General features: G+C 53.9%; 87 protein-coding genes (2 of these 87 running past the window's edge). 39 read left to right on the forward strand and 48 right to left on the reverse strand.

Going from position 1 to position 115343, the window contains the following annotated elements; genetic code table 11:
- Positions 1-595: the start of a phosphoenolpyruvate synthase gene (gene ppsA, locus HG66A1_RS19330; RefSeq protein ID WP_145187660.1), read on the reverse strand. Its footprint begins 1853 nt before the window's first position; only the first 595 of its 2448 coding nucleotides appear in the window; it begins with the start codon at positions 593-595; the stop codon falls past the left edge of the window.
- 442 nt (positions 596-1037) lie between these two features.
- Here ppsA and atpD point away from each other — a divergent pair, with 442 nt between their 5' ends.
- From atpD to HG66A1_RS19380, 10 genes are read left to right on the forward strand one after another with little or no spacing between them, the layout of a single operon-like run.
- Positions 1038-2450 carry a F0F1 ATP synthase subunit beta gene (atpD, locus tag HG66A1_RS19335; RefSeq protein ID WP_145187662.1) on the forward strand — a complete coding sequence of 471 codons (1413 nt, stop codon included), beginning with the start codon at positions 1038-1040 and terminating at the stop codon, positions 2448-2450.
- Positions 2447-2842: a F0F1 ATP synthase subunit epsilon gene (locus tag HG66A1_RS19340; protein WP_145187665.1), complete on the forward strand. Its 396-nt coding sequence runs from the start codon at positions 2447-2449 to the stop codon at positions 2840-2842. The genes atpD and HG66A1_RS19340 overlap by 4 nt, the downstream gene beginning before the upstream one ends.
- A complete protein-coding gene (locus HG66A1_RS19345) occupies positions 2835-3191 on the forward strand; it encodes an AtpZ/AtpI family protein (RefSeq protein WP_197996685.1) in 357 nt (118 codons plus the stop codon). Before HG66A1_RS19340 ends, HG66A1_RS19345 begins: the two co-directional genes overlap by 8 nt.
- Positions 3188-3505 (forward strand): ATP synthase subunit I, encoded by a 318-nt coding sequence (locus HG66A1_RS19350; RefSeq protein WP_197996686.1) that lies wholly within the window; start codon positions 3188-3190, stop codon positions 3503-3505. Before HG66A1_RS19345 ends, HG66A1_RS19350 begins: the two co-directional genes overlap by 4 nt.
- Positions 3506-4240, forward strand: a complete 735-nt coding sequence (locus HG66A1_RS19355; RefSeq protein ID WP_145187668.1) for a F0F1 ATP synthase subunit A — start codon at positions 3506-3508, stop codon at positions 4238-4240.
- Between the two features lie 16 nt (positions 4241-4256).
- Positions 4257-4535 (forward strand): F0F1 ATP synthase subunit C, encoded by a 279-nt coding sequence (locus HG66A1_RS19360; RefSeq protein WP_145187670.1) that lies wholly within the window; start codon positions 4257-4259, stop codon positions 4533-4535.
- A gap of 30 nt (positions 4536-4565) precedes the next feature.
- On the forward strand, positions 4566-5366 hold the full coding sequence (locus HG66A1_RS19365; RefSeq protein ID WP_145187673.1) for a hypothetical protein: 801 nt from the start codon (positions 4566-4568) through the stop codon (positions 5364-5366).
- Between the two features lie 39 nt (positions 5367-5405).
- The gene (locus HG66A1_RS19370; protein ID WP_145187676.1) at positions 5406-6941 is read left to right on the forward strand and encodes an alternate F1F0 ATPase, F1 subunit alpha; all 1536 of its coding nucleotides are present in this window, start codon (positions 5406-5408) and stop codon (positions 6939-6941) included.
- A gap of 14 nt (positions 6942-6955) precedes the next feature.
- Positions 6956-7843: a F0F1 ATP synthase subunit gamma gene (locus HG66A1_RS19375; protein WP_145187679.1), complete on the forward strand. Its 888-nt coding sequence runs from the start codon at positions 6956-6958 to the stop codon at positions 7841-7843.
- 60 nt (positions 7844-7903) lie between these two features.
- Positions 7904-8416, forward strand: a complete 513-nt coding sequence (locus HG66A1_RS19380; RefSeq protein WP_145187682.1) for a CBS domain-containing protein — start codon at positions 7904-7906, stop codon at positions 8414-8416.
- A 14-nt stretch (positions 8417-8430) separates the two neighbouring features.
- On the opposite strand, the gene hypE is transcribed toward HG66A1_RS19380, so the two are convergent.
- Genes hypE through HG66A1_RS32085 form a run of 12 tightly spaced genes read right to left on the reverse strand, consistent with a single transcriptional unit; the run spans position 8431 to position 19263 of the window.
- Positions 8431-9507 carry a hydrogenase expression/formation protein HypE gene (gene hypE / locus HG66A1_RS19385; protein WP_145187685.1) on the reverse strand — a complete coding sequence of 359 codons (1077 nt, stop codon included), beginning with the start codon at positions 9505-9507 and terminating at the stop codon, positions 8431-8433.
- Positions 9508-9548: 41 nt separating this feature from the next.
- Positions 9549-10649: a hydrogenase formation protein HypD gene (hypD, locus tag HG66A1_RS19390; protein WP_145187688.1), complete on the reverse strand. Its 1101-nt coding sequence runs from the start codon at positions 10647-10649 to the stop codon at positions 9549-9551.
- Positions 10646-10921 carry a HypC/HybG/HupF family hydrogenase formation chaperone gene (locus HG66A1_RS19395; protein ID WP_145187691.1) on the reverse strand — a complete coding sequence of 92 codons (276 nt, stop codon included), beginning with the start codon at positions 10919-10921 and terminating at the stop codon, positions 10646-10648. The genes hypD and HG66A1_RS19395 overlap by 4 nt, the downstream gene beginning before the upstream one ends.
- On the reverse strand, positions 10921-13203 hold the full coding sequence (gene hypF, locus HG66A1_RS19400) for a carbamoyltransferase HypF (protein WP_197996687.1): 2283 nt from the start codon (positions 13201-13203) through the stop codon (positions 10921-10923). The genes HG66A1_RS19395 and hypF overlap by 1 nt, the downstream gene beginning before the upstream one ends.
- On the reverse strand, positions 13181-13870 hold the full coding sequence (hypB, locus tag HG66A1_RS19405; protein WP_145187697.1) for a hydrogenase nickel incorporation protein HypB: 690 nt from the start codon (positions 13868-13870) through the stop codon (positions 13181-13183). Before hypB ends, hypF begins: the two co-directional genes overlap by 23 nt.
- A complete protein-coding gene (locus HG66A1_RS19410) occupies positions 13867-14238 on the reverse strand; it encodes a hydrogenase maturation nickel metallochaperone HypA (protein WP_197996688.1) in 372 nt (123 codons plus the stop codon). The genes hypB and HG66A1_RS19410 overlap by 4 nt, the downstream gene beginning before the upstream one ends.
- Positions 14231-14710, reverse strand: a complete 480-nt coding sequence (locus tag HG66A1_RS19415) for a hydrogenase maturation protease (RefSeq protein ID WP_145187702.1) — start codon at positions 14708-14710, stop codon at positions 14231-14233. The genes HG66A1_RS19410 and HG66A1_RS19415 overlap by 8 nt, the downstream gene beginning before the upstream one ends.
- Before the next feature lie 3 nt (positions 14711-14713).
- The gene (locus tag HG66A1_RS19420) at positions 14714-16006 is read right to left on the reverse strand and encodes a Ni/Fe hydrogenase subunit alpha (RefSeq protein ID WP_145187704.1); all 1293 of its coding nucleotides are present in this window, start codon (positions 16004-16006) and stop codon (positions 14714-14716) included.
- A complete protein-coding gene (locus HG66A1_RS19425; protein ID WP_145187707.1) occupies positions 16003-16794 on the reverse strand; it encodes an oxidoreductase in 792 nt (263 codons plus the stop codon). Before HG66A1_RS19425 ends, HG66A1_RS19420 begins: the two co-directional genes overlap by 4 nt.
- Before the next feature lie 2 nt (positions 16795-16796).
- The gene (locus tag HG66A1_RS19430) at positions 16797-17672 is read right to left on the reverse strand and encodes an FAD/NAD(P)-binding protein (protein ID WP_145187710.1); all 876 of its coding nucleotides are present in this window, start codon (positions 17670-17672) and stop codon (positions 16797-16799) included.
- Positions 17669-18793, reverse strand: a complete 1125-nt coding sequence (locus HG66A1_RS19435) for a 4Fe-4S dicluster domain-containing protein (RefSeq protein WP_145187713.1) — start codon at positions 18791-18793, stop codon at positions 17669-17671. Before HG66A1_RS19435 ends, HG66A1_RS19430 begins: the two co-directional genes overlap by 4 nt.
- Entirely contained in the window at positions 18790-19263 is a 474-nt protein-coding gene (locus HG66A1_RS32085) for a Crp/Fnr family transcriptional regulator (RefSeq protein ID WP_197996689.1), read from the reverse strand. The genes HG66A1_RS19435 and HG66A1_RS32085 overlap by 4 nt, the downstream gene beginning before the upstream one ends.
- Before the next feature lie 530 nt (positions 19264-19793).
- Here HG66A1_RS32085 and HG66A1_RS19445 point away from each other — a divergent pair.
- The 4 genes from HG66A1_RS19445 to HG66A1_RS19460 all read left to right on the forward strand — a co-directional run bounded on the left by HG66A1_RS19445 (position 19794) and on the right by HG66A1_RS19460 (position 23154).
- A complete protein-coding gene (locus HG66A1_RS19445; RefSeq protein WP_145187719.1) occupies positions 19794-20954 on the forward strand; it encodes a hypothetical protein in 1161 nt (386 codons plus the stop codon).
- A 173-nt stretch (positions 20955-21127) separates the two neighbouring features.
- Positions 21128-21763, forward strand: coding sequence for a response regulator transcription factor (locus HG66A1_RS19450; protein ID WP_232106620.1), 636 nt, complete (start codon positions 21128-21130; stop codon positions 21761-21763).
- Between the two features lie 236 nt (positions 21764-21999).
- Positions 22000-22437, forward strand: a complete 438-nt coding sequence (locus HG66A1_RS19455; RefSeq protein ID WP_145187725.1) for a CBS domain-containing protein — start codon at positions 22000-22002, stop codon at positions 22435-22437.
- Between the two features lie 42 nt (positions 22438-22479).
- On the forward strand, positions 22480-23154 hold the full coding sequence (locus HG66A1_RS19460) for a protein-L-isoaspartate(D-aspartate) O-methyltransferase (RefSeq protein ID WP_145187728.1): 675 nt from the start codon (positions 22480-22482) through the stop codon (positions 23152-23154).
- Positions 23155-23161: 7 nt separating this feature from the next.
- Here HG66A1_RS19460 and HG66A1_RS19465 read toward each other — a convergent pair whose 3' ends face one another.
- The 3 genes from HG66A1_RS19465 to HG66A1_RS19475 form a co-directional block, all read right to left on the reverse strand.
- A complete protein-coding gene (locus HG66A1_RS19465; protein ID WP_145187731.1) occupies positions 23162-24367 on the reverse strand; it encodes a methionine adenosyltransferase in 1206 nt (401 codons plus the stop codon).
- Positions 24368-24411: 44 nt separating this feature from the next.
- A complete protein-coding gene (locus HG66A1_RS19470) occupies positions 24412-25359 on the reverse strand; it encodes a PAC2 family protein (RefSeq protein ID WP_145187734.1) in 948 nt (315 codons plus the stop codon).
- Between the two features lie 102 nt (positions 25360-25461).
- Complete coding sequence (locus tag HG66A1_RS19475) at positions 25462-26943, reverse strand: amidohydrolase (protein ID WP_197996691.1); 1482 nt, start codon at positions 26941-26943, stop codon at positions 25462-25464.
- 1170 nt (positions 26944-28113) lie between these two features.
- Here HG66A1_RS19475 and HG66A1_RS19480 point away from each other — a divergent pair.
- Positions 28114-28890: a hypothetical protein gene (locus HG66A1_RS19480; RefSeq protein ID WP_145187740.1), complete on the forward strand. Its 777-nt coding sequence runs from the start codon at positions 28114-28116 to the stop codon at positions 28888-28890.
- Positions 28891-29891: 1001 nt separating this feature from the next.
- Here HG66A1_RS19480 and HG66A1_RS19485 read toward each other — a convergent pair.
- Entirely contained in the window at positions 29892-30461 is a 570-nt protein-coding gene (locus HG66A1_RS19485) for a tetratricopeptide repeat protein (protein ID WP_145187743.1), read from the reverse strand.
- An 827-nt stretch (positions 30462-31288) separates the two neighbouring features.
- On the opposite strand from HG66A1_RS19485, the gene HG66A1_RS19490 reads away from it, so the two are divergent.
- Both HG66A1_RS19490 and HG66A1_RS19495 read left to right on the forward strand, forming a co-directional pair.
- On the forward strand, positions 31289-32311 hold the full coding sequence (locus HG66A1_RS19490; RefSeq protein WP_145187746.1) for a DUF1559 domain-containing protein: 1023 nt from the start codon (positions 31289-31291) through the stop codon (positions 32309-32311).
- Positions 32312-32381: 70 nt separating this feature from the next.
- The gene (locus tag HG66A1_RS19495; RefSeq protein ID WP_145187749.1) at positions 32382-32870 is read left to right on the forward strand and encodes a hypothetical protein; all 489 of its coding nucleotides are present in this window, start codon (positions 32382-32384) and stop codon (positions 32868-32870) included.
- 445 nt (positions 32871-33315) lie between these two features.
- Here the strand turns inward: HG66A1_RS19495 and HG66A1_RS19500 are convergent, their stop codons facing one another.
- From HG66A1_RS19500 to HG66A1_RS19530, 7 genes are all read right to left on the reverse strand, one after another.
- The gene (locus tag HG66A1_RS19500; RefSeq protein WP_145187752.1) at positions 33316-34773 is read right to left on the reverse strand and encodes a DUF1501 domain-containing protein; all 1458 of its coding nucleotides are present in this window, start codon (positions 34771-34773) and stop codon (positions 33316-33318) included.
- A gap of 2 nt (positions 34774-34775) precedes the next feature.
- Entirely contained in the window at positions 34776-37937 is a 3162-nt protein-coding gene (locus HG66A1_RS19505; RefSeq protein WP_145187755.1) for a PSD1 and planctomycete cytochrome C domain-containing protein, read from the reverse strand.
- Positions 37938-38238: 301 nt separating this feature from the next.
- On the reverse strand, positions 38239-39732 hold the full coding sequence (locus HG66A1_RS19510; protein WP_145042033.1) for an aldehyde dehydrogenase family protein: 1494 nt from the start codon (positions 39730-39732) through the stop codon (positions 38239-38241).
- A 233-nt stretch (positions 39733-39965) separates the two neighbouring features.
- Positions 39966-40802 carry a hypothetical protein gene (locus tag HG66A1_RS19515; protein ID WP_145187758.1) on the reverse strand — a complete coding sequence of 279 codons (837 nt, stop codon included), beginning with the start codon at positions 40800-40802 and terminating at the stop codon, positions 39966-39968.
- A gap of 142 nt (positions 40803-40944) precedes the next feature.
- On the reverse strand, positions 40945-44430 hold the full coding sequence (locus tag HG66A1_RS19520; RefSeq protein ID WP_145187761.1) for a PVC-type heme-binding CxxCH protein: 3486 nt from the start codon (positions 44428-44430) through the stop codon (positions 40945-40947).
- A 66-nt stretch (positions 44431-44496) separates the two neighbouring features.
- A complete protein-coding gene (locus HG66A1_RS19525) occupies positions 44497-45405 on the reverse strand; it encodes an SGNH/GDSL hydrolase family protein (protein ID WP_145187764.1) in 909 nt (302 codons plus the stop codon).
- Between the two features lie 173 nt (positions 45406-45578).
- Complete coding sequence (locus HG66A1_RS19530) at positions 45579-46751, reverse strand: serine/threonine-protein kinase (RefSeq protein ID WP_145187767.1); 1173 nt, start codon at positions 46749-46751, stop codon at positions 45579-45581.
- Between the two features lie 351 nt (positions 46752-47102).
- Here HG66A1_RS19530 and HG66A1_RS19535 point away from each other — a divergent pair, with 351 nt between their 5' ends.
- The gene (locus tag HG66A1_RS19535) at positions 47103-47513 is read left to right on the forward strand and encodes a hypothetical protein (RefSeq protein ID WP_145187769.1); all 411 of its coding nucleotides are present in this window, start codon (positions 47103-47105) and stop codon (positions 47511-47513) included.
- Positions 47514-47529: 16 nt separating this feature from the next.
- On the opposite strand, the gene HG66A1_RS19540 is transcribed toward HG66A1_RS19535, so the two are convergent.
- The 5 genes from HG66A1_RS19540 to HG66A1_RS19560 form a co-directional block, all read right to left on the reverse strand.
- On the reverse strand, positions 47530-49527 hold the full coding sequence (locus HG66A1_RS19540) for an ATP-dependent DNA helicase (protein WP_145187772.1): 1998 nt from the start codon (positions 49525-49527) through the stop codon (positions 47530-47532).
- 60 nt (positions 49528-49587) lie between these two features.
- Positions 49588-51309: a SpoIIE family protein phosphatase gene (locus HG66A1_RS19545; protein ID WP_145187775.1), complete on the reverse strand. Its 1722-nt coding sequence runs from the start codon at positions 51307-51309 to the stop codon at positions 49588-49590.
- A 195-nt stretch (positions 51310-51504) separates the two neighbouring features.
- Entirely contained in the window at positions 51505-53208 is a 1704-nt protein-coding gene (locus HG66A1_RS19550; RefSeq protein WP_145187778.1) for a serine/threonine protein kinase, read from the reverse strand.
- A 161-nt stretch (positions 53209-53369) separates the two neighbouring features.
- Entirely contained in the window at positions 53370-54485 is a 1116-nt protein-coding gene (locus tag HG66A1_RS19555) for a pyridoxal phosphate-dependent aminotransferase (RefSeq protein WP_145187781.1), read from the reverse strand.
- 100 nt (positions 54486-54585) lie between these two features.
- Entirely contained in the window at positions 54586-55125 is a 540-nt protein-coding gene (locus tag HG66A1_RS19560; protein ID WP_145193844.1) for an NUDIX hydrolase, read from the reverse strand.
- Between the two features lie 404 nt (positions 55126-55529).
- Between HG66A1_RS19560 and HG66A1_RS19565 the strand changes: the two genes are divergently transcribed.
- Positions 55530-57248 (forward strand): SMP-30/gluconolactonase/LRE family protein, encoded by a 1719-nt coding sequence (locus tag HG66A1_RS19565; RefSeq protein WP_145187784.1) that lies wholly within the window; start codon positions 55530-55532, stop codon positions 57246-57248.
- A gap of 37 nt (positions 57249-57285) precedes the next feature.
- On the opposite strand, the gene HG66A1_RS19570 is transcribed toward HG66A1_RS19565, so the two are convergent.
- The gene (locus tag HG66A1_RS19570) at positions 57286-57777 is read right to left on the reverse strand and encodes a hypothetical protein (RefSeq protein ID WP_145187787.1); all 492 of its coding nucleotides are present in this window, start codon (positions 57775-57777) and stop codon (positions 57286-57288) included.
- 298 nt (positions 57778-58075) lie between these two features.
- Here HG66A1_RS19570 and HG66A1_RS19575 point away from each other — a divergent pair, with 298 nt between their 5' ends.
- Positions 58076-58759, forward strand: coding sequence for a uracil-DNA glycosylase (locus HG66A1_RS19575; RefSeq protein ID WP_145187790.1), 684 nt, complete (start codon positions 58076-58078; stop codon positions 58757-58759).
- 11 nt (positions 58760-58770) lie between these two features.
- On the opposite strand, the gene HG66A1_RS19580 is transcribed toward HG66A1_RS19575, so the two are convergent.
- Entirely contained in the window at positions 58771-59640 is an 870-nt protein-coding gene (locus HG66A1_RS19580; protein WP_145187794.1) for a formyltransferase family protein, read from the reverse strand.
- Positions 59641-60256: 616 nt separating this feature from the next.
- Between HG66A1_RS19580 and HG66A1_RS19585 the strand changes: the two genes are divergently transcribed.
- The 9 genes from HG66A1_RS19585 to HG66A1_RS19625 all read left to right on the forward strand — a co-directional run bounded on the left by HG66A1_RS19585 (position 60257) and on the right by HG66A1_RS19625 (position 66040).
- Positions 60257-60586 (forward strand): hypothetical protein, encoded by a 330-nt coding sequence (locus HG66A1_RS19585; protein WP_145042046.1) that lies wholly within the window; start codon positions 60257-60259, stop codon positions 60584-60586.
- A 594-nt stretch (positions 60587-61180) separates the two neighbouring features.
- Complete coding sequence (locus HG66A1_RS19590; RefSeq protein WP_145187797.1) at positions 61181-61519, forward strand: hypothetical protein; 339 nt, start codon at positions 61181-61183, stop codon at positions 61517-61519.
- Positions 61520-61602: 83 nt separating this feature from the next.
- Positions 61603-61938, forward strand: a complete 336-nt coding sequence (locus HG66A1_RS19595) for a hypothetical protein (RefSeq protein ID WP_145187800.1) — start codon at positions 61603-61605, stop codon at positions 61936-61938.
- A gap of 701 nt (positions 61939-62639) precedes the next feature.
- Positions 62640-62969 (forward strand): hypothetical protein, encoded by a 330-nt coding sequence (locus HG66A1_RS19600; RefSeq protein ID WP_145187803.1) that lies wholly within the window; start codon positions 62640-62642, stop codon positions 62967-62969.
- Positions 62970-63037: 68 nt separating this feature from the next.
- Complete coding sequence (locus tag HG66A1_RS19605) at positions 63038-63373, forward strand: Flp family type IVb pilin (RefSeq protein WP_145187806.1); 336 nt, start codon at positions 63038-63040, stop codon at positions 63371-63373.
- 62 nt (positions 63374-63435) lie between these two features.
- On the forward strand, positions 63436-63759 hold the full coding sequence (locus HG66A1_RS19610; protein ID WP_145187809.1) for a hypothetical protein: 324 nt from the start codon (positions 63436-63438) through the stop codon (positions 63757-63759).
- A 788-nt stretch (positions 63760-64547) separates the two neighbouring features.
- On the forward strand, positions 64548-64877 hold the full coding sequence (locus HG66A1_RS19615; RefSeq protein WP_145042051.1) for a hypothetical protein: 330 nt from the start codon (positions 64548-64550) through the stop codon (positions 64875-64877).
- A gap of 76 nt (positions 64878-64953) precedes the next feature.
- Positions 64954-65292, forward strand: coding sequence for a Flp family type IVb pilin (locus tag HG66A1_RS19620; protein WP_145187812.1), 339 nt, complete (start codon positions 64954-64956; stop codon positions 65290-65292).
- A gap of 415 nt (positions 65293-65707) precedes the next feature.
- Positions 65708-66040 (forward strand): hypothetical protein, encoded by a 333-nt coding sequence (locus tag HG66A1_RS19625; protein WP_145187815.1) that lies wholly within the window; start codon positions 65708-65710, stop codon positions 66038-66040.
- 161 nt (positions 66041-66201) lie between these two features.
- Here HG66A1_RS19625 and HG66A1_RS19630 read toward each other — a convergent pair whose 3' ends face one another.
- From HG66A1_RS19630 to HG66A1_RS19640, 3 genes are all read right to left on the reverse strand, one after another.
- Positions 66202-66609 (reverse strand): hypothetical protein, encoded by a 408-nt coding sequence (locus HG66A1_RS19630; RefSeq protein WP_145187818.1) that lies wholly within the window; start codon positions 66607-66609, stop codon positions 66202-66204.
- 247 nt (positions 66610-66856) lie between these two features.
- Positions 66857-68197: a hypothetical protein gene (locus HG66A1_RS19635; protein ID WP_145187821.1), complete on the reverse strand. Its 1341-nt coding sequence runs from the start codon at positions 68195-68197 to the stop codon at positions 66857-66859.
- A 406-nt stretch (positions 68198-68603) separates the two neighbouring features.
- Positions 68604-69230 (reverse strand): NTP transferase domain-containing protein, encoded by a 627-nt coding sequence (locus tag HG66A1_RS19640; RefSeq protein ID WP_197996692.1) that lies wholly within the window; start codon positions 69228-69230, stop codon positions 68604-68606.
- 115 nt (positions 69231-69345) lie between these two features.
- On the opposite strand from HG66A1_RS19640, the gene surE reads away from it, so the two are divergent.
- From surE to fhcD, 4 genes are all read left to right on the forward strand, one after another.
- On the forward strand, positions 69346-70140 hold the full coding sequence (gene surE / locus HG66A1_RS19645) for a 5'/3'-nucleotidase SurE (protein ID WP_145187827.1): 795 nt from the start codon (positions 69346-69348) through the stop codon (positions 70138-70140).
- A gap of 223 nt (positions 70141-70363) precedes the next feature.
- Positions 70364-72412 carry a PAS domain-containing sensor histidine kinase gene (locus HG66A1_RS19650; RefSeq protein ID WP_145187830.1) on the forward strand — a complete coding sequence of 683 codons (2049 nt, stop codon included), beginning with the start codon at positions 70364-70366 and terminating at the stop codon, positions 72410-72412.
- A 4-nt stretch (positions 72413-72416) separates the two neighbouring features.
- Positions 72417-73055 carry a response regulator transcription factor gene (locus HG66A1_RS19655; RefSeq protein ID WP_232101983.1) on the forward strand — a complete coding sequence of 213 codons (639 nt, stop codon included), beginning with the start codon at positions 72417-72419 and terminating at the stop codon, positions 73053-73055.
- 85 nt (positions 73056-73140) lie between these two features.
- Positions 73141-74070 (forward strand): formylmethanofuran--tetrahydromethanopterin N-formyltransferase, encoded by a 930-nt coding sequence (gene fhcD, locus HG66A1_RS19660; protein WP_145187833.1) that lies wholly within the window; start codon positions 73141-73143, stop codon positions 74068-74070.
- Between the two features lie 9 nt (positions 74071-74079).
- Here fhcD and HG66A1_RS19665 read toward each other — a convergent pair whose 3' ends face one another.
- The 3 genes from HG66A1_RS19665 to HG66A1_RS19675 form a co-directional block, all read right to left on the reverse strand.
- Entirely contained in the window at positions 74080-76956 is a 2877-nt protein-coding gene (locus HG66A1_RS19665) for a 2-oxoglutarate dehydrogenase E1 component (RefSeq protein WP_145187836.1), read from the reverse strand.
- 392 nt (positions 76957-77348) lie between these two features.
- Complete coding sequence (locus tag HG66A1_RS19670) at positions 77349-77714, reverse strand: DUF3467 domain-containing protein (RefSeq protein ID WP_145187838.1); 366 nt, start codon at positions 77712-77714, stop codon at positions 77349-77351.
- Positions 77715-78100: 386 nt separating this feature from the next.
- Positions 78101-91057, reverse strand: coding sequence for an Ig-like domain-containing protein (locus HG66A1_RS19675; RefSeq protein WP_197996693.1), 12957 nt, complete (start codon positions 91055-91057; stop codon positions 78101-78103).
- Positions 91058-91919: 862 nt separating this feature from the next.
- Here HG66A1_RS19675 and HG66A1_RS19680 point away from each other — a divergent pair.
- The gene (locus tag HG66A1_RS19680; protein ID WP_197996694.1) at positions 91920-93347 is read left to right on the forward strand and encodes a porin; all 1428 of its coding nucleotides are present in this window, start codon (positions 91920-91922) and stop codon (positions 93345-93347) included.
- A gap of 38 nt (positions 93348-93385) precedes the next feature.
- On the opposite strand, the gene HG66A1_RS19685 is transcribed toward HG66A1_RS19680, so the two are convergent.
- From HG66A1_RS19685 to HG66A1_RS19720, 8 genes are all read right to left on the reverse strand, one after another.
- Entirely contained in the window at positions 93386-94381 is a 996-nt protein-coding gene (locus HG66A1_RS19685; RefSeq protein ID WP_145187847.1) for a cation diffusion facilitator family transporter, read from the reverse strand.
- A 178-nt stretch (positions 94382-94559) separates the two neighbouring features.
- Positions 94560-95729: a M24 family metallopeptidase gene (locus tag HG66A1_RS19690; protein WP_197996695.1), complete on the reverse strand. Its 1170-nt coding sequence runs from the start codon at positions 95727-95729 to the stop codon at positions 94560-94562.
- Between the two features lie 412 nt (positions 95730-96141).
- Entirely contained in the window at positions 96142-97875 is a 1734-nt protein-coding gene (locus HG66A1_RS19695; RefSeq protein WP_145187853.1) for a TIGR03545 family protein, read from the reverse strand.
- Positions 97872-98384 (reverse strand): TIGR03546 family protein, encoded by a 513-nt coding sequence (locus HG66A1_RS19700; RefSeq protein ID WP_145187856.1) that lies wholly within the window; start codon positions 98382-98384, stop codon positions 97872-97874. Before HG66A1_RS19700 ends, HG66A1_RS19695 begins: the two co-directional genes overlap by 4 nt.
- A 260-nt stretch (positions 98385-98644) precedes the next feature.
- Positions 98645-99040: a fluoride efflux transporter CrcB gene (gene crcB, locus HG66A1_RS19705; protein WP_145187859.1), complete on the reverse strand. Its 396-nt coding sequence runs from the start codon at positions 99038-99040 to the stop codon at positions 98645-98647.
- Positions 99041-99111: 71 nt separating this feature from the next.
- Positions 99112-100320: a PQQ-binding-like beta-propeller repeat protein gene (locus tag HG66A1_RS19710; protein ID WP_145187862.1), complete on the reverse strand. Its 1209-nt coding sequence runs from the start codon at positions 100318-100320 to the stop codon at positions 99112-99114.
- 57 nt (positions 100321-100377) lie between these two features.
- The gene (locus HG66A1_RS19715; RefSeq protein ID WP_145187865.1) at positions 100378-101523 is read right to left on the reverse strand and encodes a hypothetical protein; all 1146 of its coding nucleotides are present in this window, start codon (positions 101521-101523) and stop codon (positions 100378-100380) included.
- Positions 101524-101699: 176 nt separating this feature from the next.
- The gene (locus tag HG66A1_RS19720; RefSeq protein ID WP_145187867.1) at positions 101700-102356 is read right to left on the reverse strand and encodes a hypothetical protein; all 657 of its coding nucleotides are present in this window, start codon (positions 102354-102356) and stop codon (positions 101700-101702) included.
- A 252-nt stretch (positions 102357-102608) separates the two neighbouring features.
- On the opposite strand from HG66A1_RS19720, the gene trpD reads away from it, so the two are divergent.
- Complete coding sequence (trpD, locus tag HG66A1_RS19725) at positions 102609-103640, forward strand: anthranilate phosphoribosyltransferase (RefSeq protein ID WP_145187870.1); 1032 nt, start codon at positions 102609-102611, stop codon at positions 103638-103640.
- Between the two features lie 156 nt (positions 103641-103796).
- Positions 103797-104264, forward strand: a complete 468-nt coding sequence (locus tag HG66A1_RS19730; RefSeq protein WP_145042070.1) for a DUF2203 domain-containing protein — start codon at positions 103797-103799, stop codon at positions 104262-104264.
- A 9-nt stretch (positions 104265-104273) separates the two neighbouring features.
- Here the strand turns inward: HG66A1_RS19730 and HG66A1_RS19735 are convergent, their stop codons facing one another.
- Complete coding sequence (locus HG66A1_RS19735; protein ID WP_145187873.1) at positions 104274-105635, reverse strand: sulfatase-like hydrolase/transferase; 1362 nt, start codon at positions 105633-105635, stop codon at positions 104274-104276.
- A gap of 122 nt (positions 105636-105757) precedes the next feature.
- Complete coding sequence (locus tag HG66A1_RS19740; RefSeq protein WP_145187875.1) at positions 105758-107812, reverse strand: prolyl oligopeptidase family serine peptidase; 2055 nt, start codon at positions 107810-107812, stop codon at positions 105758-105760.
- A gap of 510 nt (positions 107813-108322) precedes the next feature.
- Between HG66A1_RS19740 and HG66A1_RS19745 the strand changes: the two genes are divergently transcribed.
- Positions 108323-110086 (forward strand): DEAD/DEAH box helicase, encoded by a 1764-nt coding sequence (locus tag HG66A1_RS19745; RefSeq protein ID WP_145187878.1) that lies wholly within the window; start codon positions 108323-108325, stop codon positions 110084-110086.
- 77 nt (positions 110087-110163) lie between these two features.
- Here HG66A1_RS19745 and HG66A1_RS19750 read toward each other — a convergent pair whose 3' ends face one another.
- Positions 110164-111663, reverse strand: coding sequence for a hypothetical protein (locus HG66A1_RS19750; protein ID WP_145187882.1), 1500 nt, complete (start codon positions 111661-111663; stop codon positions 110164-110166).
- Between the two features lie 519 nt (positions 111664-112182).
- Between HG66A1_RS19750 and polA the strand changes: the two genes are divergently transcribed.
- Complete coding sequence (gene polA / locus HG66A1_RS19755) at positions 112183-114879, forward strand: DNA polymerase I (RefSeq protein ID WP_145187885.1); 2697 nt, start codon at positions 112183-112185, stop codon at positions 114877-114879.
- A gap of 315 nt (positions 114880-115194) precedes the next feature.
- On the forward strand, positions 115195-115343 hold the start of the coding sequence (gene coaE, locus HG66A1_RS19760) for a dephospho-CoA kinase (protein WP_145187888.1). It continues 499 nt past the right edge of the window; the window shows 149 of its 648 coding nt (coding positions 1-149); its start codon is at positions 115195-115197; the stop codon falls past the right edge of the window.

A 115343-nucleotide genomic window follows, 5' to 3' on the forward strand; every position in this document is an offset into this window, starting at 1 on the left:
CGTCAGAACGAACCATCCGCTGTATGCCGATCGACAGGGCAATATCGAAGTGATCGAAACCTTTTTCCGTGCGATAAGAAATCGCCCGGTCAGTAAACAGGGAGGCAAAGCAGCGGCGGCAGGTATCCAGCAGACTGCTTTCGCCATGCACGTTCAAATACGATTCCTGCTGACCTGCAAAGCTCGCATCAGGCAGATCCTCTGCGGTCGCACTACTGCGCACAGCCACATCCAGGCCGCCTTCAATGTCCTCGCTCAACTTGCGATAGGCTTGCAGAATTTCTTCACGCAAAACTTCGGGTATCTCAGTAGCCAGGATCGCCTGACGGACTTCCCTGCCGTGAGACTGCAGATTGGAAATATTCGCGGTATCCAGATCATCGAGTATCTCTCTGATTTTCTGATCCAGCCCCGTCTCCGACATAAACAGTCGATAAGCGGCAGCAGTAGTCGCGAAGCCATTGGGAACCGCGATTCCCCGGGCACTCAGATTACAGTACATTTCCCCCAGCGAGGCATTCTTGCCTCCCACGGAAGAGACATCATCAATCCCGATCTGCTCAAACCACAACACCAGTGGTTCCTGTGCCGCCATGCTTCCACTCCTTGTGCTAAATCAATTGTTGCTTCACTACTGAAGGCGAGACTCTGAGGTGTGAACCGTAGCCTGAACTGTCAGAGTGTACTGCCTCTGATTATAAAAAACGGATCTTTGCACATCAAAGTTTTCTGTCTGATTCGCCTATCAGAATCAGCGCGGAACCCTCCACACTCATCATTATCACGATTCTGAACAGTTTCAATACAGATAAATCCCCGGTTCTTCCATGGGGGAAACCATTACCCTGAAACCGACCTGATTCTACTTGCATCAAGATCGGGAAAAAGGTTCTGATTTGATTTACCTGCACTTGAGTTCTTTCGGGAAATCAGTCATTTTGACGGATCGTAACCTGTAGTCAGTTCAAGCGTATTCTGTTAGGATGCAGAATGAAGGATGACAGGACCTGTTTCCAGCAGGAAGGACTTCCCACCAGATGCAGCAGACAGTCTCGAAGCACGACCTGAACCTGGGTTCGATTCTCTCCGTTAGAGGCAGCGTTATTGACGCTGTTTTCCCTCACCGTCTGCCCGCAGTCCAAAGCGAACTACACGCGGGTCCGCACCAGGAAATCATCATCGAGGTACTCACACAGCTCGACAGTCAGACGGTGCGTGGCATTGCCTTAACATCCACTCGCGGCCTGGCACGAGGCTCTCAGATTCTCAATACGGGACACCCGCTGAAGGTCCCCGTGGGTCAGCAGTTGTTAGGCCGCATGCTCAATGTCTTTGGTGAACCCATTGATCAGGGGGCGGCCATCGAAGAGGCCGACTGGCGTTCGATCCATCATCCTTCCCCGGCACTGGTGGAACGGCCACCACGATCGGAAATCTTCAAAACCGGGATCAAAGCCATCGATCTGCTGGCTCCGCTCGAACGGGGCGGGAAGGCGGGGCTGTTCGGCGGTGCGGGCGTCGGCAAAACCGTGTTGATCACCGAACTGATTCATAATGTCGTCGGTGCCCACAAAGGGGTCAGTCTCTTTTGTGGTATCGGGGAACGTTGTCGTGAAGCGGAAGAACTCTACCGCGAAATGAAAGATGCCGGCGTGCTCGATAATACGGTCATGGTTTTTGGTCAGATGAATGAACCGCCGGGGGCCCGCTTCCGTGTCGGACATGCCGCTCTGACCATGGCGGAGTATTTTCGGGATGAACAGCACCAGGATGTCCTGTTGCTGATCGACAACATATTTCGTTTCATACAGGCAGGAACCGAGGTCTCGGGGCTGATGGGCGAACTACCGTCCCGTGTCGGTTATCAGCCCACACTCGCTTCGGACCTGGCAGAACTCGAAGAACGAATTTGCACGACAACCAGCGGTTCGATTACTTCGGTACAGGCGGTTTATGTTCCCGCAGATGACTTCACCGATCCTTCCGCAGTCCACACCTTTGCCCACCTGTCGACCTCCGTTGTACTCTCCCGTAAACGTGCCTCGGAAGGACTCTACCCCGCAATCGACCTGTTGAACTCCAGCTCAAAAATGCTGATGCCCCCGATTGTCGGCGATCACCATTATCAGGTTGCGCAATCCGTAAGAAGCACTCTCGCCAACTATGAGGATCTGAAAGATATCATCGCCATGCTGGGGCTGGAGGAACTCTCCCGCGAAGACCGCCGGACTGTGAATCGCGCCCGTCGCCTGGAACGGTTTTTAACGCAACCCTTCTTCAGCACCGAACAGTTTACGGGCTATGACGGTAAGTTTGTTTCACTGGACGAAACCCTGGATGGCTGCGAACGCATTCTTAATGATGAGTTTCAGGATGTCTCCGAACGCACACTCTACATGATTGGTTCGATCGACGAAGTCGCCTCAAAACAAAAGGGGACCAGGAAATGAATCTCAAAGTGCTCCTGCCAACAGAAATCCTGGTCGACCAGAGCGTCACTAAAGTGATTGCTGAAGCGGAAAACGGTTCCTTCTGTCTACTGCCCCGGCACGTCGACTTCCTGTCAGCACTATTACCCGGCATTTTGACGTTCGTAGACGATCAGAACCTGGAACATTACCTCGGCATTGGCGGAGGGATTCTCACCAAAACCGGATCCGAAGTCCGCGTCTCTACGATCTATGCCGTCCAGGGAGAAGACCTGGGCACGCTCCGCCAGCAGGTCACAGAACAGTTTGAAGCCATCAATGAACGGGAGCGAACCGTACGCTCCGCTATCGCCCGCCTGGAAGCCGATATTCTCAGACACTTTGTCAAACAGGGAATCACCGCCGATGTCTGAGCTGCCCCCGGAACAGGAAAACGGCTCTGAGATCCCCGGGAATCAGGGGCACCCGTTACACCTGCATAATCGCAGTCAGATTGAAAAACGGATTGCTTCACAGGAGACTCGGAAACTGAAAGCCCGTGAAGAAAAGCATCATACCATCTGGTTCGGTCTGGGCATGTTCGGTCTGATCGGCTGGTCAGTCGCGATTCCAGCTGTGATCGGTGCACTGGCGGGAATGTGGATCGACTCCCGCTGGCCTTCCCGTTATTCCTGGAGCCTGATGCTGTTGATTGGTGGAATTACCCTGGGCTGTTTCAATGCCTGGAAGTGGTTACATAAAGAAGGAAACGTGGACCGATGAATCTTCCCTTGAGTATGCAACTCTTCGTCAGCCTGCTCGCCGGGCTATTGTTGGGGGCCATTTTTTTTGGTGGACTCTGGCTGACCGTGAAACAACTTCCCAAAGTCTCAGCCCCCTGGCTGCTGTTTCTGGGTAGTGCCCTGGGTAGAACCCTGATCATTCTCACGGGTTTCTGGTGCGTGGGGATCTGGTTGTCGGAATCATTTCGCTGGCAACGCACCGCAGTTTGCCTGGCAGGATTCATCATCGCGCGGATGATGATTACCCGCTATACGCGTTCGTCAACTGTGCCCGCCACTGGAAAGTCTGCCTGAATGAATATTTCCCCCGACGTCCCACTCTGGCAGTGGGAATGGATCATCCTCAATCGCACCATTCTGTTTACCTGGCTCGTGATGGCGATCCTCGTGATCGTTTCCTGGTTCATCACCCGCCGACTGACCAGTGGCCCCAGGATTTCACGTGGACAGAATCTGCTGGAGGTCCTCGTGGTGGGACTGAGGAACCAGATCAGAGAAGTCAGTCAGCAGGAACCCGGTCCTTACATGCCGTTTGTGGGAACCCTGTTTCTGTTTATCGTCGTCTCGAACATCCTCTCGATCGTTCCCGGATACGATGCGCCAACCAGTTCGATTTCCACTACCGCTGCTCTGGCGACCTGTGTCTTCGTCGCAGTCCCCATTTATGGCATCGCACACCAGGGGCTGCCTGGTTATCTGAAACAATATATACAGCCTTCGGTATTCATGCTCCCCTTTAATATCATTGGCGAATTTTCGCGGACCCTGGCCCTGGCGGTTCGCCTGTACGGCAACATCATGAGCGGCTCGGTCATCGGGGCCATCCTGCTCGGTTTCGTGCCCCTGTTCGTGCCGATCCTGATGCAGGCCTTCGGTCTCTTAACCGGGATGATCCAGGCTTATATTTTTGCGGTGCTGGCGATGGTCTACATTGCCTCCGCTACGCAGAACGGTCAGGGGCCCACGGAGCAACAGGACACTGAAAATACAGATTCAGATACAACTTCGACTCACACTCCAACATCATAAATGAGGAACGTCTTCTATGGATCCAGATACCGTCATTGCAGCAGTTTCCATCTTTACCGCAGGCATCACGATTGCCATCGGCTCGGTTGGCCCCGCGCTCGGGGAAGGCCGCGCCCTGGCACAGGCCTTGAGCGCGATTGCCCAGCAGCCCGATGAAGCCAGTACGATTACCCGTACGCTGTTCGTCGGCCTGGCCATGGTGGAATCCACGGCGATTTACTGCTTCGTGATTTCCATGATTCTGATCTTCGCGAATCCGTTTTGGAATCACTTCCTGCAAGCCACCGGCAGTTAATTACTTTAGCAGTACACTCGGGATTAGATCATGTCCATTGATTGGTTTACCTTTACCGCTCAAATCCTCAACTTCCTGGTGCTCGTCTGGTTGTTGACGCACTTTCTGTATCAGCCAATTACAAAAGCGATGCAGGAACGGCAGCAGAAAATCGCTGACGAACATCAGAAATCTCTTGAAATACAACAACAGGCAGCCGCCAAAGTCACGGAATATGAGGAGAAGACCGCAGAACTGATACACGCCAAAGACGAACTGCTGGCCGAGGCCGGCAAAGAAATTCAAAGCTGGCGAGAAGAGCATCTGGCACGCGCCCGGAAGGAAGTGGATCAGGAAAAAGAGGACTGGTACCGAGCCCTGCATCGGGAACGGGAGTCGTTCCTCCGCGAAGCCCGCGTACGGATGGCCGGCCACATCCACCACATGAGCCAGTGCGTCCTCAAGGAACTTGCCAATGCCGACCTGCAGCAGCAGACGATTTCTGTGTTCCTGGAACGCATCAGCCGGATTGAAGAGCAGCAGAAGCTCAAATTCCGTGATCTGCTCAGAACGCCCGACAGCCGGGTCCTGGTGGAAAGTGCCCTCGAACTGGAACAATCAGATCGTGACCGCATCAGTAAGTTCATCTCTGAATTTCTCGATATACAGGTCGACGTCGAATATCGCGAACGTCCCGATCTGATCTGTGGGATCGACCTGCATATCTCCGGATATAAAGTTGCCTGGAACCTGCAGGAGCCACTCGAAGAACTGGAAGAAGAATTTGTCCGTTCCCTCAACGAAGTCATCACCCTGGAATCCGGCGTCGAAAGTACTCCCTCTGCCTCCTGAAATGATACGAGACCGACACAACCTGCGTGAAAGAGCTTTATGAGTATTCATCCTGATATCCAGATTCTGCTCGATAACACATTCGGTAAATTCGGTGGTGTTTTGGAGCAGCACGATTTCGATCCCCGGTTGATTGAAATCGGAAAAGTCACCTACGTCGGTCGCAGTCATGCCCGGGTCAGCGGGCTTCCCAACGTTCAATCAGAAGAACTGCTGCAGTTCCCCAATCATGTACTGGGACTGGCGTTGAATTTGGATCCGGACGAAGTAGGCGTCGTCCTACTGGATCCCAGCGACCAGCTGACAGCCGGCGATGAAGTCCGCCGCACACATCGACTGTTAGACGTTCCGGTCGGTGAATCGTTGATCGGACGTGTGATTGACCCGGTGGGGCGGCCCCTGGATGGTCACGGCCCTGTCTCTGCGGCCGAACGTCGTCCTTATGAACGGGATCCGGCATCGATTACGGATCGCTCCCCCGTCACGGTTCCACTACAGACCGGCCTGAAAGTGATTGATGCTCTGATCCCCATCGGTCGCGGCCAGCGGGAGCTAATCCTCGGAGACCGCCAGACCGGGAAGACCGCCATCGCCCTGGACACGATTCTTAACCAGAAAAACAAAGACGTGATCTGTATTTACTGCGCCATTGGCCAGAGAAATACCGCAGTCGCGAAAGTCATAGACGATTTACGCAAACATGGTGCGCTGGATTACACTGCTGTCGTCGTCGCCGAGAGTGATGCCCCCCCGGGGCTGCAGTTCGTAGCCCCATATGCAGCGACCACCCTCGGCGAGTATTTTATGGACCGTGGTCAGGATGTGCTGGTCATTTATGACGATTTGACTTCTCACGCCCGTTCCTATCGTGAACTTTCTCTGCTGCTCAGACGGCCTCCCGGTCGCGAAGCCTTTCCTGGGGACATCTTCTATCTGCACTCCCGGCTGCTGGAACGGTCCACGCACCTGCATGAACGACTGGGAGGTGGTTCGTTGACCGCCCTACCCGTTGCAGAAACGGAAGCTCAGAATCTCTCTGCCTATATTCCGACGAACCTGATTTCGATCACCGATGGCCAGATTTATCTGTCTCCTCAGTTATTCCAGAAAGGAATTCTGCCCGCTGTGGATGTGGGGCGTTCCGTTTCCCGGGTTGGCGGTAAGACACAGCTGCCCGCCTACCGGGCAGTCGCCGGCGATTTACGGCTCTCTTACAGTCAGTTTGAAGAACTGGAAACATTCTCCCGCTTCAGCAGTCGTCTGGATGAGGAAACGCTGGCAACACTGGAACGGGGACGACGGGTGCGTGAGATCTTTAAACAGCCTCAGTACCAGACACTTTCCGTGCCGGAACAGATCTCGGTACTGGTCGCGATGTCTGCAGGTGTCTTCGATGATACCGATTTAAAACACATCCGGACTTTGGAAGAACGCATCGCGCCCCTGCTCGAGTCCGACTTCCCCAACTTGAGTGAAGCCATTCTGGAGGGGAAAAAACTGACCGACAGTGACCAGCGTGCGATTGTAGAAGCAGCGCAAGAACAAGTCGCATTATTCACACAGGACCAGGCTTGAAGTGAAGCAGAAGCATGCAGGACTTTGAAACTTTAAAACGCAGTATCGATAGCACACGCGACCTGGAATCGGTGGTGCGGACAATGAAAACCCTGGCCGCGGTCAGCATCCGCCAGTATGAACAGGCCGTGGATTCACTGGAAGATTTCGCGGAAACGGTCAATCGCGGATTAGCCATGGTCCTGAAAAACGTGCCTCCGCAGACCAGCCTGTCTGAACTGCAGGGAACCGGTTCAACAGGTATTATTGTCTTCGGTTCGGACCAGGGAATGTGCGGTCAGTTCAATGAGCAGATCGGTTCGTTCGCACTGGATTATTTTGCGGATGATCCCCAGCCAGCGACGCAGCATGCCTGGATGGTTATCGGATCCCGTATCTCCGGGAAACTCCTGGACGCGGGTTGCCAGCTCGACTACGAATTCAATCTACCGGGAGCCGTTACCGGCATATCCCCCCTCGTCGCAGACATCCTTGCAGAAATTGATCGCTGGCGATATGAACGACACCTGGGGAAAATCTATATCTTCTACAATCAGCGGGTTTCCGCTTCATCCTATAAGCCACATGCCCAGCAGCTGCTCCCCATCGATGTCGCCCAGCTCGCACAAAAACAAACGCCCGCCTCAACATCCCGGTCGCTGCCCCTGTTTACAATGGCTCCCGGCGTTTTACTCTCGCGGCTCATTCGACAATATCTGTTTGTTTCGCTGTTCCGCGCCTGTGCTGAATCTCAGGCGGGTGAAAACGCAAGTCGGATTGCGTCCATGCAGGCAGCAGAACACAATATAAAAGAGCGGCTGATGAATCTTCAAGCCGAATTTAATCAACGTCGCCAGACCGCAATCACAGAAGAACTCCTCGATGTGGTCACCGGCTTTGAAGCTCTCAAAGAGGAGAAATAAAACACCAACTGTCTGAATATCTAATTTCAACACACTTAATATAACAGAAAGCGCAGTACCATGACCGATCAGCCCGCAACTCCCGTAGCCAGTGATTTCATGACCACCCACGTGGAAGTTGTCACTCCCGACATGCATTTGTCTGATGTGATCCATTTTCTGTTAAAGCATCATGTCTCAAATGCGCCCGTGGTCGAGCTCAAGGATGGCAAGAAGATCCTACAGGGTTTTATCTCCGAACACGATTGCCTGTGTGCGCTCTCTGATGAAGTCTTTTTCGGCTTTCCCAGCCCTCCGCAGACAGCCCGTACCATCATGACCGCGCATCCGATCTGCATAGCCCCCCACACAGATCTGTTCTCGATTGTCTCAGTCTTTAACAGCCACAAACTGCGACATCTGCCGGTTGTTGAAAATGGGCACCTGCTGGGGATTGTCAGTCGGCACGATATCCTCAAAGAGATGGATGAATATTACAAAAAAAACCTGCATCACCAGGATCACGAACGCATGCTGCGTGACACATCGCAAACCTTCAACCTGCGATTCACCATCGATCGCGATCACGAGTAAACCAATCTTCAGAGTCAGCAGATCCGAGGCAGCGGACTCCCCAAAGGGTCCGCCAGTGGCTGTTCCACTCCCAATGTGCGTTGCACTGTCACGGGAGCAACACCGCGTTCTCTGACAACACCGATCCGGCTGGCCCGCTCCATGCCCGGAATCGTCTGCAACTGCGCAACAGCCTCTGCCGCCGCCCCCTGCTCCACAGCCAGCAGCATTGTCCCTTCGTTAGCGATATGCAGCGGATCGAGTCCGAGCAGTTCACTGATACCCCGTACTTCAGGCGTTACAGGCAGAGTTCGTTCCTCGATACTCAATGTCTTTCCACAGGCTTCTGCCCATTCGTGCAAAACTGCCGCAACGCCGCCTCGCGTCGCATCGCGCAAGCAGCGGATTCGTGACCCCAGAGTGAGTCGCAGTTGATCTACGGCAGGAAATAAGGAACCCGAATCACTTTGCGGCAGCGGCTCGATGCCCAGTTCTTCCCGCACCGCCATCACCGCGATCCCGTGCTGGCCCAGAGGACCACTGACGATCAGTTCGTCACCCCTCTGGAGCTGAGCCGGACCGGGGGGAACCGGCTCCAGTAACTCCCCGACCCCCGCGGTGTTGATAAACAGTCCATCCACCGCCCCTCGTGGTACAACCTTGGTATCTCCGGCCACGATCTGTACTGCAGTCTCTCCCGCTGCTCGTGCGACACTTTCCAGAATTCGTTCCAGCACCGCCAGGGGGAGCCCTTCCTCGATCATCAGTGAGAGGGTCAGCCAGCGTGGTCTGGCGCCGCTGACCGCCAGATCGTTTACCGTACCGTAAACCGCGAGCGAACCGATGTCTCCTCCCGGGAAAAACAAAGGGGTGACGACAAAACTGTCCGTTGTCAGTGCCAGTGGTTGCCCGCTATGGGGCAATCGCGCGGCGTCATCCAGAGACTGAGAAGAGACCGGCTGCAGGATTATGAGAATCCGCTCCTGGATCAGTTTCCGCGACAGCCGTCCCCCTTCTCCGTGCGCCAGGGTCACGCATTCCGCATGATCGCGCACCGAGACCGGACAGTTCAGCTGCCAGCCGCCTGGAGATTTTCCTTCCCGTTCGGTCATCTTCCGTCACTTCCTGATAAATTCCGTTACTCAGTTCCGCATCAAGTTGTGTTGTCCGCAGGCACACCATAACGATAATAGGCAGCACAGGCGCCTTCTGACGATACCATCGGTGCTCCCAAAGGAGAATCGGGGCTGCAGCGTTTACCGAATTCGGGACAATCCGTTGGCTTCAGCTGACCGGTCATGACTTCATAACTGCGACACGCATCATTCTCCAGCACTGGCAGCTCAGATTTTTCAAAACGCAGTCGCGCATCAAAGTGACTCCACTCAGGTCGTAGTTCCAGGCCTCCACGGTGAATCACACCGAATCCGCGCCACGCGCGATCGTTGATCTGGTAGATCTCCTGAACCAGGTCGCGTGCGGCCCGATTCCCTGCGGCCTGCACAGCCCGGGCATAACAGTTTTCCAACCATGCCTGTCCCTGTTCGAGTTGTCGTGCACAGGCCAGTATCCCTTCCAACAGATCCAGGGGCTCGAAGCCGGTGACGACCACGGGTAACTGATAGCGTTCCACAAATGATTCATACGATTCGTAGCCCATCACGGTACAGACATGACCTGCCGCCAGAAATGCCTGGACACGATGGTTGCTTGATTCCACCAGGGACTCCATCGCCGGCTGAACACGCACATGCGAAACCAGCAGACTGAAATTCTGCACTTCATCCCGTTCCGCCTGTCTGACGGCCAGTGCCGTCGCGGGGGCCGTCGTTTCGAAGCCGACTGCGAAGAAGACGATCTGTCGCTGGGGATTTTTCTGAGCCAGCCTGACCGCATCCAGAGGCGAATACACGATCTGCACCTGCCCCCCCGCGGTGCGGACATCGAGCAGCGACCGCTTGCTGCCCGGCACACGCAGCATATCACCAAAGCTGGCGAGGATCGTGTCTTCCCGCTGTGCCAACTCGCAGGCGAAATCGATGTCTGCCTGACTGGTGACACAGACCGGACAACCGGGACCATGAATCAGTTCTACGGTTTCCTCCAGTTCTGCAGCAATCCCGTGTCGGAGCAGGCTGTGGGTCTGGCCTCCGCAGACCTCCATCAACGTCCAGCAGCGTGTGGCGCTCTTACGGATTTCATTCAGCAGGTGTTTTGCTGCAGCCGGGTCTCGATATTCATCCAGATACTTCATGATTCGTACCCCGTGTCGTCTGACTCGGATCCCTGCCAGCCTTCGTCGTCCCCCATCGCAGCCAGCGTTTTGAAGATCTGTTCTGCTTCCTCGGGATCCACCCGACTGATGGCAATGCCGGCATGGACGATAACGAAATCTCCTTCCTCCGCTTCCGTGACACAGGCCATATGCACCACGCGACGTACGCCATCGAATTCCACTTCCGCCTGTGCAAAGACGCCGTCCCGTTCCAGCCAGCGTACAATTTTTCCCGGGATACCTAAGCACATTAGTTCGTGTCCTTCCTTTCCCGTCTGGCTAGCGCAATCGCCAGCTGACCCGCCGCCAGGCCGCTATCGTTGGGGGGGATCCGTCCCGGGAAACCAAGCTCCTGTCCATTCTGTCTGATTTCAGCTGCGACCGTTTCGACCAGGCAACGATTCTGAAACACGCCCCCTCCCAGAACAACGGGAAACTCCGCATACGAAGCACAAAAACGGGCAATCCCGCGTGCCAGCCCCCGATGAAAACGCATCGCCATCCGCCCCGGTTCAACTCCCTGCAGCCGATCCTCCCAGATCTGTCTGACCGCCGGTCGCCAGTCGAGTTCCCGCAGATCGCCCTCCTGAACCGGAAAGTCATATGCGCCTGGTTCTTCTGCATCACAAGCCGCTTCCAGCAGCATTGCTGCCTGGCCCTCAAAACCGGAATGTCTACAGCCCAGGATCAGTGAGGCCACTCCATCAAACAGCCGCCCCGCGCTACTCGTCAGTGGGGAGAGACGTCGGGATTCCGCGATTTTGAGCAGCGTCGCCACCTGTGCCTGCTCGATTTCCAGATGATATGCCGCCTGGTCTCCTACCGCGTCTGTAAGTAATGTCACCGCAATTCGCCACGGTTCGCGAATCGCCTGTTCGCCACCCGGTAATGCGAACGGCAACAATCGCCCGATGCGTTCATATTCCCGAGCGCTCGCGAGTAAGAATTCGCCTCCCCAGATGGTCTGATCTTCGCCCCAGCCGGTTCCATCGAATGCGACTCCCAGGACACGTCGTTCCAGCCAGCCCTGCTCCAGCATGCCTGCTGCGATGTGTGCATGATGATGCTGCACCAGTTCCAGTGGAATGTTTTCACGTTCCGCCCACTGAGTCGTGAAATAATCCGGGTGTTGATCACAGACCAGCCCCGCAGGCGAGACATCGTAAAGTTGTTTGAGAGCCTCTAACTGATCCAGATAGCGTTCACAAGCGGCTACGTTATCCAGCTCTCCGATATGCGGTCCCAATATCGCCTGCTGTCCGTTACACAGCGCGAAAGCAGACTTCTGCTGCCCTCCTGTGGCTATCAGTGGTTCACCTCTTCCCACAGGCAGGGAGAGCGGAGCCAGCCCGCGGGCCAGCCGAATGGTGACACTGCGTCCCGCCATGACACGGACGACACTGTCATCGACGGGGCGCTGAATCGGCCGGTCGTGTTCCAGCCACAGTTCTGCACCTTCACGGATCTCGGCTTCGATTGCCTTTGATTGACAGGGGATGGGCGATCCTTCCCGGTTCGCGCTGGTGACAACCAGAGGAAATCGGCATTGATCCAGCAGCAGTGCATGCAGCGGTGTCGTGGGTAACATCACCCCCAGGGTCTGTAATCCGGCATTCAACTTACGTGACAGACCAGACTCCTGCCGGGCACGCAGCAGTACAATCGGCGACATGGCGGAACTGAGCTCCCCGGCTTCCACGTCGTCTACAATCGCCAGTCGCTGTGCTTCTGCAAGCGATCGGACCATGACAGCCAGGGGCTTGGACGGTCGATGTTTCAGTCGACGTAATGTCTGAACCGCGGCATCAGAACGGGCATCGATAAGTAACTGATAGCCTCCCAGGCCCCGCAGCCCCACAATCTGCCCACGTGCTAATGCCTGAGCTGCTCTCTCAATTGAAAGCGGACCTGAGGCAACAGTATTTCCTTGAGAATCCGTCCCCCAGACTTGAGGTCCACAGTCCGGACAGGCGATGGTTTGCGCATGAAACCGTCTGTCAGTCACGGACTCATATTCGGCGGCACACGCTTCACACATGTCGAACTCTGCCATTCCTGTCTGCCGTCGTTCGTAAGGCATGGCTTTAATCAGCGAATAGCGGGGACCACAGTCCGTGCAGCTGTTAAACGGATATTGATAACGACGATCGTCAGGATCGAAGGTTTCTGCGAGACACGACTGACAGACGGCCTGATCCGATGGAACTGCGGTTCTCAGCAAGCCAACCTCGTCACTCTCCTGAATTTGAAATGAACTCATACCCTCATATTCAACAGATTGACGCTCCCGTGTTTCCAGTTCTGCTGGTAGACGTGACTCCAGCCCCTCTTCGAAACGTTGCACCAGTGACACAGGTCCCTCTATGTACAGCTTTACCCCCGCTGAGGTGTTACAGATTGAACCGGCCAGTCCCAGTTCGTACGCCCAGCGTGCTACCGCGGGTCTCAAGCCGATTCCCTGCACACGACCGTTGTACGTAATCTGTACGGCGATCTGTGTTACTTCCGGATTACTGATTGCCTGCCGGTTCATAGATGGACTCGATTTTTTCCTGATACTGCTGTTCCAGAAATTCACACCATTCCTGAATGCCACCATTATCGATTGCACACGTCGTCAGGACATTCAGCTCGGGTTGAATTTTCAACGCATCCTCGGTCACTGCTTCGAGGGAAAACGGGACATACGGCAGCAGATCCTGCTTGGTCACAACCATGGCCTGACTGGTGCGAAACATCTTGGGATACTTTCCCGGCTTATCGTCCCCTTCCGTGGTGCTGATCAGGACCACTCGAAGGTGCTCTGCCAGATCGTGGGACGCCGGACAGACCAGGTTGCCCACGTTCTCGATAAACAGAAAGTCGACCGCTGGATCTCCCAGTGCCTGCAATCCCCGCTGCACAAGAGGCAGTTCCAGATGACAGGCGCCCCCCGTTGTCAACTGGGCGACCGGGACTAAGGGCGCCAGGCGTTGTGCATCCCGGTCTGTTTCCAGATCACCAACCAGCACGGCCATGCTGCGGCGACCAGCCCAATGCCGGGCCGTCGCTTCCAGCAGAGAGGTTTTCCCTGAACCGGGGGAGGAAAGCAGGTTGATCACCAACGTCCCCCGCCGACCGAGTCGTTCCCGTTCTGCAGCCGCGTCTGCTTTCTGTTCCGCCTGAATGTCCCGTCTGACAGATAACACGCGGGTGTTCATAATTTCGCTCCTGTCACTGTATTTTCAGAATCGACAGTAATACTCATCAGTTTCACCTGGTCTCCCTGAATCACCTCAACGGGGCCGGTTCCACAAGCCGGACAGAGAAACTCAAATTTCTGCACTTCAAAACACTGACCACACAGTCGACATTCCGCTTTGACCGGCACGATCTCCAGCACGAGACGACATTCCTTCGAGAACCATTCTCTCGCCAGTTCTGTAAAAGCCGATTCAAACAACAGTGGTTCGACTCCCGACAGGTCTCCGACCTGCATCTGAATCTCTTTCACCACGCCCCCGCCATCGTCGGCAACGATCTGCTGAACCTGATTCAACAGCGTCTGTACCAGAGACCGTTCATGCATGATCGACCCCCAGAGCGCGTCTCGCATCCCATTCCCGACAGATCGACTCGACTGCGCGTTCCACGCCGGCAGACACCTCTGACGAGATGACATCTCCTGGAACTGTCTCTGCGATTTCTACGCCCCAGATGATAACCTGAGCAGGAAGGAGCCCCAGTTCTTCCGCCAGCAATAACACACCCGGCAGTGCGATCTGATGTGTCCCCGACCAGTTCACCTGATCCAGTTCAGCAGTAGGCCACTGCCAGTGATGTATGCTCCCCACCGGGCCAGCGCCGCGACAGGCATCACAGATGACGAGAGGAGACGCAGGATCGAGCCAGTTGAGCAGATCATCCGGCGTGCGAGAGAGGTGAACGATCGCCTGAGACAGGTCTCTTGTCTTCAGTGCGCGGACTATTTCCCAGCCAGCCTGATCATCGCCGTGCGGACTGCCGAGCCCTGCGATCTGTATCTGTCGGGAATCTGTCATAAATCAGGATCGTTCTATTGTGACATTCAGAAAATGGGTGGAACAACTGATGCACGGATCATAGGCCCGTACCAGATTTTCACAGAGACGGGCTACCTGTGACTCTTCTTTCTTTATTACTTGACGTACCCACGCTTTCAGATCGAGTTCAATCTGTGCCTGATTCTGTGAAGTCGGAGGAATAATGTCCGCCTCGACGATCTTTCCTTCAGTGTCAATTTCATAACGATGAAAGAGTGTTCCGCGGGGCGCTTCCGTCGCCGACATGCCCACACCTGCCTGGTATTCATAAGTCATGCGAGGCTGCTTTGTGGAATGCTCGTCGCGAAGAATCTGCAGCGCCTCTTCGTACGAGTGCACCAGTTCCAGCCCCCGGGCAATGATGGCTCGATGCGGATTCCTGCACTCGGGTTCAAACGCAATTTCATCGGCCAGTTTCCGCGCCAATGGAGAAAGTCGATCGCGGTTCAGATTCACCCGTGAGAGGGGGCCCAACAGATAGGGACGCCCGGTTGTCTTGCGAATGGCGTGCAGGGCCGTCGAGTGTGGAACCTGCCGTTCCTGGAACTCTTCGCGGTAGTCGCTGACTTCGATCTGATCTCCGGAACTGGTCTGCATGACGCCTTCGTTCATGGGATATTCGTGGGGATGCGAGAGTGAAACAAATTCACAATCCGATTCCAGTTCGGGATATTCGAAACCGGCGACCCAGCGGGTGGTCTCAATGGCCGCGTTCAACCCCCATTCAAAATCGGGCACCAGTTTCTGAAACTCGTTGCAGCTCGGGATACGATAGAAACCCCCGACACAGACATTCACGGGATGAATGGCCCGCCCCCCCAGCAGGTCGACTAACTGATTCCCATGCTTCTTCAACCTTAGGCCCCGGTTGACCTCGTCCGGGAACTGCTTGGCCATCGCCAGCCCGCTTTCAAATCCTAAGAAATCAGGGGCGTGTAACAGATGCATATGCAGGCCGTGACTCTCGATCCACTCCCCGCAATACAGTAATCTTCGCAGCCGACGTATTTCGGGAGTGATTTCGACTCCCAACGCCATTTCCATCGCATGCACGCTGCTCATCTGGTACGCCACAGGACAGATTCCACAGATCCGGGCTGTGATATCAGGGGCATCTTCGAGGGGCCGTCCCCGCAGAAGCGCTTCGAACAGCCGCGGCGGTTCGTAGATTTCCAGACGGACTTCTTCTACCTGCTCCCCCTGCAGGCGGACGTAGAGTCCCCCTTCTCCTTCCACGCGTGTCAGCGTTTCGACTTTGATCTTTCGCTCTGTCATCCGCGCTGATCCCCCTCCAGTTGCACCAGACGCGTACTCTCTGTTCGAAACGCGGGTGAGTAGGCATTGAAGTTCTTCAACTTGTGAGCAATTTCCGCTTTTGAGGCTCCTTCCCGCTCCATCTGCGCGGAGAGGCTCACCAGATTGGCCTGCAGCGCGGGTCCGAAACAGCCATAACAGCCCCGGTTGTAACTGGGACAGAGTGCATGACACCCCGACTGGGTAACCGGCCCCAGACAGGCCGTTCCCTGCGCAACCGTCACACAGACCGTGCCTCGACGTTTACAGTCCAGACAGACACTGTGCCGGGGAGTACGGGGCGTCTGACCTGCAAGCAGAGAGCGAATGACTTCGATCAGTTGATACTGGTTAATCGGGCAGCCCCGCAGTTCAAAATCGACCTGCACATGCTCGGCGATCGGCGTCGACGTCTCGAGGACCTGGATATAGTCTGGTGTCGCATACACGGCCTGCATGAATTCATCTTTGTCGGCCCAGTTCCGCAGAGCCTGTATGCCCCCCGCGGTCGCACAGGCACCGATCGTCATCAGGTAGCGGGCATCTTTGCGTATCTGCTGAATCCGTTCTGCATCGTGGGGCGTTGTGATGGAGCCTTCCACCAGAGCGATGTCATACGGTCCCTCTTCCATATGGCTGGTTGCTTCGGGGAAGTAGACGATCTCCACTGCATCCGCGACCGCCAGCAGGTGATCTTCGGCATCCAGCAGCGACAACTGACAACCATCACAGGAGGCGAACTTGAATACAGCCAGACGTGGCTTACACATATTTAAAGGGCCTCCACTTTCAACCAGGGAGAGATCTGATCGTAGCGAAAGACCGGACCATCCTTGCAGATGAATTCCGGTCCCAGTTGACAGTGACCACAGAGCCCCACCGCGCACTGCATGTTCCGTTCGGTCGAGACCCAGATCTGTTCGGTCGTCATGCCCCGCTGCAAGGCAGCCCGAGCCGTGAATCGCATCATGATGTCCGGTCCACAGATCATAATGATCGTATTGGCTGGATCGAAAGACTGCAGCCGTTCCAGTAACTGGGGAACTACGCCGACATTTCCCTGCCAGCCCGGTGCTGACCGGTCCACGGTCTGGCGGACATCGAATCCCTGTCCCTGCCAGCGCTGATACTCGTTTGTGTAGAGTCGCATCTCCGGCGTGCGGGAGCCGTAAAGCAAAGTCAGTTGTCCATAGTTTTCGCGCTCAGACAACATGCGATAAATCACCGGTCTGAGCGGTGGCAACCCAATGCCTCCCGCCACCAGAATCACATCTTTGCCCCTGCACAGGTCCACGGGCCAGCTGGTTCCAAAGGGTCCTCGCAAGCCTAGAGTGTCGCCGACCTGCATGGCTGCAATCCGCCCCGTCACGTTTCCTGCTTTACGGATCGTATGTGTTAATGTCTCTGTGGCATCCGGATCACCACTCATGGAAATCGCAGCTTCCCCTGCTCCGGGAACATACAGCATATTGAACTGTCCCGGGGCGAAGCGATACGTCTCGGCAGCGACGGAATCGATGAGCGCCAGCTGATAAGTGGTCACACCACTCACTTCGGGTCTGATCTCGCGAATCACCGCGGTCTGAGGGACCCATGCATTCGCCTGGGGACTGAAGTGGCTGGCAGCAGCGGAAGCAGATTCATTCATGTTGAAGACTCCCGGATCGCGGCCACTTCAGCAGTTAAATCAATGCCCACCGGACACCAGGTAATGCAGCGACCACAGCCGACACAGCCGGAAGTTCCGAACTGATCTATCCAGCTCGCCAGCTTATGCGTCAGCCATTGTCGGTAGCGACTGCGAACCCCATTTCGGACCAGCCCCCCGTTCATATAACTGAATTCGACATTGAAACAGGAATCCCAGACCCGCTGGCGTTCGACCTGTTCGCCCGCCAGATCGCTGACCTCTTCTACCGAACTGCAGAAACAGGTGGGGCAGACCATCGTACAGTTCGTACAGGACAGGCAGCGTTCCGCCACATCATCCCACTGGGGATGCTCCAGATTCGAGAGCAGCAGGTCCTTAATATCAGTCGTATCGAATTCGCGTTCGATCTGATCGACGGCCTGTTGCCGGGCAGCGGTGGCCTGTGATTCCTGCTCAACAGAGACTTCGACCGTCTCCAGTTCGTGCAGAATCTCTTCGCCCGGTTCGGATCCGACCTCTACCAGGAATCCGTCCGATAACTCGGTCAACGCCAGGTCGAATCCCTGCTGACAACGGGGGCCCGTATTCATTGAAGTACAGAAACAGGTCGAAGCTGCCTGCGTGCAGTTCACCGCAATCACCAGCGCAGCAGCACGACGTCGCTGATACTGGGGATCGACATAAGGGCCTCCCACAAAGACCTTGTCCTGAATTCCGATAGCAGCCAGTTCACAGGCCCGCACGCCCAGAAACGCGTATTGGGGAGTTGGTTCTTCAGGCTCGCTGAAATTCCAACCCTGGTCCGACTTCGTCGCAATGGAAAGTGTGCTGAACGGGGGAAACAGATTCTTTTTCCAGGACTGGGGTCCGACATTATATCCAAACAGCGCCTGATCATCGCGTTCTTCAAGTCGATACTTTCCCGGCTCCTGGATGTCGGTCCAGCCGCGGGGCAGATCGTCAATTGAATGGAGGCGATCGTAAACAATAGCTTCCTGATCAATCGTGGGGCCAATGATTTCATACCCCCGCGAGTGCAGTACTTCAAACAATCTGGCAAACTGATCGAGCGCGAGAAAACAGGAACGCCGGTCGTTGGCCTGCGGGGCTTCCGTCATTCCACGGCCCCCTTCTCGCTCTGAAATGTCTGACCGGGATGCTCGCCATACATATCCAGCACCTGCAGTCGACAGGCGACCAATCGTTGTGACAGGGCCCGTGCGATCCGCTGCATGATCTGATACCCGATATCATGATCTGCATCACACAGCGCCCTTAACGCTTCGGCATTGATGGCAATGACTTCGGTTTCGTCGATCGCGGCAACAGTGGCAGTCATTTCCCCCTGTTGCAATATCGTCGACCAGCCGACCAGGTCACCTGCTTCCAGAGTCAGCACCGGCAGACAGCCACGGGCGGGAATCGTCATGCATATTTCGACTCGACCACTGCAGATCACATACAGATCTTTGTGATCGCTGCCCTCTGTGAACAGAGTTTCCCCAGCTCTGAATTTCCTTTTTTGTGCTATCGCAGCCAGTTTGTGTTGATCTTCTTCTGACAGGCCTGCAGTGAACCGCAGTTGCATCAGAATTTCCAGAAGCGGATTTGCCTCCATCGCAGCCTCTGCTTTCGTTGAACTCACAAGGAAGTCAGTCTGGATCTCTGTATCGGATTTTATCCCGCAGCACCGGCAGCGTCTATAGTGCCAACCGCGGAAGAGAAACGAAAAACGGATCCGTTGTAGTATCGGGAATCTCCCTATCAGCAAAGAAGCTATTTGTCCCATACCAGATGAAAAATCGCCTTTGATAAAATAAAGACGCTTCCTGATTCGACTTCGAACCTTCAGACAGGAACCATCCCGCATTGGCATGCATGTTGCGTCTTAACCTATCGGGCTCTGACACCAGCCCCTTTTTGAAAGCCTGATTTTTGAGAACCGGTGCCAGCATTCTGATTTTATTCGCATCACTCATTTAATTTCGTACAATAGATGTTACAGCATTGACTGTCGCAGTTGCTGAACAGACAGTGCGGGTCAACTTGAGTTTGCGATCAGAAGCATCGGCGATTTATCAACCAGCATCTACGTTTTTAATACTCAAGGAGCGATCTATGAAGACTCTCGCGCATGACGAATTGAAGTCTCTTACGGAATGGGAACAAGGCCCCTGCATATCAATCTATTTACCTCGACATCAGGCCTTATCCGACTACCGTGAAGACCCCATTCATCTACGAAACATGCTCGATCAGGCAGAGACAGCCTTACAGGAACGGGGAATGGGCACGGGCGAAATCAAAACGCTGCTCGAACCGGCTCGGAAAATCCAGAATGACGGCAATTTCTGGGGACGCGGCCCCGCCCAGGGGATTTGTATCCTGCTGGCTCCCGGCATGTTTCAGCAATACGACCTGTTTTACCAGTGCCCGCAGAGTCTGACCGTTGAAGACAGCTTCTACGTGAACCCTCTCTTCTACAAGGTCTACGAAAATGATCATTTTGACCTCCTCGCGGTCTGTCCCAAATCAGTCCGGTTGATCCGCCACCAGAATGGAGAACTCAAACAGCTGGAGCTTCCGGAAAATATCCCCGAAAATATTGAAGCGATTTCCTCGAAAACCCAGTTCGAGGAATCCCTGCAGCATCATACGACTTCCCATGTCGGCCCGGGGAGCGATAATGCCTCCATGCTGCACGGCCATGGATTGACGAAAGAACTCAATGAGACCCTCATGACCGATTACTTTCAGATCCTGGCCAAGCAGTTGGAGAAGTATCTGGACAACGACGGCCCTCCCATGATTCTGATTGCCTCCGAAAAACAACAGAGCATGTTCCGCAAACATTATCATGCTAATAACCTGCTCGAACAGGGGATTTCCACCTCGCCCGATCATCTGAACGAACAGGAATTGTACGAGGCGGCGTTACCGGTCATCGAACAGATCACCAGCAAACCGCTGCGTAAGGCCCGCGAGCAGTATCAGAAACATCTGGGAACCTCCCGTATTACGCACCAGCTGGAAGCGATACTTCAGGCAGCTGATGAAGGCCGGATTGAAGCCCTGTTCGCACCGCTCGGCTCTGAACTCTGGGGTCAGCCCCCCGGCGACGGCGAACTGGTCAAAACCCACGATCAACCCGTGAATGGTGATATCGCCCTACTCAACAGAGCGATCCGTAACACCTATAAACATGGTGGTATCCCTTACGTCGTTGCGGAATCTGATATGCCCGAAGACAAACCGGTCGCCGCATATTTACGCTGGTAATGGTATTTGTAATTTAAAGTAAAAAAACTCAAAACTGGACGATGTTCTCCATCACTCCCGCGGTATAGAATGGTTCTGCTATCCGAATCCTCGATCAGAACCTGACTTCACGTGGGCCAGTGATGGAAGAACACTCCAGAGACGATTCACATAGTCATTCCTGCACCCGTATTATGATTGTTGACGATCATCCCATCGTCCGGGAAGGCTACGTCCATCTCATCCAGCGACGAGATCATCTAGAGGTCTGCGCTCAGGCTGGCAGCAAAGTTGAAGCCCTCCAGCAGATCCGAGAGACAGCGCCTCATCTGGTCATCGTGGACATCTCCCTCTCCGATGGCTCCGGGCTGGAATTAATCAAAGACGTCAAGTCCCAGTTCCCACAAGTCAAACTGCTCGCCGTCTCCATGCATGATGAAAGTCTCTTCGCGGAACGCTGTATTCGTGCGGGCGCCCAGGGGTTCGTCAATAAACAACAGGCTCCCGAACAGTTAATCAACGCCATCGAACGTGTTCTCTCCGGAAAAATCTATCTCAGCCAGGACGTCACCGAACGTATGATTTCCCGTTCCATTGGAGCCCTGGAAGATGAAAACCTCTCCCCCATCGAAAAACTCTCCGACCGCGAACTGGAAGTCTTTGAGCAGATCGGCCAGGGAGAAACCACCCGCCAGATCGCTTCCAAGTTGAATCTCAGCGCGAAAACAATCGAAACCTACCGCGAGAACATCAAGCATAAACTGAATTTGTCCAACGCGACAGAACTCACCCGTCATGCGATTCAATGGGTCCTGGAAAACCGCCAGTAAGATCCACCTGTCTCTAATCCGCTCCCTATAAACTTCAAAGATGGTATACCAAAACAAGCCTGGGGAATTCCCCCACCACAACGATCGGTTTTCAGACTATCCAGAACCTGTTTACACATCGCTAAGATTCGTTATGCTGGAATAGAGAGACGGTTTGCCACTCTCTGGGCTCGTTTCTCTATCGTTATTGTTTTCAATCAGAAACACGACATCACATTTTTGCAAAGGAGAAAGTCATGACTGCAGGTCGAATTTGCACAAGAGAAGTCGATTTGGTTGATCAAAACGAATCCGTTCAAGTCGCCGCCGAGCGCATGAACTCCCGCAATGTGGGCACGCTCATCGTCCTCGATGAAGAATCCCACCCCATCGGCATGCTCACCGATCGGGACCTCGCACTCCGCGTGGTCGGCAAGGGACGCGACGCCATCGAAACGACCGTCTGTGATATCATGACGCGATTCCCCTATAACATCAGTGAGGACACGTCCATCGAAGCCGCCCTCACGAAAATGAGATCCGGCGGATTCCGACGACTGCCCGTCGTTGATCGGGAGGGCAAGCTGCTTGGCGTCCTGACCCTCGATGACATCCTCGAACTGCTCTGTGAGGAATTCACCGAGATCGGAAAGCTCATCCAGAAAGAAAGCCCGGCCAGCCTGGCCCAACTCTGACCAGGCAGTATCACTCCTCAAACGGAGAATTAACCGTCGAACATGACCAACTCTGATCAGCATTCCGAGACCGACATCTATGAGCACGCACGCGAGCGCATGCTGCGGGAGCATCTGCGGGAACGGGGAATTACCGATCCCCGCGTGTTCCACGCCATGCGCCGCGTTCCCCGGGAAGAGTTCGTCACGCCCGACAACAAACGCTACGCCTACAATGACTGTGCCCTGCCCATCGACTGTCAGCAGACCATCTCGCAACCCTATACCGTCGCCTTCATGTGTCAGGCCGCTCAATTGACAGGCAATGAAAAAGTCCTCGAAATCGGTTGCGGATCCGGTTACGGCGCCGCAGTCCTGTCGCTCCTCGCGCGCGAGGTCCACACCATTGAACGCATCCCTGAATTGGCCGAACAGGCCCGCGTAAAACTGAACCGTCTCGGTTACCACAATGTCCACGTCTATACCGACGATGGCACTCTCGGCGTCCCACAAGCGGCCCCCTTCGATGCCATTATCGTCACCGCAGGCGCCAAAGAACTCCCTCAACCCTACGTCGATCAACTGAACGAAGGCGGTCGCATCATCATTCCCATTGGAGGCGAATACACCGGGCAGACCATGTGCCGCTTTACGCTCCGCCAGGGACACCTCGACGAAGAAAACCTCGGCGGCTTCGCCTTTGTCCCCCTCATCGGTGAATTCGGCTGGGACCGTTGAAGCGTCATCAGTAAACCGGAAATTCTCCGCTCGCTAGTCGTCTGACAAAGTCTTCCATGTTTCTCAGTTGCCGATCGATAATCTCCTGAATCGGCTCTTCCACCTCCTTGAGTTCGACTCCCTCGCTCAGCACCACCTCTGTGCTCACCATCCACGGCTCGCTGATCTCGTGACCAATCTGGCTGCACATCCTCACGATCACTTCCTTGACCGGCTCCAGTTCCTCATGAATCTGCTGCGCCAGTTGATGACACAACACATTATAAATCTTCCCTACATGGCTGAATGGATTCTTCCCGGCCGCCGCTTCTGCACTCATCGGACGATTCAGCGTAATCAAACCATTCACCCGGTTGCCACGCCCCACCTGGCCGCCATCAGCCCCCTCGGCTGAGGTTCCCAGCACGGTCAGATACATGCCGTCCATGCCCCGCTCCGGATTATCCAGGGTGTTGATCGCCAGATCCACGCCGTCCAGTGTTTTGAGCTGCGGTTCCAGAAATGCTGTTAACTCGTCCGCCAGTTCCTTTTTCCGGTCGAAGTAATACTGCACTTCTTCGATATAGCGGTCGACGATCGCTACCGCCAGGGTCAGCTGCAGATGTTTCTCTCTGCGCACTCCCATCACCTTCACATCCTGTCCCGTCTCCGGATACTTCAGCTTGAATTCCTCGGTATTGATGAACCGCTCCGACTCCAGTACCAGTTGCTCAGTCTCGGTGAGCGGTGCAAAACCGACCGCCGCTGAAGTGTCATTCGATAACAACCGTGCCCGCGAGAAGATGTCTGTGAGCTCTGCGGAACCGACGCGCAGCTCATTCTGAAACACCACATGCGTCTCGGTATTGACTAGAGGTAAGTGCGTTTTAATCCACTCCCGGGCACTTTCCAGCGCAATCTCTTCCACGGAAATTCGATGCCCTTCCCACTCAGAGGTTGCGCGATCTCCAATCACCAGTCGCATCGGCGTATGGACGACTCCGCCCCCCAGTTCGGGCTCCGTGTGTCCCGCCACCAGCAACCCTTTATCGATATTGTGATGCAATATCCGTCCCGCCCACTGCAGATAACTCTGCGACAGCGAGATCGAAATCGCTTCCGCAATGCCATCACAGATCGTATCCGGATGACCGATCCCTTTTCGCTCGACGATTTCCACCGCTTTCTCAGCGGTCGTAAGTGGTCCCAGCGATTCCAGGTGAAAATGTTCCATCAGAAAATGGACTCCCTTTGACGTGCTTCCCTGCCTGAACAGGCTCAGCCACGATTTTTAAATAGATCCAGAAAACGATCTTCATAGTCTGCAAAGACCTCCAGGCGATCCAATTCCTGTTTGAGCACATACGCTTTCGAACGGTTCTGCTTCGCTTCTTCAAACAGTTGCTCGATCCGCTGTTCCTCTCCCGGAGTCAGTCTCGGCTGCTCAGGCATTTCAGGCTGCAACGACTCCTCGAACGATTCCGGCTGTTCCGCCTTCTCCCCTATCGACTTTTCGACTTGAGAGAGCAATTCACCCAGTTTCTTCTCCATCGTCTCGGCCTGCTCGACCAGTTCACTGGTTTCAATCTCAATTCCTGAGATCAACCGAAACGCTTTCAATACGGCCAGCGACGCTTTCGGGAAAGGTAACTGCGAAAAAATATGCGGCATCTCTCCCAGCAGACACGTTCCATTCAATCCCTTATCGGCTGCGGCCCCCAGCAGAATCCCGTTCAGTCCGCTGATATTTCCTTCCTGCAGAATCTCCAGATTATTCACCCGCATCTCCTTGAGATCTTCCGCATCCGTCACGGCTGCGAACACGCGCGACTCATGTTCCGGATGCATCCCGGTGGCCATCGCCGCGAACGTGAAGACCCGCTCGATCCCCAGGTCCTGCGCATAAGAGATCATCTTCTTACAGTAGGAATATTTGCCGAACTGAGGCTGGGCCTCTCCGATCAGCACCACCAGGTCATGTTGTTCCTCGGGATCTTTCCACAGAAAAAAGCGACTCCGTGGTCGAATCCCGGTGTGAATCACTCCCCGTTCGACTTCGACATAATCGATGTCGAACAGCTCAGGCGGGGAATACTCGGAAAGCAATTCCATCCCCAATTTAGCCATCAGGTAGTATCCCGCGGTCAGCCCCACATTACCCATCCCGGGCCAGACTGCTATCATCCAGGGCGATTTCAATGCCTGAACGCCATCAATCAAATTCATCTCTCGGTCCTCCTGCTCCAGGTTGTCTGATACTCTGCTTCTGAATTGATCGTAGGCGGGTCTTTACGAAAAACACCTGTTATCGCTCGCACTGTTTCCCGATTATCTGATTTTCACCGGCGGTTTCTGCCCCTTGGGAATCAGTGTAATGTATTTCCGGTCCTTCATTCGTTGATCAAAGTCCGCTTGCGCTTCTTTAACCAGTACCGGATTCTCCAACAGCGCCACCGTCGTTGCCGCCAGGGCTTCCGCTGCATAGAGAATCCCTTTCTCGCCGATGGAAGAACCGATGCAGGCTACGTTCTGCCAGCTGTGCCCGGGATTTCCCGCTGCAAAACAGGTCGTCCGCAGACCACCCGTGGGAATGTGCCAGCTGATGTCCCCCACATCCGTTGAACCCTTGGAAGAAGTTTTCGATTCCAGCAGCGTATGCACCCTGCTGTCGATCGCTACGGGGAATGTCTGCCCGAACTCTTCAATCAGCGGCTGTTGAATCCGGCGGGCAAACGCTTTCTCCTCTGCTGAAAACTCGGGAGGTCCAATCACCGTCAGCTTCTCATGAATCAACTCCGACAACGGCGTATTGGGAATCAGCTCATGATTGTCGGTATCCACCTGAATCGAAAGCTTTGTGCGCGTCATCAGTGCCGCCCCTTTGGCGATATCAACGACCCAGCGATAATACCGTTCCAGGTCTTCATGTGCGTTCGCACGCACATAATACCAGACGGTCGCTTTCGCAGGCACCACGTTGGGCTGTCCCCCGCCATCAATGATCACGTAATGCATCCGGGCGTCTTCTTTAACATGCTCCCGCATATAATTCACGCCCGTATTCATCAGCTCCACCGCGTCCAGGGCACTCACGCCACTCTCCGGACTCACCGACGCATGCGAAGGCAGACCAGTAAACGTAAACTTGACTGAAACAAGCGCCTTCGAACTTCCCAGATGCACATTGGTATTATTTCCGGGATGCCAGTGCAGACAGATATCCAGATCCTCGAACTGACCATCCAGCAGCATATAAACTTTTCCTAGTCCGGTCTCCTCAGCCGGCGTTCCATAAAGTCGCACTGTCCCCTTCAGACCATGTTTGTCCACCGCTTCCTTGACTGCCAGCGCCGCCCCCAACGCCGCGGTTCCCAGACCACTGTGTCCGCAGGCATGACCGGCTCCCCCTTCTGTCTGACTCTCACGATAGGGAACTGTTTTCTGAGACAGCCCCGGCAGCGCATCGTACTCTGCCAGGATCCCGATGATTGGCTTTCCGCTCCCATAACTGGCGACAAACGCGGTCGGCATATCCGCCACTCCGCTTTTGACCTTGAAGCCTTCCGCTTCCAGCTTTTCAATCAGCAGTTGAGATGACTTCGTTTCCTGCAGGCCGACTTCCGCATAATTCCAGATCGACTGGTTCACCGCTTTCAGATCTTCCGCCCGCTGCTGCACATCCTGCACCGCGGTCTGCTGGGCCGTACTCAACGTGCGCTGCTCTTTCTCAGCCGCACTCAGCATCAGACTGCTGCTCGCCAGCAGCAAACCCACGATCGAACCAGTCCACCAGTTATTTTTTACATGCATGATCATTCTGTTCCTCAGAGAAGTGCAGCGCTACAGGTTTGTGTCTCAATTCAGACTAACACAGCCCGTCTCGAAAGTCATCTCATTTCCCCCTCCCGCACTGCAGGATTTTCACTGATGAAATACTGAATAAACAGGACTTGAACCGCCCCTCCCGATGCGTATGCTGGTCTCTTCTGGCTCGCGCGCGAGGCACGTTCACATCCACCAGAACAGTCGGCACCACTGACGAATCAGCAGCTGAACTCACCCCCTTTTTCACTACGAGTCCACCTGTCTCTCCCCAACCGGTTCGCCTTGTCCCCTTCCATTGTTCATGGCACACCAGGACACATTCCGGCCAGACGCGGACAAAATCCGGGACAAAGGGTGACAAAATCCGGCCACATCGGGACAAAATTCTGTCTTGACGCCCCCGCGCCCTTCCACAGAATTCAACATAGAAACAGAACAGCAATTCATTCACGACCAACTCCCATTTGAAAAAGACCAACGCCCCCATGAATCCCCCAATCCAGCTAAAAAAACCTGAGCGGCAAGTCGCTAGGTAGCGTTTATTTAATAGTTTTCTACGTGATCATAAGGTCGACAGCGTTAGCTATGTAAGTATCCACCGTGGCCGAGGGTATGCTGTTACACTTGTTTTCTGGACTTCAACAGCAGAAAAGAAAATTAGCCGCAGGGCGTTAGCCCCGGTTGAAACGTCTTTGGTATATACCATCCGAATTAAGAAACGCTACCTAGCCGCCGGTAACCAGAATAGATGCGGAGTAAATTACTGCCACAAGACGCCATTCAACAAAGAATGATGCGGCACCCGAATAAAATTCGGCCCAAACGCAGCGAGCAGAAAACGGTCAGAGAAACATCGCCAATGATTCATCTTCATCCCCACCTCCACGCATCGATGTAGCACTGTAGGCAAGCCAGAAGACAGCAACAAACAGAAATCATACAAGCCGGCTCCATCCAGAAAAGATGATCATTCAGAACCAGTGACCATCTCGGCTCCTGTTCCTCATTTTTCGTGTCTTTCGTGTATTTCGTGGTAAATACAGATTCATATCATTCAAGGTTTACCAACCCAACCAGAAATGTTTTGCATCTCTCCCCGAAACATTCCAAAATGAAACCATCTCCCACTTCACGCCGTTTCAGAAGGACTCGCTCATGCAACGTCTCCCTCTCGCAGGCCTGGCTGTGCTATTCAGTCTACTCACGCTGCTTTCGCCAGCCCACGCCACCAATGACAACTTTCTGCCCGGCGACTCCTTCTTTCCCTCCAAAGTTCTTTACGAAAATCTGCAAAGACAGGAACAGGAAGCCGAGCCCGTCTATTACTACAACTACATCTGCGAACTCGCTTTCTGTGGCTATGCCGGCTATTCGCAGCTCAAGCTGGATAAACAGAATGAGCAACTGGCGGCAAATATCCGTGAAGCTTATTTACACATTCGCAAAAGCCAGCCGATCAGACTCAGACCCAAAAAGAACGCAAAGCTTCCGCAGAAAAATCAGGGGACACCGAATCTGGACAACTTCTACGAGACCAATGGCCTGAGCATCTTCTTTTACAATGAAGACTACGACTGGCAGCGATTGAAGATTGGCCTCAAGTACAATGAAAACTGGCGCGAGGAAATGAAAAAGTTCATCAACGCCGGTAGGTATTGTGCCTTCGTGAAAAAGGGGGATGCGCTCAAGAGATCAACCACCATGGCAAAGCAGGTCCCCCCACTGAACGTCAAGATCCCCGAGGCGGACATTGAAACCGGTAAGAAAGTCGATCTCCCGCTCACCCCCACAGCCCCCCTCAAAGCCCTGATCCTCTACGACGATAACTACCAGGACTACTATGACATGAAAAACGGCAAGCGCCTGCTGGTAGTCACCAACCAGGGCATCACCCGTTTTGTGATCTACCGCGGAAAATGGAAGCAATACTGATCCATCCAAAGCAATCAAGACAAAAATCCTGAAACCGGGTAAGCCCGAATGCAATTCGGGCCGAGCGCAGCGAGCAGGAAACTGACAGCTCAGGCCCTCAAATAATAAAGCCCGGTTCCCACTACAATTCAGCATCTCGCAAGAATACCTTTTTCGTGTCTTTCGTGTCTTTCGTGCATTTCGTGGTAGCTAAATCAAAAACCGTCAAGATCATTACAGACACAACAGAATGGTATTCAAAAGAACCTGCACAATCTTCCCCTGACAGTTTCCCGTTGTCTCCGACAACCCCGGATTACATCCAGGGCCACCCTTAAGTACTCAACATTCAACGTAGGGGCGGCCCTGTGTGGCCGCCCGCCTGGCGAATCGCAAATCACGCATAACCGCCAAGTGGTCCCAGAAATAACACACAGCAGCACTCACCCCTTTTCGTGCTTTTCGTGGTAGCTAAATCGAAAACATCGAGATCATTACAGACACAACAGAAGGTATTCAAAAGAACCTGCACAGTTTTCCCCTGACAGTTTCCTGTTGTCTGCGACAACCCCGGATTACATCCGGAGCCACCCTTAAGTACTCAACATTCAACGTAGGGGCGGCCCTACGTGGCCGCCCGCCTGGCGAATCGCAAATCACGCATAACCGCCAAGTGGTCCCAGAAAAAATACACAACTGCACTCACCCTTTTTCGTGCTTTTCGTGTCTTTCGTGGTAGCTAAATCGAAAACCATCGAGATGATTACAGAAACAACAGAAGGGTATTCAAAAGAACCTGCACAGTTTCCCCCTGACAGTTTCCCGTTGTCTGCAACACCCCCGGATTACATCCGGAGCCACCCTTAAGTACTCAACATTCAACATAGGGGCGGCCCTGTGTGGCCGCCCGCCTGGCGAATCTCAAATCACGCATAACCGCCAAGTGGTCCCAGAAAACACACAACAGCACTCACCCCTTTTCGTGCTTTTCGTGGTAGCTTAAATTTCGAGCCCTTCGCGGTCTACAACACAATGCCGTCATACCGCAGCACGTATTCCCTGTCGAACACATCCGGCTCCAGCTTCATACCACGCTGACGATCCTGCTCAGCCTTCTCTTCTTCACCTTCGAAGTGATACGCCAGCCAGCGATGGAAATAGCCTTCCCAGTTCTTCGGCGCGAGTTCGATCGCCCGCGAGTAATCGTCGATGGCCAGTTCGACCTTTTCATCGCTCCAGCGGATCAGCCCTCGATGCACATAAATCGTCGCCAGGCGCTCTGCATCGTAACCGGACTGCTTTTCGGCCACCTGAATCGCTATCGTCAGGTCTTCTTCTGCAGATGCGTACCGGCCGACCCCCATGTAAAGCAGCGCACGCGCAAACCGGGCATCCGCGTCGCGGGGGTTATCATCAATCGCCACATTGAAGCGGGCCTGCTGCGACTCAAAATCGTAAACGCCATCCTGGGGCGTAAAGTCGGTCAACGGCCGATAGAGCTCAGGCTTGGGCATCGGAACGGGGATGCACGCTGAAAGACAACACATCAGCAATAGCCCACCCGACAGCAGGCGGAAAGACAAATTCAGCATCACATCACAATCCTTGTTCGACCGCAGCCCCGGAACATTTCCACCTAATCCCAATCAGGACAACATGTTACAGCAGAAACATTTCCTGTAGGCAACCGGCAGCAGTAACCCCCTCCGCGCGTAATGTAAACCAGAACCCTGTGTTACCGCAAGACGATTCATTTCCCGCAGAATTTGCGCAGAAGTAGGGGCGGCCCTATGTGGCCGCCCGCCTGGAGACACACAACTCGCTCTCTCCCGTCTGCTGGGTCCAGCAAACACGTACAATTCAGCAGCCCCTCTTTTTTCATGTCTTTCGTGCCTTTCGTGGTAGCTGAATCGAAAACCGTCGAGGTCTTTACAGAAAAATAGAATGGTATTCAAAAGAACCTGCACAGTTTTCCCCTGACAGTTTCCAGTTGTCTTCAACAACCCCAGCTTACATCCAGATCCCCCTTGAGTACTCAACATTCAACGTAGGGGCGGCCCCATGTGGCCGCCCGCCTGGCGATGCATCACTTGCTCTCTCCCATCAGCCGGGTCCAGCGAACACGCGCAATTCACCAGCCACTCTTTTTTCGTGCTTTTCGTGACTTTCGTGGTAGCCCCTTCCCTCCTCCTTAGTGGTCAAGGCTCGCTCACCAGACCTCCACATTAACAACCGGTTAATGATCGATGAATAAACGCTGCTCAGGTCACAATGATATTGAACGTCAAATCCAGCCTCGATAGCGTATCTCTCTGAAGGTGATTCCCCGCAATCCTGATGATTGCTTCAGCAGATACATCCGACCTCAGGTCGGCGTTATTTATCTTTCACATCCCTTCTGTCAAACAAGGAACACGCGATGCGAAACCGTAGCTTCAGCCGTTTTCTTTCCGGCTCTCATCAACGTCATGCATTTACTTTGATTGAACTGCTGGTCGTCATTGCCATCATCGCCATCCTGATTGCCCTGCTCCTCCCCGCAGTCCAGCAGGCACGCGAAGCCGCCCGACGATCAACCTGCAAGAACAACCTCAAGCAACTGGCACTGGCGTTACATAATTATCACTCAACTCACAATCTGTTTCCTCCCGGCAGTGTGAACGGTGCCGGCGACAATCCCAATGGCGCCCACGGTTCCGGAGCAGTCGCCATCGGTGCCTCCTGGGCTCTGTTGATCCTGCCGGACATGGAACAGTCAGCGATGTTCGACGATGTAATGACGATCGCCAACGAACGCAACGAAGTTCAGGACTGGCTGGGGAACGGAACCTATACCTCTCAGGGTATGTTGGTCGGCAGCAAACAGGTTAACTTCATGCTCTGTCCTTCGCACCCGAAAAACACCGAAGAGTTTGCCAATGGAACAGGACTGGAAAATCTGGCCCGAGGCAATTACTGCGCCAATTACGGTAAAGCGGGTTACGGACGTGTCCATACCAACGACGGCAAAGTCGGCGGCGTCTTCGGCAATAATTCCAGCCTCGCCATGCGGGATATCATTGACGGCACCTCCAATACTCTGGCACTCAGCGAACTGAAGTTTCGACTGCAGAGTTCAACGGGACCATCCAGTCAGGACACCCGCGGCACCTGGCCCTACGGCGTCATGGGAGCGAATATTTTCAGTACTCAGACCAGCCCCAACAGTTCTGCACCCGATGGAATCTGGGGGTGTCGCAGCTATCCCGAAGAAGGCATGCCCTGCGTCCAGATCGGTTCCCCTTATACCGAAATGTACTCCGCAGCCCGCAGCTACCATACCGGGGGCGTTCAGGGAGCGATGGCCGATGGTTCGGTACGATTCTTTTCCGACAACATCGACCTCCTGATCTGGCAGGCCATCAGCACACGCGGCGGGCGCGAAGTCATCGAAGACCTGTAAACTCACTCTCAGCGTTTCGCTACTCTGAAGAGTTGGATCACAGTTCCACCGTTCTCATGAAAGGCTCAGCATGATCTCTTTTCTGTCACTCAGAAGCGCCGTCTGCCTCTCCCTCTGTCTGGCCGCCTCACTCGTGGGATGTGGTAACGGCGACAGAGTGACCGTCTATCCCACTAAAGGGGTCGTGCTCTTCGAAGGCAAGCCGATGGCCGGAGGCGGGGCCATTACCTTTGTCCCCCTCACGGCCCTGGAAGGTAAGGCTGCAGGGGGCGTCATCAAAGAAGATGGCACCTTTGTCATGTCGACGTATGAAGAGGGAGATGGATCCATCGCCGGCGAGTTTCGGGTCATGATCCACCAGTCAACAATGCAGGAACCGGAAACCACTCCCGATGCAGACGGTAAAGCGGCGGCTTCCCGTTCCGAACCAACCCAAACCGTCGCCAAGGACGCCCAGATCCCGCGCGTCTACTCAGATCCGAACCAGTCCCCCCTGACCGTCAAAGTAGATCCAAACGGATCAAACGAAGCACTCAGCCTCGAACTCAAACGGATGTAACTAACCTGAAGTGCGACATAAGACAGTCTGGGTGGGCCAGAATAAAATCCGGGCCGAGCGCAGCGAGCAGGAAACCGACAGCTCATTCTCCCCAGCCAGAAGGCCTCTGCCCACCCCAACACTTTCGTGTCTTTCGTGCCTTTCGTGGTAGCTTAATCGAAAACCATCGAGGTCATTACAGACACAAAAGAATGGTATTCGAAAGAACCCGCACAGGTTCCCCTGACAGTTTCCCGTTGTCTCCGACAACCCCGGATTACATCCAGATCTCCCCTTGAGTACTCAACTTTCGACGTAGGGGCGGCCCTATGTGGCCGCCCGCCTGGCGAAGCATAACTCGCTCTCTCCCGTCAGCCGGGCCCAGCGAACACGCGCAATCCACCAGCACTTTTTTCGTGAATTTCGTGCTTTTCGTGGTAGCAAAACCATTCGCGTATTTCGAGGTTCAACTCAACAGGTCATGTTTCACATGCGCCTCTTCCACCCCGGTCAACCGCGCATCCAGGCCGCGATACTTAAACGTCAGTCGGCGATGGTCGATCCCCATGCAGTGCAGGATCGTCGCGTTCATGTCCCGAATATGCAACGGGTTCTCGACGACGTTATAACAGAAGTCATCGGTCTTCCCGTATTCGAAACCACGCTTAATCCCGCCACCCGCCATCCAGATCGAGAAGCAGCGTCCATGATGGTCCCGGCCGGCACTCGGGCTGCCGATGGCACCCTGGCTGTAAACGGTCCGGCCGAATTCGCCTCCCCAGATCACCAGCGTCTCATCCAGCAGCCCCCTCTGTTTGAGATCCTTGATCAACGCCGCGGAGGGCTGATCCACGTCCAGGCACTGGTTCGGCAGCTGGCTCTTCAGCGACACGTGCTGATCCCAGCCCCGGTGGAACAGTTGCACAAACCGCACACCACGTTCAGTCATCCGGCGGGCCAGCAGGCAATTCGCTGCGAAGCTCCCTGGCTTCCGAGATTCGGGTCCGTACATTTCAAACGTTTTCTGCGTCTCACTCGAGAGGTCCATCAGATCGGGGACCGAGGTCTGCATCCGATAAGCCATTTCGTACGAGTTGATGCGGGCCTGGATTTCCGGATCGCCAATCTCTTCCGCCTGTCCCCGGTTCAAAGTCGCCAGGTCGTCCAGCAGCTTCCTCCGCTGTTTACGGTCGATGCCCGCCGGGTTGGAGAGGTATAGCACCGGACTCGAACCGGGCCGCAGCTTCACTCCCTGGTGACTGGGGGGCAGATATCCCGAACCCCACAACCGGTCAAACAGCGGCTGCCCCGGATTTTTCCCCGTCCCCTGTGACAGCATCACCATGTAAGCGGGCAGATTTTCGTTTTCACTTCCGAGTCCGTAACTCAACCAGGCGCCCATGCTCGCATGGCCGATCTGCTGTGATCCCGTATTGATATAGGTGATCGCCGGATCGTGATTGATGGCCTCGGTATTTACCGATTTGACAATCGTAATATCATCGGCAATCGTCTGAGTGTGCGGCAGCTGTTCGCTGATCCACGTCTGATGCTCTCCACACTGTTTCATCTCCCAGAACGGCGCGACGACGGGAAACGACTTCTGTCGGGCCGTCATGCCGGTCACACGTTGGGTCCCCTTTACGGAATCGGGTAGATCCGAACCGTGCAGCTTCCGCAATACAGGCTTGTAATCGAAAAGGTCCACATGCGAAGGACCGCCCGACTGAAACAGGTAAATGATCCGCTTCGCCCGGGGTGCGACCTGTTGGACCGCAGCCGGAATCGCCTCTGCGGAAGCACTCTGGTTGAACAGTTCCGGATAGAGCAGGCTCGCTAATGCCGCCCCGCCAATGCCGCGGGCTGAGCGTCCCAGCAGTGTCCGTCGTGTCAGATTACGTTCGTATTCAAATACCGGGTCCATGCTTACCCTCGCGTCATAAATTCATAAGTGTTGAACAGCATACTCCCCACGGTCGTCCATGCCGCGACTTCCGCCGGGTTCAGACTCGCATCGCTCGTCGATTCCCCCTGCGACAACAGCGATCGCGCCGCTGCAGGTGCCGCCTGGTAGTTTTTCAGCTCGCGCTGATAAGCAGCCAGCGTGGTCTCTAACTCCCACTCCGCCGGCGGTCGTCCCAGGGCTTCGCGGAACGCAAACGTGATTCGTTCCTCGGGTGAGGTCCCCCCTTCCAGCATGATGCGCTCCGCGAACTTGCGAGACGCTTCCACGAACTGCACATCATTCAACAGCACCAGTGACTGCAGCGGCGTATTCGTACGGGCCCGACTCACCAGGCAGACTTCGCGGTTCGGGGCATCGAAGGTCTGCATATTTGGCGGCGGCACCGTCCGCTTCCAGTATGTATACATGCTTCGGCGATACAGTTTTTCGCCGTGATCCTGCACAAAGACCTGCGCAGTCGCCGGCGAACTGCCGTAATGGCTCACTTCCCGCCACAACCCTTCCGGCTGATAGGGGTTCACACTCGCCCCGCCCACACGCTCGACCAGCAGCCCGGAGACTTTCAATGTCGCATCCCGAATTGCTTCCGCCTGCAGCCGGAACCGGGCACCTCGGGCCAGCAGTCGGTTCTGTGGATCCTCTTTCCAGAGCTCGGGTGTTCCCGCTGAGGACTGACGATAGGTCGCCGACATCAGAATCTGCTTCATGATGTGTTTCACATTCCAGCCCGATTCATAAAGCTCCACCGCCAGCCAGTCCAGCAGCCGCGGATGTGTCGGCGGATCTCCCTGCGAACCGAAGTCAGCGGACGTCGAGACAATTCCCTGGCCAAACAGCATTTCCCAGAACCGGTTCACAGCGACCCGGGTTACCAGCGGATTCTCACGCGAGGTCAGCCATTTTGCCAGTGCCAGGCGGTCCTCCGATTCCTGTTGAGCCGCCCCCGGCAGGAAGCCAGGCACGCCCATCGACACTTTTTCGGTCGGTTGATCGTACTGCCCCCGATTCAGAATGAAGGTTTCCCGCGGCTTTTTGGCCGTGTTCATAACCATCGTCTCAAACGAATCGGTCAGCATCTTGCGGCGTTCTTTGAGATTCTCCCGCTGATAGCGCAGATTCTCGAGCTCGGGAGCGATCCCACTATAGTAAGCTTTCAGGGCCGCCGTCTGTTTCTCATCGCGGTCCGTCGCATCCGTCGCCAGGATCTGCTGAATCGCTTCGGGAATGATGGTCCCGTCATCGGTCCCGGTCATCCCGAAAACCTGGTAATCACCGGCCATCAACGCCTCGCGTCCGCCAAACTGACCGCCACCCCAGACCAGCATGACCGTAATATACTTCGAATCCTTCGTATCGTAAGGCTGATCGAAGGTCACTGTCAGATGTTGCTGCTGCTTGTTTTCCGGTGCGGGTGACCAGCCGTTGTGATCCCGCGGATCGAGACAGTCAGCTGCCGGGTAATCGGGGTGAGATCGGCTCGCGGTGATCTTCGAGACATTCAACATCGCATACAGATCGAGCTGATCCGAGGGAATCGCGGTTCCCGATGCAGCAAAGCTGGTCAGAATGAAGCCTCCCGGAAACGACTCTTTCTTACCGTGACCAATGCCCCCTTCGGGCAGTTTCTCGTTCGGGTAAAACACGATCCGCAAGCCATCCAGTTGGTCGACGTCTGCGCCGACTTTCAGCGAAATCGAAGGCGACCGACCACTGGCTGCCAGCGCCAGCACATGCCCCTCGTCGCTGACCTCAAAGGCACTCCGCGTATTGGGATCAGACACCTTGACCACACTCAGTTCGTGCAGCTTCAGGTCTTTGCCCCGCTGTTCAAGTTCCTGTTTCGTCTGGGCGACCCAGGCAGCCAGTTGTGTTTCATCCGGATGCGCAAGAGCCTGTTCGACCTGCGCCAGTTCCTGATCCAACGACTTCAGTTCTTCCGCCGCGAAGGACAGCTGCGTCTTCACCGCCAGCTTGGGACCAGCGTTGATTCCGCTGTTCCCATCCAGCCCGCGATCGTCGAGGCGATTGAAATAGGCGTAGAACTGGTAGAAGTCCTTCATCGTAATCGGGTCGTATTTATGATTATGACACTGGGCACATCCCATCGTGAGTCCCAGGAAGACTTCCGACGTCGTCTTCACCCGGTCGACGGTGTAGTTGACCAGGTTCTCTTCGGGAATCGTCCCCCCTTCGTGCGTAATCATGTGATTGCGGTTGAAGCCCGTCGCCACTTGCTGCCAGGGGGTCGCATTCGGTAACAGGTCACCGGCAATCTGTTCGGTAATGAATTCGTTGTACGGTTTATTCTTGTGGAATGCATCGATCACCCAGTCCCGCCAGAGCCACATGTGGCGGCCCCCATCAATCGAGTAACCGTTCGTATCCGCATAGCGGGCCAGGTCGAGCCACTTCAGCGTCATCCGCTCTGCATACTCGGGAGTCTCCAGCAGACGATCAATCAGTTTCTCGTAAGCCTGGGGGTCCTTTGAATTCACAAACGCGTCGACTTCCTCAGCCGTGGGTGGCAGCCCCAGCAGATCCAGGTAGAGCCGACGCACCAGGGTCCGGCGGTCCGCTTCCGGGGAGGGTTTGAGCCCTTCCTTTTCCAGTCGCGACAGGACGAAGTAATCAATCGCATTCCGCGGCCAGTCGGCCTGTTTGACTTTCGGCAGCTTTGCCCGTTCCGGTTTTACGTAGGCCCAGTGCTCCTGCCACGCGGCTCCCGACTGCACCCAGCGTTTGATCAATTCGATCTCTTCCGGCTTGAGTGACTTGCCCGAATCCGCAGGCGGCATTTTGATATCATCGTCTGTCGAGATAATCCGCTCGATCAGGGCACTCTCATTCAGCTTGCCCGGCACAATCGCAGAGGCAAACGCCCCCGCTTTGGTATCCAGTCGCAGATCGGCCTCGCGATGCTTTTCATCGGGACCGTGACAGAAGAAACAGTTGTTGGATAGAATCGGACGGATATCGCGATTGAAATCGATGCCCACATCGGCCGCACCGGCTTCGACCGTCGTCGTCGGTTTCGACTTCGGATCTGCCTCGGCAAACAGTGACAGACAGGTAACGCCGACCGCCAGTACGAGCAGCCCGCTTCGCAGCAAAAGGGAACGCATACTTCATGCCCCGTAGATGATCATCTTACAGCGATGCTGGTGCGTCTCTCAGAAGCCGAACCATGCCATCATGGTCCGGGAGAACAGGTGGGTCCCAGCGAGTGCATCGCTAATATTGATCTTAGAGGCGCCGGATAAGGCCTGTCAAGCAATGTTCGCGTGAACGCCAACTAATTAGCCGGCCTGCAGTTAAATCCGCTATTTCAGGCGAAAAACAGTCAAGCTGCGCAATAAAAAACGCCCCACAGATCTCACCCGGAGAATCGACCTGCAGGGCGTTTCAGTTCAGTTACACATCGCCTTACAGCGGACGAACCACCGATAGGCTTCGCCAGTAATCAAACAGCGTTTCCACGGAGAGCACTCCGCCCCCCATGCCACTCTTGTTGATCCCGGCGTAAGGCACGCCATGTGCGAACACATTATGAGCGTTGATCCAGCTGTTGCCGGCACACATCGCTTCCGCCACACGTGACGCCCGGCTCAGGTCAGAAGTCCAGACGCTGTTCGCCAGACCGTAGTCGGTCGAGTTGGTCATCTGAATCGCCTGCTCTTCGGTCTTGAACGGAGCCAGGTAGGCCACAGGCCCGAAGATCTCTTCGCGAGCCGCCACGTTATCCAGCGAACCGGCCATCAACGCGGGCTTCACATAGTAACCTTCATAACCGGGCACCTCAGCAGCGCCCCCTTCGAGCACGCATTCAGCTCCCTCGGCCTGCCCCTTCTCCAGGTAAGACAGCACCCGCTGATGCTGCTTCGCATTGACCACTGGACCCATCTGGCTGTCTTCATTCAGCTGATAACCAACCTGCACCTTCTTCAGACGATCAACACATTCACTCACAAAGTGATCGTAAATGTTTTCGTCAATCAACCAGCGGGTCGCATCACAGCAGACCTGACCGGTGTGGAAGGTGATCGCATTCACCAGCTTCTGAGCCGTATCGGGAACATCGACGTCACTGAAGACCACCGCAGCCCCTTTGCCGCCCAGCTCCAGTTTGACGGGCACCAGATTCGCACCGCAGGACTCCGCCACCAGGCGACCGACTTCGGGCGATCCGGTAAACGACATCCGCTTCAGTTTGGGATTCCCCGACAGCGCCGCTCCGGCGACCGCCCCGTAACCGGGCACAACGTTGATCACGCCATCCGGAATACCGGCTTCTTTCGCCAGGCGAGCCAGGTAGATGGCCGACATCGGCGTATCTTCCGCCGGTTTGATGACCACGGTATTCCCCGCTGCCAGTGCCGGAGCAATCCCCCAGCCGATCAGCAGGAAGGGGAAGTTCCACGGGAAGATAAATCCGCAGGCCCCGTAAGGCTGACGCACGGTCCAGGCTTCGTGCTGAGGAACGGCCAGAACCGATCGTCGCTGCACGTGCTGCGCCAGGTCGGCGAAGTACCGCATCGTATCGACGAAGTTCTGCACATCCCCCTGGGCCTGGGCTTCAATCTTACCGGCGTCCAGCGCTTCGAGCTGGGCAATCATCGGCTTGTGTTTTTCGACGGCGTCTGCCAGGCGATGCAGCAGAGCGCTGCGTTCGTTCTGAGGCATTTCGGCCCAGCCGGTCTTGCGGAAAGCGGCATCAGCCACATCCACGGCCATGTCGATGTCGCCCGGCTGAAAGCTGAAGACTTCTGCCAGCTGTTTGCCCGATCCCGGATCTGACGTCACGAACGTTTCGCCGCCCGCAGATTCGACCTCTTTCCCCCCGACGACTCCCTTCAGCGTCCCCTCTTCCAGAAAGGCTTTGACTTCGGGATACAGTTCACTGGCTGTTGTGGTTGACATCGCGCGCTCCTGTTCAATGTGATGAAGAATCGATTGCGTCAGCCCGGCTTTCCCTGTCTTAATAGACTGAAACCGGCGCCGTTCTCTTGCGTTAATAAATCCCCGACGGCCTCCTGCTGCCTCGGTTCATCATAACCGCAATCACACTGAAATGAAAATGTAAAACGCACTCGCGTTTTACAGTTCACGCGAGGGCGCTTAACCGGCTTCTGGATCAGGAAGGTTGTCAGACATCAATCTTTAATCCGCAATTTGTCGCGTTCATAAAACTGGTCGAAACTGTTGATGCCACTATGGATATTCAGGTGGACTTTCACCTTGCCGTCGTCGGCCACTTCCACCACTTTACCAGGTTGCCAGTTGACGTTCATATGCAGCGCCTGTATGTCATCCCCGGGAGACAGACTCGTCCAACTGGTGACTGCAGAATAACCGGGGGAACTGGCCCCGGCCTGCAGGGACTTTTTCCGCATCTCTGACTGGGCTTCCATCAAAGCAAACCGGGCATCCTGGAATACCTCAGCCATAATCGGACGCAGGCTCGGATTTTTCATGATCCGCTCCGTCTCCTGTTTGATACGAGCATCGAGATCCTTATTCAATGACATGAACCGATCTCTCAATTCCCTGTCTTCTTCCGGGGTGACTTTCTGGCTTTTATCCTTTCTAAGGTCATTGGCTTCCTGCATGGTTTCGGCTATCTGCACAGTCAGGTCCTTCATGCTTTCTCCGGCTGATCGGGCACTGGCTTCGTCTCTGATCGAGGCCAGCAGATCAGCCTGCTCCTCTTTGATCGCGATCACACGATTCAGCAGCCGCTCCTGGGCACTCGGTAGCCCCAATGACTTACCGATCCCCTTCCAGTCCATCATGAAGATCCCGATCAGTAGCACGATCCCCGCCGCGGCGAACAGTCCGATCCTCAGCAGCAAAATCTGATTCTTCTTCGAAGATTTTTTCTTTTTTCCACTCGAACCCGAACGCTTCTTGCGCCGGCGGGGCATCTGGGGATCTGATTCGGAGGTGCTCTGGGGACGGCGACGACGACGGCGAGGGGGCTGGGTACTCACGGCAGGTAACCTGACATCAGGAGGAACTATGAACTGAAAGTGACATGTTGGCGCACCCTCAGTATATACGCCCGTTACCTCTCGTCAATCATTGAAATGATCCACGTTGATTCAATTCACACTTTAATCACACAACCAGATCTCACTTCCCGCCCACAATCTGTACCTGTGCCGGAGAGTCTTTCGCGTCCTCGACCTCCAGTCGCAGTACATCCCGTTCGGGCAGCAGTTCCACTGCAAACGTCAGAGTGTTGATGCCCTTCTGGAGTTCGACTTCGGTTTTCGGCTGGAGGGCAACCGGCTTTTCACCGATCCACAGCTTTAATCCATCGACCGAGTTGAACTTCAGAACCGCTTTGCCGGCCGTTGTGGCATCGAGCTCGCAGCGTAGAAACGCAGCGCCGCGGGCTCGCTTCGAAACGTGCAGTCGGCCGATCTCTTCCAGCTGGTCGAGGGGCAGATTCCCATCCACGCGACTGTAAGCCGGCTCCCAGACAAACGCCGGGTGGTCGGTCGCCGCGGTAGCATGCCGCGTTCTGCGGATCGCGTTCATTGCTTCGGGAGTATTCTTCATCACCCGCCAGCGACGCACCACGCGATCTTTACCAATCGTATATGCGTCTGTTTTACCCAGTTCAGACAGGAAACGAACCAGGTCAACCAGTTCCTGACGCGTCAGCTTGTCCAGAAGCCCCACGGGCATCAATGACGCCGCCGGCGTTTCATCATCGATCTGATCCAGGGGAACGTTCATCAGGTTGTCGTTGGCATCCCGCAGGACCAGTTGGCTGTCGGTCCGTCGCACCAGAACGCCCGAATGGACCTTCCCCTGCACGGTGACGACCGTCACCGCATTGTAATTCTCTTTGACCGCTTTATTCGGATCGAGCAGTGAATCGACAATGTAATCCGGCTGAGAGCTTCCCCCCAGGCTGATAATATCGGGACCGACCTTACCGCCGGCACCACCAATCGCGTGACATTTCAGACAAGACAGGTTCTCGCGGCGGAAGATCGCTTCCCCGCGCTGTGGATTTCCACTTGTCCGTATTTCCTTGATGAGTTGCGCCATCTCTTGCGGAGAGAGCTTGACTGGCTGCGGTGCTCCGCTGCTGGACAGCCCCCCTGCAGTAGCAATCGCTTTCTCCAGATTCGGGTTCCCCCGACCGGACGACTGCACCAGGCGGCTCAGCTGAATCGCAGCATCCTTGGAGATCGTTTTCCCTTTCAGAGCATTCACCAGAACGCCCACGCCTCCCTTCCGCTGCAGGAAGATATTCGCCACAGCCGACAGCTGCGCGGGAGCAGCATCACCGTTCATCAGGCTCACTGCCTGCGCTGCAGCCTGTTTGACGTTCACTTCGGCCAGCGCCGCGATGGCAGCAATCCGCAGATCCACCGAGGGATCGTTCTGGCTCAGATTAAGTAACAGCGTCTGGTTTTCCTTGCCTCCCAGGCGTGCCAGTGCGAACAGACTCGTGTTGCGGAGTCCGGCCTGTGTTTTCCCCGATTCAGCCAGTTCGCGAATCGGCGACTGCAATGATTCGATCTTCCACAGACCGGCACAATCGATGGCGGCCTGCTGCACGGCAGGATCTTTCGAACCGAACAGCTGCTGGAGTTTTCCGAGGTTCCCCGCGGGGCGGACTTTCCGTGTCTGAAATGCCTGGGCCAGTGCCCGCAAGATCGCTGCCTGCTGAGCCGGTTTCGTTTTCGCATCCAGGGCGTGGGCAAATAACTGCTGCAGGTCCTTGTCATTCCCGAACTTCGCCATCAGGTTCAGACCGCTCTGCAGCTGACTGTCCGGCATCTGTCCCGCTTTAATCAGCTTTGTGATCACCGGAGTCACTTCGGGAGAATTGATCGCTGTCAGGGCAAAGGTCAGCTTCCGTGGATCTTTCTGCAGATCGGATTTCCCTTCCAGCACCTGCGGCAGCCAGATCTCACGGGTTTCACGGGTGGTCAGCCAGAGTGCATAATCCAGAAACTCATCCACGGGATGATTGAGTGCCTGGTACGCATCGTTGAGCACACCAGGCTGATTGTAGGCCGAGAGTGCCCGTATCGCTTCCAGCCTGACCCGGGGATGCTTGTCATTCGCCAGGGGTGCGATCAAGGCGTAGGTGTCAGGCACTTCGTCTTTCCATTCCTTCGCTACACGAACGGCGGCTGCCCGGGCACGTCCGTCTTTCGCCTGCAGACAGGCCTTGAGCAACTCGGGCTGCGGGCTGCTGATGCACTCGGCTACCCAGAGACCTTCCAGACGATTGTGTTCATACTGAGAGTCCTGTGGATCGAGCTTGCTCAGCCAGGTTTTCAGTTCCCCTTCGACTTTCGCGCGGCCCCGTTCCCGCAGCACATTCTTGGCATTCTGACGGGTCCACGCTTCCGGTGCTTTGAGATACTCGAGCAGTTCCTCAGTCGAGGCGCCTACCAGGTTCGGACGGGGCAGTGTCGGTTTGCCTTTGTAAGTCACGCGCCAGATACGACCATGTGTATGATCGCGACGTGGATCGCGGAAGTCGACTTCACCATGTTGAATGATCGGGTTGTACCAGTCGGCAATGTAGATCGCACCGTCGGGTCCCATCTTGACGTCAATCGGACGAAAGGCGACGTGATCGGTTTTAATCAGCTCGACCTGTTCGCGCGAAACATAACCTGATTCACTTTCGGTCACGACAAACCGGCAGACGCGATGTCCGCGGAAGTCGTTGGTGATCATATTCCCCTGCCAGTCCTCGGGGAGGTGGCGCCCACTCAGAATTTCCAGGCCACAATGTTTGGGACTTCCGGGATTGAGACCTTTCAGAATTCGATCCATGCCGACCGCCGTCACGAACGCAGCGCCGGGAAACGTGTAGTTGATCCCTTCACCATAAGCACCGTCGGTACAGAACGACTGCCCCCAGCGATCAAAGTGATGTCCCCAGCTGTTGACCATCCCCCGCATGACCACTTCCAGATCCATCGACTCGGGGCGGTACTTCCAGATGCCACCACCATTGAGGCGACGCACACCGTAAGGAGTTTCAATGTGACTGTGAATATAAATTGACTGATTGAAATACAGGTGCCCGCCCGGCCCATAGCGAAGGGTGTGCACAATATGGTGTGTATCCTCGGTACCGAAACCGGTCAGCTCAGTTTTGCGGACATCCGCCTTACCATCTCCGTCCGTGTCTTTCAGATGCAGCAGTTCAGTGCTGTTGCCGACATAAGCACCGCCGTCGCCCGGCATCACGGCCGTGGGAATCAGCAGACCGTCGGCGAATACCGTCGTCTTATCTGCAACGCCGTCTCCATCTTTATCTTCGACGACCAGAATCTTGTCGTTGGCCTTTTCACCCGGTTTGATATGCGGATAAATTTCCGATGAAGCAATCCAGAGCCGTCCCTGTGGGTCAAAGTTCATCTGAATCGGTTTGGCGATCTGCGGATCGGCGGCATACAGGTTCACTTCGAAACCTTCCGCGACTTTGAACGACTTACGTTCCAGTTCCGGATCGGGAGGCGGGATATCGGTCAGGTCCCGTTGCGCCCAGGCACGGGTACCAGTCAACAGAGTCAGCAGACAGGCAAAACAGACGACAATGCGAGGCAGAAATAGTACGGCTGATTTTATCACAGAAACGATCCTTTAGAGATCAGATGAATCAAATAAGAAAAAACTGAAGACAGAGAGCTCAAGCAGCTACTTGGAGACCAGACTGTGTATCTCCGCTTCGTTCTTTTCAATCAGAGGAATGAACTGCGGCAGTTCTTTGGCATTCTGCCCCTGCTCATGTTTGCGGAACCCCAACAGATAAGTAATGTTCTGCGGGCGCCAGTTGTAGAAATACTGGCGGTTCTTCTCAAAGGTTAAATCACGCACCTGCTGATCGACGTCACGCGTGAGTGTGATAGGCTGTAATCCCAGGTCGGCCGCGATAATCTCGGCTGCCTTCTGGTAACCCGCATCTGTCAGGTGGATACTGTTCGTCGTCCACTTCAGTCCCGGGTCTCCAGCTGGTTCGGGAATCAACTGATTGTATAGATCGACAAAATAATAATTGCCTTTGTGGGCGATCTGCTGCAACGAATCAGCATAAACCTTGAGATCCCGATTGTGTTCCGCGGGATCGGGCAGAGGTGCTCCCTGGTTTTCGTAACGATGGGGAGAGACGATGAGAATCTTCGCTTCGGTGGACTTCAGATCGGTCAACAGTTTATGCAGCTGATTCTCAAAAGCGGGCAGCCCCTTTTCGCCAGCGAACGCTTCATTGCCGCCATAACCCAGCACGATCAATGTTGGTTTGAGTTCTTCAATCTGCTTGATCATCCGCTGGTAACCGACAGCCGGGGGATCAAAGATGCCGCGCGAATCGGCCCAGACCGTGTCACCACTCCAGCCCAGGTTCCGGAAAGAGAGTTTCGCTTCCGGAAAGCTGCGTAAAAACACGCTTTCCCAGCGGCCGAATTTCTGGGCCCGCTCGATCATCGTATTGCCCAGGAAGATCACGCGATCACCTGATTTCAATTTGAGTGGGGGCGGGGCTGCATCAGCCACTTGTGTTATCAGGCAGATACAGAGGAGCAGGCAGGGAATGAGTCGCTGTTTCACGGAGTACCTCGATCGATGCTAAGGGGTCAATATATTTATTACGTTAAAATAGCAGCATCCGCGGGGTACGGCAAATCAGGAATCTCGAATTTTAAACGGGATTCTTCAATCTCAGAGCAGCTGAGAGAGGGATCTTTTATTAGCTTTGTAAATTATCAGCAGCAATTCTGCATTCAGGATTTGAGTGAAAAATCCGGATCATCGTCGCCATCCCAGGCGCGAGTGGTGAACACAGTCGTACCGGGATCGCCGGCAGGTTGGGTCGACTCGAAATAGTCGGTTTCAACTTCTTCGATCCAGAGCCGCAATTCATTTTCATAATCACTCGGCAGATCACTTTTCACCAGCAATCGATGAAATTCCGCGGCACCATCTTCTCCCAGTTCTGCTGCTTCCGCACTGGGAAAGCGTTCTGCAGGATCGGGGTGCACGAGGCGGTGAATGAGCTTCATCAAAGGTTCACTCAACGCGAACTCCTCCGCAGGAAACCATTGGGGCAACTGCTGCAGAATATTCTGTTTCGCTTTGACCAGTTGAGCGTACTTGAGATTCGCAAACGGCTGAAAACCGGTGATGACTTCAATCAGAATGTAACCCAGGCTGGCCAGATCGGATTGGGCGGTCGCCCGACTGCCGGAGAGTACTTCAGGAGCCGCATACGTAGGCGTACAGGCATGGTTCTCCGGGAGGTTATTTAAATCGATGGCGGATCCGATATCGATGATCTTGGCGTTTCCGCTGCGTTTAAGCATGATGTTCGCCGGTTTCATATCGCAGTGAATAATTTCATTGCGATGCAGGGCAGCGAGTGCAGCCAGACACTCGCGGAGAATAGCCACCGCGACACCCGGCTTAAGCCGCGGCTGCTGCACACCACGGGTGAAGACATTGTTATTCAATGTCCTCCAGCGACGGCGGGTAACCTGTTCCCGAATCTGTTTGAACGTGGCGGGAGTGAGCAGGCTCCGCAAGTCGTAGCCATCGACCCACTCCATCTCCATGATATAAATTTCGTTCCGCTTCACGAAATTCTGCACGGCAACCAGGTGATTTTCCTGAACGCGTGCCACGCGTGCGGCGACCTGCGACAGTCGCGCCATTTCGCTCTGATAGGCAGTACAGTCGGCATACCGCTTAGGGGAGAAGAGCTTGAGTGCTACCGGAATGCTGAACCCGTCTGCACCTTCTCGCGCGCTCAGGTAAACGACACCCTGTCCTCCAATCCCCAGGCAGCGTGAAAACTGGCGCTGGTTCCGCCACTCGAGACAATTATTGTCGAGTAACTGTCGATACTGTTTCTCCAGTTCAGAGATCGTTGCGGATTTTGCAGAATCGTGATCGGTCAATGGAAATCCAGATAGTCAGAGAAAGGAGGGCTTTCCCGTTTCCTCTTGATGAGGGAAAACGTCCACAGTGAACTAAACCCTGATTGTAGTCGGTCACTGATTATTTGATATCGCCAAAAATTAGTTTTCTGACGAGGAATAAAAAAAATGTTGCTTTTTAGATTCGAACTGATAAACAATAGAGGTGCAGGGAACATTGAAATCAGTTGGTTTCGGTACTGTCGCCGCGCATGACGCATCAATCTCTGATTGAACTTTGTGACTGACAGGAAACCCACGACCGGGTTCAAACTACTGCTGAAACCGGTTCTCGATTTCAACCGTTTTAAGAATTGTTCAAGGAGCAGGACAATGATTGCAACCATAAAAAATTCCTTAACCCCGCAATCGATTTCTCAAATCATTGATGATGTCAGCACTCCCCTGGAGACCGGTGACGGATGCTGGAAAGTGGAGTACCACAAACGCATCCTGTTTTTAATCGTCGATGAGATCCACGACCGGGTCCGCATCATGACGCCGATTATCAAAGAAGAGGATCTGGACGAAGAGGACCTCTGGGACGTAATGGAAGCCAATTTCGACCGTTCCCTCGACGCGCGTTACGCCATCGGCGACGGCGTGCTCTGGTCCCTGTTCCTGCACCCTCTGACCGACCTGAGTCGCAACCTGTTTATGGATGGACTGGACCAGGTGGTCACACTTGCCAATAACTTCGGCGGTTCCTTCTGCAGCAGCGATATCGTCTTCGGCTCAGAATAACAAACCGCCACCGCGTTCAGTCATCCCGGTCGATAATCACGGTGCAATCCGGGAGGCTCTCCAGAAACTTCTGACCATAACGCTTGGTCCGCACCCGCGGGTCCAGAATTACGACCTGCCCCTGATCGTTGGCAGTCCGAATCAGACGACCGAATCCCTGCTTCAGCTTAATGATCGCCTCCGGAATCTGATAATCCATGAACGGATTGCCTCCCCGATTCCGAATCGCTTCGACTCGGGCTTCCAATAGAGGATGATCGGGCACGCTGAAGGGCAGCTTGGTGATAATCACATTGGTCAACGCATCGCCGGGCACGTCGATCCCCTGCCAGAAACTGTCGGTCCCGAACAGCACGCCGCGGGGATTATTGCGGAACCGCTCCAGCATCAGGGAACGGGGCAATCCTTCCCCTTGCAGATACAAAGCCAGGTTATGATCCTGCAGCCAGCCTGAAATCTGGTCGGCACAATTCTTCATCATCTTGTAGCTGGTAAACAACGCAAAGGCATGGCCGTCGGTCTGTTCGAGATACTGTTTCAGTTTCTCGGTCACCGCACGCTCATACTCCGCCGGTGCTTCCCCGGGATCCGGCATCGGATCGGGCAGGATCAGTCGCACCTGCTCCCGATAATCGAAGGGACTCCCCAGCTTCAGTTCTTCACATTGATTGAGGCCCAGCCGCGATCGCGTAAAACTGAAATCCTGATCGCCGACCGCCAGGGTGGCACTCGTCAGAATCACTGTCTGCGCCTGGTTAAACAGTTCATCCCGCAACACCGGTCCCACGTCGATGGGCGCATTGACCATCTTGATACGCTGGTTGCGTCCGCGAGAGACTTCCACCCAGTAGACCGAATCGGCATCGGCCTGCTGCGTGAGCCAGCTCTGTAAGCCATCACCCAGTGCGGAACAGCGCTCGGCGGCCGACTGCAATTCGATCTTTTCTTCTTCGCTGTTCAAACGGAATGCGTATTCTGAAATCTGGGCAGCCAACAGCTTCATTTCGTGGGTAACCGTATTTTCGACCGGCGGCAACTGACGAATGCGACGGTTGGCCAGCCCCTGTCGGGACTGCCACTCCAGCAGATGATCGAACAGGTCCTCGACCATGAACCGCAGCCGCATCACATGCTGCTGGCAGTCGACCAGGTTGTGATGCATCAACAGCCCCTTCTGGGTCCGGTCGTTATACAGCTTGTTAAACAGGTAATCGAACTGACTGTTGGTAATTGAAAGCCCCAGGTGGTCCCCCGCGACCGCTTCAATGGTGTGCGCTTCGTCCAGAATCACCGTATCGTAATCGGGGAGAATACTGCTCCCCTCCCGGCGGATCGCCAGGTCTGAGAAAAACAGGGCATGATTCACTACCAGCACATCTGCATTCCAGACGCGGCGGCGGGCCCGGTAATAAAAGCATTCATTGTAAGTCGCACACCGTTTGCCCAGGCAGTTACCGTGTTCGCTCTGAATCTCGTCCCAGATTTTGGGATGCGGACGAAAATCCAGATCGGACCGGCTGCCATCGCTTGTCTTGCGTGACCACTGCGCGATCTGATCGAGCTGACTCAGTTCTTCTTCATTCGAGAACGTATTCCCGGCCCGCTCGACGGTCCCTTTCAGTCGACGCAGGCTGATGTAATTCGACCGCCCCTTTACCAGCACCGCAGAGAACTCTACCGGGAGCACGGCGTTCAGGAACGGGATATCGCGATTGATCAACTGTTCCTGCAGACTGATCGTATTGGTGGAGACAATCAGCCGTTTACGGTCTTTGCCCGTACGGGTCTCGTTCTGTCTGCAGGTCTCCAGGATCGCCGGTACGAGGTATGCGAAACTTTTGCCCACCCCGGTTCCCGCTTCCACCAGCAGGTGATGCTTCTCTTCCATCGCCCGTACGACGGCTTCGGCCATCTCCAGTTGCTCGGGGCGTTCCTCGTAATGGTCGAGCCGCCGGGCAACTTTGCCGTCCTTGCCGAGAATGGATAATACATCAGTAGTCAAAGCGGACCTCATCCGGTGAGTGGTTGAACGTGAGAGCGGAACATCCTGTTGGTGCGTGGCTCTGTCTCTGTTTTATGATTTGCGGCGGAAGCAGACAACGCACATGTCGTCCTTCTGCATCGAATCCTTGCGGAACGACTCCACATCCGAGAGCAGTCCCTTGACGAGGGGCTCGACTTCTTCAGGCGCCGATTTGAGATACTTGACCAGTCGATCCCGGTGATAGAGTCGGTTCTTCTGGTCCATGGCCTCGGTCACACCATCGGTATACAGCAAGAGTGTATCCCCTTTTTCCAGCGTGATCGTTTCCACATGGAACGTCTGCGTCTTCATCACGCCGAGCGGCATGCCTGACTTTTCCTGAGCCACCTGCTTCACGGTTCCGTCAGACGTCCGTCGCAACAACGGCGCCATATGACCGGCGTTGACAATTGAAACCGTATGCTTCTTCGGATCCAGCACCGCCAAAATGAATGTAATGAACCGCAGGCCCACACCACTGGAAGCGATTTCTGCATTCAGTTCGGCCAGTGCCTTGTCCGCTGCATTTCGGGAAAGCACATGATAGCGGGCCGAGGCATACAGGCGGGCCATCAGAATAGCTGCCGGAACCCCCTTACCTGCGACATCCCCCAGCGTCACCGCCAGCTTTCCGCCGGGCAGTTCGATGTAGTCGAAGTAATCGCCGCCGACACTCTGGGCTGATTCGTAAAAATCAAAGAACTCGTATTCCTTGTACTTCGGTCGGTTGTGCGGCAGCAACCCCAGCTGAATCTGGTGGGCAAACTCCAGGTCCCGCTCGATGTCCCGCTGCCGAACCAGGTCTTCGTGCAGCTTCGCATTGTCGACGGCGAGGCTCGCCTGCTGGGCAATCGCCACCATGACGTCCAGATCGTCCTTGTTGAACTGCTGACCGATATCGCGGGTCGCGATCTGAATCACGCCGAGCACATCCCCGGCCTGCGACATCAACGGCACGCACATCATGGAACGGATGCGAAGCGACGTGATGCTCTCGCTCATCTTGAAACGATCGTCTTCGACCGCGTCGGCACTCAGGATGGCCGAACCGCTCATGATCGCCTGGCGGACGATCGTCGTGCTGATGCGAATCGAATCTTCGTCTTCGCGACGACGGGCCTTCGTTGCTTTGACGATCAGCTTTTTGCGTTCCGGACTCTGCAGCATGATGAAGCCCTGGTCCGCCTGGGCAAATATCTTGAACAGACCGTCCAGGATACGCGGCAGTACGTCGTCCAGTTTCAAAGCCCGGCTGAGAATCTGGCTGATCTCCAGTACCGCGTGCAGTTTGACTTCGGGTTTGACGCTGATCCGCAGCTGGCTACTCGTATTCAGATCCAGCTGACTGATGATCGAGGACCCATCGAGAACACCTTCCGTCGTGCCATCATCGAGGGCCAGCTGCTGGTTTTCTTTCAGCGACCGATTGGTGACTTCCAGCGTCTGCTGGATCGCCGAATCGATAAAATCGGGGGACGGTTCATAATCGACGAGGAACTGCATCTGGATATCGCAGATGCTGATCGTATCGTTCTCGTGCAGTTCGGTCCGACCTTCGATGACCGTGCCGTTGAGCAGAGTGCCGTTGCGGCTGTGCAGGTCTTCCAGGTAATAGAAACCGTGGCTTTCCAGAATCTGGGCGTGGTAGCGGCTGACGGCGACATTATCGAGGACGATCTCACAATTGGGATGTCGCCCCATTATCACCCGTTCTCCGCTCAGCTCGATGATCTGTTCGGGAACTTTCCCTTTGAGTATCTGTAAAATCGCCACAGCTGTGCCCGACTCTGCTGAAATAGAACTGGTATTCTGGGTTGGTTGGAGCAGGAAATCCGAACCGGATTCGTGCTCAAACGTTGGTTGAGCTGCATTATAGAGTATCTGTCCAGAAATGACATCTCTACGGGAAACCGGATCATCCGGTAATTTAAGATCCTTTCCGAAATGGGCGAGCGCAACGAGTCTGACTCAGGGATTGAGCAGTTCTTCACCTTCGTTATTCATCTGTTCGAACAGTTTCCGGTAATCATCATTCTGGGTAACGCCGGGAGCACTCTGGTTGCGGGTCACGGTCAGATAAGCAATCTCAAACATTTCCCGGTCCAGATCATCCAGATGATCGCGAACGTGATTTTCCCAGGTGTTTTGTGAGTTGATGGGGTTCCCTTCCAGACTTTCCAGAGCCATCAGCCCGGCGTAGCCATTCGTCTGATAACGGGCCTGACCGGATGCCATCAGTTCCTCAAAAATCGGCCGGGCTTCGGCATACCGCCCCCCCTTGAGCATTAACAGCCCCAGTCGGATCTGTGCCAGAGGCTTGTAGATTTCATTCTCCGGGTAATACTCAATCACCGCTTTCCAGCCATCTTCGCTGTTGATGTTATCGTTCATCCGCATGGCCCGTAGATACTGCAGCATGGCGGAAGACTCTTTACCAATCGCCACCGCAGAACCATTGGCCTGGCCCTCAGCACTAACAACCGGCGCGTCCAGGGGATTCCCGGGTCGATTCACCCAGCCCACGGCGGCGGCAACGCCTCCCAGACAGAGTGAAGCCAGCACAAACGCGGCAATTTGTTTCTGTAACCCCTGATTTCCCTGGAACGGCAATCGGGACCGCCAGTCGCTTGCTTCGCTGCTGGAGGACTGCTCCGGTATCTTGCGGATCTCCTGCATCAGCTCGGTAGCATTGCCAGGACGTTTGTTCGGATCTTTCTCCATCATGCGATGCACGAGATCGCAGAGCTCTTCCGGCAGGTCGGGTCGGCGCTTCTTCAGGGATGGAGCTGCTTCATTCAGATGCTTCACGGCGATCGAAAGGGCGGTTTCCCCGTGAAAGGGGGGCCGACCACAGATCAAATGGTAACAGGTCACACCCAGCGAATAGATATCGCTCCGCTGGTCGAGTGCCTTGCCGTTGACCTGCTCCGGACTCATATACAGCGGCGTCCCCATCGTGGTGCCGACCTGGGTCAGATGGACCCGCTCATCAGACTGGGCAATCTGGGCCAGTCCGAAATCGGCCACCTTGATCAGCTTGCGGGACGTGATCATGATGTTCTCGGGTTTGATGTCCCGATGCACAATCCCCTTCTCCGCAGCAGCATGCAGGGCCGCGGTCACCTGTCGCATGATTTTGAGGATCAGCGCACAATCGGGGGGTGCGTTGCGGGCCAGGTATTCCTTGAGATTGATCCCCCGCACGTATTCCTGGGCAATATAATGCGTTCCCTCGAAATCGCCCGTCATATAAACCTGGACGATATTCGGGTGGGTGAGCCCCGCGGCCGCTTTCGCCTCGCGTTCGAAACGCCTGATGTGGGTCTCATCACTCATCAGTTCGCTGTGCATCACCTTGATGGCGGCTTCGCGTTTCAGAGAGACCTGTTCAGCCAGATACACGGTGGCCATTCCCCCCTGTCCGAGACGACGCAGGATTTTGAAATCCCCCAGTTGCCTGCCGACAAGATTGACCGAAGCAGTTTGGTTTTTCCCCGTTTGAGGCGTCGTCCCCGGTTGATAAACCGTGTCCTCACTCAGATCGGAGTCGTCCAGGTGCGCAAGCGGAGTGGATTCCCCTCCCTGCAGTTCAGCAGAGCGTGGAGAAGACTTTTCGCGTGCGGATCCGGCGGGAGCCCCAGGACCGTTTTTCTGCGGTTGATCGGAAGGCATAAGTCGTTGTCAGGCAGTATCGTAAGTCTATTCGGAAGGGAATGAGAGTCTCACACTCTCTCCATGATAGAGGTGATACCCTTTCAGGTATAGAGAAAGTTTTTATTTGTACAAAAAAACTTCCCCCACCCCTGATAACGACCTGTTTCCGGTCGGATGATTCAGCCCTTACTGTCTGCCAGACGATTCAGAATTTCCGCCCCGGCCTCCAGAACCGGATTTTCCTGGGCATAGGAGATCCGGAAATGCGTATCCTGATTACTGAACACATTGCCCGGTATGATCAGCAGGTTGTTCTTGATCGCTTCGGTGCAGAATTCGGTCCCCGTTCCCCATGGAGCTTTGACGAACATGTAGAACGCCCCCTGGGCACCGGCGATTTCGAACCGGTCCGAGAGCAGATCCCGCATCAGGTCCCGCTTTTCCTTGTATTCTTCCACGCGTCCCGAGATATCGTAGTCCAGCGCCGCCAGACCAGCCCACTGCACCGGATGCGGGGCACAGACGAACGTGTACTGCTGCAGCTTGATCATCTGCTGCGTCACGGCTTTGGGACCATGCACGAAGCCCAGCCGATGGCCGGTCATCGAATGCGACTTACTCATCCCGTCGATTACGATCACCTTCTCGTTATAAGCAGCCGGGCTCACAAACGGATCGTCGTAACAGAAGGAACGATAGATCTCGTCGCTGACCAGCGCGATGTTTTTTTCCGCCGCCAGTTCCGCCAGGGCCCGCACTTCCTCTTCCGAGGCAACGTGTCCGGTCGGATTGCTCGGACTGTTGAACAGGATCAGCTTCGTCTTGTCGGTGATCGCGGCCCGGACTTTTTCCACGTCGATCTTGAAATCCGGGTAAGTCTCGACAAACACCGGTTTGCCCCCCACCACGCGGGTCAGGTGCGTATACATTACGAAGTAAGGATCGAACACGATGACTTCATCGCCCGGGTTGACCAGGGCATTCAACACCAGCATCAATGCACCACTAGTGCCGCTGGAAATAAAGACCTGGCGATCCTCGTGATGATACATCTCATCCACCCGCGTCTGGATCTTTTCGATCAGCGGAGCGATCCCCTGTGTCTGGCTGTATGCGTTTTTCCCATCCCGGACTGCCTGACAGAGCGCGTCTTTGATCTCATCAGGAGTATCAAAGTGGGGCTGTCCGATGCTCAGGTTGATCGGATTTTTCATGTTCGCCGCCAGGTCAAACACCTTGCGAATTCCGGAGGCGTCAATCAGGTGCATCCGGTCGGCTATCCATTCTTCACTCATGGGAGTCTCATTCTATGATTAAAAAAGCAGATTCAAGAGGATCTGAAATGTTGGTCCGTCGCCATTATAGCTCATTTGTCTTGAGAATATAGCAAACGGCTCAGGAAGTCGTCGGCACATGTTTGGAGAGAAAATACAGGCCTGCATAAATTCGGGCATCGAGCAGGCAGCCGCGTGCTTCGGCCGCTTTAAGCCAGTCTTCGACTTCTGCAAACGGCACGGAATGCACGGTGATATTCTCCGATTCATCGCCGCCTCCCTCTGCGACCTGCTCCAGATCGAGGGCCAGGAAAAAATGAACCGCTTCGTCGGTCAAGCCGGCCGATGAGACCGTCGATCCGAGTGAAATGATTCGCCCCGCTGCATAACCGGTCTCTTCTTCCAGTTCCCGGAGTGCCGCGGTTTCCAGCAGTTCGTCCTCCTGACCTGCGATGTCACCCGCCAGTCCCGCCGGGAATTCAATCACTGGCGAATTTACGGGGGGACGAAACTGTTCGATCAGAATCACCCGGTAATCCCGGGTCAACGGGAACAGGCAGACCACTCCTGTCGCATTGGCACGTTGCACAAATTCCCAGCGTCCCCGCTTGATCAACCTCAAAAAACGGGTTTCGATCAAAGTCTGGTCGGTCTCACTCATACTGATTTGTTCTTTCTGCTCTCCAGCCTGAATCTCTGTGAACACGCGCGGGTTTCTTGAGGGGAACCCGAGCATTCTCATGGATAACGATTGATCTGTTTCCTCAAATTTCTGAGAATGAACAGACTCACGTTGATTCCAGTATACCAATCCCGAGGTACCTGTTTGATGCTCAACAGACGACAAAGGTTCGCTTCCCTGTCCCGGCCGTGTGTGCTCTCGATTGTAGGAGTCGCGCCCGCTTTTTTCCACAGTCCCGCAACCCGGGGCTGATCGGAACAGGAAGCCTGGTCCCGCAGCGCATCGCTGACAGGGACTGGTGACCATTGCGTCTCGACTGACCATCGATCCACTTCCGCCAGCCAGGAACCTCAATCCGTTTCACTTTCGATCAGGAAACATCAATGAAACAGCTCGCCCTTGCCCTGCTCTCTGTACTTTTCGTGCAGATCACGCTCTTTGCTGAAGAATCTGTCATCGATACGTCGTCCCCGCTGGAGACGATTGCGACCGAATTCGAACTCGCCGATGGTCCCGCCTGGGATGGACGCGGCACACTGTACTTCCCTGATGTTAAAGCAGGCAAGTTGTATCGCTATCAGCCCCGCACCGGTAAAGTCCAGGTCTTCCTGAACGACGCCGGCCGGATCAGCGCCAGCTTTTATGATCATGGCAAGCTTTACCTCTCAGATAACGGCAACAGCCAGATCTCAGTTCTGGAAGGCAAACAGAAGAAACGCATCAATGGACAGCCGAATGATGTCAAGCCGCCCCGTCGCCCGAACGATCTGGTCGTGGATCAGACCGGTGGCATCTACTACACACTCACCGGCTCGGGTGAAGTCATCTGGATTTCACCGGAAGGCAAACAGTCGGTCGCCATTAAGGAAATCAAAACGCCCAACGGAATCACCCTTTCCCCCGATGGTCAGACACTCTATGTCGCTGCATACGTCCCCAAAGAGATCTGGGCTTACGATGTAACGAAGCCGGGCGAAGTCAAAAACGGACGCCTGTTTGCCAAAATGGATGATGGCCCCGACAAAGGTGCCGACGGGATGACCATCGACCGCGCCGGAAACGTCTACTGTGCCGGTGCTGCCGACATCTGGATCTGGAATCCTGAAGGTAAACTGCTGGGAAAAATCCATACGCCCACCCGCCCCATCAACTGCACTTTCGGCGATCAGGACATGCGGTCGCTCTATATCACCGGCTTTGGTGGACTCTATCGTCAGCGCATGAACGCCTATGGCTGCATGCCCGAACCGGAAGTTTCAGCCAATAGCGGTAACCGCCCCTCCACGGTCGTACCGGATTCAGTCACGCCACACCTGAATGTGGTCTACGGTCAGGCCGGACCGCGGAAGCTGCTCGCAGATATTTTTGTGCCCCAGACCGGTAAAGGTCCTTTTCCCGCAGTCGTTGTCGTACACGGGGGTGGCTGGCTCAACGGAGATAAAACCAAGTTCCGGGCCCTGGCGATCGCCCTGGCTGAACGGGGTTATGTCACGATGGCCGTGGGTTATCGACTGGGACATGAAGCAAAGTTCCCCGCTGGAATTCAGGACTGTAACGCTGCCGTCCGTTTTCTCAGAGCGGAAGCAGCTAAGTACCACGTCAATCCTCAGCAGATCGGTGCCGTCGGCGGTTCCGCAGGCGGACATCTGGTCGGGCTGATGGCAGCGGCACCGCACGTCAAAGCGCTCCAGGGCGATGCCGGCTATGCTGACCGGTCTTCTCAATTACAGGCCGCCATCGTGATGGCAGGGCCGATGATGATGGCCTCCGGTTCGGTCGCCGAACGTTCGCGCAAGGACCCAAAGAAATCCAATTCTAATCAGTGGCTGGGCAAAACGATTGATGAAGCGCCTGAGCTTTACGAACTCAGCGATGCCTACCTGCATCTTTCCCGGCAGACACCACCACTGCTGTTTATGACCGGGGAGTTTGACAACCCCGAGCGCAACGCTCCCTCACGGGAAAAGCTCAAAACAGCCGGGGTACCGACGGGCATTAAGGTCTACCCCAAGGGTAAGCACGGCTGCTGGAACCAGCTTCCCTGGTTCAATGACATGGTCGCCGATATGGACCAGTTCTTCCAGCAGCATCTGCAGCAGTAATCAGTTCGAGCGAATAGAAGGAGAGAACAGGTAAACGTTATTTGTTCTCTTCTTCATCGTCTTCGTCGAATTCATACTCATCGTCGGCAAAGTCGAACTCGCTGTCAGCCGCATCGTCGAATTCACTGTCACTGAAGTCGTCCATTTCGTCGACTTCCATATCATCGCCGGAGGCCATCAGGTCGTCGTCGTCATCAGCGAATTCGTCTTCTTCAAACTCGTCTGAGATTTCGGCTCCGGAATCAGATACCAGCTCTTCGTCGTCTTCCTCTTCATCAACCAGATCCGACTCTGGCTCGTCCTTCGCCTTACTCTTCGACTTGCCTGCCCCCTTGGGTCCGAAGATCAGGGCACCAACGGGCATCAGCGTCAGCATGGCACTCATCAGCAGTGTCAGGCCGGCCACTCCCAGCAGTGTCGTCGACATGGCTTCCGCATGATTCAGAAATGCCATCACCAGCATGTACGTTAACAAGGCACCGGGAATTGCGGCTATCAATGACATCAAAGGGAGTTGAAGTTTCGACACAATCGCTGTTCCTGAAAGGGGCATATTCAAATGCAGAAAATCAAACGCGCCGTACCCGCCACTGTCTGAGACAGGCAGGCACCGCACTGTGATACTATCGTAAAGAGGCTTTCGACGGTTTTTCAAGCCTCGATTTTAAAATGTTCTCTTTAAATATAGAGTCCCGTTTGACGGCATTACCCGTTTACTGCTATTGATGATCTATCGCTGCCGCATTTGATCGTTGCGGCGGGAATAATCAGTACGATCCCCCTAACCTGTACCCGAACCATTGATCAGCAGTCAGACGAGAAGCCGGATGTCGAAAACCAAGTGGAACCAGTTAAACCGGAACATCACCAATTGCGACCTCTGCGATCGCCTGCGGACCCATTGTCTGAAAATCGCGGCTGAAAAACGGAAAGCTTTTCTCGACTGGGACTACTGGGGCAAACCGGTCCCTAATTTTGGTGATTCACAGGCCGAACTGCTGATTGTCGGCCTGGCCCCCGCAGCCCATGGTGCCAACCGGACCGGCCGCATGTTTACCGGCGATCGCAGTGGGGACTGGCTGTACCGCGCCCTGCATAAAGCAGGCTTTGCGACGCAGCCCGAAGCGGTCAGCAGTGATGACGGACTGGAACTGATCAACTGCGCGATCACCGCCACCTGCCACTGTGCGCCGCCCGCGAATAAACCGACGCGCGAAGAGATTGAAAACTGTCACCCCTGGCTGGAACAGACGGTCGACATGCTTCCCGTCAAAGTCTTTCTCGCTCTGGGACAGATCGGCTGGAAAGCGGTCCTCGACTTCAAAAAACGCCAGGACAGGCTGCCGGGCAAACGACCTGCATTCGGGCACGGAGCCGCGTATCAGTTTCCCGATGGTCACTGGCTCGTCGGCAGTTATCATCCCAGCCAGCAGAATACGTTTACCGGCCGTCTGACAGAGCCGATGTTCGACGACGTATTTGAACTGGTCAAATCAAAACTGAAAGACTGAACGTCCCCTGCTCAGTCTTTGCATGCCATCCCTACAACGCGATGGAAGTGCAGTTCCACCTCGCGATCCACGACCCGGCGAACTCCTTCGACCAGGCACTCGGGCTCATGTTCGGTCTCCCCGATCCGCTTGATCTCTTTCAGCGAAGTTCCCGGTGCCACCGTAAACGCGTTCTGATGAATGATCTGATTGCCCGCATCCAGTTCCGGAATGATGAAGTGAATCGTGGCCCCGAAGGTCAGCATGTGATGGCTGAATGCATCTTCATAAGGCTGGAAACCGGGATAGGACGGCAGCAGACCATGGTGCAGATTGATGATGCGGCCGCCGGCGAAACTCCAGCAGATCCCGGGGGGCAGCACTCGCATGTACCGGGCCAGGAGCACGTAATCAACTTCGTATGAATCGAACAGCGACACCATCTGATCGTAGTCCGGGTTCCCCCGCTCGTCGCCGATGTTATGAAAGTCCAGTCCATGCTCAGCCGCCAGCGACTGGCAACGATCCCGGTTGCCGATGATCACCGCCGGCTCTGCCTGGATGACGCCGGACTTGATCGCATCCAGAACCGCTGCAGCAGGTTCACTGCGATAAGTCGTACAGATCGCGATTCGGGGAGGACGATCGTGCTCGTCCCGCGCCCAGACGCGTAAGGTCAGCCCCTTCTGCGCACCGATCTGCATGATCCGTTCCCGAAGCACCGCGATCGGCTCCACATCAACGGGCCAGTCGATACGCAGCAGCATGGCAAACAGACGTTCTGAATCATGGTCATACATCTGGATTTCATGAATATTGGCCCCCACACCGGTCACATAGTGCACGATGGGATCTGCTAATCCGCGATTGTCCGGCCCGACGGCTGTGATAGTAACTTGCATGACTCTAACTGCTTTCCTGAATTCCCGGTTCTTTCAGACTCCGATTTAAATCGTTGGAATACCATCTTAAATGTATCCCACAGAGATCCTGCCCACCGCGATTTATCAAAGCCTGACTTAAAAACGTCCTGTTGCTCCTGAAATCATATTCAATTTACGGTTTTGTCGGAATTCTGAAACACGCTTTGTAAAGCCGTGTTCAGATCTCTTTACAAAAATCGCTGACCTCAACACTTCGCCTGCTCAATCCCGTCCTGTAGCTCGTCCCCTAAACTACGTATCTCTAACTGATTACAGCCTCCCCACTGACGGATGCCCCTTGCGATCCTCAAATCTGAAAGATCTGGCACGATCTCTGCAATCGTTACAACCGGTAAAGAGGTCAAGTTCAGAATAACTGTTTTCTTCCCTGTATCTGGATTTAGAACGAACCGGTAACAATCCAGTCCTGGGATGCAGACAGTTCCTGTCAGCAGATGCGATTCGACCCTCAATCGATTCGCTGCTGTCACCCCGGCTTCAGCCCCCGGGGCATTCCGAGCCGACTTCGATGTCTCTCCCGATTCCGAAAGGAATCAAAAACAATACTCTCTATCTCAACAGAGGAACTCAAACAATGTGGAAACAATTTTTAAATGACGAAGCTGGTTTCGTGATCTCTGCGGAACTGGTACTGGTACTGACCATCGCTGTTCTGGCCATGATTGTCGGCCTGAGCGAAGTTGCCGTCGCCGTGAACACTGAACTGAACGATATTTCAAACGCAATCGGAGCCCTTAATCAAAGCTATGCCTACACAGGTTTCCTGGGGAACGGCGGAAAATCAAAGAGCTATTACGCGGGTTCGCGATTTGAAGATGCTGTCGATGACTGCGACTTAAACACGACCTGTGACCTGGTTACGGGAGTTCAGTTTGTAACCGCCAGCGAAGCAACCATCAGATAAATCTGACTGAGTACGTTAAGCTTGAGAGCTGATCGAGACGGACACCGGGAGAGAACCTTCTCTTCCGGTGTTTGATTCCACAGACCGAATTTTCTGGAACGGCACATTTGTTGTTTTTTTGAAACACCATTTGTAAAGCCGTGTTTCAGATTCCTTACACTTCTTGCCCTCCCTTCCTGCTGAACATTGTCATGCCATCCGCAGTTTTCAGCGATAAACTGCAACAATAAAACGTGTTAGTAACAAGACTCCTTGTTTACGAGTTCTACTGTTTATAAAGATTCTGCCTTCGGCATGTCCTGTGCAAACATCATAACCCTGCATACAGGAAATTGTGTAATCGGACCTTTAGCAATAGAGGTTTGAGTCATCTAGTGAGTTCAGAGTGAACCGGTTCTCTGAATTTCAACATGCATGACAACCAGTTCCTGGCCATCAACGGTTTGGTACAGCCACTCGGGCTGTATTGATTCCCATTGGGCTTGTGCAGAAGTGGTTACGCACACGGCGTGACTGTTGTCTCTCACGATCATGATTTCTCGATCAGGATCGAAACAATCTCTTTACTCTCAAGTAAAAACAAGGAACTCTGACATGATGAATCAATTCTGGAATGACGAAGCTGGTTTCGTAATTTCTGCGGAACTCGTTCTCGTTCTCACCATCGCTGTGCTGGCCATGATCGTTGGTCTGAGCGAAGTTGCTGTTGCTGTTAACACTGAACTGAACGATATTTCAAATGCAATCGGCGCTCTGAACCAGAGCTATGCCTACACTGGTTTCGCAGGAACTGGTTCTGGCGGTGGAAAATCTAAGAGCTACTACGCCGGTTCTACTTTCTCAGACGCTACCGATGACTGCGACCTGAACACCACTTGCGATCTCGTAACTGGTGCTGGTGCTGTTTCCGCTTCTGAATCAACCACTCCGTAATTCGGATTCGGTTACATCAGTAAATCCAGGCTCTGTTCGGGACACTCCTGGGCAGAGCTTTTTTCATAAAGGGCCTGTCAAATATGAAAAACGTCTGGAATGACGAAGCTGGTTTCGTAATCTCTGCGGAACTCGTTCTCGTGCTGACCATCGCAGTACTGGCCATGATCGTCGGACTGAGTGAAGTCGCGGTTGCCGTGAACACGGAATTGAATGACATTTCCAATGCGATCGGCGCTCTGAATCAGAGCTATGCTTATACCGGCTTTGACAGTGTTTCACCTATCAGTGAAAAACAGAAAAGCTCTTACTCTGGTTCCAGCTTCATAGATGCTGTCGATGATTGTGACCTCAATACGACATGTGACCTGGTGACAGGCGTTACAGCCGTCACTGCTTCTGAAGCTACGACACCGTAATTTCAGATTAGATTTCTACAACTGATTCTGGCTCTGTTTGGGATGATCCTGGCTCCGTACGGGACATTCCCCGAACAGAGCCTTTTTTTATGGATAGTGGATTGATACATGAAATGAATATTAGACAAACCGGTAGTTGAAATCAGGGGAAACTGGTACAGACCCGCGAGGCCCGGGCGATCAGCGTGGGCCATGTTCAAGTCGTCGTCACGGTCTACAACCCGATCCCATGCTTTCTCTGAAAGCTGCGGTTCTCCGAACGGAAACCAGCGCTGCATGAGAAATCGTGCTGCCCGTTGCTGGAAAAGCGAAATCGATGCTGCGAATCGGATCCCCGCTTTTCAGATGTAATTGTGATTTTGACCTTTATTAAATGAGTGAACTGGTAACGCGCAGCACTGCCGTTTCCATTGCTGATTCTGCAAAGATCGCAGTTTCAGATTGTACAACAGACACAACTGACTCTGGCTCTATTTGGGATAGCCCCGACACCGCGCGGGACCATCCTGATTAGAGCCTTTTTTATTTGGCCATGCTGAAAATTCAGCGTGGTTCTGCAACTGCAAATTTCGCAGTCCGCTCCCATGGAGTCATGCGACTGCGCACTGAAACCTTGAGAGTGAGAGATCGAGAGAGTGTGCGTTTTTTTCAGGACTCCGCGCGGAGTCCATGCTGAACTGTTTTTTTGAAAGGGCTGAAAGATGAAAGCGTTATGGAATGAGGAACACGGATTTGTAATTTCTGCGGAACTGGTACTGGTGATGACCATCGCCGTGCTGGCCATGATCGTCGGACTCAGTGAAGTCGCGGTCGCGGTCAACACAGAACTGAATGACATCTCCAATGCCATCGGATCTCTGAACCAGAGTTACGCCTACACCGGATTCCTGGGAAGTGGCGGTAAAACCAAAAGTGGTTATACCGGATCCAGCTTCACGGATGCCACGGATGACTGCGACCTGAATACCACCTGTGATCTGGTGGGAGGCCTGCGCAGCGCGACACCGGAAAGTGGTGCTTCTCCCAAGTAGTTCCTGGAGAGTCGCTTTCCCGGACCTCGCGCCGGGTCCACTTTAAACATTCTTATTTAAAGGGCTGAATAATGAAAGCGTTATGGAAGGACGAACAAGGATTCGTAATTTCTGCGGAACTGGTACTGGTGATGACCATCGCCGTGCTGGCCATGATCGTCGGACTCAGTGAAGTCGCTGTCGCGGTCAACACAGAACTGAATGACATCTCCAATGCCATCGGGTCACTGAACCAGAGCTATGTCTACTCTGGATTCAGCAGTTTCGATGCTGCTTCTGAGAAGGAGAAAAGTTACTACCTGGGCTCCCGCTTCAGTGATTCCACGGATGACTGTGACCTGAACACGACTTGTGATCTGGTTGCGACAAGTCTCATCGGCTCTGAAGGTAGTAGCCGGGAATAGTTCGAGAGTTTTCGGATCCAGTCTGGGATCCATTTCTATTTAATTTTTGAAAGGGCTGAACAATGAAAGCGTTATGGAATGATGAGCATGGATTTGTAATTTCCGCGGAACTGGTACTGGTGATGACCATTGCCGTACTGGCCATGATCGTCGGACTCAGCGAAGTCGCGGTCGCAGTTAACACCGAGTTAAACGATGTCTCGAATGCCATCGGGTCACTGAACCAGAGCTACGCCTACACCGGGTTTCTGGGAAGTGGCGGTAAAATCAAAAGCGGGTACACCGGATCCCGTTTCACCGATGCGACTGATGATTGCGATCTGAATACCACTTGTGATCTGGTCGCGACCAGACTCACCACTTCAGAATCTGCCGGTGACCGATAGTCGCAGCGAGACAAGCTGAATAACTGGTACAGCCAGCATTACCCCTAAACTCGGGGCCCTGCAGCATTTACATCGACTGCAGGGGCCCGATGTTTAAAAAAAAACTCATCGTGTAGCCCCCTGGTTTTACAGAGTGTTCAGATCCATTGATAAATTCTGTTGCCGGAAAACAACCAATCGAACTTTTCCCGATCCGGATCTCATTTTGTGGCCGATTTCCCTAAACGGCCATTTGAACTACTGTTATAGCGATTACGCATTCGCGTTTCCTTCCCACCACCGCCCCTGCTGCCGTCTGGCAACATCCCCGTCCGTCCGATTCTGGCACACCTGCTGCGTTGAGTACTTCACGTAACCGAAACGAAAACAAAATTCATAACTGAAAAGAAACAATCGATTCGCAGCGTTGTGACCCGTGTTGAGGCTTCTTCAATTTCTTGCGACTTGTCCCCGAGAGAAGAAGAGAAGCAACTGCATTGCATGAAGGTGAGAGAGCATTCAATGCGTATGGTGTCCACGACATCATGACTGGGCTTCCTTTGCTCCGCGGGTCATAACGTGCGTTTTAACAATATTTTAAGTCTACAAATCTGCAGTTTGTGCCGTGAAATGCACCGGCCAGTGCATTCCACAACTGTGCCTGAGTGGAGCGTTGTCTCCGAATTGGGTCACGACCTGGTTATCGCGTCCGCTTTAGCCAGCAATTAGTCGCGGAAGGTTTTCCCCAGGGAGCCCCTTCTGCAAATCAGTCTCTCATTAAAAAGTTTAAAACCAAGGAACTCACTAGAATGTTAAATCAACTTTGGAACGATGAAGCAGGTTTCGTAATCTCAGCCGAACTGGTACTCGTACTGACCATCGCCGTTCTGGCTATGATCGTCGGCCTGAGCGAAGTCGCTGTTGCTGTCAACACTGAACTGAACGACATTTCAAACGCAATCGGATCTCTGAACCAGAGCTACGCCTACACCGGCTTCGCTGGAACTGGCGGAAAGAACAAAAGCCACTACGCTGGTTCTATGTTCAACGACGCTGTTGATGACTGTGACCTGAACACAACTTGTGACCTGGTTACCGGTACAACTGGTGTTACTGCTTCAGAAGGCGTAACTCCGTAATTTGATCTCTCATCAAAATTACACGCTCTGCCCGGATTCGTCCGGGCAGAGTTTTTTTTCGACAAGGGGATAAACCATGTTGCGGGCCTTATGGAAAGATGAGCGTGGATTTGTCATCTCAGCGGAACTGGTACTCGTGCTGACCATCGCTGTCCTGGCAATGATTGTGGGATTGAGTGAAGTCGCGGTCGCGGTCAACACGGAACTCAACGATGTTTCCAATGCGATTGGCGCTCTGAATCAGAGTTATGCTTATACCGGTTATGCGGCGACTGCCACTTGTGACGGTAAACACAAAAACTATGTTGCAGGCTCCCTGTTCAATGACAATGCAGATGACTGCGACTTGAATACGACCTGTGATCTGGTGACCGGCACCAATGCAGTGACGGCTTCCGAAAGCGTCACACCCTGATCTGTTCTGCTATCGAGCGAACATGAAATTCAGACACTCAGAACCGATGGAACGTCCAGCGGTTCTTTTTTTACGCTTCGTCCTGCTTACACTTTGTTTAAACTTTCTGTTCAACCCTGTTAACAGATTTCGAAATCCGTCCTGCGTGGCCTGACCGCGCCTGACGACGAGTCACTTCGTCCTAAATCATTTCTGTATAGACAGATACTCCTTCACATCCCCCGCCCTTCACTGGCACTTTCCGGCAAACTGGCACGTCTTCTGCATTAATGCGAGGCAGGCAGAGCAGTTTGAGTTAAATCACTCAAGCCCTCTGCTGAAAGAAAATACTCTCTCACAATCAATCTCTCTCACATAGCTGTTCATGATCGCAAGTCGGGACAGCGCACACTACCAAAGTTAAGGGGACTCTCTCATGTTGCGCGTAATGCACCGTTTGTACAATGATGAAGCCGGTTTCATCATTTCAGCCGAATTAGTCTTGGTCTTAACCATTGCCGTCCTGGCGATGATTGTTGGACTGAGCGAAGTCGCTGTGGCTGTAAACACAGAGCTCAATGACGTATCGAATGCGATTGGAGCTTTGAACCAGTCCTACTGCTTCACCGGTTTCAAAGCCAGCTGCGACGGTAAAACCAAAAGCTATGTGGCTGGCAGCTCATTTCAGGATTCGTATGATGACTGCGACCTGAATACCACCTGTGACCTGGTCACCGGTACCGCCTATGTGGGAACTGAAGGCTGGTAAGCAAAACAGTCCTCCAGTCACACACGCCGAATACCAACAAAAACAGAGGCAGGTTTCGAAAGAGACCTGCCTCTGTTTTATTATTTGAACTCAGAGAGAATCACACTGACATTCGTGCCTGATTCGAATCTCAATGAGATGGAAACCACCGGCTCGCTCTTTCAAAGACAATTCCAGAGATAGAGATCTTCTTCACGCTCCAGGGCAAGCTTTGAGAGCCGGCACAGAGCTGCAAGCAGATCCTGAAGATCCTGGTCGTTATCATAGGGAACTTCGCTGGTTTCCTTCCAAGTCTCAATCACCGCCGTCATGTCGTGTGCTTCTACGTTGGCCAGCGCTTTCACCAAAGACTCGGGAAAGATGAATGTAAGCTGATCGTAATCCTCGCTCATAGCCGCTGGTTCGAAGCTTGGGCAGGCCTGCCCCGTAAGCTGCTCATGCAAGGGCTTCAAAGCGGTACCATGTACGCGGTAGAACTCGGCGCGCCGGTCTGCTGGTCCCTCCTCCAGACCATCATTGCGTTTAGCCTCATCAGCGGAACCAACGAAGAAATAAGACGCCATGGCCATGTTCTGCTCCCACTTGCTGGTCTTGAAGTCGACTGAATGATTTCTGCAGTCCCCTTTATGTCAGGGCCATTACCATACTATCTTGCAGTGAACATATTGTCAAGCAAAGATCGAGAGAGCGGTACCGCCTGAAGAGGACAGGAATTTAATGAAACGGGGCAGCAGCAGTCTGCAGCAATGAAAAAAGGCAGGTTTCGGATGAAACCTGCCTTTGTGCGTTCACAACACTTGGGAATCGTCAGACCACTTAAGCTGAAACCTGTGGTTTAGCAGGAGCGGATTTCGGATTTGCTTCGGGTTCCGGCTCGGGAGTCGGAGCGAGCGGCTTGTTTGACCCCCGGGTCTGGGGAGCAGGAGACAGGTCGCAGTTTCCGGTCGAGCAGGCCGAAGTGGTCGGGCAGACGGTGGTAGGCACCATCGTGCAGACTTCGTAAGGCACCTTGCGGGCCACACACTTGGCAACATAACGTGTGCAGGTGACTGGTACCTGTTTGGGTACGCAGCGGGCAACACGGTGGTTTACAGTGTAAGGCACTTTGCGAGTGACGCATTCAGCCACTTTGCGGGTGCATTTTTCCGATACCATGCGGCAGGTCTGTACGGGTACTTTACGTACTTTTTCTTCACAGACCCAGCGGCAGGTTTTGTACGGAACCTTCTGAGCAACGGTTTCCGTTACCCAGCGGCAGGTCCGGTAAGGTACCTTGGTCACAACGACTTCAGGAACCATTTTGCAGACCTTCACAGGTACCTTGTTGACGACCACTTCGGGAACGTAACGGGTAACCTGAACCGGGCAGTTCTGACGGACAACCTGAGGCACATACTGTGTGCAGGGTACCTGACAGGCAACGCGGCGCAGTCTCCAGACCTTGCGGCAATGAGTTTTGCCGGGAACCTGAACCATGGTCATCCGGGGAATACCACAGGCGTCGGTGGTCCAGCAGGGACGACAACGTCCTGGTTTCTGAACCTGACGGGTTTCCCAGACTCCCTGCATACGATGCACCGTCCGGTAGGTGGTCACAGGCTTCATGACGGTGTAGCAACGCTCCTGGTTGATCGTCTCCGTCACAGGACGCATGACCGTCTGGCGGCATTCCTGTTCGATGGTTTCGACAACCGGACGCATTACAGTCCGACGGCACTCTCGCTCATGTGTTTCCCAGACCGGTTTCTGCACCTGGTAGCTGCAGTCACGGTACGCAGTTTCAACGATGGGACGTCGCACGGTGTAACGCTCTTCGCGTTCTGCAGTCTCGTATACGGGCTTCTGGACCGTATATTCGACATCGCGATAGACCGTTTCGTTGACCATACGATAACAGGTTTGCTGTTTGTCTTCGTAAACTGTCTCGTATTCCGTACGATAAGCCGTGTACTGTTGAGGTTCCATAACCTGATCGTACTCGGTCCGATAGCATGTTTTCCGCTCGACTCGGCAAGCAGTGTAACAGGCAGTCGGCTGGCAGGCAGTGGTCGGACAGCAGTTGTAGCTCGCTGCGCCAAAATACCTGCAGGCTTGTGCGGAATCGTTGACAGCCAGCATCGCCACAGCGGCGAATGCCAGGGCCAGTGTTTTTCTCATTATTTCCCCCTCCAAAAAAGTTCGTCACATGATGAAAGCGTGCGTTTTCCGATTTTTCATTTCATACATGACTGCCTGCATTATTGACATCACCTGAAAAAAGATGCAAATCAAAAGCTGACGTCCCGTATGGAAAAACCAAAATCACAGCGGGTTGTTCTATTTAGCACTCAAGCATAGAACAAATAGCTTTGGCAACTTGAGGAAAAAAGGGTGATATCGCCCTTTAGTCAAGAGGTCGATTGGCAGCGCTGTTTATAATCGTTATCACCTGCAAAGTTTCACAAATGCAACATCAGCGCTGCTTAAACGACTGCCATCACTCAACATGTGTCATGAAAACCACACGCCAAACCAGCTTAAGACGCCTTACACCCCATCACATGTAGATATCAAAACGCGTTGATCATTCAAAATCGGACGCATAACGCGCGCGAACCGCTTCCAGATCGGCGGGGGTATCCAGGTCAATTAATATCTCCGGATCGTCGCATTCCCAGAGCACCGGCGCGGCACTCCCCTCTTTCCAGAGTGCATTGATTCCCTGCGCGGCTCCCAGTTGAAAGACCTCTTGCGCGACCGACCAGCGAAAAAATGCGGGGTGCCCTTTCTTCCCTTCAAAGGAAGGAATCAGAATCCGCGCATCACTCTGCGACCAGACTTCGCACAGCCGCTCAATCAGCGTCCGTTTAAGCACCGGATGGTCGGCGGGAATGAGCAGCCAGCTGTCCTCTTCGGTGGGTGCATAGTGCGTTTCAATCCACTGCAGTCCCGCCTGCACACTGGCTTTCATATCAGGCGGATCGACCTCCGGTTGCACCAGTTCCACATTCTCTCCTGCAAGGTGCGCCGCCAACGCCTCATCTCCACCGCGGGCCACGATGACCGTGCGGGTGATCCAGGGAGTCGCCAAACCGTGGATCAGCCGCTGAATGACCGTCTTTCCGCCCAGGGAAAGCAGCAGCTTATGCGTACCCATCCGCCGGCTGTGTCCTGCGGCAGGAATGACCGCAAACAGTCTGCGTGGTGTCATAAAATCGTCCCTTCGGCTAAAATAAAATTCGACGTGTCTGACGCAAACATTCAAGGGAACGGCTTCCTCTCGGGGAGCCGTCAAACCTGTTTTCATAGAGAGTCGAGGTAGTTTCGTGCAAATCCTGTTAACCAATGACGATGGTATTCATGCCCCGGGTCTGCGGAGCCTGAGAGCCGCACTCACACAACTGGGAGACGTGGAAGTCGTCGCCCCCCTCGCTGAACAGAGTGGCGTCGGCTTGAGCATCACTTATCTGCACCCCTTGATGATACATCAGGAATTCGAGGGAGAAAAGCATTGGGGCTGGGCAGTCGCCGGCAGTCCCGCGGACTGCGTCAAACTCGGCATACTCGAGTTCTGCTCACAAAAACCAGATCTGATCGTCAGCGGCATCAACTCCGGTTCGAATGTCGGCATCAATGTACTTTACTCCGGGACGGTCGCGGGCGCCATCGAAGGTGCCTTCGCAGGGATCCCCTCGATTGCCGTCTCCGCTGCAAGCAGCTTCTCGAATGATGTCAAACCGGATTACGATCGCTGGGCCGAACAGAGCATCCCCATCATCCGTCAGTTAATGGCGCAGCAGGAGACATCCGCTGACCGTCTATGGAACATCAACTTTCCCGAAACCAGACCCGAATGGCCCTGCGGCGTCAAATGGACCTCCCTGGGCGTCAAACGCCACTTTGATGTGATGGAAAAACGCATCGATCCCCGCGGGCGTCCCTACTTCTGGAGTGGCCTTGATCCCATTATCAACCACCAGCTCGAAGCAGGTACCGATATTAAAGAGCTCTCGGAAGGTTATGTGACGGTGACGCCGCTCAAATATGATATTACCGACCATGAACGGCTTAACAGTTCCGATAATACACCGGGACAGAATTTCGATCTTCCCCCCACTTAACCGCGGAAACACAGGTCTCGTCAGGGGGACAGCGACCGCAGTTTGACAGTCGATCCCCTGTCAGGGTAACATTGTCGTTGGTGAATCTGTCTGAGTTCCGCTGCTGTGCTGCTGAATTCCTGTTTCGCCGGTACTGTTGAAATCACTTCCAAAACGATATCCAGACGCCCCGTTCGCGCTCCGCCGCCGCTGAGATCAGAAAAGGGGAAGTGAGAGGTGAATCGTGGATCAAACCAGACCTCAGGATCAAACCAGTCTGACCTCTCGTCTGCTGTCAGAGACATTCCCCGAAATTCAGACTCCCGATTTCCTGGAAAAACTTTCGGACGACAGCCATCAGTTGCTCCGTAAAATCCTCTCGATCACCCCTTTTATCATTTCAGCCGTCGATAGCCAGGGAATCGTCACCCTCTCCGAAGGAGGCGGACTCACCAGGCTCGGTTTTGAACCCGGCGAATGGGTCGGGAAATCAATCTTCGCTGAATTTGCAGACGACCCGGAACTGATCGATCTGTTCCAGCGGACCTTGCACGGCGAAAAACAGCGCCATGTCAGAACAGTCGGTGAGCAGACCCTCGACGTAGAATACACGCCTCTCTACAACGACCAGCAGGAGATCGCCGGTTTTCTCTCGGTCGCCGTCGATATCTCCGAAAAAATAGCCTCACAGGAAGAGCTGCGGCGTTCCGAGGAACGTTTCAGTACCATCTTCCAGGTCAATCCGATCGCGATGTGTATTACGGAAATCGACACCGGTATCTTTATCGAAGTCAACGAGAACTTTTTGACGGCCCTGCAATGCACGCGGGAAGAAATCCTGGGAAAAAGCGCGTTCGATATCGGTTTCTGGCCCAGTAAAGAAACGCGTCGTGAAATGATTGAGCAGGTCAAAAGCGAAGGAACCGCCCGCGAGCTGTACTTCGATTTTATCATTCCCAACGGAACCCGGCTCTGCACCATGCTCTCAGCGGTCCAGATTTATTTCCGCGGCGAAACCTTTCTGCTCTCCTGCGTGAAAGATGTAACCCGCGAACGGGCGGCCCTTGATGAACTCGAAAAACTCAACGAAAACCTGGAAGCCCGCGTCGCTGCACGCACAGCAGAGCTGCAGCAGGCTCACGCCAGTCTCAATGAAGAATACACCAAACGCAATCGCCTCTATCGGGCATTGCAACAGACCGAGGCCCGCTGGCGTTCGCTCGTAACCAACGCCCCGGACACCATCCTCACCCTCGACATCGATGGCACAATCCTGTATCTCAACCATCCGCTCGCTGACCGGGCCATGGAAGAAATCATCGGATCCTCCATCTATCAATTTCTGCCTGCCGGGGACATCCAGAAAGCCAGAACGATACTCAAACAGGTGTTCCAGACCGGAAAACCACAGGAGATGGAAACCGAAGGCGTCTCATCCTCAGGCCAGAAATACATCTATTCCTGTCGTATCGGAGCAATGGTCAGTGGCGGGATTACCATCGCAGCCATGGTCATCGCCACCGACATTACACACCAGAAACTGGCCGAACAGGAGCTGGTCCGTCGCCGCGCAGAACTGGCACACCTCTCTCGTCTGTCGACGATGGGCGAACTCGCTGCCGAACTGTCGCATGAACTCAACCAGCCGCTGGCCGCCATCAATAATTATACCAACGGCTGCATCCGCCGGATTCGTTCGGGCATTACTTCACTCGATGATCTGATCGAACCACTCGAGGAAATGTCGCGTCAGGCCCAGCGGGCCAGCGAAACCATCAAACGCCTGCGGCGTCACGTGCAGAAAAGTGAAGTCGAGCAGAAGATCCTCGATATCAACCTGGTCATCGAAAATTCGATCGCCCTGCTCCAGCATGAGATTCAGCGGAACTTTATCAGCCTGCAACTGGAATTGAGCCCCAAACCACTGCGAACCGTCGGTGATGCGATCCAGCTGGAACAGGTACTCGTGAATCTGCTGCTGAATGCGATAGAAGCCATGTCCGAACTGCCGCCCGAACAACGGAAACTGCTGATAGAATCGGATCTTCACATCAACGATAATCTTGTTATTTGCGTGACCGACAGCGGAATAGGTTTGAAAAAAGGCGAAGAAAATTCTATCTTCGAAACATTCTACACAACTAAACAAAAAGGCCTCGGCGTTGGTTTGTCCATCAGCCAGACCATTGTCGAAGCTCACGGGGGGAAACTTTACCCCCGTCGCAATAAACAGGGTACGAGCTTTTTCATCGAGCTTCCCTTAGTAAATGGAGATAACAGTGGTGGTGGCTGAAGCTATGACAATCCAACAGGAAGCAACCGTATTTGTCGTCGATGACGACCCGGCAATTCGCAAATCACTCCGCTGGCTGATTGAATCGGTCGGGCTCAAAGTTCAAACCCATGAACTCGCCAGCGAATTTCTGGAAAGTTATTCTCCCGATCACCCCGGCTGCCTGGTGCTCGATGTCCGCATCCCCGGTATGAGTGGTCTCGAACTGCAGGAGAAACTCAGGGAACGGGGCTACGACATTCCTGTCATCATCGTCTCCGGTTACGGAGATGTTCCCATGGCTGTCCGTGCCATGAAAGCGGGAGCCGTTGATTTCCTGGAAAAGCCGGTCAGCGACCAGGTTCTGCTGGATTACATCCAGAAAGGCATTGAACGCGATATCCAAAACAAGGCGAATCGAGAGCAGAACAAAGAACTCGTGGAACGCAAAGCGACACTTACCCGGCGCGAAAATGAAGTTATGAAATATGTCGTCTCGGGTTTCTCCAGCCGCGAAATTGCAGAGAAGTTGAATGTCAGCTTTAAGACGGTCGAAGCCCACCGCGCCAAGATCATGAAAAAAATGCAGGCGAAAAGTGTTCCCAAGCTGATTCAGATGGAACTGCAGATCCAGGGAAGCCCGACTCCGACTCAGGAACGCTGAGCCTTTGAATTTTGCGCCCGATCCGCCATAATCAGGGGCAGGATTTATTGGACAACACAGTTTTTATCAGCGTCCGGGCACGAACTTGAATACTCAACCAGAACTGGCATGGAACGACGTTCCCGTCTGCGACACATTTGCAGAAGCATTCACCACGGTCGGAACCCGCATTATTGTGACCGCGATCTCCGAATCCTGGGTCCGGATCGCGGCAACCGAAGTCACCGGTTACGCCACCAGTGTCATCGCCTGTGATGCCGAAGCCGGTGTCGAAAAGTTCCTCTCCCCTGAAGAGAGCCCCGATGGACGTCCCGGCGTCAGCCTGATGTTCTTCGCCTTCAGCCGCTCTGCACTTGAGAAAGCAGTCACCAATCGCGTGGGTCAGTGCATCCTGACCTGTCCCACCACTGCCTGCTACGCCGGCATCCCGGTAACAGATCCCGAAAAAGCTCTGGCTTTAGGAAAACAGCTCCGCTTCTTTGGGGATGGGTTTCAGATTTCAAAGAAATGGGAGGATCGCCGCCTCTGGAGAATTCCCGTCATGGATGGCGAATTCGTCTGCGAAGATCGCGTCGGCTCCTTCAAAGGAGTCGCCGGGGGCAACCTGCTGATCTGCGCGACGAACCAGTCTGCGGGTCTGCTCGCAACCGAAGCGGCTGTTACCGCCATGCAAGCCGTTGACAATGTCATCCTCCCTTTCCCGGGAGGCATTGTCCGCAGCGGCAGTAAGGTCGGTTCGAAATATTCTGCGCTCAAAGCCAGTACGAACGACGCCTACTGCCCGACCCTCCGCGCCGAGACCAACTCTGATCTCCCCGAAGGTACAGGCTGCGTCTATGAAATCGTCATCGACGGCGAAACGTTCGACGACGTTCAACAGGCGATGTGCGACGGGCTGCAGGCAGCCACCCAGTTACCGGGACTGCTGCAGATCACAGCGGGTAACTACGGCGGCAAACTGGGCAAACACCATTTTCACCTGGCGGAAGTCATCGCTGAACTCAAACGGAGATAGTCTCCGGGACTAAGAGTCGTCCCGGAAACTTTCTGTAAGCAGCATTTCCTGTTCGAACTGATGGCTGCGACCGGAGCCTGTTGCCGGGCTGGCACTCGCGGGACGATAAACCCCGTGCAGCGGATGGCGCCCAAACAGGTTTCCTTTGAATCGGCAGTAAATGAATCGCCAGGCGCCCATGTTTTCCGGTTCTTCCTGAACCCAGTAAACCGGGGTTCCTTCCGGATAGGGTGCCAGGGCTGCTTCCAGATCTTCATGAGGCACTGGATAAAGCTGCTCGATTCGCACGATGGCCACATCGTCACGTTCGGTCTGACGACGGCGTTCGTTCAGATCATAATAGATCTTCCCGGTACACAGCAGAATCCGTTTTACTTTCTGCGGATTCAGATCGCTCGTATCGCCGATCACCTTCATGTAGGAACCAGAGGTCAGCGAACTGAAACTGGAAACCGCATCGCGATGTCGGAGCAGACTCTTGGGAGTCATTACGATCAGAGGCTTACGCCACTTGCGGATGACCTGACGTCTGAGCAGATGGAAGAACTGGTCCGGCGTAGTCGGTACCGCAATCTGAATATTACTTTCCGCCGCCAGTTGCAGGAAACGCTCGAAGCGGGCACTGGAATGTTCCGGTCCCTGACCTTCAAACCCGTGAGGCAGCAGCATGACCATGCCGCTGTAGCGTTGCCACTTGTCTTCTGCACTGACAATAAACTGGTCGATGATGACCTGAGCCGCGTTGACGAAATCGCCAAACTGGGCTTCCCAGATAATCAGACCATCGGGACAGTCCAGGCTGTAGCCATAGTCGAAACCTAAAACCCCTGCTTCGGAAAGCGGGCTGTTCACAATCTCGACGGTGCCCTGCCCTGAAACCAGGTGCTTGAGCGGTGTGTACTTTTTACCGGTCTTCACGTCGTGCAGTACGGCATGACGATGGCTGAAAGTACCACGCTGTGCATCCTGACCGCTGACGCGAATCCGGTAACCTTCGGTCAGCAATGACGCGAATGCCAGGGCTTCTGCCGTTCCCCAGTCCAGCTTCCGCTCTCCTGCGGCCATATCCTTTCGGATCTGCAGCAAGCGTTTGATTTTCTTGTGCGGCGTAAAACCATCGGGCAGTTCGGTCTGCTTCAACAGCAAATTAGAGAGACTCTCCTCGGGAACTCCGGTATCGATCTGATCCGCGGGCAGTTCTTTTCCGCCCCGATAACCGGTCCAGATCCCGCCGGGCAGTTCGACCTTATGAGGATAATTCTCGACCCGGGCTGCCGCCAGTTCGGCTTCCAGATGGGAAACACTTTCTTCCTGTAACCGGTCGGCATCTTCCTCGGTGACCGACTTTCGTTCCAGCATCCGCTGCAGGAAGCTGTCGCGGACAGACGGCCGCTTGTCGATCACATCATACATCAGAGGCTGAGTGAATGAAGGCTCATCCCCTTCGTTATGCCCACGACGACGATAGCAGTACATGTCGATGACCACATCCCGATGGAATTCTTTGCGGAAGTCCATCGCCAGACGGACAACCTGGGCGACTGCTTCCGGATCTTCACCGTTGACGTGGAAGATTGGAATCTGCAGCATCTTGGCCACATCGGTCGCGTAGGTCGAAGAGCGGCTCTGAGCGGGGTCGGTGGTGAAACCGATCTGGTTATTCACGACAACGTGAATCGTTCCCCCCGTGCGGTAACCCCGCAGTTCGCTCAGGTTCAGGCTTTCCTGCACCACGCCTTCGCCGGCAAACGCGGCGTCACCGTGAATCAGCAGCACCATCCCCTTGGTCCGGTCAATGTTGTGCCAGCGATCCTGTTTGGCCCGCATACGTCCCATGGCAACCGGGTTCACGAATTCCAGGTGGCTCGGGTTGAAACAGAGCGTCAGGTGGACGTTGTGTCCGGATTCGGTCATCCAGTCCGAGCTGTAACCCAGGTGGTATTTCACGTCGCCGCGTCCCACGCTCATTTCTGGAACCGAATCTTCGTATTCGCGGAAAATCTCACGAGGCTTTTTGCCCATGATATTGGTCAGCACGTTCAAACGACCGCGGTGGGCCATACCGAATACGATTTCATCGACCCCCTGCTCACCTGCTTTTTCAATCGCCAGGTCGAGCAGTGGAATCAGACTTTCTGCCCCTTCCAGCGAGAAGCTCTTCAGGCCGACATACTTTTTCTGAATGAATTCTTCAAAGCCGACGGCGTCGGTCAGTCGACGCAGAATCCGCAGCGCTTCGGGACGCTCGAACTTGAGGAAGTTCGCTGTACTTTCCATTCGGGTCTGCAACCACTCACGAACCCGCAGACTGTCGATGTGCATGAACTGCGCACCGATCGACCGGCAGTAGGTGTTTTTCAGCCACTGAATCATTTCCCGCAGCGTTCGCTGTTTCGGACCACCAAAAGTGGAGGTCGAAAAGACCCGGTCGTAATCCCGCTCGGAGAAATCGTAAAACTCGGGCATCAGTTCAGCCGGTGTTGCCCGCTTTTTCCCCAACGGATCGAGCGACGCCAGAATGTGTCCCCGCACGCGATAGTTACGGATCAACTGGTCCAGACGTTCCTGCCGGTCGGCGATCTTCATTGTCTGGCGATCGACGGCCTCATTCCGGACGGGTGACGGCGGATTGAACATCGAATGACGTTTGAATGTGGGACCGAAACCCGGCTTGCGTTTACGGGCTGACTTCTGGGGGAACCTGGCAAAATAATTTCGCCATTCCTCGCTCACCGAACTGGGTGACTCCAGATAGCTCGTGTAGAGGTCTTCTACGAAGGTTAACGATTCCGAGCTTAATTCGTTAATTAAATCGTCGGGCAGCGAAACGTCGCTCTGCCCGTTGCCGTCATGGTAAGACGAAGCGGGATCTGGTTTATCTAACATTCTGCCCTCTCCGGGCTGTAATTAAGAACAACCGACATACGCCTCCTGCATCTCAGGAAACCTGAAAGAGCAGGAGTTCTGTCGCAGTTACGGTTTCGAAAAGATACTACTTCTACGATATCCTATAAGATCTGAGATTGAAAGCGCCTCACTCCAGACCTCTTGCAGTATCATAAATAAAGTTAGCAAACTGCCATACGCTTTCCTACTCAACCGCTGCCAGTCTTTTATTCAATTTTTCAGGAAAAACCAGAATATCAGTCACCTGACGAATGGATGCAAAGCCCCGCCCCTGCGGCCCGACATTGCAGTAAAAAACCGGCTCCGTTACACCAGGTAACGGGCCGGTTCAGAAGATCGCGGCCTGAGAAACTCAGGCTGTCATCAAGAGACTAGGTCTGCTGCTGACGCACGACGCGTTTCCGGATGTCTGTTTCCAGAACACCGAAGGCCTGCTCATGCCGCTGCAGAGCCATTGAGAGAGCACTCAACAGACGCTTGGCTGTGTAGTGATTCAGAATGATCCGCTGTCCCACGGTGATTTCAGTGTTGGCGGGATCCAGTGGCTGCGGGTTCAGTCCCAGGTCCAGAATCAACTCTTCTGGAGTACTGGAAACGCGACAGAAATTGGCATAGCTGGCAATGACATTTGCATCATTAACCTTGACCTGCTGCTGCTGCTGAGCCGGGGCCTGAGCCTGTTCTGCAGCTGGTTCTGGTGTTGCTTCAGCTGGTTTGTCATCTTTCTTAGCACTCACGCTTGATTTCTCCTCAATGTTACAAAATCTGAAGAAGTTATTGGTTCCGGATATGGGACCTGTACGGACCGGAGACGAAGAGCGCCTGCGGTAACAGGCAGTTCATCCCGGTAAAAAAAGATCAGTTCGTCCCGAGTTCCCTCAAGACACCTGAAACATAACATCGGCCTGTTCACTATTCAAGAACAGAAACCTAAGTCTTTCAAACTCTTACGAGACAGGGCATCGACCCTGACGAAAATTACTGTATGTTGTCAAAAAGCAACTCAATCACCTATCTTCCCTACAACAGCCAGTTGTCGTTGCACTTAAGAAAAAAGGCCCTGATATGTCATCATACGTCACATATCAGAGCCTGCTGAATTTAAATTCAGTGAATTAGCGATTTAAAGTATGGGACCTGCCCAGTTTGAGAAGACTGCATCAAAGTCGCCATCTCCATTCTGGTCCAGTCCTGTCAGCTGCCAGTCGGCAGGATCCAGCTCACTCAATTCGTGACCCAGAATCTCGCCGGACTCGATAATCGACAGGCCGTGTTCCCGCAGCGACTGAACGAATTCTTCATTCAGACCTTCCAGCAGTGTCAGATCCAGTTCAGCTGGATCTGCTCCCTGGGAGAGCTGATTCAGAGTGTTCCAGACCTGATTCCAGATCACAGGCAGATTCGAGCCTGCAGGGTCACTCTGGCTTCCAGTGGCGTCGAAGCTGACCTGAGCCAGTTCTACCAGGGGAGCCAGCGGCTGGATTGCTTCAGGCAGAACAGTTTCATCGCTGCCTGTCAGAGGCAGATTTGCCATCAGCGGAGCGTTGACGCCCACCAGAATCTCGAAGTCGCCAGACGCAGCCGTCTCATGAGCGGTCTGCAGAATCAATGCATCCAGAATCGAAGGCAGTTTCCGCACACCCGGATCCAGTGTCGCGTTCATGACGTCGCCGTCATGTACCGAATCATCCAGGTGCAGGCCATCGTCTGTCAGCGTTGCTTCAAATCCGTTGCCGACGAAGCTCAGCGTACCACCTACGCCCACCTGAATGTGGCTTTCGAATGGTGCATAAGTATCTGTGAAGCCGGCAACGTGACCGATTTCATGCAACAGCACGGTTAACAGGTCGTAATGACCCGCCGCATCGGAATTGATGTCAGCCGTGTAAGACACGCCCCCTTCCAGCTCGCCACCACCAAAGGCAGTTGTCGAGATGTCAGAGTACCAGCCCAGGCCGGCGGCATCGTCGTCCAGTGTCACAATCCCCGCGACAGGTCGGCCCTGCTCGTCGACAGCGGTGATCTGGCCTTCACCCAGTTGAGTGCCGCCCAGGTCGGTGATCACCAGCTGGATATCCAGAGGCTCATCCATTCCCAAAGCGTCCTGCCAGATGCTCAGTGCCGTATCCATTACCTGATCGATCGAAGAGTCACCACTGATGTTGGTGGTCTTACCATACCAGCGTTGCAGGAAGTTCGACGGGTAGATCACATCGCGATTTCCCCCCTTCGAGACACCGTAGTTAGTGGCAAAGAACGTGAGGTCTTTGTAGTTAACGGTACCACTCTTGTCGGCATCGAGAGCCCAGACATAAGGTGAATTCGTATCCAGAACGTTGTCACCGTAGACGGAGGCCAGAATCATCAGGTCACGGAAATTGATGATGTCATCGTCGTTGACATCGTAGGCGATCGCCCACAGATCCGTTTCCGGTGCATCTCCGATAACCACATTGGTTTCAGCACCCTCTGACAATCCGACGCCAACATTGGTTAACGAAAGTCCCAGTGCATGCGGGCCGATGAATTTATCTTCGAAGTCGATCGAGACATCATCCTGTTCGAGCGATTCAAATTTAACCCGGGCCAGCAGAGCTTTCTTCATGCTCCCTACACGTTCCTGAGTGGAGGTCCCGTTGATGCCGGTTACGACACCGTTGGCATCGTCGATGATCGCTCCACCGTCGCCTGCGAAGGCACTACCAAATTCAATTTCGGTTGCCGTAAAGAAGTTGGTGTTGTAATTCAGATCCGCAACCGCGTTCAGAATTGCATCCGCATCGGCTGTTTCCACATAGATTTCAACCCAGAAAGAGCTCCACTCGTCGATCCAGGTATCGCTGGCGGGCAACGAACTGACATGGCCGGTGGAATCGATGTCTGTCTGATTCCGCACGACGACCATATCAACCGTGGATCCTTCCGTCAGAGTCTGATCGGTCGAGATCGATTGAGTCCCGTGTAACGGAGGTGCTCCCGCACTGACGGTAATCGTCAGGTCGTAGCTCCCGCCATCGAAGACATCAATGTCGACACTCGAATTGCTGGCCGAATCCCGACCGGCCGTGGTGGTCGGATCGTAGGATGTCACGGCATTATAGGCGGCGTTGAAAGCACTGACGCCGATATAGAATTCGCCCGCACTACCGGTATTGTTGGTGAAGGTCACATAGGAGTCTTTCTCCCCATATTTGACCAGGAACTCATCCGGAGCGAGATCGTTGTCCGAGAAAGCCACCTGTGTACCTGTTGCATCAAAGATGCGGATCACGCTGTCCAGCCCGGTGAAGAACATGCCGCCGTCGATATCAACGGTTACCGTGTCACCTGCATTCAACTGCACATGGAACATATCCACGTCGGCAAACAGGTCCTTATCGACATTGGGTCCATCCGGATCAGCCAGCGGATTATCCAGGTTGGCAGCGACTTCGTTAATTGCTCCCTGGTAAACCACAGTTCCCTGGCTGGCAGATGACAGACCTGTTTCTTCCGCGGTTCCGATCGTATCACCGAACTTGTCGGATTGATCTTTCTCGAATGTGGAGGTGATCGAACCAGTGAAGTTCAGCGTAATCTCTGCCCCCGTCGAATCAACAAATGTCATCGTCCGGCTGATAGGTACGACCAGCGTGTAAACGCCACCGCTTTCAGTCAGTTCGGCATTGGTCCAGGAACTCAAGCCTGCGGGAGGCGTTCCCCCTGGATTAAAGAAGACCATATCCAGACCAGTTGTCGATTCCGAATTACGCCCGGTGATGAAGGCCCCACCAGCAAAAGCAATGTAGGAATCAATCTGGCCGTAATCCAGGGTCCATGTATCGGTGATGTTGAATAATCCACCTGACAGAGCCTGCTGGCTGGAGAACATCGATGCGATGGCATCCCGGATAGCCAGATTCAGTTCACCACCAAACAGGCTGCCTTGCAGACCAAAGTCCGCCAGATCGAAATTCGTCAGATCGCCAGTCGCTCCCCGTGCTGGATTTGCCAGTCCCGACGGATTGACTTCAGCATAGGAATCCACGATCTGAACGTTGGTCGGATTATCGAGGTCATCCAGCACAACATTGACTCGACCGCTCAGACTGGTGCCATCCAGCCCCACATTCTGCGGGGTCAGGTTGGTTGTTTCACCACCACTGGTAACAGATCCGGAAATGGAAATGTTACTCTGGTCAGTCTGCACATTGAACTGATACGACTGATCCTGAGTCACATTCGTTTCTACAACAGAAATCTGACTCGGATGGATGATACCGCCGCTGCTGGACAGCGAGTTCTCAGACAGCGTGATCGAATAGTTGATCGGGGTTCCATCGGTCACATCAAAGGCCTTGAATTCCCCGTAACCGACACGTGAGTAGCTGCCTTCGGCACCAACCCCCAGTGTGAAACCGATACCATTGAAATCCAGAATCACATTGTTTTCGTTATCGGTCAGACCGACACCTGGCACGAAGGTGAAAGCACTGGCACCATCGGTAGCGACGCCGCGTAAACCTTCAGGAATATTGCCGGCACCTTCCCAGTTCAGGGTCACATCGACCCCCAGGAAGCCGGGAGCGTCCGCACCTGACAGCAGCTGGCTCAACTGGTCGCTGACCCAGATTTCCACAACGTAATCCTGTCCGGTGTAGTAGCTCGTCTGCTCGGACGGTAAGGCTCCTACATTGTCGACCTCAGGTGAGACCTGAATATTGTTGCCGGAGAGTTTGCTTTTCACTCCGCCAGTCAGCTCTACCTGAATCGCCAAATCACCATTGTACAACTTATCGATGATAGCACTGGTCAACCCAATTGGATCACTGGCAGCCCAGGTCCCCGTCAGAATGTCTTCTGTCAGGTCGAAATCAGGATTATCATCCGCTAAAGTTGCATGATAAATCGTAAACAGAACCGCATCCGAATTCGACGTATCAATAACTCGTACGGCAGTCAGATCGGTGTCCACGTTGACGATCGGATCAGGACCAACGGCATTGTTATAGTCGCTTAGCGAAATGGTATAGTTCAGATCCTGCAAACCATTGGTCAGGTTAAAGACACCAGCCCCTTTACCTGAGTCCAATGTCTCTAATGTCTGAGACGCACGGAAGTAGGTAAAGTCACGTCCTTCAGAAGCCGTCGGACGGGCGATCAGACGGATCTCAGCCGTTCCGGCAGGATCAGGTGTGACGAGGAAGTCGTCTACAACCTGAGCTGAAACGCCATCGCTGGAAGTCGCTGTCACAGTAATCTTCACGGGCTGACGCACCTGAGAGACACTGTAGGTCGTGTATTGGATGTGCAGCTCATTTCCAGAGATAAAGATGAGACCGTTGTTAGTCCAGAAACCACTGGGCAACGGATCATCGTTTTCGAGTGATGCGCTGACACTGTAGCTGATCGTGTCACCGGCGTCTCCATCACTGAAGAAATTATCCAGGTTGATAATTTCTTCGGTCAAACCATCGCGAATCAGGTCTGGAAGAGGCGTTGACAGAACCAATGGTTCATTCGAACCGGTCACGGTTACGGTCACCGTGGCGGTATCTGTCGAACCGTTTCCATCGTCGATGGTATAAGAGAACGTATCCGTTTCACTCATCTGAGGTGTCGTCAGGTGATTAAAGGCATTGTTCGGATCATAAGTAATCGTTCCATTGGCTTCGATGGTGACGATCGCCCCTTTGGTGGTCGTGATCGTAGTTGCCTGGGTTCCATCCAGGTTATCCAGTTCTGTTACGGTCAGGATATCGCTGGTATCGGGATCAGAATCGGCTCCCGATCCGTTATCAACACGCACATCAAAGTTCAATGAATTATTTTTGGTGGTCGAAACCGCGTCGTCTTCTGCAACGACCGGGTCATTCACACCAGTAATGGTCACCGTAACCGTTGCCGTGCTGGTACCACCTTCTTCATCAGTGATGGTATAAGTGAATGTTTCAGTGGCTGACTCACCGTCCGCGAGATAATTGAACGCACCATTCGGATCGTACTCTAAGGCACCGGTCGATTGAATCGTAACAGCCGCACCTGAAGAGAGCATGAAGGCACCGCCGACGCTTCCGACACTGCCTCCCTGATTGACGCCGGTCACGGTGAACGAGTCACTAGCATCGCCATCGGCATCGACACCACTACCATTATCAGAGAAGACGTTCACGCCAGTCAGGGTCGTTTCCTCATCTGTCTGGAACGCATCATTCTGGGCAACGGGATCATCATTGACACCATTGATGGTGATGGTCAGCGTCTGGGAAACCGTTTCCCCGTTGTTGTCGGTGATATCGTAGCTGTAGGTAATCACTTCAGATTCCCCGGCAGCCAGATAGCCGTAGAAGCTTGTATCAATGTCCCAGCTCGAAGCCGTGGTCATTGTAATGCCGCCATCGTTTCCGGCGTTGGTTTTCAACAGGTTGATCACAGAGAGCGTATCGCTTGTATCCACATCGGTGGTATTGGTCAGCAGATCCACGTTCACGCTGCCATCATCTTCCGTGCTGGTAGAAGTTACCGCTGCACTGATAACGGGAGCATCATTCACGCCATCGATCTGAATATCGACCGAGGCGGAATCGGTCCCGCCATTGCCGTCACTGATCGTGTAGGTAAAGGAATCGGTTGCTGTTTCACCGACCGCCAGGGACTCAAATGCCCCATTCGGATTGTAAGTAAACGTACCATTCGACTGCATGGTCACGATGGCTCCGGAAGCAAGCGTAAATCCGCTGCCAATGCTGCCGGTTGTCATCCCCTGGCTGACGCCAATTACAGTCAGGATATCACTTCCATCAACGTCACTGTCCACACCGAAGTTATTATCGACAAAGACATCGGCTCCGACGAGAGTTGTATCTTCATCGGTGGTCACTCTGTCGTGAACGGCAACAGGATCATCATTAACACCATCGATGGTAATGGTGACCGTAGCGGTATCGGTTACAGTCCCATCGCTGATGGTGTAGGTGAAGGAATCGGTTGTCGATTCGCCATCAGCCAGATATTCGAATGAATTATTGGGATTGTAACTGAACTTCCCATCTGCCTGCATCGTGACGATGGCTCCGGAAGCAAGCGTAAATCCGCTGCCGATGCTGCCGGTATTACCGCCTTCACTGACACCGACAACAGTCAGTGTGTCGTTTGTATCTACATCGCTGTCTACGCCACTACCATTGTCGATGAAAACATCGCCATCCGGCAGAGTTGTATCTTCGTTGGTAGTCACAGCATCAGCGACCGCTTCCGGTGGATCATTCAGACCATAGATGAATACCGTTACGGTCGCGGAATCGGTCCCGCCGTTACCGTCGCTGATGATATAAGTGAATGTATCGCTGGCAGACTCGGTGGCCCCCAGGTAATCGAAGGCTCCATTCGGATCGTAGTCGAAAGTACCGTCAGCCAGCACTGTCACAACCGCACCTGAGGCAAGCGTGAACCCGCTGCCCACAGTCCCCGTATTCACACCCTGGCCGATGCCAATTACGGTCAATACATCGCTGAAATCGATATCAGTATCTTCACCGTTTGAGTTGTCATCGAAGAGATTTTCGCCAGTGAGAGCGAAATCCTGAGTTGTGGAAAATTCGTCAGCAGCAGCCACTGGAGGATCATTCACACCTGTAATAGTGATTGTCACAGTTGCCGTATCAGTTGCCGTTCCATCGCTGAGGGTGTAGGTGAATGAATCCGTAACGGTTTCATCTACTGCCAGATCTTCAAAGGAATTATTGGGATCATAGCTAAAGGTTCCGTCTGACTGCAGTGTGACCACGGCACCAGAGACGAGCGTAAACGCACTGCCCACAGAACCGGTTCCACCACCATCACTGATCCCCGTTACGGAGATTGTGTTGCTTGCATCGATGTCACTGTCGGCTCCACTGCCGTTATCATCCAGGACATTTCCCCCATTGAGGACAGTATCCTCATTTGTGCCAAAGGCATCAGGAGCGGCTACCGGAGCATCGTTCGCACCAGAGATGGTAATAGAGGCAATCAGTTGAACCGTGCCGCCATTACTATCTGTCACATCGTAATGGTACACAATGACGGCATCTTCACCAGCAGCCAGATAGCCGTAAGCACTCGGATCGATGTCGAGCGAGTTACCGTTCACGGTGATACCAACATTGTTACCGCTGAACTTGACTATGTTAGTAGCCGACAGGACGTCTGTAGTATCGTCATCGCTGACATTCTGCAGCAGATCAATGCTGTAGCTACCGTCATCTTCAGTCACCGCTGAGGTGATGGTCAGAATCGTTGCAGTCGGATCATCATTCACACCCAGGACGGTGATGGTAGCAGTCTGAGCGACTGAACCACCGTTGCCGTCGATCACATTATAAGAGTACTCGATGACGGCGGTTTCCCCGGCTGCCAGGCTGTTGTAGGCATTGGGGGTAATCTGGAGCAGGTTTCCGTTGACAACAATTCCGCTGTCATCACCGCTGGTCTTAGTCAGATTAGCGACCACCAGCGTATCGCTCTGATCGATATCACTCGCATGCGACAGCAGGTTGAGTGCATAGACACCATCATCTTCTGTCGGAATAGACTCAACTCCCATCGAAACGATCGGAGCATCATTCCTTCCGTCAATGGTTATCGAGACGGTCTGTGATACTATACCGCCGTTGCCATCGATCACCTCATAACTATAAGTAATTACTTCGGATTCACCGACAGACAGGTAGCTGTAGAAGCTCGGGTCAACACTCAGCGATGTACCGCTGGGGGTAATCCCGCCGACATTGCCTGCATTGGTCTGTACCAGATTCTGGATCGCCAGCGTATCGTTCGTATCGACATCATTGGCATTGTCCAGCAGGTTAACACTGAAACCGCCAGCATCTTCGTTACTGGTCGAGACGACAGGAGCACTCACTGTAGGAGCATCGTTCACACCGGTCACGGTTACCTGTACGGTTCCGGTAGCGAAGCCGCCACGTTCATCCTCTACAGTGTAGGTGAAAGTATCAACGGCTAGCTGCCCCACGGACAGATAATTGTAGGCGACCGAAGGATCGTAGTTGATGGTACCATCGAGGTTCAGAGTCAGTGCCGCACCACCATTGGAGGTCATGCTGGGCAGACCGAAAACAGTCAGGTTACTGTCGTCACCATCCGGGTCTGTGTCGTTAGCCAGAACGTCGATGTTCAGGAGTTCGGTATCTTCGTTGGTTGCCACGAGATCAATATTGGCGATTGGGGCCTGGTTGGCTGAAATGGTCAGTGTCACCGTAGCGACATCGACACCGCCGTTACCGTCGTCAATTTTGTAATCGAAAGAATCGGTCGCGGTGGCCAAGCCAGTCAGATAATCGAACTGACCGTTCGGATCATAGGTAAAGGTACCATCAGCATTCAAAGTCAACAGAGCACCAGATCCCAGCGTCACTTCCGTACCAACATCCGTTGACTCGCCATTGACCTCACTGACATCAAAGGTGTCACTGGTATCAGGATCGCTATCGACGCCACTGCCGTTGTTCGCGAAGACATTACCACTAAAGACCTGCTCTTTGTTGACATCCACAGCGTCATCTTGAGCAACAGGAGCGTCGTTCACACCGGTAATTGTCACTGTAGCGGTCTGAGCTACTGAGCCCCCTTCGCCATCGATTACGTTGTAGCTGTAAGTAATCACGGCAGATTCACCAACGGCCAGATAGTTGTAGGCACTCGGATCAATGTCCAGAGAGTTACCGTTAACCGTGATGCCGCTGGCATCGCCACTGTCCAGAGTAAGACCACTGACGTTCAACACATCGGTCGTATCCGGATCGCTGGCATTCGTCAGTAGATCCAGGCTGGAGGTACCGTCGTCTTCCGTCGCAGTTGTCGTGACGGCGGCACTCACGGCAGGAGCGTCGTTCACACCGGTAATTGTAATCGTGGCAGTCTGGGCAACGGAGCCCCCTTCACCATCAATGACGTTGTAGCTGTAAGTAATCACGGCAGATTCACCGACGGCCAGGTAGTTGTAGGCACTCGGATCAATGTCCAGTGAATTCCCGTTGATCGTAATGCCACTATCGTCGCCGCTATCCAATGAAAGACCACTGACGTTCAACACATCGGTCGTATCTGGATCACTGGCGTTCGTCAGCAGATCCAGGCTGAAGCTGAGATCGTCCTCTGTCGCAGTTGTCGTGACCGCGGCACTCACTGCAGGAGCGTCGTTCACACCGGTAATTGTAATCGTGGCAGTCTGGGCAACGGAGCCCCCTTCACCATCGATTACGTTGTAGCTGTAAGTAATCACGGCAGATTCACCAACGGCCAGATAGTTGTAGGCACTCGGATCAATGTCCAGAGAGTTACCGTTAACCGTGATTCCGCTGTCATCACCGCTGTCCAGTGTAAGACCACTGACATTCAACACATCGGTCGTATCTGGATCACTGGCGTTCGTCAGCAGGTCCAGGCTAAAGGTACCGTCGTCTTCCGTTGCGGTCGTTGAGACGGCTGCACTGACTGCAGGAGCATCGTTCACACCCGTAATTGTAATCGTGGCGGTCTGAGGAACCGTGCCTCCTTCGCCATCAATAATGTCATAGGAGTAGACAATCACGGCAGATTCACCGACGGCCAGATAGTTGTAGGCACTCGGATCAATGTCCAGTGAATTCCCGTTGATCGTGATGCCACTGTCGTCGCCGCTATCCAATGAAAGACCACTGACGTTCAACACATCGGTCGTATCTGGATCACTGGCGTTCGTCAGTAGATTCAGGCTGAAGCTACCCTCGTCTTCTGTGGCAGTTGTCGTGACGGCGGCACTCACGGCAGGAGCATCGTTCACACCCGTAATTGTAATAGTGGCAGTCTGGGCAACGGAGCCCCCTTCACCATCGATTACGTTATAGGTGTAAGTAATCACGGCAGATTCACCGACGGCCAGGTAGTTGTAGGCACTCGGATCAATGTCCAGTGAGTTACCGTTAACCGTGATGCCACTGTCGTCGCCGCTGTCCAGTACCAGGTTACTCACGTTGAGCACATCGGTCGTATCGACATCGCTGGCATTCGTCAGCAGATTCAGGCTGAAGCTGACATCGTCTTCAGTCGCGGTCGTTGAGACTGCGGCACTGACAGTCGGATCATCGTTCACACCGGTAATGGTGATGTTGACGGTTGCAGTACTTGTGCCTCCCTGGGCATCCTCGATTGTGTAGGTAAAGCTGTCACTTGCAGATTCTCCAACAGCCAGATAATCGAACTGGCCATTCGGATCATAGGTAAATGTTCCGTTCGCATTAACCACCACACTACCGGTAGTCAACGAATCATCGAAACTGGTCACAGTGAAGGCCTGACTTTCAACATCACTGTCAACACCGTTTCCATTATCAGCGAACACATCGCCGTTCAGTGCCGTATCCTCATCGGTGGTCACGTCATCATCAACAGAGACAGGAGCATCATTCACACCGGTGATTGTGACTGTCACGGTCGCAGTATCCGTACCCCCCTGAGAATCCTCGATCGTATAGGTAAACGTATCGGTCGCGGATTCGCCGTCGGCCAGGTATTCGAACTGGCCGTCCGGGTTGTAGGTGAAGGTACCGTCTGGATTAACCGAGACGATTCCGATCGTCCCCGCGTCATTGACGCTGGTCACAGTGAAAATCTGGCCTTCAACGTCGCTGTCCACACCACTGCCATTATCGGCGAACAGATCACCGCTGGTCGGAGTGTCTTCATTTGTCGTAAATCCATCATCTTCTGCGATCGGGGCGTCGTTAATGCCATGAATCCTGATGGTGTAGGTGCCTCCATCCGTACCACCGTTGCCATCGGAGATTTTATACGTAAATGCTTCGTCGTAAGATTCACCAACGGCTAGAAAGTCATAGCTATCGTTCGGGTCAAAGGTGAAACTGCCGTCTGCATTCGCAGTCAGCAACCCTCCGAGTCCGATGGAAATTGTAGCCCCCACATTCCCGACAGCGCCATTAATTTCCGTTATCAGCAGGGAATCGTCTTCCGCATCAGTGGCAAATTCAAAAATCGCCCCGGCGGGAGCGCTTACAGGATTATCTTCATCTGCGCCTGCCGTCAGAATTGTATTGGGATTGGCGACAGGATCATCATTCACACCGGTAATGGTGATTGTCACGGTCGCGGTATCGGTGCCGCCGTTTCCATCGCTGAGGGTGTAGGTAAAGGTTTCGGTCGCGGTCTCACCTAGAGCCAGATAGTCAAACACCCCATTGGGTTGATAAGAAATAAACCCACCGCTGAACAGTGTCAACGATGCACCGGAAGCCAGCACAACCTCATTACCCACATTGGCTGCGCTACCATTGACGGCCGTTACCTCAATACTGTCGCTCGTATCAGGATCGTAGTCCGCACCATTGCCGTTACTGTTGATCACACTGTGGTGATTCATATTCAGTGTTTCGTTTTGAGTGATCGTAAAGTCATCATCCTGAGCAACGGGTGCATCGTTCACGCCATGAATGGTAATGGTCACCGATGCCGTATCCGTGCCGCCGTTACCATCGCTGATCTTGTAGGTAAAGGTTTCGGTCGCAGTCTCACCGACAGCCAGATAATTGTAGACTCCGGCTGGATCAAACGAGAAACTGCCATCTGACTCGAGTGTCAGTTTTCCACCTGCGCCGATCGTAATCTCATTTCCAATATCTACAGAGGAACCGTTCACTTCTGTTACGGTCAGCGTATCATTCTCGACATCGGAATCAGCAGTTGCAGGATTTGCAACCAGTACATTGCTGGCACCATTAAGCAGGGTATCTTCATCGGTGCTGAAACTGTCGTCTACGGCAACCGGGGCATCGTTCACTGCGTTGACCGTGACAGTAAAGGTATTCGACAGCACGGTATTCCCGGCGACGTCAATAGCTCGAATCACAATATCCGCCGACCCACTTACATCCTGCCGGGAAGTCAAAATGAGTTCGTTTGTGGCGAAATCAAAATTGACAATGGCATTGGTAATGGAATCAACACTGTAGCTGAGCGGGGTTCCACCGTTCTGATTAAAGAAATCAGTGAAGGGGCCCAGGTTGAAGCTGCCGAAATCTTCGTTGAGTGTCTGGTTCCCGATCGGAGTCGCTGTGGTAGGTGCAATCGTATCCAGTTCAAAATTGACATCGAAGGCACCAGCCGGACTGACATTGGCATGTTCATCCACAGTCATGAAGTGCAGCGTGTGCGTGCCCCCTTCCAGCGAACCACCACCATTCAGGTTGGCTTCCAGCCAGCCACGGGTTAACGTGAAGGTTCCCCCATTGGCACCGCCGGAGAGTTGCCCGAAGATATCCACAAAGCTGCCCCCATCCAGGGCGACTTTGAACTGGGTAATCAGGCTTTCGTCAGAAACGGTACCGACAATCGTCAGATCGTTGGTGATGCCGTCCGAATTGGAAACTCCGGAATCCGTCTGCAGGCCGGCTACTACAGCCGGCGCATCCTGGTCCCCAATCAGTTCCAGTTGCACCGCAGGTACGTTGCGGTTGTTGTTCATCATCTGCAGGTCGTAGTTGTCGATGTCACCATCTTTGTCACCGTCCTGCTCTTCAGAGTAATAATTCTGGGTAGGATCCAGACCCATTGACATAATCATCTGAGAGGTGAAATGATTGAACCCAAACAGATGCTGGTAAGAGGCAGCCAGCGCCTGCTGATATTCTGTATCACTGACAGAGCCACTGCCGTCAGAGTCACCCGGCATGAAGATGTCGATAGTGAAATTACCAGTGGCTGCTGTCTGTCCCTGGACGAAGATCGAGTAGTCACCAGGAGCCAGTGTGGCCAGGACCAGTGAGCTGGACGTGCCAGCATGATCGTGTTCAGCCAGTTGCAACGGCACCACGGCATTGGTGTTCGCATCCAGAATCTGGACCGCAGCCGGATTGAATGCAGAGCCGGGAGAGGCATGAACCTCAAATCCCAAAGTGGGCGAGCTGCCAGCACCAACCGTCAGCAGCAGTTCAGTCGAATCATTTGGCTGGTTTACTGAACTCTCCAGCGACGCCAGGATGTTGCTCGCCAGCAGGGTCCGGTCTTCCAGACGCTCTACGTGGCTGGCATATCCAATCGGACGAGACATCCGAAAAGGTAAACGACGCTTGAATTTGCGAGTAGAGTTGCGGCCAAATAATCTCTTGAGGCTCTTCATAGTGTTTTTACTCGTATTGGATTGGATAGTGGTCAAAGAATATACAGGTATGGCAGATGAGGATATTTACTGTCGAAATAGACACATACTTTGACGATTAAGCGAATTAAACCTAACAGTCAGCCACTTGTTCGAAATACGTTTTTTTCTTTTTGAGTACGCATTTTTAGCTCAAGTTTTCAGCTAATAATGCAATTTATGAAATATCTTTGCCTACGCTTGAAGGAATTGCAATTAATAAAAAGGCAATCTGGAATGTTTAGGAAATCTAGTTCAGGTTGTAGGACCTTCGTAAAGATCAGCGCAAAAATGAGTTTCATGTTCAGTAGGGGGGATAGGACAAGCTGATGCCTTAACTCAACAATAAAGTTTCATTTAGGCAACACGCTTGTTAAGAAACCTGAACAAAACCCAAAAAGAAATCAACGGATTCCGATATGTGCCACACGAGCACACTCAGGCACGCCCGCTCCCCGTAAATTAGGCAATCCAGAGGGGAACTTAACGTTTACAACCGAAAATCAGTATGAAGAGACCTGTTCAGCACAAAATTGATTCGCCAGAGCTGATCTGACATACCGAACTAGAGTGAAGAAGAGTGATTATGACTCTCCCGCGGGATTTCTACCTCGACCGAGGCCTGAATCTCCTGGATCAGGTCACTCTAAAACAGATATACATTGTTTGAGCTGAATCAGTTCGTCCTGACATCCTGCAGCTGGATTCAGGGAATAATCAACGACAGGTCTGCAGATAAACAATCTGGTGATCGCACGAGTTGGAAAACATGCGAATGAATAAATTTTCACAATGGATTGTGGTTGCTCTCGCGATCAGTACTCATGGTATCGTTTTTGGTGGTGAAACCTACCCGGAGCCCGGCTACCTTGACGAATCGGCTCCGGCCACGGAAGAGAGCCTGTACCAGCCGATCTCGCTAAACGTAGCAGAGGAAGCAGTTTGCGCCCCTGATACCATGGCCGCTCAGGACTGCGTGAATCAGATCTGCCTGCCCGAATGCCAGTGCTGCAATTTCCTGGAGCAGTTTCTGATGCGTCATTCGCCGATCTACCCTTCCATGAACTCTCAGCGGGTTCGCGTTGGCGGCTGGTTGGACCAGGGTTTTACAGGCAACTTCCAGAAACCATCGAACAACTTCAACCTGCCTGTTACATTCAACGACCGCTCCAACGAATACCAGATGAACCAGCTGTACCTGTTCGTCGAGCGTCCCGTTGACTTCGGCGGCGATGAGTTCGACTGGGGTTTCCGGGGAGACCTGCTCTACGGTACTGACTACTTCTATACAACCGCCCTCGGTCTGGAAACCCGCTCTGATGGAGCCCCTCACTGGAACAGCTCCAACGGACCTCGGAGCAGCGGCGGATATAATTATGCCATGTACGGCCTGGCGATGCCTCAGTTATACGCAGAATTCTATCTGCCCTTCCTGTCTGGCGTCAGCTTCAAAGCCGGTCACTTTTATACGCCCATCGGTTATGAAAGCGTGATGGCCCCGAAGAACTTCTTCTACTCGCACTCTTATACCATGCAGTATGGTGAGCCCTTCACTCATACCGGTGTCCTGGGCACAGTCCAGATCAATGATCAACTGCAGGTACTGGCCGGTGTTGCTCGGGGCTGGGATGCCTGGGAAGATCCGAATGACGATGGGGAACTGCTGGCAGGTATCGGCTGGAACAGCGCCAATGAAGACACCAGCATTAACCTGACCCTGACTTCGGGCGATCAGGACAATGGATTCAGTAATGCCGCCAACCGGACCCTGATCAGCTTCGTGTTGTCACACGACTTCACCGATTGCCTGACTTATGTCTTCCAGAGCGATTTCGGGATTCAGGACAACGGAACCATCAACAACCAGTTCCAGGTCGTTCCTGCCAAATGGTACTCCTTTAATCAATACCTGTTCTACGACATCACCGATAAATTTGCTGTGGGTGCCCGCTTCGAATACTTCCGGGACCAGAACTTTTCACGGGTACTGCAGGTACCTGAGTTCCTGGCCACCGGCGGAAACTATTACGGGCTGACCGTGGGTGCCAACTGGCGACCACATCCCTGCGTCACCGTTCGACCGGAACTGCGGTTCGACTGGTCCGATACCCGGGCTCCGCTGCTCAACGTTCAGGGACCTTACCGCAACTTTCAGTCTGATTACCAGGTCCTGCTGGGTGGCGACGTAATCATCCGCTTCTAATACGGGAAGCGGATGAGAGGCAAGTAACCGAAGACCCGTTAATGGTCATCTTCGTAGTACGGCTCGACGTGCACCACAACCTCCCGCACGGAAGGCCAGTCGTGCTGAATCTGCTGGCGGACCTGCTGAGCCGTCAGATGGGCCTGATCGACGGTTTCGTTCGGGTTGACTTCAATGTCGATATTCACATGCGCGTCAGGCCCAGCTGTCTGAATCCGGACCTTTTCCACGTCCAGCACCCCTGTTACCTTCAGGGCTGATGCCCGCACCTGATCAAAATACTTCTGATCGGGGATCTTATCGGTCAGCTCGTGCAGGTTCTCCCGGGCAGCGACCCAGCCCAGGTAGATCATGATTAACGCCAGCAGCATCGCTGTGATGTGATCGATCAGATGACCGTAACCGGGGATCCAACTCGCAATCAGCAGCCCGAGGGCCGCCAGAAAGCTGGTCAGGGCATCGGTTCGATAATGATAAGCCTCGGCTATCATCGCGGAGCTCTTCTCCTGACGGGCCATACGGAGTACCACACGGCAGGTCACTTCCAGCAAAACGGCAGCAAACAGGGGAATCGTCCAGCTCACCCAGCCGATCACTTCATACTGAACGTGGCTGAATGCCGCTACCAGCTGATAGAAGAACGTACCGGTCCCGACCACCAGAATCAAGATGCCCAGCTGGAACCCTGCCAGCGGCTCATAACGACCATGTCCGAAAGGATGGTCTTCGTCGGGAGGCTGTTCTGCCAGGCGAATCGCGAACAGAATTGCCAGTGAAGTAAACACATCGGCACAGCTCGCCAGGGCATCGACCAGCAGTACTGAATGCCCCAGAAACCAGAGTCCGACCAGCTCCATCACGATCACGAACAGGCGGACATTGATTCCGACCCAGGCCACTTTCATGAGCCGGGAAGTTCTGCGGCGACGAATCCGCGTGACATCTTCCGACAATTCCAGCGGTTCCGGAAATTCCTCCAGCAGAGGAGCCGGGGAAGGCTCATTCGAATTACCAGCACTGTCAGCAGCTGCCATACCAGTCAACACACATCAATGAGGATCAGGATTGTAGGAGAGTAGTCCGCTGCAGGTTTACAGTGAACACCATCATCACCGCATCTTGATTGGATTGAGGCAGTTTGACAAGAGCGAAACGAGCCAAAGCATGATCGGGAACCGATTTGAGAGCAGTTTATCGCAGCCGGTGCAGGCCTCAGTCTGCGTCAGGCAGAATCAGAATATCAGGCAGGCTCAGCTGGTTTTCCTTCACCATGATCTTGGCCGCAGGCCATTGCTCCATCGGCGTAATCAAGATGGTCTCATTCTCTTCGATCAGAATGGTATCCCCGGTCATTGCAGGGCCAACGGAGGGATGCCAGAAGGCAGCCATGCCGGGCTGAAACTTGAACTCACTGTTGATCAGAATCGAAGTCTCAGCCGACTGATATCCCATGATGTCCGCCTGGTCGGCGTGCTGCCATTCATCGGGGCAATCGTATTTCTCGTAGATGCGTTTCACCCGGTTCCACGTATCAAACAGAGCCCAGTCCGGCTTGGAAAAATACATTCCCGTCGCCTGCATGAGCAGTGCCAGATGATGAGATTTGATGATAGTGGAAGGAGGTTTTCCCAGAGATACGGTGCGTGTCGCAGCCGCATGCAGACCATTTTGGGAACCGACGGCAGAGATTACACAGTAACGCTCGAGGCGGTCTTCACCATAGCCCCAGTGTCGATAACGGATACTCTGTCCGTCTGCCATCACTTGTAACCGTCGGGGGTTGACGCCATGTTTCAACAGACGATGTGAAAGGCAACCGGCGATCTCCTGTTCGGTGTTTCCCCGTTCAACCCGGCGGGCAGTCGCTTCGACCGCATGCGAAACCAGCTTTCCCAGTTCGCGGATGCGCTCTCCTTCGAGTTCGGTGAACGGGAACCGCAGGGTCCTTAATTCGTCGGAGAGATTCAGCGTCCCCTCAACTCCGGTGTCGCTGGCGACATTGCGTCCTTTGCACAGGTCCCGCACCAGTTGCGACAACGGTTCGTGCCAGGGGCGGGTTTTGATCTGGAAGCCCAGTCCCGGAATCGCACGGTCAAAAATCTGATTCGCGTCGACATTGCTGCAGGCAATCAAACGGGCATCCGGGGTAATGAAGACCGCAGCACAGGGATCGTTCGATCCGGTTCGGGTCAGCTCGGCTCCCGCGGTGAACCAGGCCATATTTTCGGGGGACTGCAGCAGCAGCGCATCGAGGTTATGAGCCTCCAGCAGCGAGATCACCTGTTGCTGCTTGTATTCCACATCGGTGGCACGCCGGGGGTCTGTCGTGGGAATTTCTCCGGAAGAGATTGGTGCATGAGCATTCACTGCTACGATCGTCATAGAGGACTCCCCGCTGGTACTACAACAAACAATCTTCCCAACACACGATTGTGACCCTCTGAAATTTGTCTGATTTGAAGTCAGTGTCAATAAATGAGTTTTGTATTTAAAATAGCTGAAGTCAAGCATTTCCCGCTGATCTCAACGGCGAAATACAGGTTTTATCTTCATAGAAACGATTAACGGATTTTTCAGCACCGGTTCTACCGCTGCAGATAGACAGAGATGACTAATTGAGGACAGGAGGGTGCAGCCAGAAAAGGCAGATAAAGAGAATAAACGCATCCTGCAACGCACTCCGTTCCTGCCATTAATCATATCAGGATATGAAAGAAATCAAGGGCATTTTCGATCAGCAGCCAGGGGCACGCCCTTCTAATGCCCGAAAATACGACAAACTGTCGCCCTGACATCAACGCAACAGGCTGCGGATGTTCAGTGACCGTCCAGAGACTTTCTGAATGACCGACTGCACCCGGGTCTCTTCTTTTTCCAGATCAGCGATCACTTCCGAGTACTGGCGATTCAGCTTTTCTATCAGCTGATCCCGCTCCTGCTGGGCCAGCTGTTCAATCTGTTGAGCCAGTGCCTGCTTCTGACGACCGATTTCCGCCTGGCAGGCCAGCTTCAACCCACGGGCAATCTGCTCGCCGGTTTCCGATTCCAGCCGCCAGACAGGCTGGCTGTAACTTCCCGATCCCTCCAGGGTCGCTGAGATGGAATCGATGGTGGAGAGCGCCTGGGCGACGACTTGGGTCAGAGGCTTGATGCCTGCCTGCTCGGAATCGAACTGAAACCGCACGGGAGTCTGTTTAAATTCCACCCGGCACGTGAAATCATTTTCCCGAAACGAAATCCGCGACTCGCACTCGGTCTGATCCGCGATCAGTGCCAGTGATAACTTATCGGAATTCTCCAGTTGAATCGTTTTCTGTTTCGGCAGGTCAAACTTGACGAGGAAGTCGTGTGTCGGCTGCTGCTCATAAAATTTGAGTTCTCCCGCAAGCCTGACTTCTCCTTCCGCCTCGACGCGTGCCTGTAGCTGAATCGGACGGCGATACGCCGTCGGCTCAGAGGAGAGTTCCCGCACGAGTGCCTGAAACGGATATTTCTGTTGATTCACACGTGCGTTTCCACTCACTTTGATCTGCTTAAATAACACATTCGGCAGTGCATCCGCGGGTCGGAAGTCGATCCATTCCCCCTGCATCCGCTCCGGCTCCTGTTCGTCGCGCATCGTTCTGACAGTCTGAAAGATCATACTCGACCAGCCGGTCATCTCTTCCAGCTGTTTTGTGAGTTCTTCACCAATCAGCGCGTGCAGAATTTTCTCTGGATCGGGCGAGACGGAGTCCATCAGCGAATCGAGTTGGGCCAGATCCTGATCTTTGGCGTCTTCGATCCGCTGGAAATCGCGTTGTGCCAGTTGAGGAAGGTTATTGAGTTCCTCCCGCATCTGCTTGCCTTCCTTGACCAGCAGATCGACACGTTCAGCCGACTCCGCATAGGTTTTGATTCGCTCCAGGGTCTTACCCTCGGCGGTTTTGACCGAATCCTGAACCGAATCCAGCTCCAGCTTCACCTGGTCTACCCTGGATTCATACTGTGCGAAACGCTGCTTCCACTCCTGTTGGACCTGCTTTGAAACCCTTACGGTTGCCAGACGATCGGGATCCAGCTGCTCGACAGCTGACTGCTTCAAAACATCCAGCCAGCTCTTCCCTAGTTGTTTTGACTTTTTTCGAAAGGGGTCGAAGTTCAAATGAAAGTGACTGCCCGGCTCCGAATTCTCTTCCGCAGTCGCACCAGTAGAACGTGGCGGATTGAATTCCATTCCCAGAATGGCCGCCTCTTCGACAATCAGGTTCCGCTGTAGCAACGGGCGTCCCGCGAGTTTCAGTTCCATCTCAGAAAACGTGGCGATGTAGCTCTTGTCCTTGGCAGGACTGGCGATTGCCACCGGACCGGTCTTGATCGCCGGGGGAAAGAAGCCGGTTTTGAGATCGTAAATTTCCACCTGCGTTCCCGTCACGGATTGACTCATTTGAATCAGTCCGGAGCGCACGAGCGGATCGAAGGCGAAGGCAAAAAAGACCCAGATAATCGCTGCCAGGGTCAGGCGAGGGAGCAGGTAATTCCACTTCATGAAACCTCTCCCATCACGGTACCGACTTCGGTTCCCCAAAGCAGTTTGACAATCCAGTACTTTTTCAGCCGCTCAGCCACGATCGGCGTGTATTTTTCGAAGAGAGGGCGCGTCAGTCGATAAGCCGGATAGAACAGACACAGCCCCAGCAACAGGCTGCCCATCACGACGGTATTATTGAAATCAGTCCAGGGAGCCAGCGGGAGTTCGTAGACGTTTTGCCAGAACCCCTGTAACGACGGCGCGCTGAGAACCTTTTTCCCCAGCAGATGACTCAACGGATCGAGCAAAACACCCAGCCAGGAAAAGACGAGGGTCGCCAGAGAAGCGGAGCAGAGATTGACCTTGGAACTTGCCAGAATGAACAGCAGCATCAAGGCGATCAGATTATCTTTGGGAACCAGACCGATCACCATGCCCATACTGAACCCGAGGGCCAGTTGACGTGGTGAGGAAACGCCACTGAAGGCGCTGGCCAGAAATCGCAGAGAGCGAAGCCAGTAAGACATTTCGGGGTGAACTCCGTTATATCATTGGAGTTAAAAGGAATAAAAATTCTGCCTGCCTGCGTAAGAAGGTCAGGCAGAATCCCCCCTGTTAAGCCTTAATATCGGCTGAAAGCGTCGCGCGTCTTAATCGTTATAATCAGAAATTCTTAACATTCGCGGAGATATTATCAGTATCACTACTGAGTTGAGGTGGTCGAAGAGCTCGAAATGGTATCAGAACGGCTGGGGAGTCCAGGATTTCCCCCATATACCGGCCCAGATTACTTCTGCATCCAGAGCATGACGAGCGACCAGCCCAGCCAGACGGCGAACAGGCCGACCAGCAGGTTTCCGGCGATGTTGATCAACGCATGATGCATCTCTGCATTCCGCAGCAGACTGACAGTCTCATGGCCGAACGTGGAAAAGGTGGTCAGTGAGCCCAGCATGCCCGTAATCAGAAACAGGCTCACATGTTTATGCACCCACACTGAAGAGTGAATCTGCTTATGTGAGACGATCGCCATCAGAATGCCGATCAACAGGCAGCCTGTCGCATTCACCACGAAGGTACCCGCGGGAAATCCGGGGTACTTTCGTGACATGAATTCCGTGATGCTGTAGCGCGCAATCGCTCCGAAAAATCCCCCCAGTCCAACGGCCAGCAGTTGTGACACCTGTTATCCCTTTTTTCAGTCTGCTCAGCCTGCTGACACAGGCGTACGAATCGGTTAGAGTTTTCGAAAGACTACTTGGAAGAGATTTTCCACAGGTGCTTGTCGCTGCGCAGGAACAGAGCGTTATCCGCAATCGCGGGCGTGGCAAGAATCGTCTCTTTCAGATCGATTTCGCCCGTCTCTTTGCCTTCGTCTGCCCCCACCTGCACCACCTGTAACAGTCCTTTTTCGTTGACCAGATACAGATGATTGCCGGCGGCGATCGGGGTTGCACTGAAAGGACCTTTTAAACGCAGACGCCAGATCACTTCCCCGTCTTCCGGATTCGCAGAGGTCAATACGCCTGCCCGGTTCACAGTGAAGACTTTCTTCTCATACACCAGGGGACTGGCCGTCGCGGGAGAGAGCTTCTGTTCCTGCCAGAGAACCTTGGGAGGTTCACTGCTGGACCCGGGTGCCAGTGCGGTGAGACCGTTGGAAGGAATATACAGCATATTGTCTCCGACCGTGGTCGAAGGAATACGGCCGGCTCCCTGCTCGTAGCTCCACGCGGTATCTCCCGTTTCGGGATAAACCGCATCTACGCCTTCACTCGACTGCAACAGCACCAGGGTTTCCGCGCTGTCAGAGGCTTTCAGAATCGCGGGCGAGGTCCAGTTAGCAACCCGGGGACGTTTGATTTTCCAGCGGGAGATGCCGGTTTTCACATCCAGGCCGGTGGTGAAAGAATCGTCGTCATTCTCGACAGGTACGATCAGTGTCTCACCCACCACGATGGGCGAAGAGGCCATTCCCAGGCTGTTACTCGCATTGGGGAAATCGTGTGACAGCCCACGGATCCAGAGCAGGTTTCCGTCCAGGTCCAGACAGACGACATCATTACTCGAGAATGTGGCGAACACCCGCTTGCCATCACTGGCGGGAGTCGGCGTTGCCACGCACATTTTGTTGTGACACTGTGTCCGTCCCGTTGCCCAGAACTGACGGTCCCAGAGCTGCTTGCCGGTCTTCGCATCGAAACAGAGCACGTGCAACTGATCCTGTTTGAAGCCGGTGGTGCTGGTCAGAAAGACCTTGTCACCCACAATAATCGGTCCCGAGGCTCCCCGCCCCTCCAGATCGGCGGTCCAGGCAATGCTATCCTGATCGACCAGGGTCGGCGGTGTATCCGAAGTCGCCACATTGTTGGTCAGCGGTCCCCGGAACTGCGGCCAGTCGGCTCCACAACACAGACCGATGGCAATCAGAGGCATCACAAGTTGAAAGGCACTCTTATTCATAATTTTAACCTGTCAGGAAAGTATGTTTGAATTCGAGGAGAAACTGCAGATCGACAGTTACGGCGTTAACTGCGTCGTTGCCTCTGGTTTTTCGGAAAGTACACCAGTCCCGGAAGGGCGGGCGATACGTAATTGAAACTGGTAGCGTTGTGCCCAGCTTTCGGTCTGCTCGTTTTGACAGAGTTTGAGCAGAATCACATTTTTTCCCGGTTTGAATGTCACGGGCACACTGTATTGATCCATGATCATCCCACGGTGATATTCATTACGGGCAAACAGCAGCTTGCCATTCACCCAGATTTTCCAGGCATTGGGAGTTCCCAGGCGAATCTCCAGTTCCTGTTCCCCCGGGCTATAGAAGTCAGCCGCACAATACATCACGGCCCCTTTGTAGGGAGAAATCTCTTTCGCGATGTCGAAGATGCCGTAATCGTCTTCTGTATTCACCGACTTCCAGTTCACTTCCCCTTCCTTGCCTTTCAGGGCCGAGGAGAAGTCCAGATTTTTCTCGGGCGGGTAGGCCGTATCGTATCCCTTCAGTTCCCGGTTATCGAAGGGTCCGATAATCTTCCAGTCCGACAGGAAGCCGAAGTGCTTCTGCAGATCAATCTTCTCGCCCAGGCTGCGCAGCGGTTTGACAATCGCTTTCACCTGGTCGTCATCGGTCGCGCCGCTCAGCGCCTGCTCGTAGGCCTGTTTGGCTGCGTCTTTCTTGCCGTCTTTTTCCAGTTTTTTTGCCTCATCAATCAGTCGCTGCACGGCATCGCGTCTGAGAGTCACACTCGGGTCGTTGATCATTCCGGGAATGATGCGTTCGCTGGCACCCGCGTCCACTTTGATGAGTGTTTCGTAAGCCAGTCGTCGTGCCCGGGGATTGTTGGATTTGTCCAGAATGAACTTTTCGAGTTCTGCTTTAGGCAGCTTGCCCTGCTGAATCGCGTTCGACGCGACTGCTTCAAATGCCCCGCACAGCCAGTTGACCGCCAGAGGATTCGCCCCCTTGAAACTGGACAGAATCGGAATCAGTGCCGACGCATCTGCCTGGGAAAGCGATTGAACCGCCTGGGAGGCAGCCTGATTTCCCTGCCCCTCTTTTTGAACCTGTTTGATTCTGGCGATCTGTTGTTCCACATCATCCGCCCGCACGCTGCTCAGTACGCTGAACAGACACAAACAGCAGAAAAGAAAACGACTTCGCTGCATGAGAATCTCCCGACTTTCAAAATTGTTCTGAATCAGCAATCTCCGCTGCCTGGAGATCGCGTCGATGAGTAGAGTCAAGTGCCTGCGATTGTACCAGTTTCCTTCCCGCACCAACAAGTATGCAGGGAAATTTCACGGTGAAACTCCCTGGAGGCACAGAAAATCTAACGGGAACTTTAGTGGAGCACCTGTTTCACCAGTCCGTCGGGAACAGGAGTCCCATTCACGGACGGCAGCACTTCTGTTCCTGCCTTGCGAGCATTCGCCAGAATTTTCAGTAATGCTGGTTTCATTAACTCGTTGATTGGAACACGAATGGGAGCGTCCTCTGAGCGGGGAATCCCCAGCAGTTCAAAGCGAAGACTGTCATCCTCTCCGGTCAGTTCCTCTACATAAAGCATGGATATTTTAGAGAATTCCATTTCCTGGTGGATTGGCATCAGTGAAAAACCGACTTCGCGGACAAACCCGTCTGGTGTTACTGTGACGTGTTGATTCTTTGTGTCAAAAGTAAAAAAGAAAAAGAGAACACTGCCCCCCATTAAAAAAAGACAGACGCTGAAAAAATAAAAAATCCCCTTCTGCAACCAGTAGACCACAGACAGCGTCAGTAAAATCAAGGCAACAAAGGGTAAGAAATACAGGAGGTAGGATTCGGATCGATAAACGGTACTGTCGCCGATTGTTTCAACTGAAATCTTACCTGGTCCCAGAAACTGAAGCAGAACAAAGAGTATCCCCGTCAGCAATAAACCACCACGTGAAAGCCAGACCTGAATCGGGTAGCGCGGGATGATTGCTCCCTGTTCATCAATGGCAGGCTGATCTGTCATCAGATTTCCAATTCTTCTATCTTGATGTCACTGTTTAACTAAGCATTCCCTATATTCCTATTCCTGTCACAGCGTATTCATATTTCGCCATGCCCTGGACAGCCAGTTTCACAAAAATGATCTCTCGTTTCTACATTTAGTCTAGATATCTTGGCTTTTTCCTAAATGAGCTGGGCTGAATCTGAGTCTTGCCTGTGATATAATTCCCGTACGAATCAGATTGACTACTTTTGAGCCCCAGGAACTTCTCGTATGTCTTTAATTCTCAGCCAGACTCTGAATCGACTGCTCGAGGGAGAGAATCTGGAGAGTGAAGCGACCCGCCAGGTCATCTCCTCGATCATGCAGGGAGAATGCAGCGATGCCCAGATTGCCGCGTTGCTCACAGCACTCCGCATGAAAGGCGAAACGTCAGACGAACTCGTCGGCGCCGCCCAGGCAATGCACGCCAAGGCACTCGCGATCCCCACGAACAGGCAAGGCCTGCTGGATACCTGTGGCACCGGCGGCGACCAGCTGCACACCTTCAACATCAGCACGACAGTCGCCCTGGTCGCGGCTGCAGCCGGCATCCCTGTCGCCAAGCATGGCAACCGCAGCGTCTCCAGTTCCAGCGGGTCGTCAGATGTTCTCGAAGCACTCGGCGTCCGACTCGACCTGACACCTGAACAAATCGGCCAGTGCCTGGAGACCACCGGCATCGGATTCTGCTTCGCTCCCCTGCTCCATTCCGCGATGAAATATGTTGCCCCGGTCCGGCGGGAACTCGGCATTCGCACCATCTTCAATTACCTTGGGCCTTTAACGAATCCGGCCAGCGCCGAGTACCAGTTGCTGGGGGCCAATTCGATAGAGGCCGCGGAAAAAATTGCTCAAGCCCTGTTAAAATTAGGTCGAAAACATGCATTGGTTGTCTGTGGCAACGGAGAACTGGATGAGGTCAGCCTCTGGGGAAAAACGACCGTTTTCGAAGTGACGGGGTCCAACCTGAATCGCTTCGAATGGACGGCTGCCGACTTCGGGTTACCCGAATGCGACGTAAGTCAGTTGACAGTCGAATCCTCCGAGCAAAGTGCCAACATCATCCGCGAGATCCTGAATGGTGAACAGGGCCCGGCCCGTAACATGGTCGTCGCCAATGCTTCAGCTGCTTTACTGGCTGCTGAACAGGCTTCCAATCTGATGCAGGCTGTTCAAAAGGTCGCTCAACTGATCGATGAGGGAAAAGTACGCGAAAAACTCCAACAACTCATCGACTTTAGCAGTAGTAGAAGTGGAGAATAAATAAGACGAAATTCCACGCGGGTCTAATAAAAAACGAATGCTTTCGTCAGGTTGACTTGCCGAATCTGGACTGACTCTTATAATTCCTCAAAACAATGTCACCCCGACCGGAGACCATGTTCAGTGGTTTCTGGCAAAAATAAAGGTCTCACCATTATGAATGCTGAAGCACAACGCAAACTGATTTTCAATCCGGATGAGGCCAATCTCCGTTTACCGCTCGTACGGGCCATCGTCAAAGACATTATCGCGCTGTACGAAAATCTGCATGACCGCCAGGAACGGATCGAAGAGATCAAGAATCTCCCCGGTTCCACCACGCGCGATGAAGACTCCGTCTACAGCGAAGAGCTGCTGCAGGCCGAGCTGGATATCGAGAACGATAAAGAGCAGCTGAAAACCTACGAAGATGAACTGCTCGAACTGGGTGTCGAGCTGGAAGATCCTGCTCTGGGTGTCGTCAACTTCCCGACCCTCCGCGAAGGCAAAGAAGTTTACCTCTGCTGGAGACTGGGTGAAGAGGAAGTCGGCCACTGGCACTCCCTCGACGAAACCTACTCAGATCGCCGTTCGCTGCTCGAAGAGTCCATCGACAACGATGACCACAACGACATGCTGATGTAAGCTCAATGCTTACTCAGCCTGTACCCGTTGTTCCCACGCTGCGTACGCTGCTTTCATCTGTTTAGCAATCTTCGGCTTCTGGTCTGCGAGATCGGTTGTCTCGCTCAGATCCTGATCCAGATCAAACAGCATGAAGGGCTTGTCGGGATTCGTCCGCAGCAGCTTATAATTTGCATGCCTCACTGCTGCGTATTTCCGGTACTGGAAAAAGAACGTCCGCGGCTCTGCCGTTTCCGGATGCTCCAGTACCGGCAGCATGTTCTTTCCGTCCAGCGTTCGATCTGCAGGACGCTCTCCTCCGGATACCGCAATCAGGGTCGGCAGGATATCCAGGCTGATCAGCGGACTGCTGTTAACAGAGCCTGCTTCAATCCGACCGGGATAACGCACAATCGCCGGCACGCGGATGCCCCCCTCCCATAAAGTGACGCCGCCATCCCGCAGGGGTTTGTTGGAAGCGACTTCCAGTCCGCGGTCCTTGAGCATGAACGCACCGTTGTCCGAATACCAGATCACCAATGTGTTATCCCGCAATCCGCAGGCGTCCAGTTGATCCAGCACGCGGCCGATCGCCGTATCCAGCGCGGTCACAACGGCGCGATAGCGTTTGCGGGGATCTTTGGTCTCGGGTGAGTAGCCATACGCGGCAAAGGCACTGTCCGGCGCCTGCCATTCATTGCCCTGCCCCGGTTGCTTGTTGCGTTTACTGGGAAAATGCGGTGCATTAAAAGGCAGATAGATGAAAAACGGACGCTTTTGATTCTCGGTGATGAAACGACACGCCTCATCCGCAAACAGCTCTGTAGAATAACCTTTCTCGAAGACTTCATTGAGGCCACGCCACAGATCGTGCCGCCCGGCGTAGTAGTGGTGATAATAGTCGATGTTGCCGGCTGCGAATCCAAAGAACTCGTCAAAGCCCCGCTCCGTCGGTCGGCTGCCTTTTGAAAAACCGACATTCCATTTGCCAAAGCAGGCCGTCCGGTATCCTTGCGGCTTGAGATACTGAGGAATCAGTCGCTCACTCTGTCGCAGGCCATCTGCGTAATTTTCATCTGCACTCAACTGGTGATTCAGGCCGATCCGCTGCGGATAACGACCCGTCAGCAGTGTCGCCCGCGAAACCGTACAGGTGGGGGAAGCCGTATAAAAATCGGTCAGCCGCGCCCCTTCCCGCGCCAGTTGATCCAGGCGGGGAGTCTGCATGACTTTGTTTCCGTAGCAGCCCAGATCACCGTAGCCCAGATTGTCTGCCGTGATCAACAGGATGTTCGGCCGCTGCTGTTTTTCCTGCTGTGCTGCCACCGGACGCGACACTAGACACAGACCTATGAAACAGAAACTCAACAGACAGAACAGACGGCGAATCATCACGGCTTCTCCAGATCACTCTCAACAGGTGGTTAGCTCGGTAACTTTGCGTAGCGCTGAGACCTGTGCCAGGCCCCGGTTCCATCACAACATGTTAAGCGCCGCCTGTCAATCGAGGGCCGTTAACTGAGTTGCCGGATCAGATACAGATATTCCAGGGCGCTGTGCATCGCCTCCTGCTGCTGGTTCGCCGTCCCTTTGTGGCCCCCTTCGATATTCTCATAATAAAAGTAGTCGTACCCCAGTTGATCCATGCGGGCCGCCATCTTTCGCGCATGCCCGGGATGGACGCGGTCATCCTTGGTCGAGGTAAAGAAGTAAACCCGGGGATAAGCCTGACCCGGCTTCAGATTCTGCAGCGGCGAATACTGGCTGATGAACTCCCACTGCTCGGGAAGATCGGGATTTCCATACTCCGCCATCCAGCTGGCGCCTGCCAGCAGCTTGTTGAAGCGTTTCATATCCAGCAGCGGTACGCCGCAGACGATGGCATTGAACAGATCCGGGCGTTGCGTCAGCGTCACTCCCATCAAGAGCCCGCCGTTACTCCGACCCATCGCCCCATAATGTTTGGGCGAACTCACTCCCTGATGCTGCACCGCTTCGGCAACCGCGAAAAAGTCATCGTAGGCACGCTGTCGGTTCTCCTGCAGGGCCGCTTCGTGCCAGCGGGGACCGTATTCGCCACCGCCGCGAATGTTGGCCAGCACATACGCGCCCCCCTTCTCCAGCCAGAGTTTTCCCATCAAAGGACTGTAGTGCGGTAGGATCGAAATCTCGAATCCACCATAGCCGTACTGTAAGACCGGCGTGGAATGATCCAGCGGGATCTCTTCGCGATGCACCAGGAAATAAGGCACCTTCGTTCCGTCGCGACTGACGGCAAATGATTTTTTCACCGTCAGACCGTTCGTATCAAAGCGGGCCGGCGTTGACTGCAACAGCGTTTCGGTCCCCTCCTGAAAATTAACGTAATACAGGCTGCCCGGCTGCAGAAATCCGTCGCGTGACATCAGGAGATCATTACTGCTGCTGTCAGAAGAACTGATGGAGATTACATCTCCCTCTCCCCAGGGAAGCAGACGCCCCTGCCAGGCGTTGTCTGTAAGTTTGAATTCGCGGATCTGACTGGATACATGTTCGATTCCGGTTACATAAACCGCATCCCGCGCAGAGCGGACCTGAGAAATCGTGCCACTCTGGCCAGGATCATACACGGATAAGATGTTTGCAATCTCCCCCGTCCTGGCAAACTCGGACAGGGAGAAACTCACCAGGGCTCCTGCTGAGAAGTCGCGCCAGTCCTCTTTCAGTTCCACCAGCAACTGATCCTGGAACAGGCTCGACAGACTGCATTTCTGTGGCAGCGGGAGCTGCTGCAGTGTTCCCTCCGCAGTCACCAGGTAAAACGTAAAGTGATAAAAATCATGTCCCCGCATTACGAAACAGCTCTGTCGGCCGTTGTGTTTCAGATTGACGGGATACACGAAGGTCTCGTCTTCGCCCGTTTCCAGCACGGTCTCCGCTGCCGAGAGTGGCGTCCCCCGCTGCCAGCGTTTCAGAATGCGGGCATATCCGGATGAGTTCAGGCTGCCTGGACCCCAGTCGGTTGCAATCAGCAGATGATCGCGGTCTTCCCAGCAGAGATTACTCTTCGCCTGTGGTACAGAAAAGCCCCCCTGCACGAACGACCGCGAAGGAAGATCGAATTCACGATAGACGGCCGAGTCCGTTCCGCCCGGTGCCAGTTCCACCAGGCAGCGGTCGTGATCCGGGGCCAGACAGTCGACGCCTTTGTAGATCCAGTTTTCCGCTTCTTCTTTGGCCAGCTGATCCACGTCGAGCAGCAGTTCCCACTCTTTCGATTTCTGCTGATACTGCGCCCGGGGCATGCGACGCCAGATACCCCGCACGTGCTGCGGGTCGCGCCAGAAGTTATAGACGAAATCTCCCCGCAGGGTCCCATAAGTAATCCGGTCGGCGGCAGTCAGAATTTCCAGGGCTTCCCGTTCATACTGCTGATAACGGGGGTCGCTGGTCAGCACCTGCAGGGTCTCGGCATTCTGTCGCTTCACCCAGTCCAGGGCTTGCTCTCCTTCAATTTCTTCGAGCCAGAGCAGCGACTGTTCAGCCTTGTGCTCTGAATCCTGCTGATCGGAATTATCTGCTGCATCCATCCTGCTTGCTCCTGAAATAACGGCACTGGTCGGTTTGAGAACTATTGTAGAGGAATACTTGAGCCTGACTTAAGTCATCTGGTTCGATTTGTCAGCTTTTTCGGCAACGGACCTCTGAAATGAGATATTCTCTGAAAATCCCGATTCAGGGGCTGTATTTAGCGGGGACCGCTGATACAATTCCACTCCGATGAGGAGCCAGATGGTCCGTCTACCGGTACGGTGACCGACCCGCTCTGAGCTGATCTCCAGAATCTCTTTCATAAAGAGCCGGCTGTTTGCCCTCTTTTCGTGTTGTTTTTGCTACATATTGCCGAAATCCTGAGACAGGGGTTTCGCTTCTGACCGTAGCAGTGGGGTGATACGAAGCAGAGCTTCGAGGAGAGCGCTGTCCAGACCGTCGTCTGTTCATGCCCCCTGAGTCGATAGGGATCGACTCTCACACCATGTTCTTTTTTACGCGACGCAAGCCTCACCTGCGGGATGAAGGTGCGTCAAAAGGCTGATTTTATGTCAACTGATGTCTCTGAGCAGACAAAATTCACTGATTTTGCGCTTTCACAACCCATTCTCGCTGCACTTGAGACGCTGGGCTATCAGACACCCACTCCGATTCAGGCACAGACGATCCCGCATTTGCTGGAAGGCCGTGACCTGGTAGGTCAGGCACAGACGGGAACCGGCAAAACAGCCGCATTCGCCCTTCCCCTGCTCTCAAATATCGATCTGGAAGTCAAAGCTCCCCAGGTTCTGGTACTGGCTCCCACCCGGGAACTGGCGATCCAGGTCTCTGAGTCGTTCAAAGATTACGGTGCGGAACTGCAGGGACTGCAGGTACTCCCCATCTACGGAGGCGCCAGCTTCCGCGACCAGCTGCAACCCCTGAAACGGGGCGTGCATGTCGTGGTGGGAACTCCCGGACGCGTCATGGACCACATGCGTCGTGGCACTCTGAAAATGGACCAGCTCCGCTGCCTCGTACTCGATGAAGCAGACGAAATGCTGCGTATGGGCTTCATTGACGACGTGGAATGGATTCTGGAACAGACCCCCGAGAACCATCAGACCACACTCTTTTCCGCCACGATGCCCGATGCCATCCGTCGCATCGCAGTCAACTACCTGCAGTCGCCGGAAGAGATTACCGTTAAAGTCAAAACACGCACCGCCGATACAATTCATCAGCGATTCTGGCTCGCGAAAGGGCACCACAAAATGGATGCTCTGACCCGCATCCTGGAAGTGGAAGAAACCGACGGCGTGATCATCTTTGTCCGCACCAAGAGCATCACCACTGAGCTGGCTGAAAAACTGGAAGCCCGCGGCTTCCTGTCGGCTCCGTTGAATGGTGATATCCCTCAAAGGCAGCGTGAACTCACTGTCGGCAGACTGAAAGCCGGCCATGTCAACATTGTCATCGCGACTGATGTCGCTGCCCGCGGACTGGACGTGGACCGTATCAGTCACGTGATCAACTACGATCTGCCAGGGGACTCCGAAGCCTACGTACACCGCATCGGACGAACGGGACGTGCCGGCCGAACCGGCCACGCGATCACTTTCGTTTCCCCGCGTGAAACCCGCTCATTGTCCAACATTGAACGGGCCATCAAACACAAACTGGAACGCATGGACCTGCCCACGATCGAGGCGATCAATGAACGTCGCACCGCTCGTTTCAAGGAATCCATCACCAGCGCCATGAGTGCTCCCGATTTTGGCATGTTCCGCAAGCTGCTCAGCGAATACCAGGCTGACACCAGCTGTTCGGAAATCGAAATCGCCGCTGCCCTGGCCTGCCTGCATCAGGGCAAACGCCCTCTGTTTCTTCAGGAAACAACCCGGCAGGAAACACGCAAACCGCGCGAGACCGAAGGTCACAAACCACCTCAAGGCGAACGTCGTTTCAACAAAGACAAAGACCGTCCGGAGCGCCCTCGCAAACGGGAATTCAGCGATTCACCGGAAGAGGGTATGGAACGCTACAAGCTGCAGGTGGGTCACAACCATGGCGTCAAACCAGGCAACATCGTTGGTGCCATCGCTAACGAAGCCAACCTGGACAGTCAGTACATCGGCCGCATCAATATCTTTGATGAATTCAGTACGGTCGATCTTCCCGAAGGGATGCCCCGGAATATCTTCCGTGCCTTGAAGAACGTCTGGGTGGCTGGTCAGCAGTTACGGATTTCCCGCTGGGAATCTCCTGAAACCTTCGCCGGTAAGAAGAAACGCTTCAAAGGCAAACTGAAACACAAGCAACAGAAAGCCTAAGCTGCGGATACAAAAAAACCGCTGTCCTGAGTAATCGGGACAGCGGTTTTTTATTTTGAGATCAGTGTGTCAGCCGCTTATTTGCCGGCTCCACCAAAGACATTCGAAGTCTGACCGGAAGAGGTCTGCTGCTTCAGTCGCTTGCTGCGGGTGAAGACTCCGGAAACCTGTCCGGAAGACGTGGCACTCACGCCGGTTTTCTTGGCTCCCGCTTTGATCGGAGAGGCAATCCCAGAACCGGGAGTATGCAGGCGACGCTGTGGCTTGTAGCCGATGTAGCTCAGGAAGTCGTTGATACCGATCACGCGGACTGCTTTCAGACGGGCTTCTTCACGAATTTCCTTCATCTTCGCGAGAACCTGCTGCATCTTGTCGCGCTGTTCGTCGGTCTTGGCAGAATCCACATTGGGAGATTCACCAATCACGAGGAACTTGGTGTGTACGGTCAGACCGTTACCGGTCCGCTCGCCATTTTCGGTTACGATGTTGTCGATCTTGGCGTTTGCGTTCTCGATGATCCGCTGCAGCAGATCCATATCGGACTTGCCGTCACCATCCAGGTCGATGATACCTGAAATCGCGAAGGTTTCAGGACGTCCGACACCCCAGAGCGGTGTGTAAATCGGATCGCCGGGGCTGATTGGCTGGTAGATGTCATCAGAAACAATGCGTGCTTCAGAGAGGTGTGGTCCGAGGATCTTGGTGACTTCGATGGCACCAATGATGTCTTCTTCACCACGACCGATTCCCTGGTGGGCTTTACGATAGACGCTGAATGTCATCTGCTTGGGCAGACGGTCTGCTTCACCCAGGTTGATCCAGACCACGCCAGTGCTGTTATCAACAGTTCGAATTACGCCATCCGGTTTTTCAAAGCTGACCTTTTGAACTTCAGTCAATCGGCTACGCAGGGTGTCGATCAGGCTGGCGTAGGTATTGTTTTTGTTTTCGAGGTCTTTAATTGTTTTCGCGTTGGTTTCACGCAGCTGGTCCAGCTCGATCAGGATTTCTTCGTTTTCCTTCTGCAGGGCAGCGATCTGCTGATCTTTGGCGGAAACTTCTTCTTCTTTGACTTTCTGGGTGTCAGCCAGATCCTTTTCTGCTCCGTCGCGGGCAGTCCGGTGCTGGTCAACGACTTTATCCAGCTCGCCTTTGAGAGCCAGGAACTGGGCTTCGAGTTTGTTTTTGTCGGCCTGTTCCTGTGCCAGCTGATTCTTGGTCTGGTTCAGCTGGGTGGAGAGCTTGATCAGAGTGTTTTTAATCGTGGGCTCTGCCAGAACGTCAGCATGGGTTTTGATATCCTGCTCGGTCGCACCAATGACGGTGTTCGGAGTCTTGTTATCAAGACCGATTTCATCCTGCTCGTTCCCGATCAGCTTTTTCAAAGCCTGCAGTTCTTCGTCGAGCTTGCGTACCGCGGCATCGCTGGTACGAGCGTTTGACTCAGCCTGATTCAGCTTGGCGTTGGCTTCTGCAAGATCTTTGTAGTTCAGATAAGCCATTACGCCACAGATCAGTGTGAGCATGACGAAAAAGATTAACGAGAAGTGAACAGCAGTTGGTTTACTGGCAGCCATTTTTTCTAACCTTAAGGATTTTCAAGTGACAATCGTGGTTAACGAAGCACCGTGGCGGTGATGGTCGATATGTCAAACTATCTTCAGCAATGCCCGGCCGTCTGCCATGACAGCCTGCAGGAAGACCAGAAGAGGTGGTTCTGAGAATTCTGAAGAACAGCGTCCTGCTATCTATTATTCTAAGTTCAGGAATAGCAGTGTCAAGCGGCTTCTCTGAACCTCTCCCCTCTGTCGATAAACAGTTTCCGATATACCGGCAGGCTTGCCCCACCTGCCAGGCTACACAAAGTATCAGTAAACTGCGTTCCCGCAGTCTGACTGACAAAAGATTTCATTGAGTTCCGACTTCGGCCCGCCTGTACATGGCGATTCGCGACTGTCTCCCCAATAATGAGACTCTCACGAGTCGATTTCCTGCAGATTCGCGAACAGCAGGTCCTCATGCGGGGCCCGTAAAATCTCCTCATGTTTCCAGTTTCGGCTATCTCATTTCAAAATTTCAGGTAAAGCTAAATCTTTATGAAAGAAACACTTTACATCATTGATACGTTTTCTCTGGTATTTCAGGTTTTTCATGCTGTGCCGGCCATGACCAGTCCTGCGGGTCAACCGACTAACGCCATCTTTGGCATTACGCGGGACATTTTGAACATCATCAAGAGCCAGGCTCCCGACTACCTGATCTTCGCCATGGATTCCAGCGGACCGGGCACCCGGAATGATGTTTATCCCGAATACAAAGCGAATCGCACCGAGATGCCGGAAGACCTCCGGCCCCAGATTCCGCACATCATGGATGTCGTACGGGGATTTCAGGTTCCGATTATCGAATGTCCGGGTTGGGAAGCTGATGACGTTTTTGCCACCGTTGCCCGCCAGGCCCGGGAAAAAGGCATCGATACCGTGATCGTCACCAACGATAAGGATGCTCGCCAGCTGATTAACGAAGCCGTACGACTCTATAACATTCGCAAAGACAAGTTCATGGACGCCCAGGCCGTCGAAGACGACTGGGGCGTGCGACCGGATCAGGTCATCGATTTTCAGTCACTCGTGGGAGACAGCGTCGACAATATCCCCGGCGTCCCCCTCGTCGGTCCCAAGAAGGCACAAACCCTGATCGAGCAGTTCGGTTCCCTGGAAGAGGTGCTCGCCAATGCGGATAAAGCCAAAGGCCCCAAACTGCAGCAGAACCTGAAAGAATTCGCCGACCAGGCCCGCATGTCCCGCGAGCTGGTGACGCTGAATCAGAACCTGGACCTCAGCGTTGACTGGGAAGCCTCCCGCCTGACACATCCCGACCGGGAACGACTGCGCGAGCTGTTCATGGATTTCGGCTTCCGTCGCTTCGCCGAGGAGATGAAAGAAGACTTCACCAAACCAGAGGAAGTCGAACCGCAGGAACGCATCCGGGAAACTGTTGATACCAAAGCCGCCTTCGAGAAATTCGTGGCACTGCTCAAGGAACAGGACGAATTCTGCGTCGACCTGGAAACCACCGGACTGAAACCCGCCGAAGCGGAAATCGTCGGCTGGGCCATCAGCTGGGAAAAGCACAGCGGCTATTACATTCCCGTCGAAGGTCCTCCAGGACAGCCGGCCCTTGATCCTCAACTGGTACTCAGCCAACTCAAACCACTACTGGAAGACCCCGAGATTCAGATTACGAATCAGAACATCAAGTACGATATGGTCGTGCTGATGCGGGCCGGCGTCTTTCTGCAGGGCGTCAGTATTGACCCGATGGTCGCTTCCTACCTGCTCAATGCCGGCGAACGGGGACACAGCCTGGACAAGCTGTCCGAACGCTATCTGCAACACACCATGATTCCCATTTCGGAACTGATTGGCTCCGGAAAACAGCAGAAAAAGATGTTCGAAGTCGAAATCGACAAGGTCGCTGAATACGCGGTCGAAGATGCCGAGATCGCCTGGCAACTCTCCCGGATTCTCAAGGATGAACTGCAGCAACATAACCTGTGGGACCTGTACTGGGACCTGGAACGTCCGCTGATTCCGATTCTCGCCGAGATGGAATTCACCGGCATTCGCGTCGACATCGATGAACTCAAGCAGCAGAGCCAGGCGCTGGATGTAAGACTGACAACGCTCATCGAAGAGATCCACTCACTGGCCGGCCATGAATTCAACATCGCCTCTCCGCTGCAGCTCCGCACGGTGCTGTTCGAAGAGCTGAATCTGCCCGTCATCAAGAAAACCAAAACCGGCCCCAGTACCGATCAGAGTGTATTGGAGAAGCTGGCCCCGTTACACGAGCTGCCTGCGAAAATCACCGAACACCGGCACCTCTCCAAGTTGAAGAGTACCTACCTCGATGCCCTGCCCGGGCTGGTCAATCCGGAAACTGGACGCATTCACGCCAGCTTCAACCAGGTGGTCGCCGCCACCGGACGTCTGAGTTCCAGTGACCCGAACCTGCAGAACATCCCGATCCGCACACCGGAAGGGCGTCTGATCCGTAAAGCCTTCATTCCGCAGGACGAAACCTGGCGGCTGCTCTGTGCGGACTATTCGCAGATCGAACTCCGCGTGCTGGCTCATCTCAGCCAGGACGAGGCCCTCAGCCAGGCCTTCCGGGAAGGAGCTGACATTCATACCGCGGTTGCCGCCGACATCTTCCGTGTCACCCTGGATGACGTCGACAGTGACATGCGGCGGACCGCCAAAGCGGTGAACTTCGGTGTGATTTACGGCCAGAGTCCCTTCGGTCTATCCGAAGCGATCGGCATCCCTCAGAATGAAGCAGCCGGCTTCATCGACGATTACTTTGATCGTTACCAGGGTGTCCGGGAATTCCTGGATCAGATCCTGGAGGATTGTGCGAGCAAGAATTATGTCACGACCATCTGTGGCAGAAAACGTGAGATCCAGGGCGTGCGGGGCGGCGTCCAGAAACAGTTGAATATGCCCGAACGGACCGCCATCAATACCGTTATTCAGGGATCAGCCGCCGACCTGATCAAGCAGGCAATGATCAACGTCAGCCAGCGACTCAAAGACGAAGCACATCCCGGCCGGATGCTGATGCAGATTCATGACGAACTGGTCTTTGAAGTACCCGTCGGCGAACTGGAATCGCTGGGAGAAATTGTACAGTGCGAGATGGAATCAGCCATGGATCTGGAGGTGCCTCTGATCGTCGATATGTCGTCCGGGTTGAACTGGCTGGAACAGACGTCTCTGGGAAGTGACTGAGGCTTGATTCTTCGCAAAATCCAGCATTTTCCGGAGCATAGGCCCGACAAACTGTCACCCATCAAAAAGGGCTGATCCGGCAGTTCAACAGTCTTGTAAAGAAAGGATAAATTTTAAGCTGAAAACAGTGAACTTTCCTTTTTTTTGTTGACAACCAGTCAGGTATTGGTAACGATATTAATGCACGCCTATGTGTCTCATCTACCTGTTGCTAAGGGATTCAGCAATCATAAGCCTCCTGTGTGGTACGTTTCTGTTGCAAAGGAATGTGTAAGAAAACCATTTTCCACCATTGCAAGTTAGCACAACCACCTTGTGTCTTGTCATAAAGCCATCCCTACGATTTCTCTGATTGGAGGAATCGGATCAGGTAAAAGTGCAGTAGCCAAAACAGTAAATTCATTTCGACCGATCAGAGTCATCGATGCCGACAAGATCGGACACGAAGTACTTGATTTCCCCGA

Source organism: Gimesia chilikensis (genome assembly GCF_007744075.1).
GTDB lineage: Bacteria > Planctomycetota > Planctomycetia > Planctomycetales > Planctomycetaceae > Gimesia > Gimesia chilikensis_A.

Bases quoted from the DNA above. Each gene is read 5' to 3' on its own strand.
- atpD (WP_145187662.1), top strand. From the start codon at position 1,038: ATGCAGCAGACAGTCTCGAAGCACGACCTGAACCTGGGTTCGATTCTC.
- HG66A1_RS19340 (WP_145187665.1), top strand. From the start codon at position 2,447: ATGAATCTCAAAGTGCTCCTGCCAACAGAAATCCTGGTCGACCAGAGC.
- HG66A1_RS19345 (WP_197996685.1), top strand. From the start codon at position 2,835: ATGTCTGAGCTGCCCCCGGAACAGGAAAACGGCTCTGAGATCCCCGGG.
- HG66A1_RS19350 (WP_197996686.1), top strand. From the start codon at position 3,188: ATGAATCTTCCCTTGAGTATGCAACTCTTCGTCAGCCTGCTCGCCGGG.
- HG66A1_RS19355 (WP_145187668.1), top strand. From the start codon at position 3,506: ATGAATATTTCCCCCGACGTCCCACTCTGGCAGTGGGAATGGATCATC.
- HG66A1_RS19360 (WP_145187670.1), top strand. From the start codon at position 4,257: ATGGATCCAGATACCGTCATTGCAGCAGTTTCCATCTTTACCGCAGGC.
- HG66A1_RS19365 (WP_145187673.1), top strand. From the start codon at position 4,566: ATGTCCATTGATTGGTTTACCTTTACCGCTCAAATCCTCAACTTCCTG.
- HG66A1_RS19370 (WP_145187676.1), top strand. From the start codon at position 5,406: ATGAGTATTCATCCTGATATCCAGATTCTGCTCGATAACACATTCGGT.
- HG66A1_RS19375 (WP_145187679.1), top strand. From the start codon at position 6,956: ATGCAGGACTTTGAAACTTTAAAACGCAGTATCGATAGCACACGCGAC.
- HG66A1_RS19380 (WP_145187682.1), top strand. From the start codon at position 7,904: ATGACCGATCAGCCCGCAACTCCCGTAGCCAGTGATTTCATGACCACC.
- hypE (WP_145187685.1), bottom strand. From the start codon at position 9,507: ATGACCGAACGGGAAGGAAAATCTCCAGGCGGCTGGCAGCTGAACTGT.
- hypD (WP_145187688.1), bottom strand. From the start codon at position 10,649: ATGAAGTATCTGGATGAATATCGAGACCCGGCTGCAGCAAAACACCTG.
- HG66A1_RS19395 (WP_145187691.1), bottom strand. From the start codon at position 10,921: ATGTGCTTAGGTATCCCGGGAAAAATTGTACGCTGGCTGGAACGGGAC.
- hypF (WP_197996687.1), bottom strand. From the start codon at position 13,203: ATGAACCGGCAGGCAATCAGTAATCCGGAAGTAACACAGATCGCCGTA.
- hypB (WP_145187697.1), bottom strand. From the start codon at position 13,870: ATGAACACCCGCGTGTTATCTGTCAGACGGGACATTCAGGCGGAACAG.
- HG66A1_RS19410 (WP_197996688.1), bottom strand. From the start codon at position 14,238: ATGCATGAACGGTCTCTGGTACAGACGCTGTTGAATCAGGTTCAGCAG.
- HG66A1_RS19415 (WP_145187702.1), bottom strand. From the start codon at position 14,710: ATGACAGATTCCCGACAGATACAGATCGCAGGGCTCGGCAGTCCGCAC.
- HG66A1_RS19420 (WP_145187704.1), bottom strand. From the start codon at position 16,006: ATGACAGAGCGAAAGATCAAAGTCGAAACGCTGACACGCGTGGAAGGA.
- HG66A1_RS19425 (WP_145187707.1), bottom strand. From the start codon at position 16,794: ATGTGTAAGCCACGTCTGGCTGTATTCAAGTTCGCCTCCTGTGATGGT.
- HG66A1_RS19430 (WP_145187710.1), bottom strand. From the start codon at position 17,672: ATGAATGAATCTGCTTCCGCTGCTGCCAGCCACTTCAGTCCCCAGGCG.
- HG66A1_RS19435 (WP_145187713.1), bottom strand. From the start codon at position 18,793: ATGACGGAAGCCCCGCAGGCCAACGACCGGCGTTCCTGTTTTCTCGCG.
- HG66A1_RS32085 (WP_197996689.1), bottom strand. From the start codon at position 19,263: ATGCAACTGCGGTTCACTGCAGGCCTGTCAGAAGAAGATCAACACAAA.
- HG66A1_RS19445 (WP_145187719.1), top strand. From the start codon at position 19,794: ATGAAGACTCTCGCGCATGACGAATTGAAGTCTCTTACGGAATGGGAA.
- HG66A1_RS19450 (WP_232106620.1), top strand. From the start codon at position 21,128: ATGATTGTTGACGATCATCCCATCGTCCGGGAAGGCTACGTCCATCTC.
- HG66A1_RS19455 (WP_145187725.1), top strand. From the start codon at position 22,000: ATGACTGCAGGTCGAATTTGCACAAGAGAAGTCGATTTGGTTGATCAA.
- HG66A1_RS19460 (WP_145187728.1), top strand. From the start codon at position 22,480: ATGACCAACTCTGATCAGCATTCCGAGACCGACATCTATGAGCACGCA.
- HG66A1_RS19465 (WP_145187731.1), bottom strand. From the start codon at position 24,367: ATGGAACATTTTCACCTGGAATCGCTGGGACCACTTACGACCGCTGAG.
- HG66A1_RS19470 (WP_145187734.1), bottom strand. From the start codon at position 25,359: ATGAATTTGATTGATGGCGTTCAGGCATTGAAATCGCCCTGGATGATA.
- HG66A1_RS19475 (WP_197996691.1), bottom strand. From the start codon at position 26,943: ATGCATGTAAAAAATAACTGGTGGACTGGTTCGATCGTGGGTTTGCTG.
- HG66A1_RS19480 (WP_145187740.1), top strand. From the start codon at position 28,114: ATGCAACGTCTCCCTCTCGCAGGCCTGGCTGTGCTATTCAGTCTACTC.
- HG66A1_RS19485 (WP_145187743.1), bottom strand. From the start codon at position 30,461: ATGCTGAATTTGTCTTTCCGCCTGCTGTCGGGTGGGCTATTGCTGATG.
- HG66A1_RS19490 (WP_145187746.1), top strand. From the start codon at position 31,289: ATGCGAAACCGTAGCTTCAGCCGTTTTCTTTCCGGCTCTCATCAACGT.
- HG66A1_RS19495 (WP_145187749.1), top strand. From the start codon at position 32,382: ATGATCTCTTTTCTGTCACTCAGAAGCGCCGTCTGCCTCTCCCTCTGT.
- HG66A1_RS19500 (WP_145187752.1), bottom strand. From the start codon at position 34,773: ATGGACCCGGTATTTGAATACGAACGTAATCTGACACGACGGACACTG.
- HG66A1_RS19505 (WP_145187755.1), bottom strand. From the start codon at position 37,937: ATGCGTTCCCTTTTGCTGCGAAGCGGGCTGCTCGTACTGGCGGTCGGC.
- HG66A1_RS19510 (WP_145042033.1), bottom strand. From the start codon at position 39,732: ATGTCAACCACAACAGCCAGTGAACTGTATCCCGAAGTCAAAGCCTTT.
- HG66A1_RS19535 (WP_145187769.1), top strand. From the start codon at position 47,103: ATGATTGCAACCATAAAAAATTCCTTAACCCCGCAATCGATTTCTCAA.
- HG66A1_RS19540 (WP_145187772.1), bottom strand. From the start codon at position 49,527: ATGAGGTCCGCTTTGACTACTGATGTATTATCCATTCTCGGCAAGGAC.
- HG66A1_RS19550 (WP_145187778.1), bottom strand. From the start codon at position 53,208: ATGCCTTCCGATCAACCGCAGAAAAACGGTCCTGGGGCTCCCGCCGGA.
- HG66A1_RS19555 (WP_145187781.1), bottom strand. From the start codon at position 54,485: ATGAGTGAAGAATGGATAGCCGACCGGATGCACCTGATTGACGCCTCC.
- HG66A1_RS19560 (WP_145193844.1), bottom strand. From the start codon at position 55,125: ATGAGTGAGACCGACCAGACTTTGATCGAAACCCGTTTTTTGAGGTTG.
- HG66A1_RS19565 (WP_145187784.1), top strand. From the start codon at position 55,530: ATGAAACAGCTCGCCCTTGCCCTGCTCTCTGTACTTTTCGTGCAGATC.
- HG66A1_RS19575 (WP_145187790.1), top strand. From the start codon at position 58,076: ATGTCGAAAACCAAGTGGAACCAGTTAAACCGGAACATCACCAATTGC.
- HG66A1_RS19580 (WP_145187794.1), bottom strand. From the start codon at position 59,640: ATGCAAGTTACTATCACAGCCGTCGGGCCGGACAATCGCGGATTAGCA.
- HG66A1_RS19585 (WP_145042046.1), top strand. From the start codon at position 60,257: ATGTGGAAACAATTTTTAAATGACGAAGCTGGTTTCGTGATCTCTGCG.
- HG66A1_RS19590 (WP_145187797.1), top strand. From the start codon at position 61,181: ATGATGAATCAATTCTGGAATGACGAAGCTGGTTTCGTAATTTCTGCG.
- HG66A1_RS19595 (WP_145187800.1), top strand. From the start codon at position 61,603: ATGAAAAACGTCTGGAATGACGAAGCTGGTTTCGTAATCTCTGCGGAA.
- HG66A1_RS19600 (WP_145187803.1), top strand. From the start codon at position 62,640: ATGAAAGCGTTATGGAATGAGGAACACGGATTTGTAATTTCTGCGGAA.
- HG66A1_RS19610 (WP_145187809.1), top strand. From the start codon at position 63,436: ATGAAAGCGTTATGGAATGATGAGCATGGATTTGTAATTTCCGCGGAA.
- HG66A1_RS19615 (WP_145042051.1), top strand. From the start codon at position 64,548: ATGTTAAATCAACTTTGGAACGATGAAGCAGGTTTCGTAATCTCAGCC.
- HG66A1_RS19620 (WP_145187812.1), top strand. From the start codon at position 64,954: ATGTTGCGGGCCTTATGGAAAGATGAGCGTGGATTTGTCATCTCAGCG.
- HG66A1_RS19625 (WP_145187815.1), top strand. From the start codon at position 65,708: ATGTTGCGCGTAATGCACCGTTTGTACAATGATGAAGCCGGTTTCATC.
- HG66A1_RS19630 (WP_145187818.1), bottom strand. From the start codon at position 66,609: ATGGCCATGGCGTCTTATTTCTTCGTTGGTTCCGCTGATGAGGCTAAA.
- HG66A1_RS19635 (WP_145187821.1), bottom strand. From the start codon at position 68,197: ATGAGAAAAACACTGGCCCTGGCATTCGCCGCTGTGGCGATGCTGGCT.
- HG66A1_RS19640 (WP_197996692.1), bottom strand. From the start codon at position 69,230: ATGACACCACGCAGACTGTTTGCGGTCATTCCTGCCGCAGGACACAGC.
- HG66A1_RS19655 (WP_232101983.1), top strand. From the start codon at position 72,417: ATGACAATCCAACAGGAAGCAACCGTATTTGTCGTCGATGACGACCCG.
- HG66A1_RS19665 (WP_145187836.1), bottom strand. From the start codon at position 76,956: ATGTTAGATAAACCAGATCCCGCTTCGTCTTACCATGACGGCAACGGG.
- HG66A1_RS19675 (WP_197996693.1), bottom strand. From the start codon at position 91,057: ATGTCTCGTCCGATTGGATATGCCAGCCACGTAGAGCGTCTGGAAGAC.
- HG66A1_RS19680 (WP_197996694.1), top strand. From the start codon at position 91,920: ATGAATAAATTTTCACAATGGATTGTGGTTGCTCTCGCGATCAGTACT.
- HG66A1_RS19685 (WP_145187847.1), bottom strand. From the start codon at position 94,381: ATGGCAGCTGCTGACAGTGCTGGTAATTCGAATGAGCCTTCCCCGGCT.
- HG66A1_RS19690 (WP_197996695.1), bottom strand. From the start codon at position 95,729: ATGACGATCGTAGCAGTGAATGCTCATGCACCAATCTCTTCCGGAGAA.
- HG66A1_RS19695 (WP_145187853.1), bottom strand. From the start codon at position 97,875: ATGAAGTGGAATTACCTGCTCCCTCGCCTGACCCTGGCAGCGATTATC.
- HG66A1_RS19700 (WP_145187856.1), bottom strand. From the start codon at position 98,384: ATGTCTTACTGGCTTCGCTCTCTGCGATTTCTGGCCAGCGCCTTCAGT.
- HG66A1_RS19710 (WP_145187862.1), bottom strand. From the start codon at position 100,320: ATGAATAAGAGTGCCTTTCAACTTGTGATGCCTCTGATTGCCATCGGT.
- HG66A1_RS19715 (WP_145187865.1), bottom strand. From the start codon at position 101,523: ATGCAGCGAAGTCGTTTTCTTTTCTGCTGTTTGTGTCTGTTCAGCGTA.
- HG66A1_RS19720 (WP_145187867.1), bottom strand. From the start codon at position 102,356: ATGACAGATCAGCCTGCCATTGATGAACAGGGAGCAATCATCCCGCGC.
- trpD (WP_145187870.1), top strand. From the start codon at position 102,609: ATGTCTTTAATTCTCAGCCAGACTCTGAATCGACTGCTCGAGGGAGAG.
- HG66A1_RS19730 (WP_145042070.1), top strand. From the start codon at position 103,797: ATGAATGCTGAAGCACAACGCAAACTGATTTTCAATCCGGATGAGGCC.
- HG66A1_RS19735 (WP_145187873.1), bottom strand. From the start codon at position 105,635: ATGATTCGCCGTCTGTTCTGTCTGTTGAGTTTCTGTTTCATAGGTCTG.
- HG66A1_RS19740 (WP_145187875.1), bottom strand. From the start codon at position 107,812: ATGGATGCAGCAGATAATTCCGATCAGCAGGATTCAGAGCACAAGGCT.
- HG66A1_RS19745 (WP_145187878.1), top strand. From the start codon at position 108,323: ATGTCAACTGATGTCTCTGAGCAGACAAAATTCACTGATTTTGCGCTT.
- HG66A1_RS19750 (WP_145187882.1), bottom strand. From the start codon at position 111,663: ATGGCTGCCAGTAAACCAACTGCTGTTCACTTCTCGTTAATCTTTTTC.
- polA (WP_145187885.1), top strand. From the start codon at position 112,183: ATGAAAGAAACACTTTACATCATTGATACGTTTTCTCTGGTATTTCAG.